The organism is Aurantimonas litoralis (genome assembly GCF_026153195.1).
Lineage (GTDB): Bacteria > Pseudomonadota > Alphaproteobacteria > Rhizobiales > Rhizobiaceae > Aurantimonas > Aurantimonas coralicida.
On record NZ_JAPFBM010000001.1, the window covers coordinates 55,794 to 164,889 of the forward strand.

118 protein-coding genes and 1 other RNA gene (2 of these 119 only partly in view) are annotated in these 109,096 nt (G+C 67.7%); 59 read left to right on the forward strand and 60 right to left on the reverse strand.

What is annotated here, in order from left to right; translation table 11 throughout:
* Nucleotides 1-151, reverse strand: an RNA gene (gene rnpB, locus N7I30_RS00265) — RNase P RNA component class A; it reaches 288 nt to the left of the window's first position.
* A 68-nt stretch (nt 152-219) separates the two neighbouring features.
* Complete coding sequence (locus N7I30_RS00270) at nt 220-939, reverse strand: winged helix-turn-helix transcriptional regulator (protein WP_024352009.1); 720 nt, start codon at nt 937-939, stop codon at nt 220-222.
* Between the two features lie 60 nt (nt 940-999).
* On the opposite strand from N7I30_RS00270, the gene N7I30_RS00275 reads away from it, so the two are divergent.
* The 3 genes from N7I30_RS00275 to N7I30_RS00285 all read left to right on the forward strand — a co-directional run bounded on the left by N7I30_RS00275 (nt 1,000) and on the right by N7I30_RS00285 (nt 2,427).
* Nucleotides 1,000-1,428, forward strand: a complete 429-nt coding sequence (locus tag N7I30_RS00275; protein WP_475363921.1) for a VOC family protein — start codon at nt 1,000-1,002, stop codon at nt 1,426-1,428.
* Nucleotides 1,429-1,583: 155 nt separating this feature from the next.
* A complete protein-coding gene (locus N7I30_RS00280) occupies nt 1,584-1,934 on the forward strand; it encodes a DUF1428 domain-containing protein (protein ID WP_024352011.1) in 351 nt (116 codons plus the stop codon).
* 4 nt (nt 1,935-1,938) lie between these two features.
* The gene (locus N7I30_RS00285; RefSeq protein ID WP_187390545.1) at nt 1,939-2,427 is read left to right on the forward strand and encodes a VOC family protein; all 489 of its coding nucleotides are present in this window, start codon (nt 1,939-1,941) and stop codon (nt 2,425-2,427) included.
* 100 nt (nt 2,428-2,527) lie between these two features.
* Here N7I30_RS00285 and N7I30_RS00290 read toward each other — a convergent pair whose 3' ends face one another.
* From N7I30_RS00290 to N7I30_RS00300, 3 genes are all read right to left on the reverse strand, one after another.
* Nucleotides 2,528-2,980, reverse strand: a complete 453-nt coding sequence (locus tag N7I30_RS00290) for a lytic transglycosylase domain-containing protein (RefSeq protein WP_421462197.1) — start codon at nt 2,978-2,980, stop codon at nt 2,528-2,530.
* A gap of 216 nt (nt 2,981-3,196) precedes the next feature.
* A complete protein-coding gene (locus N7I30_RS00295; protein WP_498636016.1) occupies nt 3,197-3,985 on the reverse strand; it encodes an N-acetylmuramoyl-L-alanine amidase in 789 nt (262 codons plus the stop codon).
* Nucleotides 3,982-4,695 (reverse strand): J domain-containing protein, encoded by a 714-nt coding sequence (locus N7I30_RS00300; protein ID WP_009210171.1) that lies wholly within the window; start codon nt 4,693-4,695, stop codon nt 3,982-3,984. Before N7I30_RS00300 ends, N7I30_RS00295 begins: the two co-directional genes overlap by 4 nt.
* Nucleotides 4,696-5,007: 312 nt before the next feature.
* Here N7I30_RS00300 and N7I30_RS00305 point away from each other — a divergent pair, with 312 nt between their 5' ends.
* The 3 genes from N7I30_RS00305 to N7I30_RS00315 all read left to right on the forward strand — a co-directional run bounded on the left by N7I30_RS00305 (nt 5,008) and on the right by N7I30_RS00315 (nt 8,434).
* Entirely contained in the window at nt 5,008-5,811 is an 804-nt protein-coding gene (locus N7I30_RS00305; protein WP_024352016.1) for a glycoside hydrolase family 25 protein, read from the forward strand.
* Nucleotides 5,812-5,886: 75 nt separating this feature from the next.
* Entirely contained in the window at nt 5,887-7,074 is a 1,188-nt protein-coding gene (locus N7I30_RS00310) for a lytic murein transglycosylase (protein ID WP_421462201.1), read from the forward strand.
* 256 nt (nt 7,075-7,330) lie between these two features.
* Nucleotides 7,331-8,434: an AbrB family transcriptional regulator gene (locus N7I30_RS00315; protein WP_498636019.1), complete on the forward strand. Its 1,104-nt coding sequence runs from the start codon at nt 7,331-7,333 to the stop codon at nt 8,432-8,434.
* A 20-nt stretch (nt 8,435-8,454) separates the two neighbouring features.
* On the opposite strand, the gene N7I30_RS00320 is transcribed toward N7I30_RS00315, so the two are convergent.
* Complete coding sequence (locus N7I30_RS00320; RefSeq protein WP_187390538.1) at nt 8,455-9,891, reverse strand: cation:proton antiporter domain-containing protein; 1,437 nt, start codon at nt 9,889-9,891, stop codon at nt 8,455-8,457.
* 214 nt (nt 9,892-10,105) lie between these two features.
* Between N7I30_RS00320 and N7I30_RS00325 the strand changes: the two genes are divergently transcribed.
* The 3 genes from N7I30_RS00325 (at nt 10,106) to N7I30_RS00335 (ending at nt 13,157) form a co-directional block, all read left to right on the forward strand.
* Complete coding sequence (locus N7I30_RS00325) at nt 10,106-10,534, forward strand: DUF4112 domain-containing protein (protein WP_024352020.1); 429 nt, start codon at nt 10,106-10,108, stop codon at nt 10,532-10,534.
* A 121-nt stretch (nt 10,535-10,655) separates the two neighbouring features.
* Complete coding sequence (gene chrA / locus N7I30_RS00330) at nt 10,656-11,876, forward strand: chromate efflux transporter (protein ID WP_491390514.1); 1,221 nt, start codon at nt 10,656-10,658, stop codon at nt 11,874-11,876.
* 108 nt (nt 11,877-11,984) lie between these two features.
* Entirely contained in the window at nt 11,985-13,157 is a 1,173-nt protein-coding gene (locus N7I30_RS00335) for a GGDEF domain-containing protein (RefSeq protein WP_081651992.1), read from the forward strand.
* A 13-nt stretch (nt 13,158-13,170) separates the two neighbouring features.
* On the opposite strand, the gene N7I30_RS00340 is transcribed toward N7I30_RS00335, so the two are convergent.
* From N7I30_RS00340 to N7I30_RS00350, 3 genes are all read right to left on the reverse strand, one after another.
* Entirely contained in the window at nt 13,171-13,626 is a 456-nt protein-coding gene (locus N7I30_RS00340; protein WP_187390537.1) for a methyltransferase family protein, read from the reverse strand.
* Nucleotides 13,627-13,788: 162 nt separating this feature from the next.
* Entirely contained in the window at nt 13,789-14,793 is a 1,005-nt protein-coding gene (locus N7I30_RS00345) for a diguanylate cyclase domain-containing protein (RefSeq protein ID WP_491390511.1), read from the reverse strand.
* Nucleotides 14,794-14,997: 204 nt separating this feature from the next.
* Nucleotides 14,998-16,218 (reverse strand): alanine racemase, encoded by a 1,221-nt coding sequence (locus N7I30_RS00350; RefSeq protein ID WP_024352025.1) that lies wholly within the window; start codon nt 16,216-16,218, stop codon nt 14,998-15,000.
* A gap of 272 nt (nt 16,219-16,490) precedes the next feature.
* Between N7I30_RS00350 and N7I30_RS00355 the strand changes: the two genes are divergently transcribed.
* Nucleotides 16,491-17,756, forward strand: coding sequence for an amidase (locus tag N7I30_RS00355; protein WP_491390510.1), 1,266 nt, complete (start codon nt 16,491-16,493; stop codon nt 17,754-17,756).
* A 437-nt stretch (nt 17,757-18,193) separates the two neighbouring features.
* A complete protein-coding gene (locus tag N7I30_RS00360; RefSeq protein ID WP_483212408.1) occupies nt 18,194-18,421 on the forward strand; it encodes a hypothetical protein in 228 nt (75 codons plus the stop codon).
* 103 nt (nt 18,422-18,524) lie between these two features.
* On the opposite strand, the gene metF is transcribed toward N7I30_RS00360, so the two are convergent.
* Together metF and N7I30_RS00370 are read right to left on the reverse strand one after the other, a co-directional pair.
* Nucleotides 18,525-19,436 carry a methylenetetrahydrofolate reductase [NAD(P)H] gene (gene metF / locus N7I30_RS00365; protein ID WP_009210182.1) on the reverse strand — a complete coding sequence of 304 codons (912 nt, stop codon included), beginning with the start codon at nt 19,434-19,436 and terminating at the stop codon, nt 18,525-18,527.
* A gap of 14 nt (nt 19,437-19,450) precedes the next feature.
* Complete coding sequence (locus N7I30_RS00370) at nt 19,451-20,464, reverse strand: ArsR/SmtB family transcription factor (protein WP_024352028.1); 1,014 nt, start codon at nt 20,462-20,464, stop codon at nt 19,451-19,453.
* Between the two features lie 123 nt (nt 20,465-20,587).
* Between N7I30_RS00370 and tsaA the strand changes: the two genes are divergently transcribed.
* Entirely contained in the window at nt 20,588-21,100 is a 513-nt protein-coding gene (gene tsaA, locus N7I30_RS00375) for a tRNA (N6-threonylcarbamoyladenosine(37)-N6)-methyltransferase TrmO (RefSeq protein ID WP_024352029.1), read from the forward strand.
* Between the two features lie 16 nt (nt 21,101-21,116).
* Nucleotides 21,117-21,476 (forward strand): DUF2293 domain-containing protein, encoded by a 360-nt coding sequence (locus N7I30_RS00380; RefSeq protein ID WP_483212407.1) that lies wholly within the window; start codon nt 21,117-21,119, stop codon nt 21,474-21,476.
* A gap of 3 nt (nt 21,477-21,479) precedes the next feature.
* Here N7I30_RS00380 and N7I30_RS00385 read toward each other — a convergent pair whose 3' ends face one another.
* Entirely contained in the window at nt 21,480-22,061 is a 582-nt protein-coding gene (locus tag N7I30_RS00385) for an MOSC domain-containing protein (RefSeq protein ID WP_491390509.1), read from the reverse strand.
* 42 nt (nt 22,062-22,103) lie between these two features.
* Nucleotides 22,104-22,736: a DedA family protein gene (locus N7I30_RS00390; RefSeq protein ID WP_024352032.1), complete on the reverse strand. Its 633-nt coding sequence runs from the start codon at nt 22,734-22,736 to the stop codon at nt 22,104-22,106.
* Between the two features lie 329 nt (nt 22,737-23,065).
* Between N7I30_RS00390 and N7I30_RS00395 the strand changes: the two genes are divergently transcribed.
* On the forward strand, nt 23,066-23,293 hold the full coding sequence (locus tag N7I30_RS00395; protein WP_491390508.1) for a hypothetical protein: 228 nt from the start codon (nt 23,066-23,068) through the stop codon (nt 23,291-23,293).
* Between the two features lie 78 nt (nt 23,294-23,371).
* On the opposite strand, the gene N7I30_RS00400 is transcribed toward N7I30_RS00395, so the two are convergent.
* Nucleotides 23,372-23,797: a MerR family transcriptional regulator gene (locus N7I30_RS00400; RefSeq protein WP_491390507.1), complete on the reverse strand. Its 426-nt coding sequence runs from the start codon at nt 23,795-23,797 to the stop codon at nt 23,372-23,374.
* 73 nt (nt 23,798-23,870) lie between these two features.
* On the opposite strand from N7I30_RS00400, the gene N7I30_RS00405 reads away from it, so the two are divergent.
* Nucleotides 23,871-24,596, forward strand: coding sequence for a cation efflux transmembrane domain-containing protein (locus N7I30_RS00405; RefSeq protein ID WP_024352035.1), 726 nt, complete (start codon nt 23,871-23,873; stop codon nt 24,594-24,596).
* 72 nt (nt 24,597-24,668) lie between these two features.
* On the opposite strand, the gene N7I30_RS00410 is transcribed toward N7I30_RS00405, so the two are convergent.
* From N7I30_RS00410 to ettA, 4 genes are all read right to left on the reverse strand, one after another.
* Nucleotides 24,669-25,007, reverse strand: coding sequence for a response regulator (locus tag N7I30_RS00410; RefSeq protein ID WP_228239830.1), 339 nt, complete (start codon nt 25,005-25,007; stop codon nt 24,669-24,671).
* 28 nt (nt 25,008-25,035) lie between these two features.
* On the reverse strand, nt 25,036-26,520 hold the full coding sequence (locus tag N7I30_RS00415) for a sensor histidine kinase (protein WP_491390505.1): 1,485 nt from the start codon (nt 26,518-26,520) through the stop codon (nt 25,036-25,038).
* Nucleotides 26,521-26,858: 338 nt separating this feature from the next.
* Entirely contained in the window at nt 26,859-27,191 is a 333-nt protein-coding gene (locus N7I30_RS00420) for a hypothetical protein (protein ID WP_228239829.1), read from the reverse strand.
* Nucleotides 27,192-27,335: 144 nt separating this feature from the next.
* Complete coding sequence (gene ettA / locus N7I30_RS00425; RefSeq protein WP_024352039.1) at nt 27,336-28,985, reverse strand: energy-dependent translational throttle protein EttA; 1,650 nt, start codon at nt 28,983-28,985, stop codon at nt 27,336-27,338.
* 172 nt (nt 28,986-29,157) lie between these two features.
* Here ettA and N7I30_RS00430 point away from each other — a divergent pair, with 172 nt between their 5' ends.
* Together N7I30_RS00430 and N7I30_RS00435 are read left to right on the forward strand one after the other, a co-directional pair.
* Nucleotides 29,158-29,844, forward strand: coding sequence for an SDR family NAD(P)-dependent oxidoreductase (locus N7I30_RS00430; RefSeq protein WP_228239827.1), 687 nt, complete (start codon nt 29,158-29,160; stop codon nt 29,842-29,844).
* Nucleotides 29,845-29,960: 116 nt separating this feature from the next.
* Nucleotides 29,961-30,602, forward strand: a complete 642-nt coding sequence (locus tag N7I30_RS00435) for a glutathione S-transferase family protein (protein WP_491390504.1) — start codon at nt 29,961-29,963, stop codon at nt 30,600-30,602.
* Nucleotides 30,603-30,700: 98 nt separating this feature from the next.
* On the opposite strand, the gene N7I30_RS00440 is transcribed toward N7I30_RS00435, so the two are convergent.
* From N7I30_RS00440 to N7I30_RS00460, 5 genes are all read right to left on the reverse strand, one after another.
* A complete protein-coding gene (locus tag N7I30_RS00440; RefSeq protein ID WP_024352042.1) occupies nt 30,701-30,982 on the reverse strand; it encodes an SH3 domain-containing protein in 282 nt (93 codons plus the stop codon).
* A 166-nt stretch (nt 30,983-31,148) separates the two neighbouring features.
* Complete coding sequence (locus tag N7I30_RS00445; RefSeq protein WP_024352043.1) at nt 31,149-34,352, reverse strand: hybrid sensor histidine kinase/response regulator; 3,204 nt, start codon at nt 34,350-34,352, stop codon at nt 31,149-31,151.
* 314 nt (nt 34,353-34,666) lie between these two features.
* Nucleotides 34,667-35,827, reverse strand: coding sequence for a GAF domain-containing sensor histidine kinase (locus tag N7I30_RS00450; RefSeq protein WP_210315272.1), 1,161 nt, complete (start codon nt 35,825-35,827; stop codon nt 34,667-34,669).
* A 124-nt stretch (nt 35,828-35,951) separates the two neighbouring features.
* On the reverse strand, nt 35,952-36,977 hold the full coding sequence (locus N7I30_RS00455) for a ribonuclease T2 family protein (protein ID WP_024352045.1): 1,026 nt from the start codon (nt 36,975-36,977) through the stop codon (nt 35,952-35,954).
* Nucleotides 36,978-37,077: 100 nt separating this feature from the next.
* A complete protein-coding gene (locus N7I30_RS00460) occupies nt 37,078-37,377 on the reverse strand; it encodes a hypothetical protein (RefSeq protein ID WP_187390522.1) in 300 nt (99 codons plus the stop codon).
* Between the two features lie 175 nt (nt 37,378-37,552).
* Here N7I30_RS00460 and N7I30_RS00465 point away from each other — a divergent pair, with 175 nt between their 5' ends.
* Nucleotides 37,553-38,512, forward strand: coding sequence for an alpha/beta fold hydrolase (locus tag N7I30_RS00465; RefSeq protein ID WP_228239825.1), 960 nt, complete (start codon nt 37,553-37,555; stop codon nt 38,510-38,512).
* Between the two features lie 130 nt (nt 38,513-38,642).
* On the forward strand, nt 38,643-39,086 hold the full coding sequence (locus N7I30_RS00470; protein WP_024352048.1) for an MgtC/SapB family protein: 444 nt from the start codon (nt 38,643-38,645) through the stop codon (nt 39,084-39,086).
* 18 nt (nt 39,087-39,104) lie between these two features.
* Here N7I30_RS00470 and N7I30_RS00475 read toward each other — a convergent pair whose 3' ends face one another.
* The 4 genes from N7I30_RS00475 to N7I30_RS00490 form a co-directional block, all read right to left on the reverse strand.
* Complete coding sequence (locus tag N7I30_RS00475) at nt 39,105-40,184, reverse strand: sensor histidine kinase (protein WP_024352049.1); 1,080 nt, start codon at nt 40,182-40,184, stop codon at nt 39,105-39,107.
* A 145-nt stretch (nt 40,185-40,329) separates the two neighbouring features.
* On the reverse strand, nt 40,330-41,271 hold the full coding sequence (locus tag N7I30_RS00480; RefSeq protein ID WP_228239823.1) for a COG3904 family protein: 942 nt from the start codon (nt 41,269-41,271) through the stop codon (nt 40,330-40,332).
* Between the two features lie 6 nt (nt 41,272-41,277).
* Nucleotides 41,278-42,600 carry a hypothetical protein gene (locus tag N7I30_RS00485; protein WP_024352051.1) on the reverse strand — a complete coding sequence of 441 codons (1,323 nt, stop codon included), beginning with the start codon at nt 42,598-42,600 and terminating at the stop codon, nt 41,278-41,280.
* Nucleotides 42,601-43,089: 489 nt separating this feature from the next.
* Nucleotides 43,090-44,295, reverse strand: coding sequence for a pyridoxal phosphate-dependent aminotransferase (locus N7I30_RS00490; RefSeq protein ID WP_024352052.1), 1,206 nt, complete (start codon nt 44,293-44,295; stop codon nt 43,090-43,092).
* Between the two features lie 307 nt (nt 44,296-44,602).
* Between N7I30_RS00490 and N7I30_RS00495 the strand changes: the two genes are divergently transcribed.
* The 4 genes from N7I30_RS00495 to N7I30_RS00510 all read left to right on the forward strand — a co-directional run bounded on the left by N7I30_RS00495 (nt 44,603) and on the right by N7I30_RS00510 (nt 47,887).
* Complete coding sequence (locus N7I30_RS00495) at nt 44,603-46,057, forward strand: TadE/TadG family type IV pilus assembly protein (RefSeq protein ID WP_228239822.1); 1,455 nt, start codon at nt 44,603-44,605, stop codon at nt 46,055-46,057.
* Nucleotides 46,054-46,584: a TadE/TadG family type IV pilus assembly protein gene (locus N7I30_RS00500; protein WP_024352054.1), complete on the forward strand. Its 531-nt coding sequence runs from the start codon at nt 46,054-46,056 to the stop codon at nt 46,582-46,584. Before N7I30_RS00495 ends, N7I30_RS00500 begins: the two co-directional genes overlap by 4 nt.
* Nucleotides 46,581-47,147: a TadE/TadG family type IV pilus assembly protein gene (locus N7I30_RS00505; protein ID WP_228239821.1), complete on the forward strand. Its 567-nt coding sequence runs from the start codon at nt 46,581-46,583 to the stop codon at nt 47,145-47,147. Before N7I30_RS00500 ends, N7I30_RS00505 begins: the two co-directional genes overlap by 4 nt.
* Before the next feature lie 122 nt (nt 47,148-47,269).
* On the forward strand, nt 47,270-47,887 hold the full coding sequence (locus tag N7I30_RS00510; protein WP_228239820.1) for a glutathione S-transferase family protein: 618 nt from the start codon (nt 47,270-47,272) through the stop codon (nt 47,885-47,887).
* Between the two features lie 64 nt (nt 47,888-47,951).
* Here the strand turns inward: N7I30_RS00510 and N7I30_RS00515 are convergent, their stop codons facing one another.
* Nucleotides 47,952-48,542 (reverse strand): superoxide dismutase family protein, encoded by a 591-nt coding sequence (locus N7I30_RS00515; RefSeq protein WP_228239819.1) that lies wholly within the window; start codon nt 48,540-48,542, stop codon nt 47,952-47,954.
* Between the two features lie 159 nt (nt 48,543-48,701).
* On the opposite strand from N7I30_RS00515, the gene N7I30_RS00520 reads away from it, so the two are divergent.
* Both N7I30_RS00520 and N7I30_RS00525 read left to right on the forward strand, forming a co-directional pair.
* Nucleotides 48,702-49,145, forward strand: coding sequence for a DUF1499 domain-containing protein (locus N7I30_RS00520; RefSeq protein WP_228239818.1), 444 nt, complete (start codon nt 48,702-48,704; stop codon nt 49,143-49,145).
* A 140-nt stretch (nt 49,146-49,285) separates the two neighbouring features.
* Nucleotides 49,286-50,182 (forward strand): DMT family transporter, encoded by an 897-nt coding sequence (locus N7I30_RS00525; protein WP_228239817.1) that lies wholly within the window; start codon nt 49,286-49,288, stop codon nt 50,180-50,182.
* A gap of 82 nt (nt 50,183-50,264) precedes the next feature.
* Here N7I30_RS00525 and N7I30_RS00530 read toward each other — a convergent pair whose 3' ends face one another.
* Nucleotides 50,265-50,408 carry a hypothetical protein gene (locus N7I30_RS00530; protein ID WP_154653370.1) on the reverse strand — a complete coding sequence of 48 codons (144 nt, stop codon included), beginning with the start codon at nt 50,406-50,408 and terminating at the stop codon, nt 50,265-50,267.
* Between the two features lie 242 nt (nt 50,409-50,650).
* Here N7I30_RS00530 and N7I30_RS00535 point away from each other — a divergent pair, with 242 nt between their 5' ends.
* Entirely contained in the window at nt 50,651-51,697 is a 1,047-nt protein-coding gene (locus tag N7I30_RS00535) for an ion channel (protein WP_228239816.1), read from the forward strand.
* A 3-nt stretch (nt 51,698-51,700) separates the two neighbouring features.
* Here the strand turns inward: N7I30_RS00535 and N7I30_RS00540 are convergent, their stop codons facing one another.
* Nucleotides 51,701-52,123: a group III truncated hemoglobin gene (locus N7I30_RS00540; protein ID WP_024352068.1), complete on the reverse strand. Its 423-nt coding sequence runs from the start codon at nt 52,121-52,123 to the stop codon at nt 51,701-51,703.
* Nucleotides 52,124-52,218: 95 nt separating this feature from the next.
* On the opposite strand from N7I30_RS00540, the gene N7I30_RS00545 reads away from it, so the two are divergent.
* The 3 genes from N7I30_RS00545 (at nt 52,219) to N7I30_RS00555 (ending at nt 53,477) form a co-directional block, all read left to right on the forward strand.
* Entirely contained in the window at nt 52,219-52,674 is a 456-nt protein-coding gene (locus N7I30_RS00545; protein WP_024352069.1) for an Rrf2 family transcriptional regulator, read from the forward strand.
* Nucleotides 52,674-52,946: a DUF6522 family protein gene (locus tag N7I30_RS00550; protein ID WP_024352070.1), complete on the forward strand. Its 273-nt coding sequence runs from the start codon at nt 52,674-52,676 to the stop codon at nt 52,944-52,946. The genes N7I30_RS00545 and N7I30_RS00550 overlap by 1 nt, the downstream gene beginning before the upstream one ends.
* 129 nt (nt 52,947-53,075) lie before the next feature.
* A complete protein-coding gene (locus N7I30_RS00555) occupies nt 53,076-53,477 on the forward strand; it encodes an acyl-CoA thioesterase (protein ID WP_009210213.1) in 402 nt (133 codons plus the stop codon).
* Between the two features lie 9 nt (nt 53,478-53,486).
* On the opposite strand, the gene N7I30_RS00560 is transcribed toward N7I30_RS00555, so the two are convergent.
* Nucleotides 53,487-53,822 (reverse strand): YnfA family protein, encoded by a 336-nt coding sequence (locus tag N7I30_RS00560; RefSeq protein WP_024352071.1) that lies wholly within the window; start codon nt 53,820-53,822, stop codon nt 53,487-53,489.
* Nucleotides 53,823-54,182: 360 nt separating this feature from the next.
* Between N7I30_RS00560 and N7I30_RS00565 the strand changes: the two genes are divergently transcribed.
* On the forward strand, nt 54,183-54,428 hold the full coding sequence (locus tag N7I30_RS00565) for a YrhK family protein (protein WP_024352072.1): 246 nt from the start codon (nt 54,183-54,185) through the stop codon (nt 54,426-54,428).
* Nucleotides 54,429-54,479: 51 nt separating this feature from the next.
* On the opposite strand, the gene N7I30_RS00570 is transcribed toward N7I30_RS00565, so the two are convergent.
* Together N7I30_RS00570 and N7I30_RS00575 are read right to left on the reverse strand one after the other, a co-directional pair.
* Nucleotides 54,480-54,791, reverse strand: a complete 312-nt coding sequence (locus tag N7I30_RS00570; protein WP_024352073.1) for a YdeI/OmpD-associated family protein — start codon at nt 54,789-54,791, stop codon at nt 54,480-54,482.
* A gap of 92 nt (nt 54,792-54,883) precedes the next feature.
* Complete coding sequence (locus N7I30_RS00575; RefSeq protein WP_498636039.1) at nt 54,884-56,092, reverse strand: extensin-like domain-containing protein; 1,209 nt, start codon at nt 56,090-56,092, stop codon at nt 54,884-54,886.
* Nucleotides 56,093-56,613: 521 nt separating this feature from the next.
* Here N7I30_RS00575 and N7I30_RS00580 point away from each other — a divergent pair.
* Nucleotides 56,614-56,874 (forward strand): hypothetical protein, encoded by a 261-nt coding sequence (locus N7I30_RS00580; RefSeq protein ID WP_024352075.1) that lies wholly within the window; start codon nt 56,614-56,616, stop codon nt 56,872-56,874.
* 109 nt (nt 56,875-56,983) lie between these two features.
* Here N7I30_RS00580 and N7I30_RS00585 read toward each other — a convergent pair whose 3' ends face one another.
* The 3 genes from N7I30_RS00585 to N7I30_RS00595 form a co-directional block, all read right to left on the reverse strand.
* The gene (locus N7I30_RS00585; RefSeq protein ID WP_024352076.1) at nt 56,984-58,114 is read right to left on the reverse strand and encodes a YihY/virulence factor BrkB family protein; all 1,131 of its coding nucleotides are present in this window, start codon (nt 58,112-58,114) and stop codon (nt 56,984-56,986) included.
* A gap of 532 nt (nt 58,115-58,646) precedes the next feature.
* Nucleotides 58,647-59,678: a flagellin N-terminal helical domain-containing protein gene (locus N7I30_RS00590; protein ID WP_228239814.1), complete on the reverse strand. Its 1,032-nt coding sequence runs from the start codon at nt 59,676-59,678 to the stop codon at nt 58,647-58,649.
* A 288-nt stretch (nt 59,679-59,966) separates the two neighbouring features.
* A complete protein-coding gene (locus tag N7I30_RS00595) occupies nt 59,967-60,668 on the reverse strand; it encodes an SDR family oxidoreductase (protein WP_024352078.1) in 702 nt (233 codons plus the stop codon).
* Between the two features lie 120 nt (nt 60,669-60,788).
* Between N7I30_RS00595 and N7I30_RS00600 the strand changes: the two genes are divergently transcribed.
* Both N7I30_RS00600 and uvrB read left to right on the forward strand, forming a co-directional pair.
* Nucleotides 60,789-61,676: a LysR substrate-binding domain-containing protein gene (locus tag N7I30_RS00600; protein ID WP_228239813.1), complete on the forward strand. Its 888-nt coding sequence runs from the start codon at nt 60,789-60,791 to the stop codon at nt 61,674-61,676.
* Between the two features lie 75 nt (nt 61,677-61,751).
* Entirely contained in the window at nt 61,752-65,048 is a 3,297-nt protein-coding gene (uvrB, locus tag N7I30_RS00605; RefSeq protein WP_228239812.1) for an excinuclease ABC subunit UvrB, read from the forward strand.
* Nucleotides 65,049-65,193: 145 nt separating this feature from the next.
* On the opposite strand, the gene N7I30_RS00610 is transcribed toward uvrB, so the two are convergent.
* The 7 genes from N7I30_RS00610 to N7I30_RS00640 all read right to left on the reverse strand — a co-directional run bounded on the left by N7I30_RS00610 (nt 65,194) and on the right by N7I30_RS00640 (nt 68,669).
* On the reverse strand, nt 65,194-65,652 hold the full coding sequence (locus N7I30_RS00610) for a GNAT family N-acetyltransferase (RefSeq protein ID WP_024352081.1): 459 nt from the start codon (nt 65,650-65,652) through the stop codon (nt 65,194-65,196).
* Nucleotides 65,653-65,859: 207 nt separating this feature from the next.
* Entirely contained in the window at nt 65,860-65,982 is a 123-nt protein-coding gene (locus N7I30_RS00615) for a hypothetical protein (RefSeq protein WP_266102081.1), read from the reverse strand.
* A 22-nt stretch (nt 65,983-66,004) separates the two neighbouring features.
* Nucleotides 66,005-66,457, reverse strand: coding sequence for a hypothetical protein (locus N7I30_RS00620; RefSeq protein ID WP_277027638.1), 453 nt, complete (start codon nt 66,455-66,457; stop codon nt 66,005-66,007).
* Between the two features lie 82 nt (nt 66,458-66,539).
* Nucleotides 66,540-66,839: a hypothetical protein gene (locus tag N7I30_RS00625; protein ID WP_024352083.1), complete on the reverse strand. Its 300-nt coding sequence runs from the start codon at nt 66,837-66,839 to the stop codon at nt 66,540-66,542.
* Between the two features lie 65 nt (nt 66,840-66,904).
* Complete coding sequence (locus N7I30_RS00630) at nt 66,905-67,042, reverse strand: hypothetical protein (RefSeq protein ID WP_155898565.1); 138 nt, start codon at nt 67,040-67,042, stop codon at nt 66,905-66,907.
* A 91-nt stretch (nt 67,043-67,133) separates the two neighbouring features.
* On the reverse strand, nt 67,134-67,955 hold the full coding sequence (locus N7I30_RS00635; protein WP_498636043.1) for a class I SAM-dependent DNA methyltransferase: 822 nt from the start codon (nt 67,953-67,955) through the stop codon (nt 67,134-67,136).
* A gap of 78 nt (nt 67,956-68,033) precedes the next feature.
* Complete coding sequence (locus N7I30_RS00640; RefSeq protein WP_187390508.1) at nt 68,034-68,669, reverse strand: pyroglutamyl-peptidase I; 636 nt, start codon at nt 68,667-68,669, stop codon at nt 68,034-68,036.
* Nucleotides 68,670-69,004: 335 nt separating this feature from the next.
* On the opposite strand from N7I30_RS00640, the gene N7I30_RS00645 reads away from it, so the two are divergent.
* Entirely contained in the window at nt 69,005-69,217 is a 213-nt protein-coding gene (locus tag N7I30_RS00645) for a cold-shock protein (RefSeq protein ID WP_040325802.1), read from the forward strand.
* A gap of 200 nt (nt 69,218-69,417) precedes the next feature.
* A complete protein-coding gene (locus tag N7I30_RS00650; protein ID WP_498636046.1) occupies nt 69,418-70,314 on the forward strand; it encodes a hypothetical protein in 897 nt (298 codons plus the stop codon).
* A gap of 22 nt (nt 70,315-70,336) precedes the next feature.
* Here N7I30_RS00650 and N7I30_RS00655 read toward each other — a convergent pair whose 3' ends face one another.
* Together N7I30_RS00655 and N7I30_RS00660 are read right to left on the reverse strand one after the other, a co-directional pair.
* Nucleotides 70,337-70,978: an MBL fold metallo-hydrolase gene (locus tag N7I30_RS00655; RefSeq protein WP_024350442.1), complete on the reverse strand. Its 642-nt coding sequence runs from the start codon at nt 70,976-70,978 to the stop codon at nt 70,337-70,339.
* 128 nt (nt 70,979-71,106) lie between these two features.
* Nucleotides 71,107-71,997: a branched-chain amino acid aminotransferase gene (locus N7I30_RS00660; RefSeq protein ID WP_024350441.1), complete on the reverse strand. Its 891-nt coding sequence runs from the start codon at nt 71,995-71,997 to the stop codon at nt 71,107-71,109.
* A 224-nt stretch (nt 71,998-72,221) separates the two neighbouring features.
* Here N7I30_RS00660 and N7I30_RS00665 point away from each other — a divergent pair, with 224 nt between their 5' ends.
* The 3 genes from N7I30_RS00665 to N7I30_RS00675 all read left to right on the forward strand — a co-directional run bounded on the left by N7I30_RS00665 (nt 72,222) and on the right by N7I30_RS00675 (nt 74,972).
* Nucleotides 72,222-72,770: a MarR family winged helix-turn-helix transcriptional regulator gene (locus tag N7I30_RS00665; RefSeq protein WP_228239808.1), complete on the forward strand. Its 549-nt coding sequence runs from the start codon at nt 72,222-72,224 to the stop codon at nt 72,768-72,770.
* Nucleotides 72,767-73,501, forward strand: a complete 735-nt coding sequence (locus tag N7I30_RS00670; protein WP_155898453.1) for a response regulator — start codon at nt 72,767-72,769, stop codon at nt 73,499-73,501. Before N7I30_RS00665 ends, N7I30_RS00670 begins: the two co-directional genes overlap by 4 nt.
* Nucleotides 73,502-73,676: 175 nt before the next feature.
* Nucleotides 73,677-74,972 (forward strand): ATP-binding protein, encoded by a 1,296-nt coding sequence (locus tag N7I30_RS00675; protein WP_498637084.1) that lies wholly within the window; start codon nt 73,677-73,679, stop codon nt 74,970-74,972.
* 9 nt (nt 74,973-74,981) lie between these two features.
* Here the strand turns inward: N7I30_RS00675 and N7I30_RS00680 are convergent, their stop codons facing one another.
* The 4 genes from N7I30_RS00680 to N7I30_RS00695 all read right to left on the reverse strand — a co-directional run bounded on the left by N7I30_RS00680 (nt 74,982) and on the right by N7I30_RS00695 (nt 77,232).
* Nucleotides 74,982-75,347 (reverse strand): tRNA-binding protein, encoded by a 366-nt coding sequence (locus tag N7I30_RS00680; protein ID WP_024350437.1) that lies wholly within the window; start codon nt 75,345-75,347, stop codon nt 74,982-74,984.
* A gap of 3 nt (nt 75,348-75,350) precedes the next feature.
* On the reverse strand, nt 75,351-76,166 hold the full coding sequence (proC, locus tag N7I30_RS00685) for a pyrroline-5-carboxylate reductase (protein ID WP_228239807.1): 816 nt from the start codon (nt 76,164-76,166) through the stop codon (nt 75,351-75,353).
* Nucleotide 76,167: 1 nt separating this feature from the next.
* Nucleotides 76,168-76,668, reverse strand: coding sequence for a type III secretion system chaperone family protein (locus tag N7I30_RS00690; RefSeq protein WP_228239806.1), 501 nt, complete (start codon nt 76,666-76,668; stop codon nt 76,168-76,170).
* Between the two features lie 279 nt (nt 76,669-76,947).
* Nucleotides 76,948-77,232, reverse strand: a complete 285-nt coding sequence (locus N7I30_RS00695; RefSeq protein WP_035694822.1) for an accessory factor UbiK family protein — start codon at nt 77,230-77,232, stop codon at nt 76,948-76,950.
* A gap of 286 nt (nt 77,233-77,518) precedes the next feature.
* On the opposite strand from N7I30_RS00695, the gene lgt reads away from it, so the two are divergent.
* The 13 genes from lgt (at nt 77,519) to N7I30_RS00760 (ending at nt 90,653) form a co-directional block, all read left to right on the forward strand.
* Nucleotides 77,519-78,397, forward strand: a complete 879-nt coding sequence (gene lgt / locus N7I30_RS00700) for a prolipoprotein diacylglyceryl transferase (RefSeq protein ID WP_024350434.1) — start codon at nt 77,519-77,521, stop codon at nt 78,395-78,397.
* Nucleotides 78,394-79,536 carry a class I SAM-dependent methyltransferase gene (locus N7I30_RS00705; protein ID WP_024350433.1) on the forward strand — a complete coding sequence of 381 codons (1,143 nt, stop codon included), beginning with the start codon at nt 78,394-78,396 and terminating at the stop codon, nt 79,534-79,536. Before lgt ends, N7I30_RS00705 begins: the two co-directional genes overlap by 4 nt.
* A gap of 33 nt (nt 79,537-79,569) precedes the next feature.
* A complete protein-coding gene (gene pgeF / locus N7I30_RS00710) occupies nt 79,570-80,370 on the forward strand; it encodes a peptidoglycan editing factor PgeF (RefSeq protein WP_228239805.1) in 801 nt (266 codons plus the stop codon).
* A gap of 6 nt (nt 80,371-80,376) precedes the next feature.
* The gene (locus N7I30_RS00715) at nt 80,377-81,525 is read left to right on the forward strand and encodes a M24 family metallopeptidase (protein WP_024350431.1); all 1,149 of its coding nucleotides are present in this window, start codon (nt 80,377-80,379) and stop codon (nt 81,523-81,525) included.
* Between the two features lie 178 nt (nt 81,526-81,703).
* On the forward strand, nt 81,704-82,486 hold the full coding sequence (locus tag N7I30_RS00720) for a hypothetical protein (protein ID WP_277025189.1): 783 nt from the start codon (nt 81,704-81,706) through the stop codon (nt 82,484-82,486).
* A gap of 165 nt (nt 82,487-82,651) precedes the next feature.
* Nucleotides 82,652-83,584: a ribose-phosphate pyrophosphokinase gene (locus N7I30_RS00725; RefSeq protein ID WP_024350429.1), complete on the forward strand. Its 933-nt coding sequence runs from the start codon at nt 82,652-82,654 to the stop codon at nt 83,582-83,584.
* Between the two features lie 115 nt (nt 83,585-83,699).
* Entirely contained in the window at nt 83,700-84,248 is a 549-nt protein-coding gene (locus N7I30_RS00730) for a hypothetical protein (protein WP_228239803.1), read from the forward strand.
* A gap of 173 nt (nt 84,249-84,421) precedes the next feature.
* Nucleotides 84,422-85,081, forward strand: a complete 660-nt coding sequence (locus N7I30_RS00735; RefSeq protein ID WP_228239802.1) for a 50S ribosomal protein L25/general stress protein Ctc — start codon at nt 84,422-84,424, stop codon at nt 85,079-85,081.
* A 47-nt stretch (nt 85,082-85,128) separates the two neighbouring features.
* Entirely contained in the window at nt 85,129-85,863 is a 735-nt protein-coding gene (pth, locus tag N7I30_RS00740) for an aminoacyl-tRNA hydrolase (protein ID WP_370194565.1), read from the forward strand.
* A gap of 115 nt (nt 85,864-85,978) precedes the next feature.
* Complete coding sequence (gene ychF / locus N7I30_RS00745) at nt 85,979-87,082, forward strand: redox-regulated ATPase YchF (RefSeq protein ID WP_024350426.1); 1,104 nt, start codon at nt 85,979-85,981, stop codon at nt 87,080-87,082.
* Between the two features lie 84 nt (nt 87,083-87,166).
* Complete coding sequence (locus tag N7I30_RS00750; RefSeq protein WP_228239800.1) at nt 87,167-87,619, forward strand: MaoC family dehydratase; 453 nt, start codon at nt 87,167-87,169, stop codon at nt 87,617-87,619.
* On the forward strand, nt 87,616-88,086 hold the full coding sequence (locus N7I30_RS00755; RefSeq protein WP_228239799.1) for a MaoC family dehydratase: 471 nt from the start codon (nt 87,616-87,618) through the stop codon (nt 88,084-88,086). The genes N7I30_RS00750 and N7I30_RS00755 overlap by 4 nt, the downstream gene beginning before the upstream one ends.
* A 227-nt stretch (nt 88,087-88,313) precedes the next feature.
* Entirely contained in the window at nt 88,314-90,653 is a 2,340-nt protein-coding gene (locus N7I30_RS00760; protein WP_498636054.1) for a putative bifunctional diguanylate cyclase/phosphodiesterase, read from the forward strand.
* Nucleotides 90,654-90,687: 34 nt separating this feature from the next.
* On the opposite strand, the gene N7I30_RS00765 is transcribed toward N7I30_RS00760, so the two are convergent.
* The 7 genes from N7I30_RS00765 to N7I30_RS00795 all read right to left on the reverse strand — a co-directional run bounded on the left by N7I30_RS00765 (nt 90,688) and on the right by N7I30_RS00795 (nt 98,623).
* A complete protein-coding gene (locus N7I30_RS00765) occupies nt 90,688-91,227 on the reverse strand; it encodes an adenine phosphoribosyltransferase (protein WP_228239875.1) in 540 nt (179 codons plus the stop codon).
* Between the two features lie 20 nt (nt 91,228-91,247).
* Nucleotides 91,248-91,574, reverse strand: a complete 327-nt coding sequence (hmuQ, locus tag N7I30_RS00770; RefSeq protein WP_228239874.1) for a heme-degrading protein HmuQ — start codon at nt 91,572-91,574, stop codon at nt 91,248-91,250.
* A 134-nt stretch (nt 91,575-91,708) separates the two neighbouring features.
* Nucleotides 91,709-92,611 carry a cytochrome c1 gene (locus tag N7I30_RS00775; RefSeq protein ID WP_410170481.1) on the reverse strand — a complete coding sequence of 301 codons (903 nt, stop codon included), beginning with the start codon at nt 92,609-92,611 and terminating at the stop codon, nt 91,709-91,711.
* Nucleotides 92,612-92,702: 91 nt separating this feature from the next.
* Entirely contained in the window at nt 92,703-94,001 is a 1,299-nt protein-coding gene (locus tag N7I30_RS00780) for a cytochrome b (protein WP_155898452.1), read from the reverse strand.
* Between the two features lie 18 nt (nt 94,002-94,019).
* Nucleotides 94,020-94,580, reverse strand: a complete 561-nt coding sequence (petA, locus tag N7I30_RS00785) for a ubiquinol-cytochrome c reductase iron-sulfur subunit (protein ID WP_024350418.1) — start codon at nt 94,578-94,580, stop codon at nt 94,020-94,022.
* Nucleotides 94,581-94,823: 243 nt separating this feature from the next.
* On the reverse strand, nt 94,824-96,755 hold the full coding sequence (locus N7I30_RS00790) for an ABC transporter ATP-binding protein (RefSeq protein WP_228239796.1): 1,932 nt from the start codon (nt 96,753-96,755) through the stop codon (nt 94,824-94,826).
* Nucleotides 96,752-98,623 (reverse strand): ABC transporter ATP-binding protein, encoded by a 1,872-nt coding sequence (locus N7I30_RS00795; RefSeq protein WP_498636057.1) that lies wholly within the window; start codon nt 98,621-98,623, stop codon nt 96,752-96,754. Before N7I30_RS00795 ends, N7I30_RS00790 begins: the two co-directional genes overlap by 4 nt.
* Before the next feature lie 243 nt (nt 98,624-98,866).
* Between N7I30_RS00795 and N7I30_RS00800 the strand changes: the two genes are divergently transcribed.
* The 3 genes from N7I30_RS00800 (at nt 98,867) to N7I30_RS00810 (ending at nt 100,956) form a co-directional block, all read left to right on the forward strand.
* Nucleotides 98,867-99,367 carry a tRNA (cytidine(34)-2'-O)-methyltransferase gene (locus tag N7I30_RS00800; RefSeq protein WP_491391824.1) on the forward strand — a complete coding sequence of 167 codons (501 nt, stop codon included), beginning with the start codon at nt 98,867-98,869 and terminating at the stop codon, nt 99,365-99,367.
* A 130-nt stretch (nt 99,368-99,497) separates the two neighbouring features.
* Nucleotides 99,498-99,677 (forward strand): hypothetical protein, encoded by a 180-nt coding sequence (locus tag N7I30_RS00805; RefSeq protein ID WP_024350414.1) that lies wholly within the window; start codon nt 99,498-99,500, stop codon nt 99,675-99,677.
* Between the two features lie 313 nt (nt 99,678-99,990).
* Complete coding sequence (locus tag N7I30_RS00810; RefSeq protein ID WP_228239793.1) at nt 99,991-100,956, forward strand: calcium/sodium antiporter; 966 nt, start codon at nt 99,991-99,993, stop codon at nt 100,954-100,956.
* 45 nt (nt 100,957-101,001) lie between these two features.
* Here the strand turns inward: N7I30_RS00810 and N7I30_RS00815 are convergent, their stop codons facing one another.
* On the reverse strand, nt 101,002-101,286 hold the full coding sequence (locus N7I30_RS00815; RefSeq protein WP_188075546.1) for a hypothetical protein: 285 nt from the start codon (nt 101,284-101,286) through the stop codon (nt 101,002-101,004).
* A gap of 241 nt (nt 101,287-101,527) precedes the next feature.
* On the opposite strand from N7I30_RS00815, the gene hemF reads away from it, so the two are divergent.
* Together hemF and N7I30_RS00825 are read left to right on the forward strand one after the other, a co-directional pair.
* The gene (gene hemF / locus N7I30_RS00820) at nt 101,528-102,436 is read left to right on the forward strand and encodes an oxygen-dependent coproporphyrinogen oxidase (RefSeq protein WP_024350411.1); all 909 of its coding nucleotides are present in this window, start codon (nt 101,528-101,530) and stop codon (nt 102,434-102,436) included.
* A gap of 88 nt (nt 102,437-102,524) precedes the next feature.
* Nucleotides 102,525-102,725 carry a DUF1059 domain-containing protein gene (locus tag N7I30_RS00825; RefSeq protein ID WP_024350410.1) on the forward strand — a complete coding sequence of 67 codons (201 nt, stop codon included), beginning with the start codon at nt 102,525-102,527 and terminating at the stop codon, nt 102,723-102,725.
* Nucleotides 102,726-102,779: 54 nt separating this feature from the next.
* On the opposite strand, the gene N7I30_RS00830 is transcribed toward N7I30_RS00825, so the two are convergent.
* Genes N7I30_RS00830 through N7I30_RS00840 form a run of 3 tightly spaced genes read right to left on the reverse strand, consistent with a single transcriptional unit; the run spans nt 102,780 to nt 105,294 of the window.
* Nucleotides 102,780-104,021 carry a CCA tRNA nucleotidyltransferase gene (locus N7I30_RS00830; protein ID WP_228239792.1) on the reverse strand — a complete coding sequence of 414 codons (1,242 nt, stop codon included), beginning with the start codon at nt 104,019-104,021 and terminating at the stop codon, nt 102,780-102,782.
* Nucleotides 104,018-104,701 carry a CoA pyrophosphatase gene (locus N7I30_RS00835; protein ID WP_423776371.1) on the reverse strand — a complete coding sequence of 228 codons (684 nt, stop codon included), beginning with the start codon at nt 104,699-104,701 and terminating at the stop codon, nt 104,018-104,020. The genes N7I30_RS00830 and N7I30_RS00835 overlap by 4 nt, the downstream gene beginning before the upstream one ends.
* Before the next feature lie 2 nt (nt 104,702-104,703).
* Complete coding sequence (locus N7I30_RS00840; RefSeq protein ID WP_228239872.1) at nt 104,704-105,294, reverse strand: DUF1285 domain-containing protein; 591 nt, start codon at nt 105,292-105,294, stop codon at nt 104,704-104,706.
* Between the two features lie 205 nt (nt 105,295-105,499).
* Between N7I30_RS00840 and N7I30_RS00845 the strand changes: the two genes are divergently transcribed.
* The 3 genes in view from N7I30_RS00845 to N7I30_RS00855 are tightly spaced (at most 14 nt apart) and all read left to right on the forward strand, a layout consistent with a single transcriptional unit that may run on beyond the window.
* The gene (locus tag N7I30_RS00845; protein ID WP_228239791.1) at nt 105,500-106,510 is read left to right on the forward strand and encodes an AAA family ATPase; all 1,011 of its coding nucleotides are present in this window, start codon (nt 105,500-105,502) and stop codon (nt 106,508-106,510) included.
* A 14-nt stretch (nt 106,511-106,524) separates the two neighbouring features.
* On the forward strand, nt 106,525-107,451 hold the full coding sequence (locus N7I30_RS00850; RefSeq protein WP_228239790.1) for a DUF58 domain-containing protein: 927 nt from the start codon (nt 106,525-106,527) through the stop codon (nt 107,449-107,451).
* Nucleotides 107,448-109,096, forward strand: the 5' portion of a protein-coding gene (locus N7I30_RS00855; protein ID WP_228239789.1) for a DUF4159 domain-containing protein. 1,228 nt of this gene lie beyond the right edge of the window; only the first 1,649 of its 2,877 coding nucleotides appear in the window; its start codon is at nt 107,448-107,450; the stop codon falls past the right edge of the window. Before N7I30_RS00850 ends, N7I30_RS00855 begins: the two co-directional genes overlap by 4 nt.

Below are 109,096 nucleotides of genomic sequence, written 5' to 3' on the forward strand. Positions count from 1 at the left end.
CGCACTGCAGGCGGGGCGGTCTGTTTTCTGTGGCACTTTCCCTGGGATCACTCCCGCCGGACGTTATCCGGCACCGTTTCTCCGTGGAGCCCGGACTTTCCTCCCCCGCCGTCTTTCGACATGTGACGGGAGCGGCCGTCCAGCCGGCTGGCGCCCGCTACGTGTTCCGCACGGCCGGCGAAGTCAACGCCTAATCGTCATCGGCCGCGCGAAGCCTGCTCATTCCGGTGCCGTAGCGGCCAGCTTCGCCTCGGCCTTGGACGGCAGCGCGAACAGCGCCACAAAGCGCTCGGCAATGGCCCGGTCGCCGGTGAGGGTTAGCGCGCCGTCGGCCTCCAGCGCCGCCAGCGGCACCTTGCCGTAGACCGCGCCTGCGATGACCGGCGGCTCGGCGGCCAGGACCACGTCCGCCGTATCCGGCGTTTCGGCGGCGATCTCGATCCGGCCGTCCGCGACATGGGCGAGGAAGCTCTGGTCGCCGACGACGAAGCCGAGCCGCGCGGCAAAGCCGTCGGCCTTTTCGGGATCGAACATGGTGCGCAGCGACAGCATAAGCGAAGACGCGCTGAACGGCATCGCCGGATCGTGCGCCGGCGAGCGCACCGCCCAGCGCCCCAGCGCCTGGAAGATCGGCTCGCACTCATAGCCCCATTCGGTGAGCTCGTAGACCTGCGAGGCCGCCGGCGGCGGCAGCTTTCGCCGCAACAGCACGCCCGCCGCCTCCAGCCCTTCCAGTCGCTGGGTGAGGACATTGGCGCTGAGCCCCGGCAGGGCGGACCGCAGATCGGAGAAGCGGCGCGGCCCCCACATCAGCTCGCGCACAACGAGCAGCGCCCAGCGCTCGCCGAGCAGGTCCATGGCGTGGGCCGCGGCACAGGCATCTTCATAACGACGGCGCTGGCGGGTGTCAGGATTCTTGGTTATTTTTTCTAACTTCATTGTTGTCTTTTATAACGTGATGGGTCATCAATCGCAAATACGAGATCGCGAGAGGTGTTCATGTCCCGCCTGATATTCGTCAATCTGCCCGTGGCCGACCTGCCCCGCGCCATTGCCTTCTACGAGGCCGTCGGCGCCGTGCGAAATCCGCAATACTCCAACGAGACGGCCGCCTGCATGGTGTTTTCGGAGACCATCCACGTGATGATCCTGACCCATGCCCGCTTCGCCGACTTCACCCGCAAGCCGATCGCCGACGCGCACGCCACCACCGAGGTGCTGCTCTGCACGACGGTGGACAGTCGCGAGACGGTGGATGCGGTGGTTGGATGGGCGGGCGCGGCCGGCGGCGTCGCCGACCCGACGCCCAGCCAGGATCACGGCTTCATGTACATGCGCAGTTTCGAGGATCCCGACGGTCACATCTGGGAAATCTCCTGGATGGATCCGGCCGCGGTTCCGGCCGACAGCGAGATGGCGACGGCCTGACACGCCGCCGGGCGGATCGCCGGCTCGGCCCGGCGCGCTGCCCCTCGCCCGCCGCGGCATCGGCGCGAACCGGACACCGTCGCGGCCATCCGGCCCCCGGCACGGCGACCCTCGCCCTGCCGCAGCGCAGACAGCCCGCAACGAAGGAGGAACGCATGGAATATGTCGATGGATTCGTGGTGCCGGTCCCCGCCGCCAACAAGGACGCCTATCGCGAGATGGCGGTGAAGTTCGCGCCGCTGTTCAAGGAGTTCGGCGCCCTGCGCATGGTCGAATGCTGGGGCGACGACGTGCCCGACGGCAAGGTCACCGACTTTCGCCGCGCGGTGCAGGCCGAGGAGGGCGAGGTCGTCGTCTTCTCCTGGATCACCTGGCCGGACAAGGCGACCCGCGACGCCGGCATGAAACGGGTGATGGAGGATCCGCGCATGCAGCCGGGCGGCGACATGCCCTTCGACGGCAAGCGGATGATCTTCGGCGGCTTCCAGGTCATTCTGGACAGCTGAGCCCATGTCGAAGATTTCCCCCTGCCTCTGGTTCGACACCGAGGCCGAGGCGGCGGCGCGCTTCTACGTCGAGACGTTCCGCGCCTGCGGCCAGACCGCCTCGCTCGGCGACACGCTGCTCTATGGCGAAGCCTTCCCCGACCGGGAGGGCAGCGTCCTGACCATCGGCTTCACGCTGGCCGGACAGGACTTCATCGCGCTGAACGGCGGATCGAGCTTCAAGATCACGCCGGCGGTGTCGCTGTTCGTGTCCTGCGCCGACCAGGCCGAGATCGACGCCTTCTGGGAGCGCTTCCTCGACGGCGGCACGGTGCAGCAATGCGGCTGGATCACCGACCGGTTCGGCCTGTCCTGGCAGATCGTCCCGGCCGCCCTCAAGCGAATGACCCACGACCCGGACAAGGCGCGGGCCGCCCGCGTCATGCAGGCGATGATGGGTATGGTGAAGCTGGACCTGGCGTCCCTCGAAGCCGCATATCGAGGCGAGGCCTGACGGGAGCGCGGGCGGGCATTGTCACCCCTCTGCCCGCCGCGATCCCGATGGAAGCGGCCGCAACCCCCTCGCGGCCGCTTCCATCGCATGGGAGGGCCGATCAGGCCTGGGCGAGCTCGCGCTTGACCTTCGAGCAATAGCGCTGCGAAATCGGGTTCATCCGCTTGGCGTAGTGACCGGCATTGTACTTCAGGATCGTGCCGCAGGTGGTGCCACCGCCGCGCTGCACGGCGCCGGCCAGGTAGCGCATGCCCCATTTGATGTTGGTGGCCGGGTCGTAGAGCGCCTTGGTGCTGCCGCGATAGCCCATGCCGCGCGCCGTCGCCGGCTTGATCTGCATCAGCCCGACTTCGCCCGCCGCGCCGGTGACCGACGAGCGGTAGCTGCTCTCGATGTTGATGACCGCATGCGCCAGGTTCAGCGGCACGCCATGGGCGGCGGCTTCCTTGGCGATGATCGTCGCGAACGGCCGGTCGGCGAAGCGCTCGAGCGCTGCGACCTGCGTGGCGGACGTGATCTCGGATGTCGTGTCGTTGGCGAAAGCAGTCGTCATATGGCCGAATGCAAGCGTCGCGGCGAGAGCCACGGCAGTCAGTCTGTACATAAAAACCCCAAGTGATCGATGCCGGCCATCCCCTTGCAGGGCCGGCGCTATTTCCCTCGAAAGCGGCGCACCGCAGTTGCGAAGGACCGCTGTGTGCGGCGCAAAATCATCGGGATTGTGACGAAGCGATCACGCAACATTTCAGGGTGTAACAAACACCGTGAGTCACGCGCCTGTGGTTGCGCTTTCATCGGGGTCGAAGGGCGACCGCGGCAGGCTGGTCAGGAGCCGGTGCAGGGTTTCGATCGTCGAGGCGTCGGCGATGCCGTCGACCCGCTCCTGGCGGAAATGCCGCTGGAAGGCGACGGTCGCCTGACGCGTTGCGTCGTCGAAGGTTCCGTCGCACGGCAAGCCGTAGCCATAGGCCGCCAGCAGCGACTGATAGGCGGCGACCGGCTCGCCCCGATCGCCGAGGCCGAAATAGCGTCCACCCCGCAAAGGCGCCGGATCCACCGCGTGGCCGATGCCGGCGGAAAAAAGTTGAAGCCAGGGGAACTTTTCGCCGGGATCGGACTTTCGCGCGGGAGCAACGTCGGAGTGCGCCAGCACGAATTCGGGCCGGATCGCCCACCGCGCGACACAATCGGCACACAATCGCGTCACCGCATCGATCTGCACGGGCGGGAAATCGGGATAGCCGTTGCCGTGCCCGACATTGACGATCTCGATGCCGATGGAGCGCGAATTGATGTCGTCACGGCCGCGCCAGCTCCCCGCTCCCGCATGCCAGGCGCGCTTTTCCTCCGGCACCATCTGCACGATCCGCCCGTCCTCATGGACGAGATAGTGGCAGGACACCTCGCTCTCGGGGGCGCAGAGCCAGCGCATGGCCGCCTCCCCGGTGCCCATGCCGGTATAGTGCAGGATCAGCATGTCCGGCCGCAGCCCGTCGCGGCGTTCGGTATGGTTCGGCGACGGACAGATCTCGTCGACGCCGGCATGGTCTGGAATCACGCCGCGGTCTTTCCTGCAATCTGGCTGTAGGCGTTGTTGATCGCCTTCATCCGCTCGGTGGCGATGAACATGAACTCGTCGGGCACGCCGCGGGCGGCCAGCCGGTCGGGATGGTTCTCGCGCACCAGCGTCAGATAGCGGGCCCGGGTCTCGGACGGTGCGGCGTCCGGGTCGAGCCCGAGCACCGCATAGGGATTGCTGGGTCCCAGAATGTGCCGGTTCTTCACGTCGGTGAACTCGGTCTCGCTCAGACCGAAGATGCGGGCGACCTCGGCCAGGAACTCCAGCTCGCGCTCATGCACCAGCCCGTCAGCCTTGGCGATGTGGAACAGCCCGTCGAGAACGTCGGTCAGAAGCTCGCAGGTCTCGCCTTCCTCCCGGCACAGGCCCTTCAGCCGCATCGCATAGGTGTCGAAGCCGGCAATGTCCTGCTTGGCGATGTCGTAGAGACGGAAGACGTTGCGCAGTTCCTCCGGCGGGATCTCGAGGATCTCCTGGAACGCCGTCACCTCGCGCGGCGAGACGATGCCGTCGGCCTTGGCCATCTTGGCGGACAGGGCGATCACGGCGACGCCGAAGGCGACGCGCTTGCGCGTGTCGCGATCGCCGCCGAAGATCGCACGGATGCTTTCGAAGATGGCGTCCAGCGTCGCGCGGCTGCCGGCGGGTATGCCCTGCAGCAGCGTGTTGAGGCTCGTCAGAATGTTCATCGCGCCGCCCCGCCGGCCATGTTGTCGAATCGAGATTATCTGCGATCGTTCGCTGCGACGCAAACCGACGGGCGCCGAACGCCTGCGAACAGCCCGTCACCGCCGCAAAATCGCGCCGGCCCGTGCCAAACGACGCCATCGCCCGTTGGTTTCGCGCCTGCGCCGGAATTTCGCATCTCTTCGCCAGCCCCGTTCCAGCCAGGCGTGATCAATGGGAGAGCGGCGCAGACCGTCCGCCGTCGCCGATGCGGGACCCTTGCGTGCGATCCGGGCCGTGCGGCGACCTTCCTTCTTTTAAATTCGAGTGACCCGATGCGCGACCGCCACGAGACCAATTCCTCCCCCGCCGCGCGCCGCCGCACCGGACGCCACCTGGCCATGGCCGGCATGGCGCTGGTTCTGGCGCTCGCCGGCTGCCGCTCCACGGCGCTCAGCGTCGCCGAGCTCGGCCTGTCCGACATGACGGTCGAGGCCTCGCACGAATACCCGATCCACGGCATCGACGTGGCCAAGTACCAGGGCGACATCGACTGGACCGCGGCCCGCCAGGGCGGCGTCGCCTTTGCCTTCCTGAAGGCGACCGAGGGCGGCGACCGGCTCGACGACCGTTTCCACGAGAACTGGCGCGAGGCGCGCGCAGCCGGCGTGCCGCGTGGCGCCTATCACTTCTGGTACCATTGCCGGCCGGGCATCGAGCAGGCCCGCTGGTTCATCGACAATGTCCCGCGCGAAAAGGGCGCCCTGCCCCCGGTCATCGACGTCGAGTGGACGCCCTTCTCGCCGACCTGCACCAAGCGGCCGCCGCGCGAGGACCTGATCCGCGAGGTCATGGCGATGTCCGACGCGCTGGAGCGCCATTACGGCCAGCGCCCGATCCTCTACGTGCCGATCGACGTGCATCGCGAACGCCTGGTGGCCGCCTTCCCGCGCCATGAATTCTGGGTGCGCGCCGTCGCCGACCATCCCGACAATGTCTATGAAGACCGCAAATTCCGCTTCTGGCAGTACACCGCCACCGGTTCGGTGCCGGGCATTCGCGGCGAGGTCGACCGCAACGCCTTCGCCGGCTCGCGGGCCGATTGGGCGAAATGGCTGCAGGCGCGCATGCGGCGTTGACCTTCTTCAAAGCGCCATGATGATCGCCTAGGCGCGGGTCAAATTCACTTTGCCCCATTCTGGAGGAATTCGCCGATGCCCGTTGCCAGCCGTCTCGCCCTGACCCTGTCGCTTCTCCTGTCCGGCAGCGGCCTCGCGGCGGCCCAGCAATGCGGCGGCGATTTCGGCGCATTCCTCCAGGGCGTGCGCGCCGAGGCTGAGGCCAAGGGCCTGTCGGCCGGCGCCATCGAGGCGGCCGTAGCCGACATGCGGCAGGACCCGAAGGTGCTCGCCGCCGATCGCGCCCAGGGCGTCTTCGCCCAGGACTGGCAGCAATTCGCCACCCGCATGGTCAATGGCTACCGGCTGCAGCAGGGCAAGGAAAACCTGCAGAAATACGCCAGCGTCCTGTCGCGCATCGAAGCCGAGACGGGCGTACCCGGCCCGGTCATCGCCGCCTTCTGGGGGCTGGAAACCGATTACGGTGCCGTCCTCGGCAATTTCGACACGCTGGCGGCGCTGGCCACCCTCGCCCATGATTGCCGCCGTCCCGAACTCTTCCGCCCGCACCTCCTGGCGGCGATCGAGATCGTCGATCGCGGCTATCTGTCCCCGTCCGAGATGAAGGGCGCCTGGGCCGGCGAGATCGGCCAGACCCAGCTTCTGCCCGAGGAATATCTGGAATTCGGCACCGACGGCGACGGCAATGGCCGGATCGACCTGCGCCAGGACGCCGCCGATGTCCTGTTCACCACCGGCAAATACATTCAGTCGCTCGGCTGGCGCGGCGGCGAGCCGTGGCTCGAAGCCGTGCAGGTGCCGTCGGAATTCCCGTGGGATCGCGCCGCTTTGGTCAACAAGGAGCCGCGCGCCAATTTCGCCGAACTCGGCGTGACGAAGGCCGACGGATCGGCGCTGCCGTCCGACCAGCTGCCGGCCTCGCTGATCCTGCCGATGGGACGCGGCGGCCCGGCCTTCCTTGCCTATCCGAATTTCGACATGTACCTGAAGTGGAACAAGTCGCTCGTCTATTCCCTGACCGCGGCCTATTTCTCGACGCGCCTTGCCGGTGCCCCGCCGGTCGACATGGGCAATCCGCAGCCGGGCCTCGACCTCGAGGGAACCAAGCGGCTGCAGCAGCGCCTGACCGATCTCGGCTACGACACCGGCGGCATCGACGGCATCATCGGCGAGAACACCCGCGCCGCCGTCCGCAAGGAGCAGATGCGCCTCGGCCTGCCCGCCGATGGCTGGCCGACACCAGACCTCCTCCGCGCGCTCTGATAGCGACGACGCCCCGGCGAACGCTCCGCCGGGGCCCCGCCGGATCGCCGATGGGCGGGCTCGCCCTCGCCATCCGGCGCCTAAGACGCTAAGCACGGCTTATCTCCATCGATGCCCGCGCCGGGACCGACGACCGGCGGCGCGGGCGGCAGGATGCGCCCGTGACCCGACCCGATCTCCCCGCTCTTCCAGCCACCGCTCCCGCAGGGGCCGGTGCGGATCGGCAGCGCGCCCGGCAAGCCCGGCGGCCCCGCGCGTGAGGGACGACGCCGTTCCGCCTGTCGAGACGGCCGGCGCGGCGAGCCGGATGCCGGTGCCGCTGCAATGGCTGGCGCTGCTGGCGCTCTCGATCCTGATCGGCAGCCTGCTGGAACTCGTCGGCATGCCGGCCGCCATGCTGCTGGGGCCGATGATCGCCGCCATCGTCATCGCGGTGCTCGGCACCACCATCGCCGTGCCCAGGGCGCCCTATCACAGCGCCCAGGCGGCGATCGGCTGCCTCGTCGCCTCGTCCATCACGCTGGAGATCCTCGCCACCTTCCTGCGCGACTGGCCGCTCTATGTCGGCGTCGTCCTCGCCGTGGTGACCGCCAGCGGCGTGCTCGGCGGCCTGATGAGCCGCTGGCACGTCCTGCCCGGCACGACGGCGGTCTGGGGCTCCTGGCCCGGCGCCGCCACCGCGATGATGGTCATGGCCGAAGCCTTCGGCGCGGACGCCCGGCTCGTTGGCTTCATGCAGTATCTGCGGGTGATCCTGGTCGCCTTCGCTGCCGCGCTGATGGCGGGGTTCTGGACCAATGGCGACGCCGCGGCCTCTGTCGGCGCGGCGATCGTCTGGTTTCCGGCGCTCGACTGGTCGCATTTCGGCCCGACGCTGGGCTTTGTCGGCCTCGGCATTCTGGTCGGCCGCTTTCTAAAGATACCCGCCGGTCCGTTTCTGCTGCCCATGGCCATCGCCGTCGCGCTCACACTCACCGGCGTCGTTGAATTCCAGCTGCCAGAATGGTTCCTGGTCATCGGCTACGGCATCCTCGGCTGGAAGATCGGCCTCGGCTTCACCCGCGCCGTCCTCGCCCATGCCTGGCAGGCGCTGCCCAAGATCGTCGGCTCGATCCTCCTCCTGATGGCGTTCTGCGGCGGCATCGCCGCGCTTCTGCACGTCTGGCTCGGCATCGATCCGGTGACCGCCTATCTGGCGACCAGCCCCGGCGGCATGGATTCCATCGCCATCATCGCGGCCTCGACCAATGTCGATCTGCCCTTCGTCATGGCGCTGCAAACGGTGCGCTTCGTCATCGTTCTGATCGCCGGCCCGCCGATCGCCCGCCTCGTCGCCCGCCGCATCGGCGCGCGCGACTGAACTCCCGTCGGGGCTTTGCGCTAGTCGCGCGGCGCCGGCTCGCCGGTCTCGTCTCCAGTTGCCGTCTTGCCATTGCGCCGCGCGACCCGTCGCCGGGTCATCGCCCGGCGCAGGGCGCGGCCGCGCACCTTCAGCCAGACGCCCAAATCCTCGACGGTCTCGATCCGGTCGCCATAGAGCTCGGTCAGGGCGGCGCGGAATTCGGCGTAGCCGAAGCGCGCTTCGCCCTCCAGATGTCGGATTACCACCATCCAGGCCGGCGAGACCAGCAGCGACACGGCGGTCACCGCCAGCGCCAGCCGGTAGACGTCGCCGCCGATCGCACCCGACGCAAAGGCCGCCGCCGCCAGCACGAAGGAGAACTCGCCGATCTGCGCCATGGAGAGGCCCGCCTCGACCGCGGTCTTGTGCGGCAGGCCCGCCAGCCGGATCAGCAATATGTTGAGGACGGTCTTGGCCAGGATCACGAAGAGCGAGGCGACCAGCACCAGCACCCAGTTCTCGACGATGTAGTTCAGGTCGATCAGAAGGCCGATGGACAGGAAGAACACCACCAGCAGCAGCGCCTGGATCGGCTCCACCACGTGGATGACCGGCGAGCGCAGGGTCGAGGCGCCGACCACCAGCCCGGCGATGAAGGCACCATAGGCCGGCGACAGGCCGACAAGGCCCGAGAACGAGGCGGCGGCAAAGCAGAAGGCCAGCGAGCCGAGCGCCAGGATCTCGACATTGTTCTCCACCGCCGGCGCGAAGGACGGCTTCAGCTTCGGCCGCCGGCCGAGGAACCACAGCAGCCCGCCGAGAACCGCGACGGCGACGGCGATCTTCAGTCCGACATCGACCCAGCTCACCGCTTCCTCGCCGCCCAGCGAGGTCGCGACGATCAGCATCGGCACCACCGCCAGGTCCTGGGCGATCAGCACCGCGACGGCGATCCGCCCCGGTTCCTGGCGAAGCTCGCCGATATCCTCCAGCATCTTCATCGCCACCACGGTCGAGGACAGCGCGATGATGAAGCCGAGGATGATCGCCTCGGCCAGCGTCGCCTCGGAGATCGCCATCAGGCCGAAGGAGATCGCCATGGCGGCGATGAGCTGGCCGCCGGCGATCTGCACCGCCGGCTTCAGCGAGGCGACGAAGGCCTTCAGCGACAATTCCATGCCGATGAAGAACAGGAGCATCAGCACGCCCATCTCGGCGAGCATGGTGACGTTCTCGTTAGAGGTGGAGATGACCCCCAGCGCTGAGGGGCCGAGCAGCACGCCGGCGAGGATGAAGCCGACCAGCGGCGGCTGCCGCAGCCGCATCAGCCCGAGGCCGGCGGTCACCGCGACGACGATCACGAAGGCGATGGCGGTCAGCCCGGTGTCGGCGCCGTGGCCGCCCTGTGCGCCCTGGGCCACCTCCGCGACCGCGTGCTCGACCGTCGCCGTGGCCTCGGTGACCGCTTCCTCCATGTCGTCTCCCCTTGATCCGCCTGCCTGATTCGCGGTTGCGGCACGAAAGGCGAGAACCTTGGCCCGCTTGTGTCCGGCGCGGGTGCGCGTCGGGGCTTTCTCGGTTCTGGCCGGGCGGCGACGGTCGCGATCACCCTGTCACCCTGCCCACGCATCTGTTTCGCCGCTCGGGCGTTCCCATATGGAAACCAGCCATCGAACCGGAGACCCGTCCATGAATGCCGCCGACCCTTCCCTTCATGCCGACCACCAGCGGCGCCTGACGCGCATCAGCCGGGTCGCGCGGCTGATGGACACGGCGATCCGCATTCCCGGCACCGGCATCCGCTTCGGCGGCGATTCCGTGCTGGGCCTGATTCCGGGCGTCGGCGACGCCGCCGGCAGCCTCGTCGGTATCTACATCCTCAACGAAGCCCGGCGGCTCGGCGTGCCCAAGCACAAGCTGGTCAAGATGGCCGGCAATCTCGGCATCGACTTCGCCGTCGGCGCCGTGCCGCTGCTCGGCGACGTGTTCGACGTCTTCTACAAGGCGCACCGGCGCAATCTCGACATCGTCCTCGACCATTTCGGCGAGGCCGGCACCGCCTATGGCGACGCCCTGCGCGATCCGCCGATGAAGGACATCACGCCGAAGCGCGCCTGACCGCTTTCGCGTCTTCGCGCCGACATTCATCCGTGCCACCCTTGGCCGCGACCACGAAGGCGGGGGACGACGGGTGAAGGATGCAGATGCGGCAGTGCGCGGGGACCGGGCAGCGGATGCAATCGCGGGATCGGAACGACCCGTGCAGGCACCGCAGGGCTCGCCCGGCGAGGTGTTCCGCGCCTTCCTGAAACTCGGCGTTTCGGCCTTTGGCGGGCCGATCGCGCATCTGGGCTATTTCCGCGACGAGTTCGTCACCCGGCGACGCTGGGTTGACGAGGCCGGCTATGCCGATCTGGTGGCGCTGTGCCAGTTCCTGCCCGGCCCGGCCTCCAGCCAGGTCGGCTTCGCGCTGGGCCTGATGCGGGCCGGCCCGCTGGGCGGGCTGGCGGCCTGGACCGCCTTCACCCTGCCCTCGGCCATCCTGCTGATCCTCTTTGCGGCCGGCGCGTCGGCCTTCGACAGCGGCATCGGCGCGGCGATTGTCCATGGCCTGAAGATCGTCGCGGTCGCCGTGGTGGCGCAGGCGGTGTTCGGCATGGCGCGCAGCCTCTGCCCCGATCGCACGCGCGCGACCATCGCGGTCGTCGCCGTCGTGGCGGTGGTCGCGCTGGCCGGTTCGCTCGGCCAGATCGCAGCCATTGTCATGGGCGGGCTCGCCGGCCTCTGGTTCTGCCGCGCGGACGCGGCGGTGCTGCCGCCGATCCCCATGGTCCCCGTCTCGCGCACTGCAGGGCTCGTCGCCCTCGCTGTCTTCGCCGTCCTCCTGATCCTGCTGCCGGTCTTCGCCGCCATGGACCCGGCGACGAACGGTGCCGGTCCCGTCGCGTTGTTCGACGCCTTCTACCGGGCCGGGGCGCTGGTCTTCGGCGGCGGCCATGTCGTCCTGCCGCTCCTGCAGGCCTTCGTCGTCGAGCCGGGATGGGCGAGCGACGACGCCTTCCTCGCCGGCTACGGCGCCGCCCAGGCCGTGCCCGGCCCGCTCTTCACCTTCGCCGCCTATCTCGGCGCCATCGCCTCGCCGCAGGGCTACGGCCTGCCGGGCGCGGTGATCGGACTGGTGGCGATCTCGCTGCCCGGCCTGCTGCTCGTCGTGGCGGCGCTGCCCTTCTGGGACGAATTTCGCCGCCGCGTCACGGCGCAGGCCGCCATGCGCGGCGCCAATGCCGCCGTCGTCGGCATTCTCGGTGCGGCGCTCTACGATCCGGTCTTCGTCAGCGCCGTGCGCGGACCCGCCGATTTCGCCCTGGCGCTGGCCGGCTTCGTGGCACTGGTCGTCTGGAAGGCGCCGCCTTGGATGGTCGTCCTCGCCTGCGCCCTCGCCAGCATCGCCATCGCCTAGTCACAGCAACGTCAACGAAGCCGTGATCGGATCATAGCAATCCCTTAAGCGACCCATGGCATCCTCATCGCCATCGAGAGCAGGCGTGGGCGCGATGCCGGTGGGGGGATGGGGATGAATTCGCGGGTCGACATGGATATCGGCGTCGATGTTCAGACGCTGTTCCTGACCAATGCCATGATCCTCATCGTCATGGGCCTCGCCTTCTACGCGGCCTGGCGCAAGCAGCCGGACGAAACCTACTGGCCGGCCTGGATCGGCGCGAACTTCGTCATCGCCGCCTCGCTGTTCTCCTACATGGCCTTTCCCGGCGAAGAGCCGAGCTTCGGCCTCGCGCTGCCCAACAGCCTGCTGGTCATCGGCTTCGGGCTGCGCTGGACGGCGGCCCGCCTGTTCGCCCGGCGTCGGGTCTACTGGTCCCTGCTCGTCCTGCCGCCACTGGTCGTTGCGACCATGTTCGCTCTTCCCGGCTGGTTCGACTATCCCGTGGCCTATTACACCGTAAATGCCATTCTGATGCTGTTCGCCGCCGCGACGGCTTGGGAGTTTTACACCGATCGCGAGACTGGCCTCCCTTCACGCTACGGCCTGCTCATCGCCTATGGCGTCATGGCGCTATCCTTCGCCGGTCGCATCGCGCAGGGCATCAACGCCCATACCGCAGAGACTGCACATCTGGTCTTCGACAGCGTGCTGCAGATCCATCTGCTGATCGCGGTGATCCACACCACCGCCAGCGGCGCCTTCGTCCTGTCGATCGCTTATGAGCGGATGGCGAGGGACCTGCGCCACGCGGCAATGCACGATGCCCTGACCGGACTGCCCAATCGCCGCGCCTTCGAGCAGCGGCTGGAGAAGGCGCTGCGGGACCGCAGCCATTTCGCGCTGGTCGTCTTTGATCTTGATCATTTCAAGAGCATCAACGACCGCTACGGCCATGCCGCCGGCGACGCGGGGCTGAAGCGCTGCGCCCACATCTGCCCCTCGGTGCTCCGCCAGCAGGACTTCGTCGCGCGGATCGGCGGCGAGGAATTCGCGGCCATCCTGCCTGGTGTCACCCCGACCGAGGCCTTCATGCTGACGGACCGGGTGCGGGCCACCGTCGCGGCCGCGCGGATTGCGGCGGATGACGGCAGCTTCGGGCTGACGCTCAGTGCCGGCATCGCCCATTCCGCCGAAGGCGAAGCCAGTTTCGACCGGCTGATGCGTGCGGCCGACGCCAACCTCTACCGGGCCAAGAACGGCGGCCGCAATCGCATCGCCGAGACCGCCGCTGCCTGACGCCGCACCGGTGTCACCACCGCCTGGTGCGAGCGATATAGGCCTCCGCCTCGGCGCCGAAGGCCGACCGCAGGGCCGCCTCCTCGCCGCGAATGAAGCGGGCGGTGATCACGAAGGGAAAGACGAGGGCGATCGCCACGGCGGACAGGGCGCCGATCCAGAACGCGAGCCCGACGAGCACCAGCGCCATGCCCGTATAGATCGGGTTGCGGTTGATCCTGAACGGGCCCTCGACGATCAGCGCCTTCGGCACGTCCCGCGGCTCGATCGAGGTGCGCTTGCGCCGGAACCACAGGGCCGACCATGCCGCGAGGAGGACGCCCGCCACGATCAGCGCGATGCCGATCAGCGTCGCGGGCGCCGACACGAAGACGGCGATCGGCAGCACCGATGCCGCCACGACCTCGGCGATGAGAAAGCCGGAGGCCCAGACCGGCGGAAGGTCCGGGAAATCGCGCTTCATCGACATGGTCGTCTCCGTTGGTTTCGTCGCCGGCTCCGCATATGGGGCGCCGCGCGGCCCGGCACGAGGCCCTGCGGCCGGGCTTCGGCCGGGCAGCACATGGCGGGCTGGCTCAGGCATGCGGTGGGATGTGATGGGGATGAGGCGCTCACGAGAGCGCCGGGCCGGTCAGGCCGCCCGCGAGCGCAGCGGGTTCTGCATGGTCTGGCTGAACATCCGGTAGGTCTTCCGGCCGGACGCCTTGGCGGCGTAAAGGGCCGAATCGGCGCGGCAGAACAGCGTGTCCGGCTCCATCCCGGCTTCGGCCATGGCAATGCCGACCGAGGCGCCGAGATCGGACGCCGTGGCGTCGGCGACAGGACCGTTGAGGAGGTCGACGATGGTCGCGGCGAGGGTTTCGGCGGCGGCCGCATCGAGATGGCTGCCGAGCAGCACGGCGAACTCGTCGCCGCCGACGCGGGCGACCAGTTCGGCATCGTCGCAGACCTGCCGCAGCCGGGCCGCCGTCGCCTTCAGGCACTCGTCCCCGAACGCGTGGCCATAGGTGTCGTTGATCGCCTTGAAGCCGTCGAGATCGATCAGCAGCAGCGCGCCGACGGCACGGTCGCCGGCCGTCGTGCCCGCCAGATCGACCAGCCGGCTCTGGAACTGGCTGCGATTGGCGAGCCCCGTCATCACGTCATATTCGGCCAGATAGCGCATCTTGTCGGCCAGCAGCTTCTCTTCGGTGATGTCCTGCTTGAAGCCGAAGATGCGGACCGGCTCGCCGTTCTCGCACTCCACCGAGGCGGTGATGCGGATCCAGCGGTGGCGACCGGTGGCGGTGGTGATCTCGACGTCGAGGCCGAAACCGCCGCGCGTGGCGATCGCCTCGCTGCGGATCTCCTCGAGGATCCGCAGGGACTTTTCCGGATAGCATTTGAGGATCGTGTCGCGGTCGAGCGGCGCGCCGCGCGGCAAGTCGTAGAGATCGTAGACGACGTCGGTCCAGCGCAGCGTGTTCTGCGGCAAGGCGCATTCCCACACGCCCATCCGCGCCGCCTCGGACGCCCGGTCGAAGATCTTGGTCATGTGCGCGAGCTGGCTGTTCTTCTGGCGCAACAGGCGCGAGGTGGCCTCGAGCGCCGAAGACAGGCGCGCGATGCGCGCGCTGCTGTTCCCGCGATAGATCATCGGGGCGCCTCCCCGCCCGGCATCGGGCGCCGCACCGTAGCACACGCCCCGCACGCCGCCGGATCTGTCGCGGCGGTTTCGACGCTGGGCAGGCTCGGCACGTCAGTCGGCATGGCGGGTCACGGTTCCTCGGTCGCGATCACACCACATTTCTAGAGCGCGACACTTAAGAATTCCCTCGCGCCGCCCCTCTTGATTGATCAGTCAGTCAGCCATGGTCTCCAGGCTGGCGTAGCTCTCGGCCGCGTCGCCATGGTCGAAGGGCGTTTCCACCTCGACGAAGGTGTCGGGGTAAAAGCCGTTGAAGCGGGTGCGCAGGGAGAGGGAATAGGCCCCGATATGGCCGATCTCGATCCAGTCGCCGGTGTCGACGGTTTCCGGCAGCCAGAACGGCCGCGACAGGATGTCGACGCTGTCGCAGGTGGCGCCGCAGACCTTGAAGGCCTGGATGTTCGCCGGGTCGCCATTGCGGCTCTGGCGGGCCGGATCGGGGATGAAGCGCGCCGGCAGGGTGATCTTGCCGGTCCAGGAATCCGACAGCGACGCCCAGATGCCGTCATTGATGTAGAGCCGCTTGCCCTTGCGCAGCAGCACCCGCACGATGAGCGAGAAGGCCCGCGCGACGACCACCCGGCCCGGCTCGGCGACCATCGGCATGTCCGAAAAGCCCCATTCCTCCATGTCGGAGGTCAGGCGTGACATGATCTGACCGAAACCCGGCATCTCCTTCTTCTTGCGGCGTGGATCATGGCCGTATTCGGCCGGGAAGCCGCCGCCGACATCGATGCCGGCCAGCGGCACGTCGGCCCGGTTGCGCACCCAGTCGGCCGAGGCGAGCGCCCGCTCGTAGGTGTCCGGGTCCTCGATCTGCGAGCCGACATGGAAGCAGATGCCGACCTTGAAACCGATCCGGTGGCAGCGCTGCAAGAGCTCCACCGCATGGGCCGGCGCCGCGCCGAACTTCTTCGACAGCTCGTAGGCGGCGCTACCCTTGGTCTGGATGCGGATGAACAGGGTGATCTTGCCGGGATCGAGATCCAGCGCCCGCACGACGCGCAGGATTTTCACCACCTCGTCCTCGTGGTCGAGGGACATCACCCGGATCCCGTAGGTCTCCAGCGCCAGGCGGATGTCGGACTGGGCCTTCACCGGATGCATGTAGAGCATCTCGGCATCCGGCTGGGCGGCGCGTACCGCCTCGAACTCGCCGGGCGAGGCGACGTCGAAGATGCGCACGCCGGCCCGGCTCAGGGTCTCCAGCACCATCGGCTCGCCATTGGTCTTCACCGCATAGGCGGTGTCGCCGGGAAACGCCGCCATGAAGCGCTCCGCATCGGCGGTCAGGACGGCGGGACGGAAGCAATAGACCGGCACGTCGGGCCGAAGCGTCAGGGCGGCATCCTTGGCGGACTTGAAGGTCTGCAACAGGCGGTTCTCCACGGGTGACGCTCGCGTCACGGGACGGGTCGGACGAACTGCGGATGAGGGAATCACCCGCACTGCCCGTCATCGCGGCGCAACTAGAGCATGGATCGGCGTTGTCAGCGCCCCTGCCCGTGGCCGGCCTGCGGATCGGCCCGCAAGACCCGGCCATTCCGGCGGCGGACAGCCGGCTCGCCCGCCCCCTCACAGGGGCCGCTTGTCCGACAGCCGGACAGCGCTCTAAACAGGGACACCCGCCAACAGGAACCATCGCCATGCCCGCCGCCCCGCTTCGCCTGACCGACATCGTCCGTGACATCGAGGCCGGGCGCACGACGCCGCAGGCGGTGCTGGCCGCGACCAACGAGCGGATCGACGCGGGCGACGGCGCGCTCGGGGTGTTCACCCACCGCGCGCCGGAAGCCTCGCGCGCCGAGGCGGCGGCTGCGACCGGTCCGCTGGCCGGCGTGCCCTTCGGCGCCAAGGATGTCTTCGACAGTTTCGACATGCCGACCGAGCACGGCTCGGCGATCTATCGCGGCCACCAGCCGGCCGCCGATGCCCCGGTCATCGCGCTGGCGCGGGCCCAGGGCGCGGCCATCGTCGGCAAGACCGCGACCACCGAATTCGCCTCGCTCGATCCGACCCCGACCCGCAATCCGCACAATCAGGACCACACGCCGGGCGGCTCCTCCTCCGGCTCGGCGGCGGGGGTTGCCGCCGGCTACCTCGCCGGCGCCTGCGGCACCCAGACCGGCGGCTCGGTCATCCGCCCGGCCTCCTTCTGCGGCGTCGCCGGCTACAAGCCGAGCTTCCGCCTGTTCCCGACGGTCGGCGTGAAGACCTATTCCTGGTCGCTCGACACGGTCGGCTTCTTCGCCGCCACGGTGCCCGACGTCGCGCTGCTCGCCGCGCTGATCAGCGGCCGGCCGCTGGCCGACACGCCGCCCGCCGACGCCTCGGGGCTCACCATCGGCCTCTACCGCTCGGCCGTCGACGACCTGCTCGAGCCCGACATGGCCGCCGCCTGGGACACGGCCGCCCGCGTCATCGAGGCGGCCGGGGCGAAGCTGATCGAGATCGCCGAGCCGGCCTCGCTCTCGGCGGCCCGCGAGATCCACGCGCCGCTGCAGAATTTCGAGGCGGCGCAGGCGCTGTTCCACGAGCGCACCCGGCACCGCGCCCTGATGGGCCCGAAGGTGCTGGAACAGCTCGACCACGGCGCGAGCGTGACGCCGGAAGAATACGACAATGCGCGGCGCACGGCCCGGATCGGCCGCAAGGCCGCCACCACCCTGTTCGAGAATGCCGACGCCCTGCTGGTGCCCTCCGCGATCGGCGCGGCACCACACAGCCTCCGCTCGACCGGCGACGCGATGTTCAACAAGCTGTGGACCATCACCGGCAATCCCTGCGTCAACGTGCCGGGCCTGCACGCCGCCAACGGCTTGCCGGTGGGCCTAACCATCGTCACGCGTTTCGGGCGCGACGCGCGGGCGCTCGCCATCGCCGCCATGCTGGGCGAGCGGCTGGCGATCTGAGGATTCACCACGAACCCACCGACCGTCCGCAAATACGGGAACCGAAGTGCTGCAGTGCCGTTCACACCCCGCATATCAACGAGGGGAACCCCACATGCGGATCGAGACTCTGGTCACCATCTTCGGCACCGTCGTGTTCTTCGGAATGCTCGGCGGCATCACCACCGTCGGCGCGATCGTCCTCTTTCCCTGATCGTCGCGACGCCGCTGTCCCCCGGCGGCGTCTCCGATCGGGACTATTCCCAAATCTGGCAGCTTCGCCACATTCGCCCCGTTTGGGGGCCCGCGCGCCGCTTCGCTGTGCCGTGAGGCCGCGACCGGCGTCAATCGCCTGATCACGCTGGCCTTCCTTTGGCTCAGACCCTCCCCGGAAGGCCCGACCCGGCTACACGCAGCGGCTCGCGCCTTCGCCACTGTCCCAAAAAAACACAGGCCGGATGGCGCAGTGCATCGCCGCGCCCACAGGGGCTGCGGGGATTTGGCGCGCCGCGCTGCCGCAGTGCAGCGACGAATTCGCATTTACCCACTGTGTCACGCCGTTACTCTTCGTGTTGTCCGTCAACGAGGAGGCAATGCAAATGGAACTGACGCGTCCGCTGAATTTGCTGATGATCTGTGCCGCGTTTGCATTCGTCGGAGCCATGGTGATCGGCGTCGTGCCCTGATCCCATCCGTCCGACGGGCGCCTGACGGTGCCCCATCGACAAAAAAGCCGGGGCCCTGCCCCGGCTTTTCTCGTTTCCGTCGATGTCTTTCGGCCGCGGCTGCTCAGGCCGCGGCGGCCTCGCTCTTGGGAGCGGCGGCCGTTCCGGCCCGCATGCCGAGGATGTGGCAGATCGAATAGACCAGGTCGGCCCGGTTCATCGTGTAGAAATGGAAGTCCGACAGGCCGCGCTTCTGCAGGTCCAGCACCTGCTCGGCACAGACCGCTGCCGCCACGTGGCTGCGGGTCTGCGGATCTTCCTCCAGCCCGTCGAAACGCTCGGCCAGCCAGGACGGGATCTTGGCGCCGGTGGCGTTGGAGAAGCGCGCGACCTTGACGAAGTCGTGGATCGGCACGATGCCCGGGACGATCGGAATGTAGATGCCGGCCCGGCGCACCCGCTCGACGTAGCGCTCGAAGACGTCGTTATCGAAGAAGAACTGGGTGATCGCACGGGTCGCGCCATTGTCGACCTTGCGCTTCAACAGGTCGATGTCGGTAGCGAAGTCCGGGCTTTCCGGATGCTTCTCCGGATAAGCCGCGACGGAGATCTCGAAATCGGCGAAGGCCTTCAGCCCGGCGACCAGCTCGACGGCGTTGCGATAGCCGTCCTCGCGCGGGACATATTTGCCGCCGACGCCGTTCTGCCCGTCGCCGCGCAGCGCCACGAAATGGCGCACGCCGGTCTCCCAGTACTGGCGCACCACCTCGTCGACCTCTTCCCGGGAGGCATCGACGCAGGTCAGATGCGCGGCCGGGGTCAGCGTGGTCTCCTTGAGGATCCGCTCGATCGTCTGGTGGGTGCGCTCGCGGGTCGAGCCGCCGGCACCGTAGGTCACCGAGACGAAGCTGGGGCCGAGCGGCGCGAGGCGCTCGATCGAACGCCAGAGATTCTCTTCCATCTTCTCGGTCTTCGGCGGGAAGAACTCGAAGGATACGCGAAGTCCGGAACCGGCAAGCGGCGGGGTCTGGCTCATGACGGGGCTCTCTATCAGCTGACGAGGGTTGTGCGGTTCGGGCCGTCGCCTGCCACGAGCAGGCGGGGGTCCCGGGCGATGCAGATGGTCACGGTGAGTTCGCCGGTCTCGCATCCGCTGGAGACGAGATGGTCGAGGGACACCAGTTCGAGGCCGGCATCGTCCAGATAGCCGGCCAGCGTGTCGTCGGAAAAGCCGAGGCGCAGATGCGCATGCTCGGCGCGCAGGAATTCCAGCTCGTGCGGCGCAAAGTCGATGATCGCCAGGCGGCCGCCCGGCGCGACGGCCCGGGCCGCCTCGGCCACGGCGGCCTGCGGGTCTTCCAGGTAATGCAGCACCTGGTGGATGGTGACGAGGTCGTAGGCCTGACGCTCGACCGGCAGGTGATAGGCCTCGCCCTGGCGCACGACGGCATTGCCGATCCCGGCACTGTCGAGCTTGGCCCGGGCGATCGCCAGCATCTCGCGCGAGGCGTCGATGCCGACCGCGCGCTCGCAGCGCGGCGCCAGCACCTCCAGCATGCGGCCGGTGCCGGTGCCGACATCGAGCAGCGTGCCGATGCGCTTGTTGCCGAGCGCGGCGAGAAGCGCCTGCTCGACTTCGGCGTCCGAGGCATGCAGCGCCCGGATCGTGTCCCAGCTTCCGGCATTGCGGGCGAAATAGTCCGCGGCGCGGCGGGCGCGCTCGACCCGGACGGCATCGAGCCGCTCGCTGTCGCGCTCCACCACCGGATCGGCCTCGTCGGCCCAGTTCAGAACGGCATGGACGAGACCGGAGACACTCGCCTCCTCCGACAGGCGGAAATAGGCCCAGGCGCCTTCCTGGTAGCGGGTCAGGACGCCGGATTCGACCAGGAGCTTCAGGTGCCGCGAGATGCGTGGCTGTGACTGGCCGAGAATCGCGGTAAGGTCGCTGACCGTCAGATCGCTTCGCGCCAGAAGCAGGACGAGCCGCAGGCGGGTCGGCTCGGCGACCGCCTTGAGGGCATCGACCAGCCGGCCGAAGGAGAGCTTCTGAATGTCCAGCATGTTCCGTCTCGATTTCGATATAAAGATATCTTTATGTGAAAATACGGACCGATGCAAGCGATACCATGCGCCGCTGACGAATGGTCGGAGCGCCCGCCCCGCCCCGATGGCCGTCGCAGCGCCATGACGCCGCCTCCCGTTTCCTCGGCCGCCCCGGACGCCACCGTCGCGCGGCCCGGCGAGCGCCGCTTCGAGGGGCCCACGCCGGCCTATGACGATGCCGGACTGGTCTTCATCGGCCGCATCTGCTCGCCCTGGACCGAGCGATCGCAATGCCCGAAGAATGTCGGCCGCGCCCGCGAGGCGGGCCAACCCGCCGAAATCCGGCTCGAACCGCGCTGGCGCGAGGGCCTTGCGGGTCTGGGCGCCGGGCAATGGGTGCTGCTCCTGACCTGGCTCGACCAGGCGGATCGCGATCTCGCCTTGCAGATGCCGCGCCATGCCGACGCGCCGCGCGGCACCTTCTCGCTGCGCTCGCCGGTCCGGCCCAATCCGGTCGGCCTGCATCTCGTGCAGATCGTCGCCCTCGACCGCGAGACCGGGATCATCGGCATCGATGCCATCGACGTCCTCGACGGCACGCCGCTCCTCGACATCAAGCCCTATCTCGCGTCGGTCGACGCGCCGCCCGCCTGACGGGACCGACCCTGCCTTGGCCACCGAACGCCAGAAGCGCATTGCCCGCGCCCTCACCGCCCTGATCCCCCGCGCGCCCTTCATTGACGCCGAGGCGATCCGCGAGGCGGCGCGCGCCCGGCACATGCGCTCCCTGCCGCCCGAACGCGCCGTCTGGCTCGCCGCGGTCGCCCATATCCGCCACGCCCATACCGACTATGACGAACTCATGGACGACGGCTACGACAAGGACGCGGCACGCTTCTTCGTCCTCGACGACACCAATGCGGTGCTTGACGGCTGGGGCGCCACCCGCCATCTCGACCCCGACGCCATCGATGAAGAGCCTTATGCCGGCGCCGTGGCCGACGAAGCCGACGAGACGGACGACGAATGAAGTTCAGGCGTAGATCCACTGCTCGGGAATGCGCGCCTCGACGGCCTCGCCGACCGTGATGCGGCCGGGCTTTTCCACCCAGGCGACGAGGCCGCGGCGGTGCATGGTCGCCTTCACGAAACCCAGCTCTATGTCGCCGCGATCCGGGTAATGCGCCGCGATCGCCGCACCGGAGGACCGGCAGGGGCCGTTGTCGCCGTCGATCCGCAGGGTCACGCCGCCGGCGAACATCAAAAGCGTGCGCGGCGGCAGCCAGGTGAGACGCGCAATGCCGCCGACGAGCAGATTGCCGCCGATCCATTCCGGCCGGATCTTGGGAATGTCCAGCGCTGCGGCGGCCTCGGCCAGTTCGTCGGCAGCCAGCAGCGAGAGCTGGCGCTCGTTGCGCATCCGCGTGCCGCGCGGATACCAGGGCTCGCGTCCCCCTGAGCGCCGCGTCATCCCGCCATGGCGGTCGCCGTCGATGCCGTCGAAGCCGAGGTCGAGATGATCGACCGGCACGGTGGCGAACCCATCACCCTGTGTGCGGAAGAGACCGTCGATCGTGGCGGCGAGCTTGCGCGCCCGCGTGCGTTGCATCTGCATCCGTCGGTGTCGTCCGGCATCGTGTTGGCGGAGACGGCCCGCCTAGCGCGGCGAATCGTCGGTGGTCTCCGCCCGCGTGTGGCTGCGGTCGAAGGTGGCGACACGATAGATGTAGAAGCCGACAATGGCGATGAGCACGGCGTTGGAAACCGGCCCGACATAGGATTCCACCGCCTCGTAATTCTGGCCGAGCGCATAGCCCGCATAGGCAAGAAGCGTCGTCCAGGCGGCGCTGCCGATGGCGGAGAAGACCAGGAAGGTGAGGAAGGACATCTTCGCGATGCCGGCCGGCACCGAGATCAGCGTGCGCACCGCCGGAACCAGGCGACCGAACAGCACGGCGGCGATGCCGTATTTGCGGAACCAGCGGTCGGCGGCATCGACATCCTCCGGGGCCATGGTCAGCCAGCGGCCGTGGCGCTCGGTGAAGCGCTTCAGCCGGCGCTCGCCGACGAAGCGGCCGGCATAGTACCAGGGGATGACGCCGAGGAGCGACCCGACCGTGCCGGCGAGGATCACCGTGACCAGCGACATCTGCCCGCTCGCCGACTGGTAGCCAGCCAGTGGCATGATCAGTTCGGAGGGGATCGGCGGAAAGACGTTTTCCAGGAACATCAGGAGCGCGATGCCGAAGGGGCCGAGCGTTTCCATCATGCTGCGGACAAAGGCGTCCATGTCGTCTCCGTTCAGTCTCGCCGCGCAGGGCGCCGTTCACCGTGCAGAAAGCCCCGCATGGCGTTTCGGGTTCCGCCCCGCATGCGGCAGGCGGCCGTCTGCCGGGCGTAAGCCGCCGCGCTTGCCGGTACGCTAGGGGAGTGATCTCATGGCCGGATGACGACCGGTCTCGACACATTCGACGACTTCAGCTGGGCGAACCTCCTCGCCGGCCGGGACGTGCTTGTCCTCGCCCCGACGCGGCGCGGGGCCTTCGCACCGCCAATGCGCTCGACGCCGCCGGAGCCCGCGCAAGCCGCGTCGCCAGCGTGGAGGCGGCGCGCGACCGCATGCTGCGCCGCGCCTTCGTCCTCGCGGTGGTCGCCCTGCCCGGCGAGGCCAGCATCGACGAGGCCCTGCACGCGCAGTTCGCGGCCGCGGGCCTGCATCTGATGCTGCTGGCCGAGCCCGCACGGCACGCCGCGCTGCGGGCCCGCCATCCCGGCGCCCGCGTCGCCGGCCTCGACCTCGGCGAACGCCAGTTCGTCATGCTGCTGACCGGCACCGCCGACGAATAGGCCGCGCGCCTTCCCGCCAGAGGCCCCAAACAATCGCGGCGCCCTGCTTGCCCGGCCCAGTTCCGCCAGCCGCCCGCGTCAGGGGGCCGGATGGCTGTCCGCCAGGCACTGGTCGTGATCGGCCAGCACCTCGATCACCCGGCATTGCTCGACCGTCTCGTTCCGGCAGCGGGTCATGCGCGCGACCTCGGCCCGCAGCGCGGTCAGCCGCGCGATCTTTCGGTCGATGTCGGCGAGGTGCTCGGTGGCGATCTCGTCCGCCTTGGCGCAGGGCCGCGTCGGATGACCGGCCAGGTCGAGAAGCTCGCGGATCGCCTCGATGTCGAAGCCGAGTTCGCGCGCATGGCGCACGAAGCCGAGGCGGCGCAGATGCGCCTCGCCATAAAGCCGCCGGTTGCCGGCACTGCGCGGCGGCGCCGGCAGCAGGCCGATCTCCTCGTAATAGCGGATCGTCGGGATCTTCACCTCGGTGCGGCGCGACAAGTCGCCGATTGCGAGATTCATCGGATTTCACCCTTGCTTCTCTAGTCACTGGAGATTGTAGGGTCGCGCCGAACGCATGAAAAGGAGCCCCGCGATGGCCGACCATTGCTGCGCCAGCACCGCCACACCCGCCGCCCCGACCGAGCCCGCCGCGGCCGAACCGGCACCGACCGCCGCCTGCGGCTGCTCGGGCGGCGTGCCCGTCTTCGACGGCGTCGATCCGCGCTACAAGCGCATCCTGTGGACGGTCATCGCCATCAATGGCGCGATGTTCCTCGTCGAGATGGGCGCCGGCCGCATCGCCGGGTCGCAGGCGCTCATGGCCGATGCGCTGGACTTCCTCGGCGACACGCTGACCTACGGCCTCAGCCTGGCGGTCATCGGCGCGAGCCTGAAGATCCGCGCCTCGGCGGCCCTGTTCAAGGGCGTCTCGCTCAGCCTGATGGCGCTGTGGGTGTTCGGCTCGACGGCCTATCAGGTGCTGGTGCTCGGCGTTCCCAGCGCCCAGATCATGGGGCTGATCGGGCTGCTGGCGCTCGCCGCCAACCTGGCCTCGGTCGGCCTCCTGATGCGCTACAAGGACGGCGACGCCAATGTGCGCTCGGTCTGGCTGTGCTCGCGCAACGACGCGATCGGCAATGTAGTGGTGATGGTCGCCGCCCTCGGCGTCTGGGGTTCGGGCTCGGCCTGGCCCGACCTCGCGGTTGCCGCGGTCATGGCCGGCCTGTTCCTCACCTCGTCTGTCACGATCCTGCGCCAAGCCTTTGCGGAATATGGCGAAACGCCCACTGAGCTCGCAGGCTCGGGGAGCAGCTCCTGACAGGACACGGCACGGGAGCGCATGGCTCCCGCCTTCGCCCTTGGCGCCCGCCTGGACGCGAACCGGTTGTTTTCAGTCGGTGACGGCCAGGATGGAATGCTCGATCTGGCTGGCGCTGTAGGGCTTCTGCAGCACCGGGCAAACCCGCCATTCGGTCTCCAGCCCCTCGCGGCCGTAGCCGGTGGCGAAGACGATCGGAATGCCGGCCTCCCGCAGCCGCGTGGCGACCGGATAGATCTTCTCGCCGCCGATATTGACGTCGAGAATGGCCACGTCGATCGCCATGCCGGAATCCAGCATGTCATGGGCGCGCTTCAGCCGCATGGCCAGTCCGACAACCTTGCAGCCGAGGTCGAACAGCATGTCTTCCAGTTGCATGGCGACGAGGCTCTCGTCCTCGACCACGAACACCTTCAGTCCGGCGACGTCACGAGCAGTGTTATGCGGCTGTGCTTGCAAATTCCTCCACCTCGGACAGGGCCAGTTCGATACGGCAGATGAGGCCGCCGGAGGCAAGGTCAAGGGACAGCGTACCGGATAGTTCGCCTTCGACCACACGGTGCAGCATGCGCATGCCGAACCCCTCGACGAGCGGGTTCGCGGAAACCGGCGCTCCGGCCGTCTCCGTCCAGGCGATGGACAGATGGCGGCCGGCGCCTTCGCCGGCGACCTGCCAGCTCACCACCAGCTCGCCCTCGTCGCTGGACAGCGCGCCGTAGGCGGCCGCATTGGCGGCCAGCTCGTGGAACACCATGCTCAGCGCGATCGCCGAGCGGGCGGTCAGATGCACCTCCGGCCCGGACATGGTGACCTGGCTGCGCGGGAATGGCGACAGCTCCTGGCGCAGCAGCACGCGGAGCCCCGCGGCCTCCCAGCGCCGCTCGGCCAGTACATTGTGGGCGTGGCTCAGCGCCAGGATGCGCGCGTCGAAGGCGGCCCGCGCCTCCTGGGCCTGCGGCAGCTTGCGGAAGCTCTGGCGCGCCATGGACTGGACGGTGGAGAGCGTGTTCTTCACCCGGTGATTGAGCTCGTCGATCAAGAGCCGCTGGCGATCGGCGGCGCGGATCGCGTCGGTCCGGTCGGCACCCTGCACGAAGACGCCGGTCACGCGGCCTTCGGCATCGCGGATCGGATTGTAGGTGAAATCGATGAAGGTCTCGCTCAGCCCCTCGTCGCCCTCGCCGTGGATGAGCAGGCGCACGCCCTCGCCGGTGAAGGACTTGCCGTCGGCATAGACCGCGTCGAGCATCTCGAAGAAGCCCTGCCCCGCCACTTCGGGCAGCGCCTCCCGGATCGGCAGGCCGATCACGTCGCGATGGGCGACGAAGCGGGCATAGCTGTCATTGGCGAAGACGGCGACATGGTCGGGTCCCTGCAGCACCGCGATCATGCCCGGCGCCTGCCGGAACAGCCGGCGGAACTCCTCGCTCTCGGAGCGGGTCTCCTGATAGGCCTCCTCGACCTCGCGGGCATTGCGCAGCAGCGCCAGTTCGCCCGGCACGGCGGCGCTCGGCACGGTGCTCGCCTGTTTCAGCCGCACGATCTCGGTCACGTCGACGGTGTTCTGCACGATGAAGGCGACCGCGCCGTCATCGTCCAGGATCGGCGTGTGCGTGGCGGTCCAGTAGCGTTCCTCGACGCCGCCGCCTTCCGATTGCGGCCGCGGAATCTCGTAGGGAATGAAGGCGATCGTGTCGGGTTCGCCGGTCTCCAGGACCTCGGCGAAGGACGCCCGCAGCCGCCGGCCGCTCTCGCCCTCATTGGGAAACAGGTCGAACAGCTGCCGGCCGACGAGTTCCTCGCGCTGCTTCAGCACGGCCTGCTCATAGGCGCGGTTGACCGAGACGTATCGCAGCTCCCGGTCCAGCACCATGTAGGGGCTGGGAAGCACGTCGAAGATATGGGCGAAGACGAGATCGTTCATGCCAGCGCGGAGGACCTGCAATCCATGCCCGTCATCCCGTCGGGTCCGCGCCCCGGTCCGGCCGGATCGTGAGGAGATGTCGGACGGTATCGGGCGGACACCTTGGTGGGGTTCGGCTTGTCTGTCGGCACATCCGCGCCCTTGTTGACGGCAGGCGACCCGGGAGGCCGGCGCCGTGCGAATTCGTCTCGTCTTCAATGGAGGCCGGACGGACACCGGCGCCGCAATGCACCGTTATTCCACCCCTCGTCCCCCGTCATCCTAAAATGCCATCCCTGCCATTTGGTTGCTGATGCCATGATGAATCTTCACAGGGAAGCGACAGCGCGAACAAAACCTTACCAGGCGCAGATGCGCGTATCGGTCGCGGCGCTCGACCAGCAGGCCGGGTCGCCGCGCTCGCGCACATAGGTGCCCGGCAGGGGAACGTTGCGATGGCCCAGATTGACGAAGCCCGAGGCGTAGCCCGGGCTATCGATGACGAGGATATAGGTTACGTCCGGCCCGGTGATGGTGAAGCTGCCGGCCGAATCGGTCATCTGGAAGTCGCAGTCGAAATAGCCGTCGTCGGAACTGTAGCAGTCGGCGGGCTTAGCCTGCGCACCCGCATGGCAGAGGATCAGAAGCCCCGCTCCGGCGAGGGTCGCGATCGTGGATAGACGTCTGTTCATCACGGCTGCCCTCCCTCGCGCCCATTGCGCGAGGACAAAATAGCAGGACACAACCGCGACCGATAGCCGGCTAACACCCTGTTAACCGTCCGGTCCCGTACGCCGGTCCGGCTCCCTTCCGGAAACCGGACCGGCGCGAACCCGTCAGCGCGTCAGGCGCTTGTAGGTCGGACGCTTCGGATTGACCGACTCGGGGCCGAGGCGGCGGATCTTGTCCTGCTCGTAATCCTCGAAATTGCCCTCGAACCATTCGACATGGCTGTCGCCCTCGAAGGCGAGGATGTGCGTCGCCAGCCGGTCGAGGAACATGCGGTCATGGCTGATGACCACGGCGCAGCCGGCGTATTCCTCCAGCGCATCTTCCAGCGCCGTCAGCGTCTCGGTGTCGAGATCGTTGGTCGGCTCGTCGAGCAGGATGACGTTGGAACCGGACTTCAGCATCTTGGCGAGGTGCACGCGGTTGCGCTGGCCGCCCGACAGGGTGCCGACCTTCTGCTGCTGGTTCGGGCCCTTGAAGTTGAAGTTGCCGACATAGGCGCGGCTGTTCATCTCGTATTTGCCGAGCTTCATGATGTCGACGCCGCCGGAGATTTCCTCCCAGACGGTGTTGTTCGGCGTCAGGTCGTCGCGGCTCTGATCGACATAGCCGAGATCGACGGTCTCGCCGATCTTGATCTCGCCGCTGTCGGGCTTCTCCTGGCCGGTGAGCATCTTGAACAGCGTCGACTTGCCGGCGCCGTTCGGGCCGATGATGCCGACGATGCCGCCGGCCGGCAGCTTGAAGGAGAGGTTCTCGATCAGCACCCGGTCGCCGTAGCTCTTGGTCAGGTTCTCGACCTCGATCACCCGGTTGCCGAGGCGCTCGCCGGTCGGGATGACGATCTTGCCGTCGGCCGGCTTGCGGTTCTCGGCGGCCTCGACCAGCTCGTTATAGGCGCGGATACGCGCCTTCGACTTGGTCTGGCGGGCCTTGGCGCCCTGCTGGATCCACTCGCGCTCGCGGGTGATGGCACGCATGCGGGCGTCGTCCTCGCGGCCCTCCTGCTGCATGCGCTTCTGCTTCTTCTCCAGATAGACCGAGTAGTTGCCCTCGTAGGGCACGCCATGGCCGCGATCGAGCTCGAGAATCCAGCCGGTGACGTTGTCGAGGAAGTAGCGATCATGGGTGATCATCAGCACCGAGCCCTCGTACTCGCGCAGGTGCTTTTCCAGCCACAGGATCGTCTCGGCATCGAGATGGTTGGTCGGCTCGTCGAGCAGCAGGATGTCGGGCTTCGATAGGAGCAGCTGGCACAGCGCGACGCGGCGCTTCTCACCGCCCGACAGCGGCGCGATCTCGGCGTCCGGCGGCGGGCAGCGCAGCGCGTCCATCGCCATCTCCACCTGGTTCTCCAGATCCCACAAATTCTGGGCGTCGATGACGTCCTGGAGCTTGGCGCCCTCCTCCGCGGTCTCCTCGGAGTAGTTCATCATCAGTTCGTTGTAGCGGTCGAGGATCGCCTGCTTGTCGGCGACGCCGAGCATGACGTTCTCGAACACCGTCTTCGACTCGTCGAGATGCGGCTCCTGCGGCAGGTAGCCGACGGTCGCGCCCTCGGCGGCCCAGGCCTCGCCGGTGAAGTCCTTGTCCTCGCCGGCCATGATCTTGAGCAGCGTCGACTTGCCGGCGCCGTTCGGGCCGAGAATGCCGATCTTGGCGTCGGGGTAGAAGGAGAGATGGATGTTCTCGAGGACCTTCTTGTTGCCGTAGGCCTTCGAAAGTCCGGACATGTGATAGATGAACTGGCGTGCCATTGCGCGCTGCCGCTCCGTATAGAGATGGAAAGAGAAGTTGCGCCGTACGTAAGCCATCGGAGCAGGCGGAGCAACGGCCGCGACGCGAAGAGGCGCGGCAGACGCTCCCTCGCAACAGCGCACCGCTCGCCTATCCTTGTCGCCAGCCGCAACGCTGCCGAGGAGCCAGCCCATGTCCATCGCCCTGATCGTGGGGGTCGGCGACGGCCTTTCCGCCTCGCTCGCCCGCCAGCTCGCCGCCCGCGGGCATCATCTGGTGCTGGCCGCCCGGAACACCGACAAGCTCGCCGATCTCGAAGCCGAGACGGGTGCGACGACCGCCACCTGCGACGCCGCCGATCCGGCCGCCGTGTCCCGGCTGTTCGAACAGGTGGACGGCATCGACGGCGACCTCGCGGTGGCGATCTACAATCCGTCGGCGCGGGTGCGCGGCCCGCTGGTCGATCTCGATCCCGCCGAGGTCCGCCGGGCGCTGGACGTCACCGCCTATGGCGCCTTCCTCGTCGCCCAGGCCGCTGCCCGGCGCATGCTCGCACAGGGCCACGGCACCATCCTGTTCACCGGCGCCTCGGCCGGCGTGAAGGGCTTTGCCCGGTCGGCCCCCTTCGCCATGGGCAAGTTCGCCCTGCGCGGTCTCGCCCAGTCCATGGCCCGCGAGCTGCATCCGCAGAACGTCCATGTCGGCCACGTCGTCATCGACGGCGCGATCCGTAATCCGGGTCGCAGCGAGCCGGCCGACCAGCCCGATTCCATGCTCGATCCCGACGCGATCGCCGGGACCTATCTGGCGCTCATCGACCAGCATCGCTCGGCCTGGAGCTGGGAGATCGAGCTGCGCCCCTTCGTCGAGCGCTTCTGACCGCGGCAGGCGCGCGCCGAGGCACCGGGCGCGCCGTCCCCGGCATCGCGGTTGCCAAGCGCGACGCCCTGCCGCATCACTGGCGCCACGAGGGATCGCAAGCGAGGGGAAGACACATGCTGACCGTATGGGGACGCCGGAATTCGTCGAATGTCCAGGTGGTGATGTGGGGCATCGCCGAACTCGGGCTCCAAGCCACGCGCCACGATGCCGGCCACAAATACGGCGGCACCGACACGCCGGAATACCGGGCGATGAACCCCAATGGTCTCGTGCCGGTGCTGAAGGATGGCGACGACGAGCCGCTGTTCGAATCCGCCGTGATCCTGCGCTATCTCGCCAGCCGCTACGGTGCCGCGCCGTTCTGGCCGGACGACGTCTCGGCCCGCGCCCAGATCGACAAATGGGCCGAATGGGCCAAGCTCAGCATCTGGCTGAATTTCAGCGGCCCGGTGTTCTGGCAGATCGTCCGGGTTCCGGAGGCCGACCGCAACGCCGCCGCCATCGCCGCGGCGGTACAGGCGCTCAAGCCGCGCTTCGACATCGCCGAGGCGCGCATCGCCGAACACGGCTACATCGCCGGCAAGGACTTCACCCTCGCCGACCTGCAGTTCGGACACCTGCTCTACCGCTATTACGACCTGCCCATCGACCGGCCGTCGCACCCCGCCATCGAACGCTACTACGCCGGCCTCACCGAGCGCCCGGCCTATCGCGAGCACGTCATGGTGTCCTACGACGACCTGCGCGTGGTGTAATGCCCTGCCCCTGCAGCGCCCCTCTCGGCGGGCGCTGCTGGGCCGGCTTGTCGCGATCAATCCGACGGGCGCTTGTTGCTGAGCCCGGGAACCGGCGCCTACTGGCAGATATAGCCGGCATAGACCCAGCCGGTCGGCTCGCCATCGGCCTCGACGACGTACCAGGACCCGTCGTCATTTGAATCGATGATGTCGACATAGGTCCGCTGCCCCAGCCGGGTCAGTTCCGGATAGCGCGAGCCCGGGCCTTCCCGGACCGACAGGTAATAGTCGCCATTGGGATCGAGGCCGCACACTTCGGCGGCATTGGCAGGCGCGGTGCCCGCCCCGACGGCCAGCATGGCCAGCACCACTCCCGAGATCGTCGCGGATCGCAGCATCGCCCTGAACTCCTGTGCGTGACGCCGGATCAGTGCCGGCGTCCCGCCATGAGTGGCGCGTCCGGCAGGGCGTGACCATGCCCCGGCGTCCGGATTGCACGTCCGGGCGTCCGCACCCGATCACCCGGCGTCGCGCGGCGGGAAACATCGGCTCCGCCGCGCGGGCTCAGTCGTCGGCGATGATCGTCTGGATGCGCCGGGTCAGGTCGCCCATGTCGAAGGGCTTGGTCACCACCTGCATGCCGTGTTCCAGATGGCCGTGGTTGAGGACGGCGTTCTCGGCATAGCCGGTGATGAACAGCACCTTCAGGCCGGCGCGTACCTGCCGCGCCGCTTCGGCCACCTGCCGCCCGTTCATGCCGTTCGGCAGGCCGACATCGGTGATCAGCAGGTCGATGCGGGCCTCGGATTCGATCACCTTCATGCCCGAGGGACCGTCGCCGGCCTCCAGCGCGGTGTAGCCGAGTTCCTCCAGAACGTCGACGACCAGCATGCGCACCAGCGGCTCGTCGTCGATGACCAGCACCGTCCTGCCGGTCTCGGTCGGCGCGACCGCCGGCACCGGCAGCGCCGCGTCCTCGCTGTCGTCCTTGGTGCCGAGATAGCGCGGCAGGTAGATGCACACCATCGTGCCCTGGCCGAGCTCGGAATAGATCCGCACCTGGCCGCCCGACTGGCGGGCAAAACCGTAGATCATCGACAGGCCGAGGCCGGTGCCCATGCCGATCGGCTTGGTGGTGAAGAACGGGTCGAAGGCCTTTTCCACCACGTCCGGCGTCATGCCCGAGCCATTGTCGCTGACGCAGAGCGAGATGTACTGGCCGGGGGCGAGATCGCGCTCCCGCGCCGCGCGGCCGTCGAGCCAGCGGTTCGCCGTCTCGATGGTGATCTTGCCGCCGTCGGGCATGGCGTCGCGCGCATTGATGCACAGGTTCAGCAGCGCGTTTTCCAGCTGGTTGGGATCGACGAGAACACTCCACACGCCGCCGCCGACGACGCTCTCGACGCCGATCGCCGGGCCGACCGTGCGCCGGATCAGCTCCTCCATGCCGCTGATCAGCGTACCGGTGTTGGTCGGCTTGGGATCGAGCGTCTGGCGCCGCGAGAAGGCGAGCAGCCGGTGCGTCAGGGCTGCGGCGCGCTTGGCCGCCCCCTGGGCGGCGACGAGATAGCGGTCGGCTTCGCTCAGCCGCCCCTGCGCCAGGCGCGTTCCCATCAGGTCCAGCGAACCGGAAATGCCGGCCAGGAGATTGTTGAAATCATGGGCCAGCCCGCCGGTGAGCTGGCCGACGGCTTCCATCTTCTGCGACTGGCGCAGGGCTTCCTGCGCCCGCTCCAGTTCGGCGGCGGCGTCCTTCTCGGCGTTCACGTCGCGGGCGACCGCGTGGATGAACTGCTCGTCGGGCACCGCCGTCCAGGACAGCCAGACATAGCTGCCGTCGCGGGTCCGGTAGCGGTTCTCGAAGCGCAGGGTCGAAAGACCGTCGGAAAGCCGGCCGGCCTCGGCCTTCGTGGCTTCGGTATCGTCGGGATGGATCAGGTCGAGGAAGGAGGTGCCGACGAGGTCCGCCTCGTCCCAGCCGAGCAGCGTCGTCCAGGCCGGGTTGGTGGCAAGGATGGTGCCGTCGAACCGCGCCACCAGCATCAGGTCGGTCGACAGACGCCACATGCGGTCGCGGTCCGCCGTGCGCTCGGCCACCAGACGTTCCAGATCCTCGCTTTGCCGCGCCTTGGCATCGCGCGCCTCGACGATGTCCTGCATGTCGACGCAGGTGCCGATCCAGCGCAAGGCCGCCCCCGCCTGCGCGGCACGGGCCGGCACGCAGCGGCCGAGGAACCAGCGATAGACGCCGTCCTCGCGGCGCAGGCGATACTCGATCTCGAACGGCTCCTCGGCGGCGCGCCGCTCGGCCCAGACGGCCAGCGCCCGGGCGCTGTCGTCCGGATGCAGCGCCTCGCTCCAGCCGAAGCCCGCCAGCGCCTCGGCCGACATGCCGGTAAAGGCCTGCAGGAACGGGTTGGTGTAGTCGTAGCGCCCGTCGGCGTCCGTGGTGAACAGCACCAGCGGCAGCGCTTCGGCGAAGGTCCGGAACCGCGCCTCGCTCTCGCGGAGCGCCGCCTGGTTGCGGCGCTGCTCGGTCAGATCCAGCATCGCCCCGAGCATCCGCACCGCCTGGCCGGTCTCGTCGCGGATCACATGACCGCGGTCGAGCACATCCGCATAGCTGCCATCGGCGCGCAGGAAGCGGTATTCGTCGACCCAGCTGGTCTCCGTCCCGTCGATCGCCGCATGGATGCTGGCGTCGACCCGCGCACGGTCCTCCGGGTGAATATGGCCGATCCACCATTCGCCGGTCGGCTCGACATCGTCCGGCTTGTGACCATAGGCGGTCTCCAGCGCCTCGTTCCAGAGCACGTGATTGGTGGCGAAGTGCCAGTCCCAGATCGCGTCGTTGGTGGCGCGGATCGCCAAGCGGTAGCGCTCGGCGGTTTCCCGCGCCACGGCCTCGGTCTGCTTCTGCTCGGTTACGTCGCGGAAGAACACGGCGAGCCCGTCCTCGACCGGATAGGCCCGCGCCTCGACCCAGATCGCCCGGCCGTCGGGCCAGACATAGCGATGCTCCAGCGCGACCGGGACCCGCTCGCTCATCGCCTTCTTGTAGAGCCGGCCGAGTTCGCCGTCCTCGGTCCCCGGATAGAGCTCCCAGTGCGAGCGCCCGATCAGTTCCTCGCGCGGGCGGCTTTCCAGACGCTCGGCCTCGACATTGAAGTCGATCACCCGGAACTCGCGGTCGAGCAGCGCGAAGCCCTCGCCCATTCCGTCGAGAACGCCCTTGGCGCGGGCCTCGCTCTCGCGCAGGCGGCGTTCAGCCAGCACCTGGCCGGTGATCTCGTTGCAGGGACAGAAAAAGCCGGCAATGGTGCCGGTCTCGTCGCGCACGGGGGTGTAGGAGAAGCTGAAATGCGTCTCCTCGAGATAGCCCCGGCGCTGCATGTGCAGCGTGATGTCGTCCATGTGGACCGGCTCGCCCGCATAGGCCTGGTCGACGATCGGCACGAGATCGGCGCGGATCTCCTGCCACACGTCAAGGAAATCGCGGCCGAGCGCTGCGGAGTGCTTCGATGCGAGGATCTCGGAATAGGCATCGTTGTAGAGCAGCGTGCGGTCCGGCCCCCAGGCGATGAACATGGCCTGGTTGGACGACAGCATGACGCCGACCAGCGTCTTCAGCGCCGGCGGCCAGTGGCGCGGCGGCCCGAGCGGCGTTTCGGCCCAAGGGAATGTGCGCAGGCATTCGCCCGTCGCGCCGCCGCCGGCCAGAAATGCCGGAATGGCCGAAGAGGCGTCGCCAACCTGCTGATCTGTCATGCTCTTAACATCGCCTCTGCTCACCCCGGCCACCAGTTAGTGCCCGTGGCCGAATCCGCCATCCCCGCCCCCCCTCACCGTCCTTGCCGAAGGGCGGGAGCGACGGCTGGGAGAGCCGAGAGGCGCGAATTGTCCGGATCGTGTGTTCCGCAGGCCGTCTCGAGCGGCCGCTTCGATCCCGCGTATCGGTCACAGAATGTCGGACGACGCAAGAGGCAGGCCGGGCGGGTTCCACACCCGGCTATCGATCAAATGCCGAGCGTGCTTTCGTCCCCGCGGACCGGCATCGCTGGCAGATTGCCCGAGGGGCGTTCTCAGATCGGCATGCGGAAGGTGAAGCGGGTCTCGTCCGGCGTCGAGGCGGCGTCCAGCGTGCCGTCATGGGCCTCGGCAATCTGCGAGGCGATGTAGAGGCCGAGGCCCAGTCCCTGCTGGCTCGGACGCGTGTCGGCGCGAAAGAACGGCTGGAACAGATTGCCCATCGCCGCGTCGGGGATCGGCGCGCCGTGATTGCGCACCGACAGCTCGAATCCGCCGTCGTCGGTGCGTGCCTCGACCATGATCGGCCGGTCCTCGGCGCCGTGGGTCAAGGCGTTGCCGAGAAGGTTCGACAGGAGCTGGCCGACCCGCGAGCGGTCGCAGGGCACCGGGCGGTCGATCGTTAGATCCACCTCGACCCGGGCATCCGGCCGGATGGAGCGCAATTCGTCGACTACCTGGCGCAGCGTCTCCTCGATCGGCACATCGGCGTCGCGAGACAGGCTGAGGCCGCCGCCGAGCCGCGCCCGGGCGAGATCCAGCACGTTGTCGATGATGCCGCCCATGCGCACGACGCTGCCGCGCATCAGCCCGACGATGTTCCGGGCGCGCTCGTCCAGCGGCCGCTTCGCCAGCATGCTGACGCCGGCGTCGATGGAGGCGAGCGGGTTGCGCAGATCGTGGCCGAGAACCGCGATGAACTGCTCGCGCAGATGGGCCAGTTCCCGCGCATTGGCCAGTTCCGCCTCGCTCGTCGCCAGCTTCTCCTGGCCGTCGAGATGCGAGGCGATCAGGTCGGCAAACAGCGTGAACATGCCGGCGGTCGTCTCATCCTTGAGGGTCGCCGGCAGCGGATCGATGGCGCAGAGCGTGCCGAAGAACGCCCCGTCGGCGCGGATGATCGGCACCGAGATATAGCTGCGGAAGCCGTACATCTTCGGCGTCGGATGATTGCAGTAGATGCCGTCCTGCTCGACGTCGTCGATGATGACAGCCTGACGGCTTTCCTCGATCTCGTGGCAGATCGTGGTCTCCACCTGCAATTCGTCGCCGGGGGTGAGGCCGAAGCCGATCCGGTCGAGGGCGCTGCAGGTGACCCAGCGCTCGCCCGTGACCCGGGCCACGGCGACGAAGCGCATGCCCGTCACGCGCGCCAGGACCTCGAGAATCGTCGGGACCGCCGGAATCCTGCCGATCGCGTCGACGTCTTTCTGCAAATCAGTCTGCACGCTTCAAGCAACTTTCCTGCTGCGCCGGTATCCCGCTCCGCTCGCGATCATGGCGTCTCAGTAATAGTGACGCAAGCACACGGTCCGTTCCGGCGACGCGGTCGCGCGCCTCTCATTGCAGGCCGACGGGGTCGACGATCCCGGCGGCACAGCCGCCCCGCATGCGTGGCGCCGCCCGGATCAGCGCGCCGACATCCGCCTCCGGCGTGATCTCGCCCTTCAGGCCGACGATCAGTTCCCGCACGATCCGGCGGCCGCCGTCATTGACGCAGCCGACCCGCACCCGCTGGCCGGCGCCGCGGCCGAACGCCGCGTCGAAGGCGTCCCGGATCTCGGCCGCCCTCACCTCCCGCCCGATCGCCCCGGCAAACAGCCGGCGCACCGGCGAGGCGTTGATCGCGCCAAGCACGATGAGCGAGTCGGCGAAATATTCCTCGGCATCGGCCCGGTAGCAGGTGCCGTGGCGAAGCCATTCGTGGCGGTCGAGGGCGGAGCGGGCGCCGGGCATCGCCTCGGCCAGCGCCGCCGCGGTGTCGGGCTCCAGCGGCAACGGGGCGAGGTCGGACCAGCGCCCGGCCTTGTCGAGCCGCTGCTGCGCCGGTGCGACGCCGCAATATTCGGTGCCGCGCGGCTGCGGCCACAGGCCGTGCAGGGAGAAATTGTCGGCATCGAAGCGGCCCGGGCGTTGCGACCGGCATTCGGGCCGCCCCGGCCGGGTCTCGCAGAAGGCCGGCTGCCAGCTGATCGCCAGCACCAGATCGCGATGGGCATTGCGCCCGGCATCCGAATCCCGCCGGCGGGCCGGCGCGGCTCCTTCGCCCGCCGACTCGACGCGGCGCACACGCTCGCCGCAGGTCTTGGCAATCCAGCGCTGCGCCGGATCGGCGCCCGGAATTTCCACCTGATAATGGCTGCCGTCGCGGCGGTTCTCGCCGATCAGCTTGTAGGCCCGGTCGACGACCAGCCGCTCTCTCTGCCGGTCGGGACCACCGCGGATGGACAAGGTCGCGTCGCAGGCCTCGCGGGCGATGACGAAGCCCTCCAGCGGCTCCTGCGCGCGCGCGCCGCTCGTCCCGGGCCATGCCAGGATCAGCGCGAGCCCCATTGCGATCATGCCGTTCCGTGCGAAGCCGTTCATGCGGCGTCCTTCTCCCCTCCAGCCCGAGCCTGATTGTGCACGCCGGACGGCGATCGGCCAACCACCGCAGGGTCCGCGACACATGCCTGGCGGCTTGCGGTCAGGACGCCGCGTTGTCGGCGGCGGCCTCGATCCGGCCGCAGCCGACCGCGACCCAGCGCCGGTCCGGCTCGGCGCCCTGAATGCGGACGAGATAATGGGTCGCCGGCGCGCCGCTGCGCGCGATCAGCGCATAGGCCTTGCCGGGCTCGGTGGCGACGGTCCCGGGATTGGACGGATCGGTCAGCGAGGCCAGCGCCGGACAGCGCGCCTCGGCGATGAAGCGGCCGGTCACGGGCGTCTGCGCGACAACCGGCAAGGCCGCGAGAAGAAGGAGGGTGGCGAGAACCGTGCGTGTCATGGTCCCGGCGATAGAGCGGAACCGCGGCGGACGAAAGGCGAAACCCGCATCGTCGCCCGGCATCGCCCGCGCGCAACGGACCGGCCGCCCATTCCCGCCTCCATTGCGCCCCCGATCGCCGTGCGCGACCCGGCGAATCCGGCTATCGTCCGGCATTGCGACGCGGAGAGACGACATGTTCGACGGCAGCTACACACTCGACACCAAGACCGGCGCCGCGCTCCATGTCCATCATGCGCGGGCAACGGTCCCCGCCCGCGCCATCGTGCTCGTCCATCACGGCCTGTCCGAACATGCCGGCCGCTACGGCGCATTCGCTGCGGCGCTCGCCGCGACGGGCTGTCACGTCCTTGCCCATGATCATCGCGGCCATGGCTCGACCACGGCGGCGGATGCGCCGCTGCGCCGCTTCGCCCGCCGCAACGGCGCCGAGAAGGTGCTGACCGACTGCCGCGCCGTGCATCTGGACGCAATCGCCCGCCATCCGGGCCTGCCGGTGATCGTCTTCGGCCATTCCATGGGCGGCCTCATCGCCCTCAATTACGCCGAGCGCCATGGCCGCGACCTGGCCGGCGTCGCCGTCTGGAACGCCAATTTCACCGCCGGACTGGAGGAGCGCGTCGGCCGGCTGGCGCTCAAGGTGGAGAAGGCGCTGAAGGGTTCCGACGTGCCCAGCGGCATCCTGCAGCGCGCCACCTTCGAGGCCTGGGGCAAGGCGATCTCGCCCCGCCGCACCATGCAGGACTGGCTGTCCCACGATCCGGCGGCGGTCGACGCCTTCATCGCCGATCCGCTCTGCGGCTTTGCGCCGACCCTGTCGATGATGGAGGACGTCATGGCGCTGATCTTCCAGGGCGGGTCGGAGGCCGGGCTGGCGATGCTGCCGGCCGAGCTCCCCGTCCACTGCCTCGGCGGCACCGCCGACCCGGCGACGGACAAGGGCGAAGCGGTCACGGTGCTGGCCGGACGGTTGCGCCTCGCCGGCGTCAGGGACGTCACCCTTCAGATCGTCGAGGGGGCCCGCCACGAGACGCTGAACGAGGTGCCGCTCTATCGCGACCCGGCCCTGGCCGGGCTTTTCGCCTGGTTCGACCGGATCGTGCCGGCCGGCGACACCGCGCCCCGGCCCGCCTGAACGCACGCCGTCTGCGCGCTGCCCCTTGCCGGCGCGCATGCCCGTCGCATTCTCCTCTGCATGTAGGAATTCGTCATCGCGACCTCATGTCCGGCGCGCGCCGGGGGGTCGCGACAGCGGGGAGAATGCCATGACCGATCTCTTCAGCGAGCCGGCCCTTCGGGAGGTCCTCCAGCAGACCGCGCGACTTTTCGCGGCGGCGTTTCTCGGTGGCATCGTCGGCTACGAGCGCGAGAGCGGCGAACATGCCGCGGGCCTGCGCACCCACATGCTGGTGGCGATCGGCGCCTGCCTCTTCACCCTACTGATGGTCGTGCTGATCGACCGCTTCGACAGCGACTCGACCCGGGCCGACCCGATCCGCATCGTCGAGGCGGTGACCAGCGGCATCGCCTTCCTGGCGGCCGGCGTCATCATCCAGGCGCGCGGCCGGGTGAAGGGGCTGACCACCGGTGCCTCGCTCTGGCTGGCCGGTGCGGTGGGTCTCGCCTGCGGCCTCGGCGAATATCTCCTCGCGGTGATCGCCGTCGTCATGACGCTGATCATCCTGCGGGTCGTCAAGCATCTGGAATAGGCGTTCGCGACCCCGCCCTCAGGCGACGTTGCGCAGCGCTCCCGCGGCCACCGCCTCCTTGGGCAGCGCCACCACCACCCGGCAGCCGTCCCGATAGGCCGGATCGATGCTGATCCGCCCCTGATGCAGGCCGACGACGCGGCGGCAGAGCGCGAGGCCGATGCCGGTGCCGCCCTCGGCGCGCTCGCCCTGCTCGAACTCCTCGAAGACGCTCTCCATCTCGCCGGGCGCGATGCCGATGCCGTTGTCCTCCACCGAGATGATGTGCTCGGCCCCGGTCTCCTCGTGCCGCACGATCACCATGGGCAGCCGGTCGCCATGATGGGCGAGCGCGTTCTCGATGAGGTTCTGCAGCAATTGCCGGAACAGATGCGGCTCGACGTCGAGATTGGGCAGACGCGCGCTGTGCAGCGTCGCGCCGGCGGCCTCCAGCTGCGACGAGAGATTGAAACGGATCTCGTTCATCAGGAGGTTCAGGTCGGTCTCGCGGGTCGCCAGCTCCGCCCGGTTCTCTGCCTTGGCCGATTCCAGCAGCGAGGTGACCTGCCGGGCCAGGCCGTGGCCGCTCTTCATCATAAGGTCGACATAACTCTCGGCGCGCGGACTGAGCGTGGTCTCCCGGTCGTGGCGGATCATGTCCAGCGCGCTGACGATGCTGCTGATCGGCGAGCGCAGGTCATGCGCCGCGAAGGCCGAGAACTGGGCCAGCCGGTCGTTGGCCTCGGCCAGATGCCGCTCGCGCTCGGCCAGTTCGGTGATGTCGGTGGAGATCGCCAGAAGCCGCGGCGCGCCGGTGACGCAGGTAAAGGCGATCTTGCGGGTCAGAAGCACGCGCTTGCGCCCGGTATAGTCGCTCACGTCCTCGACGATCTCGCTGCGCCCGAGCGCCATGGCGCGGCGGTCCTCGGCGAGGAACAGCGCCGCCTCGTCGGGCTGGAAATCCTCGATGGTGGTGGTGCCGATGATGCCGGCCCGCTTTTGCGGGGGGAAGACTTCGAGAAAGGCGCGGTTCGCGTAGAGAATGACGCTGTTCTCGTCCTTCACGAAGACGAGGTTGGGATCGTGGTCCATGACCAGCGCAAAGAACTCCGAATCCATGCGTGCCCCGTCGCCGCTTCGTTTCGCGAATCACTGAACGCAAGAATTAACGGTTTCTTCACCGAATGCGAAGCGCAAACAGCAGCTTCCGCTGCATGTCACGGTCGCCGATTCGTCAGGTTAGCTGAGCGAAGACGCCGCCGCGTCAGCCGGAGCTGTCCGGTGCGGCCGGGTCCGCCGCCCCGTCACCCGCCACCGACAAGGTCGAAACCGGCAAGGCCGGCGGCGCCGGCGGGCCGATGAAGCTGGCGTCGTCGGGGAACGGACGCACCATGCGAAAGGCGATCAGCTCGTCCCGCGTCAGCACGTAGAGACTGTCCGCCGGGGTCTGCATCGCCTTGATCCACACCGCCGGATCGACGCCCATCGCCACCAGCAGCTCCTGGCACCGGGCAATGGTCTCCTGCACCCCGGCGATCGACCGGTCGATGTCGCGCGACACGTCCGAAAGCGGCAGCGCATAGACCTGGTGGACGCCCACCCAGGCACCCTGCCCCGCCTTGCGCGTCAGGCCGCCGGCCAGCACCAGCGGACAGGCCGAGGCGCAATAGCCGTCGGCCGGCACCATGGTGGACAGCCGCCGCTCGCGCAGCTCGCGCGCCATGAACATCGCATCGTCCACAGCGCCGCCCGGCGAATGCAGGTAGAGCGTGCGGGCTCCGGCCGCCTCGGGGCTCGCCAGGAAATCGCGGAAATCGCCCGCCGTGCCGATCTCGATCTGCCCGATCGCGCTGATCGCGCCGTCCGGCCCGGCCACGAAGCGCATGCGCTCGGCCATCGCCTCGCCGTCCACCGGACCGTCCCAGCCCGGCAGGCTCGGCACGCCCCGGTCGGGCGCCACAGGGATCGTCCTGGGCAGATAGGGGCGAACCTGGTCACCCGGCTCGGGACGCGCCAGCGGCATCGGTTCGGTGCGGCTGATCCGCTCGCGGTCGGCCGATGCCTCGGCCAGTTGCCGGTAGTCGAGGAAGGCGATCGAGCCGGCGATGACGAGCAGCGCCACGAAGACGCCGCGCAGGACCGCGCCCTCAGGGATCGCCCGGATCAGCCGTTCGACGCGTCCCGGTGATGCCTCCTCGCCGATCATCGCGGTTCAGCGCACCACGGTCTTGGGAAACGGCGTCGGCCCGCCGGCGGTGTTGGCCTGGACGATGTCGTCGTCCGGCACCTCCCGCGGATCGTGGGCCGCCATCTCGGCACGCGCCGCCGCCGGCAGCGCCTCGTCGGTTTCGGCCGTGCGCAGCTTCTTCTGGATGCGGATCGCCCGCATCAGTTCCGCCGCGCTCATGTCGCCGGTCTCCATCTCCTCGCCGTCCTCGCGGCGGATCACGTCCTGGACGATGCACAGGATGAAGATCAGCACCGCCGGCAACAGGTCGATGGAGATCGCGCCGGCCCAGGACGGCAGGAAGTCGCGGGCGTAGCGGATGACAGCTTCGGGCGAGGACAGCGGCGTGAAGCGCACCGGCACCACCACCGGCCGCGCCAGGATCTCGTCGGCGGCCGCCGCCAGGGCCTGGCTCTGGGCCTGCACCGCGGTCTCGACCCGGCCCACGACCTCGCTCTGGCGGGTGCGCAGATCGTCGTCGGCGCCGTCGGCGATCGGCGCGATGAAGGTGCGGCCGAGATCCTCCGCCGCGCGGCGCACGGTCGGCGCCACCGAGGTCTGCTGCAAGGCGGTGATCAGCCCGGACAGGGCGACCGCCTGCTCGGCATAGGCATTCGCGCGGTCGGCGATCGGCCCCTGCGAGGACACCAGCTGGCGCATCGCCGACAGCCGCTCGCCGCCCTCCCCGAACAGCGTCTTGACGTCTTCGCGCGAGGCGGTGATCTCGCCCTGCAGGCCGGTGAGCTGGTTCGACATCTGGCGCAGCAGCTGCACCACCGTGCCCGAGCCCGACGTGCCGGTGAGGATGCCCGAGCGGGCCTCCTGTTCGGAGAGCCGGGCAAAGCGCTGCGAGGCGAGCTGGATGTCGGGCAGAAGGCTCTGGGCCGCCAGCGCGTTCTCATGCGCCTCGTTCAGCTTCCCCTGATACTCCTCGGTCGTGACCGCCAGATGCTGCTCCAGCGCCGCCGCGCCGGCCAGCGCCGCGGCGTTCAGCCAGGACGACATGGCGATGATCATCGCCGCGCCGAGGCCCATCGCGACATAGAGCATCCGCCGGCTGCCCGGCTGGCGCACATGCGGCATGAACCGCATCAGATAGGACCAGAAGGCGTAGATCGCGACGGAGACCGCCGAGGAATAGACGATGGCGCCGAGGAACACCGTCGTCGCGGTGCCGTCGAGCAGCTCGCGCACGCCGAGATAGGTGTAGACGCCGCTGGCCAGCGCCAGCACCGCCAGCGTGATGCGGGTTGTCGTGTCGAGGCGGGTCAACTGCCCGCGCAGCGTATAGGATTGCGATGCGCTCATCGGCCCCTGGCCCTTCAGACATTCGTCGATGCGGGTCGAGCCGCTCAGCGTTGTTAACCCGACATTAGGGCTATCGCATGTTGGCGGGTAGCCGGGTGCCGCCGAAAGCTGCGCATGCGGTTAACCGCCGCGCCGAGCTCCATCGGTTTTGCCGATCGACCGATCGGGTTTTGCTATGACGACCAAGCAGAGCGCCCGCGACAAGTCATGCATCAAACGCATGGCTCACATACCGAATTGGACGTGGTGCCGAATCCGCCGATGACTATGTTCCACCGCAGTCAGCCGCCGACGGCACCTCCTCCCGCCGTTTGGCACTGGCTGTTTCCTCCCAAGGGTTTTTCGGAATCCTTCCTAATTCAGCCGGGTTCTCGCGAACCCGGCTTTTTTCTGTCCGGGCTTTGCCCGCACCTGCGCTTCCGACCACCGCCCACGAAAAAAGGCGGCTCCGGGGAGCCGCCTTTCATCACGCAATCATGTCTCGGAATGTCAGGCCTTGAGGCTGGCGCAGAATCGCTGGATCCGCTTGCAGGCTTCCTCAAGCGCCTCTTCCGACGTCGCATAGGAGATGCGGAAGTTCGGGCCGAGGCCGAAGGCCGAGCCATGCACCACCGCCACGCCCTCGGCCTGCAGCAGTTCGGAGACGAAGGTCTCGTCGCTGTCGATCACCGTGCCGGCTTCGGTCTTGCGGCCGATCAGGCCCTGGCAGGACGGATAGACGTAGAAGGCGCCTTCCGGCGTCGGGCAGTCGATGCCGCTGGCCTGGTTCAGCATCGACACGACGAGGTCGCGCCGGCCCTGGAAGATCGCGCGGTTGGTGTCGATGAAGTCCTGCGGACCGTTCAGTGCCTCGACCGCCGCCCATTGCGAGATCGAGCAGGCGCCGGAGGTCTGCTGGCCCTGGATCATGTCCATGGCCTTGATCAGCTGCACCGGGCCGCCGGCATAGCCGATGCGCCAGCCGGTCATGGCATAGGCCTTCGACACGCCGTTCATGGTCAGCGTGCGCTCGTAGAGCGCCGGCTCGACCTGGGCGGGCGTGGTGAAGGTGAAGTCGCCATAGACCAGGTGCTCGTACATGTCGTCGGTCAGCACCCAGACATGCTCGTGGCGCATCAGGACGTCGGTCAGCGCCTTCAGCTCGTCGCGCGTATAGGCGGCGCCCGACGGGTTGGACGGCGAGTTGAACAGGAACCACTTGGTCTGCGGCGTGATCGCCGCTTCCAGCGCTTCCGGCGTCAGCTTGAAATTGGTCTCGATGCCGGCCGGCACGAAGACCGGCGTGCCGCCGCAGATCGCCACCATCTCCGGATAGCTGACCCAGTAGGGCGCCGGGATGATCACCTCGTCGCCCGGGTTCATCGTCGCCATGAAGGCGTTGAACAGGATCTGCTTGCCGCCGGTGCCGACGATCACCTGCTCGGGCTTGTAGTCGAGGCCGTTCTCGCGCTTGAACTTGGCGGCGATCGCCTGGCGCAGCTCGGGAATGCCCGAGACCGGCGTGTATTTGGTCTCGCCCCGGTTGATCGCCTCGATGGCCGCCTGCTTGATGTTGTCCGGCGTGTCGAAATCCGGCTCGCCGGCGCCCAGGCCGATGACGTCGCGCCCCTGCGCTTTCAGCTCGCGCGCCTTCTGGGTGACGGCGATGGTCGCTGACGGCTTTACGCGGTCGAGGGCGGCGGCAAGAAATGCCATGGGTGCTGAACTCCGATCGTAGCTGCGGGAAGGCCCCTGCGGGCGCGCGGACCCTAATGCCAGCCGCGTCGGGCTGCAAGCCGGGCCCCGCGCGAGCCCGTCGCTATTCACCGGCCACGACCGTCGCCGCGACGATGGCGGCGAGACCGCCCGCCGCCCGGCCCTTGCCTGCCGTGCCGCGCCGATCCGGGACGCCATGGCTGCGGAATATTTTCCGATGCCTCGCTATAAGCGCTTATTTTTAAGGCGTTTTAAATCTCATCGGCTCAATAATAAGACAGCCCTATAGTCCATGCATTGGCGCTCGATGAAACCCTCCGCCTTTCGGTCCAGATTCCTGCGCGCCAAAGCCGGCAGCATCCCCGTCATGACGGCCCTGATGCTGGTGCCGATGATCGTCATCTCCGGCGGCGCCATCGACCTCATCGCCCATGAACGGCTGCGTTCGGTGCTGCAGGACGGTCTCGATCGCGGCGTGCTGGCGGCGGCCTCCCTCACCCAGACGCGCCCGCCGCGCGAGACCATCGAGAGCTTCCTCAAGGCGGCCGTGACGAAGGGCAGCTACGCCCTCGACGTGAAGGCCGACGAGCTCAGCAACGCCAAGCGGGTCGAGGCCAGTGCCACCGCCGTCACCGACACGGCCTTCCTGCGGCTGATCGGCATCGACCAGCTCACCGTGGTGGCCCATGCGGAGGCCGAGGAGAAGCGCAAGAACATCGAGATCTCGCTGCTGCTCGACATGTCCGGCTCCATGCGCTTCGACAAGTCCGGCAGCTATCCCGGCCCCAGCGGCGCCATGCGCATCAACTACCTGCGCCCGGCCGCCAAATCCTTCATGGACATGGTGCTGGCCGACGGCGCGGAGGACTACACCACCGTCAGCATCGTGCCCTATGCCGGCCAGGTCAGCATCGGCCCGGTGCTGTTCGACGCCCTGACCCGCAACCGTCGCCAGCACGACCGTTCGTCCTGCTTCCAGTTCGGGCGCAGCGACTTCACCCTCGGCGTGCCGGATTTCGCCAATCTTCCCCAGACCCAGCACTTTACCCAGGCGAACCATCACGACGCGCTGAAGAAGGCCGGCGAGGCGCAGATCACCGAACCCTGGTGGTGCCCGGACGATCCCCACGATCCGCGGCCGGGCACGACGCACGATTTCGTCGCGGGCGAAGGCAAGGACACCGACCGGACCAGCGTCTCGTTCCTCTCCAACGACCGCGAATATCTCAAGCGGCAGATCGACAACTACAAGCTCTATGACGGCACCGGCACGCCGATCGCGCTGAAATGGGGGCTGCTGCTGCTCGATCCGGCGATCCAGCCGATGCTGCGCGAGGCGGCGCGCTACCGGGCCCTGTCCGACGAACTCGACATCGACGCACGCTTCAGCAACCGGCCGGCCAGCTTCACCGATCCCGACACGATGAAGTTCCTCGTGCTGATGACCGACGGCGCGATCAGCAGCCAGCGCATTCCCAAGGATGCGAGCAAGCCGGTCCAGTACTACAACAATGGCAGTCTCAACACCGACCTCTATACCGTCGGCGACGCCGAACGCTTCGCCGCGGCCCTGTGCACCGCGGCCAAGCAGAAGAACGTCATCGTTTTCACCATCGGCTTCGACGTGAACGACACAGCGGCCAAGCAGATGTCGAACTGCGCCAGCGGCGCGGAGCGCTTCTACCGGGTCAACGCCCTCGACATCCAGGACGCGTTCAAGTCGATCGCCACGGCGATCCAGAAGATCAAGCTGATCGGATGACACGCCCCCTGCCGATCCTGAAGGCTCCGCTGCGCCTTGCCCGCGACCGGCGCGGCGCGACCGCCGTCGAGTTCGCGCTGGTGGTGCCGCTGTTCCTCGCCATGGTCTTCTCGATCTTCGAGGCCGGCTGGCTGATGACCCAGACGATCATGCAGGACGGCGCGCTGAACCGGATCGTGCGGCAGCTGCGCATCGCCGACAATGCGGCGATCTCGGCCGACGACCTCAAGCAACGGATCTGCGCCCAGGCGATGGTCTTTACCGATTGCGCGGCGAACACGACGGTCGAGCTGATTGCCCTCAGCAATGCCTCCGACACGATCCCGGAGACCGTCGCGCGCTGCGTCCATCGCGGCACCGTGCCGGCCTATCGGCCGGGCGAACGCTCGGAGCTGATGTTCGTCCGGGTCTGCACCTCGGTGCGGCCAATGACGCCAATGCTCGGCCTCGCCGTGGCACTGCCCGACGGCGACACCGGCGCCTACGGCATCAATTCCTACGCCGCCTTCGTCAACGAGCCGCAATGATGGCCGATTCTGCCCCCACGGATGGCGCACCGCCGCCCGCTCGCCATCGCCGCCTCCTCGGCGACCGGTCCGGCGTCGCGGCGGTCGAGTTCGCGCTGATCGCGCCGCTACTCGTCCTCGTCCTGCTCGGCACGGTCACGCTCTTCGACTTCTACCGGGAAAGCCTGGCGCTCGAACGCGCCACCGCCTCGATGAGCGACTACATGTCCCGCCAGACCGAACTGCCGAGATCGGTGCTCGACAACCGCATCATCGCCACGCTGAAGGCGCTGGTGCCGCAACCCGACGGCGCGCTGGAAGTCCGGATCTCCAGCCTGTCCCGCTCGTCGCGCGGCTTCGACACCGACTGGAGCTACCCGCCGGACGCCTCGCCCGCCTTCGCGGACCGCCCAATCCCCGTCGACCTCCTGCCGTCGGTTGCCATCGGCGACTCGATCCTCGTCACCGAGACGATGATCCCCCAGAACGCCATGTTCGACGTGGTCCGGCTGAAGGGCATGAACCACAGTTCGGTAGCAGCCGTCCGCCCCCGCTTCACCAAGCGCATTGCCGGGCCGAACTGAGCCCTCTCGATACGAGCGGACGATACGCCCGGCCCGTGCTCGACGGTCCGCACCACGCCTTCATTGCCGGCGGTGGCCAATGCTATGCTGCGCCTTCAGGCATGCGGCACAGAAGGCACGCGATGTTGACGATCCACGGGATGGCCGATTCCGGCAATTGCTACAAACCCCGGCTGCTGATGGCGCTGCTCGGCCGCCCGTTTCGCCATGTCGAGGTGAGCACGCTCGACGGCGGCACCAAGCAGCCCGCGTTCCTCGCCGCCAATCCCAACGGCAAGGTGCCGCTGCTTGAACTGGAAGACGGCCGCACCCTGCCGGAATCCAACGCCATCCTCTGCTATCTCGGCGACGGCACACGCTTCGTGCCGGACGACCGCTTCGCGCGCGCCGAGATGCTTGGCTGGATGTTCTTCGAGCAATACAGCCACGAGCCGCACATCGCTGTGCGGCGCTCGCTGCTGGTCTATCCGCAGATGCGCGAGGCCGCGACGCCGCAGCGTCTGGCCGACACACTGGCCGGCGGTCACAAGGCCCTGGCGGTGATGGAGCAGCGCCTGTCCGGGGCGCAATGGCTGGTGGGCGACGCGCCGAGCCTCGCCGACATCGCGCTCTATGCCTATACCCACCGGGCCGGCGAAGGCGGATTCGAGCTGACGGATTATCCCGTCATCCGAGCCTGGCTCACGCGGATCGAAGCGCTTCCCGACTACCGGCCGATCGGCTGGCTGCCCGGCGCCTGAGCGCCGGACTCAATCTTCACCGGCTGCCGGCCCATGCCGGCAACCCGTTCTGTCAGCGGACGGCTTACTGGCCCGAATAGACGACGCCGCAGGCAATGCGGTCGCCGGCGTCGCCCGAGGGCTGCGAGGAATAATCGTCGGTGCCGCCATGCACGACGATCGCCGAGCCGTCGGCATCGTTCAGCGGCGCCTCGCCGCCGGTCAGCGTCAGCGCCGGCGCGAAGCTCTCGAAGCTGGCCGAGCCGTCGGTGGTGGTGAAGTTCGGCAGGTCGCCGGCATGATGGCCGCCCTCGACCTTGTAGCCATGCTCCTTGTCGGTCGGGTTGTAATGGCCGCCGGCCGAGGAGAAATCGCCTTCGCAGACGCCGGTCTCGTGGACGTGGAAGGCATGGTCGCCATCGGCGAGATTGGCGAGATCGGCCGACAGCAGGAGGCCGTGCGGCGTCGGGGTAACCGTGACCGTGCCGGCCGAGCCGCCATCGGCGCCCTTCATCTCGACGGTGATCGGCTCCATATCGTTCTGCATGCCGGCATTCATGCCGTCGGACGGCGCGTTGGCCGGCTTGTCGGTCGGGGTCGGCGTCGAATCCTGCGCCATCGCCGGAACGGCGAACAGGGCGGAGGTGGCAAGAGCGAGTGTCGCGATGCGAAGCATGGGACGGTTCCTTCCGGTTGCGCAGGCCCGCGCCAGATTTGGTCCGCAGGCCTTAGTGTCGTCCCCCCGCAACGACCGCCCGGCGGCGATCGTTCCGCTCTGATCAGCCAGGCGTGAGCGCGCCGGCTGCCCGCAGGCATTGGTACGGAAAGGCAAGGCATGGCCCATCTTCTCGAGGCGCTCTGGACACGGCTGGGCGGGCCCGCCGACCAGGGACCGGTCGATCTGGCGAAGCTGACGCGGCGCTCCGTGCCAAACGACAGCGTCGCGGCGTCGCCCGGCGCCACCTCGGCACGGGTCGATGTCGCCCTGCCGGTCTTCGCGATCCCGCCGCAGGCCCTCCTCGCCCGTCTCGACGCGGCCCTCGCCGAGGATGGCGACGTCGTGCGGGTCGATCACGGCCAGACGCCGAACTACCGCCGCTATGTCGCGCGCAGCGCCGTCCTGCGTTTTCCCGACACGATCGACGTGGATGCCTTCGGCGCACCGGAGGGCACGCTAATGCGGATCTATGCGCGCGCGCTGCTCGGCCGTTCCGATCTCGGCGCCAACACCAGGCGCCTGAGCCGCTGGGCGGAGCTCCTGGCAAACGCCGCCCGCTGATCCCGCCCGCGCCGATCGCCGGTGCGGCGCACGGTGCCTGCCTTGCCTCGCCCCACCGGCTCCGATAGTCAGCAAGGCGATCGGTTCGCGGCGCTCCATCGGCCTTCGCCAACCTCTCTCCCATCCTGCCTCCGGTCGCCATGACACGCCTTCGCGCCAATTGCCTGCTGCTTCTCGCCGGTGCCGTCTGGGGCATGGGCTTCGTCGCCCAGTCGACGGCGATGGCCGCGGTCGGTCCCTGGACCTTCACCGCGGCGAAGTTCGGCATCGCGGCGCTGACCCTCGTGCCCTTCGCCATCGCCGAAGGCCGCCGCGCGGCGGTGCCGGTGCCGCCGGGCACAAGGATCGGCTTCGTCGGCATCGGCGCGCTGCTGTTTCTCGCCGCCATCACCCAGCAGATCGGCATGGTCACCACGACCGTGACCAATGCCGGCTTCCTCACCGGTCTCTATGTGGTGCTGACGCCGATCCTCGGCCTCGCCCTGCTGCGCAGCCGGCCGCACTGGGTGGTCTGGCCGGCGGCACTCACCGCCCTGACCGGCATCGCCCTTCTGGGCGGCGGCAGCCTGGCGGCGCTGAATGTCGGGGATGTGTGGATGCTGGTCTGCGCCGTGTTCTGGGCGCTGCAGATCGTCTTCGTCGGGCTGTTCGCCGGTCCGAGCGGCCGACCCTACACGCTGTCCTTCGTGCAGTTCGCCGTCACCGCGATCCTCGCCGGCCTCGGCACTTTGGCCTTCGAGGCGCCGACCCTTGCCGGCCTGTGGCAGGCCTGGCCGGAAATCGTCTATGGCGGCGTCCTGTCGACCGGGCTCGCCTTCACCCTGCAGATCATCGGCCAGCGTCACACGACGGCGGCGCAGGCGGCGATCTTCCTGTCGTCGGAATCGCTGTTCGCGGCGCTGTTCGGCGCGATCATCCTCGGCGAGCGCATCGCGGCCATCGGCCTCGTCGGCTGCGCCCTGATCTTTACCGCCATGCTGGCGGTCGAACTGGTGCCGATGCGGCGCTGGGGTAAAGCGCGGCACGCCGAAGCCTGACGGCACACGGCTCGGCATCGCGCGGCGTTGTCTCAGCCGCGATTGTCCGCCCGGCGCCACACGGCGCCGGTGTCGATCCTGCCTACTCGATCATGCCGCGATGGTTGCGGCGATACTCGTCGCGCATGCGGCGGGCATCCTCGATGACCGCGGCAGCCTCGACGAAGAAGCCGGCAACGCGCTGGTGGAAGCGGCGGGGACGGCTGGGAGAAGTCTGAGGGGCCATGATGGGTCTCCGGTCTGTTTCATGTTGCAATGCAACAGATAGGCCGCGCCGGGGGCACGTGGCACCGGGCCGCGTGCAAGGCAGCCATGCAGGATTGCCGCGATCGGCGCAGCGCACCGCCTTCCCGCCGCTGCCGCCTCAACCCGCTTCACGTTTTCGGGATCGGATCGCAGCGTGCCGCGTTGGCGCTGGACGCGTCCTCTTCACCGCTTCCCTCACGGCCCCGATCCGGAACACTCGCCATGATCCTTCTCTCGCTTCTCGGCGCGGCCCTCGTCGCCTGGACCATCATCGAAATCGGCCTGACCACCCTGACGGCCCGCGGCGCCGGCCCGCTCACCGCCTGGTCCATGCAGGGGGCGTGGCGGCTGGCGCTCCGGATTTCCGATGGCGACGAGCGCGGTCATCGGCTCCTGTCGGCCGCCGGCCCGCTCATTCTCGCCGGCTCGGCGCTGGTCTGGTTTGTCGGCCTGTGGCTCGGCTGGTGGCTGATCTTCCTCGGCGGCGGCGACGGCATCGTCAACGCCCAGACCAAGGCGCCGGCCGATGCGGTGGAAATGCTCTATGTCGCCGGCTACACGCTGACGACCCTCGGCCTCGGCGATTTCCAGCCGTCGGGCGCGCTGTGGCAGCTGCTCACCGCGCTCTGCGCCGCCAACGGCCTTCTCGCCCTGACCCTGTCGGTCACCTATCTCGTGCCGGTGATCTCGGCGGCGGTCGCCAAGCGCCAGCTGGCGATCACCATTCACGGCCTCGGCAGCACGCCGGACGGAATTCTGAGCCAGTGCCGGGACGGCGACGGCTATGGGCGGCTCGCCAGCATCCTCGATACGCTGTCCCCGAACATCATCACCCTCGGCCAGCAGCATCTGGCCTATCCGGCGCTGCATTACTTCCACTCGGGCGAAGCGGCGGCGGCGCTGCCGCTGCGCCTCGCCGCGCTCAGCGAGGCCATCGACAGCATCGCCGCCACCGTGCCCGCCGACCGCCAGCCCGACCGGCTGTCGATGATCCGCTGCCAGTCGGCGATCACCTCGTTCCTTTGGTCGCTGCGCTCCGGCCACATCAAGCTGTCGCGTGAGGAGCCGCCGCGGCTGCATGGCGACGATGCCGCCCGCCCCGCGCCGGCCGCCGGCATGGACGGGGTGCCCGCCGGCCATTCCGGATCGGTCGATCGCCGCCTGCTCCTGTCGCTGGTCCAGAGCGATGGCTGGTACTGGCAGGCGATCAATCGCTGCGACAGCGACGACGACGCCCTGGAGCGGCAGACCCGTCAAAACACCGACTGACGGTCACTGGCTGCGCGGATGGGCCGGCCGCAGATCGGCGAGCTCCGGCCGGAAGAACAGCCCGGCCTTCAGGCTGTCAGCGATCCGCTCCGCCTTCTCGTGGAACACCGCGGCCGTCGCCGCCGGAAAGCGCCGGCTGGTCGTCTCGCGCCACAGGCCGAGCCAGCGGTCGAACATGGCGAGATCGATCTCGCCGCGATGGCGGTGGTGGACGGCGAAGGGATTGCCCTTGTAGCGGCCCGAGGTGAGCATCACCGACGACCAGAAGGCCGTCAGCCGCTCCAGATGCGCCGGCCAGTCCGTCACCGCCCCCTCGAACACCGGCCCCAGCACCGGGTCGGCGCGCACCCGGTCATAGAAATCAGCGACCAGCAGGCGCAGCGAATCCTCGTCGACGATCGGCGAAACAATGCGGTCCTCGGACATGGGGCGACCTCGCGGCAGGCCGGCGGACGACGCCGCTGGCTAAACATGTATTTCTGATATATGTTTTATCGGCACAGCGAAAGGGAGCCCGGCGCATGCGCCTTACCCGCTACACCGACTATGCGCTGCGCGTCGTGATCTACCTCGCCGCGCGGCCCGACGGCCTCTCCTCGGTGGCCGACATTTCCGAGGCCTACGGCATTTCGCGCAACCATTTGACCAAGGTGGTCCACGAACTGGGCAAGGCCGGCTATGTCACGACCCTGCGCGGGCGCGCCGGTGGCATCCGCCTTGCCCGTCCCGCGTCGCAGATCTCCGTCGGCGAGCTGGTGCGGGCGACCGAGGACGGGTTCGACCTCGCCGATTGCGGCCGCTGCATCATCCAGCCGGCCTGCGGTATGAGCGGCGTCCTCGCCGAAGCGGTCACCGCCTTCCTCGCCGTCCTCGACCGCTACAGCTTCGCCGACCTGCCGAAACGCGAGATCGACATCCTGTCGCTGTTCCCGCTGGCCGAGGCGGGCAATGCGCCGCGCGTGGCGGCGCGCGCCTGATGGCCGACCACGCTCCCCAGGACGACTCTGGCGACGTCGAGGTCGACAGCACGGCGGTGGCCGCCGCCTTCGGCCTGCCGGTGGCCTTCTTCCGGACCGAGCTGCGCCGCGGCAATGTCCGCGGCACGGTCGAGCGCGGCGTCGGCGCCGATGCCGGGCGCCACCGGCTAGTCTTCCGCTATCGCGGCCAGCGCCGGGTGCTGATCCGCCAGCCCGACGGGCATCTGGTCCCGGAAGAGCCGGAGAGCGGCGCCCCGCCCTGCCAGAGCTGATCGCGGCCGAACGCCGCCGCAGGCTCGGCCAGGATGCCGCTTCGCCCGCACCCCCGCGCGATCCGTCCGTCACCGCTGCCAAGTCCCGCCGCGTCTGCTATGCCATTCGGGCCAATGAGGAGACGCGCGATGGACGAGACCGACGAACAGCCCCGGGGCGAACTGACCATCCGGCTGCCGGCCATGCCGGCCGACGCCAATGCCAATGGCGACATCTTCGGCGGTTGGGTGATGTCGCAGATGGATCTGGCCGCCGGCATCCGCGCCGCCGAGCGGGCCCGCGGCCGCGTCGCCACCATCGCGGTCAACACGCTGATCTTCAAGAAGCCGGTGAAGATCGGCGACACGCTCTGCGTCTATTCGACCATCGACAAGGTCGGCCGCACCTCGATCACCCTGTCCATCGAGGCCTGGGCCAAGGGCCGCGCCCGCCACGAGCGCACCAAGGTCACCGAGGGCACCTTCGTCATGGTGGCGATCGACGACGAGGGCCGCCCGACCGCCGTGCCGGCCGAGACCATCGCCGACTGAGCCCCGCTGTCAGGCACCGCGCGGCGCCCACAGGATGATCGCCGCGCCGACGAGGCAGAGCCCGGCGCCGGCCATGTCCCAGCGGTCCGGTCGGCTGCCCTCCACCAGCCACAGCCAGCCGAGCGAGGCGGCGATATAAACGCCGCCATAGGCCGCATAGGCCCGTCCCGCCGCCTCCACCGGCACCAGCGTCAGGAGGAAGGCGAACAGCGCCAGGCTGGCCAGACCCGGCACCAGCCAGAGCGCCGAGGCACCGGACCGTAGCCATGACCACATGGCGAAGCAGCCGGCGATCTCGGCCAGCGCGGCCGCGACATAGGTGACGGCGGTGAATGCGGGCGTCATCGGATCTCCCCTAGCGCGGAACGCGGCCCAGCTCGGCTCGGCGCTGCGCGACCCAGACGCATTGCATCAGCGGCAAGCCGCCCGCAACCGCGAGACCGCGACGGCTGCAGGGATGTCACCGCCGCGTCGGCCGGCAAGCCGCCTGCCCTGCACGGCGCAGCATCACCCGGACAAGCCGGCGACCCCTTCCTGGTGGTCGATCCCGCAGCAAGGACACCGCCGCCCGGTTGCCTTGTCGTGGCAGGGACCGTTATGCCGTACCGGCAGGGATCGGCGCGCCGGCCGCCTCAGACAGGCAAGCCAGCGGGTGTCGCCCTGCCGTCGTCACCGCACAGACGCCACGCATTCCGAAGGTCCAACATGCTGCAAATTCTCGTGCGCGACTTCGGCTACATCCATCTCGGTATCGGCCTCGTCGGCAATCTCCTCTTCGTCATCGGCTCGGTGCTGTTCTTCAAGGCCTTCGAGGAGTGGTACACGCTGGCCGTCTGGATGTTCGTCGCCGGCTCCACCGGCATGTTCCTCGGCTCCCTCGGCGAACTCGCCAAGACGATCTACGAGGCGAAGGAAAAGCGCCGCGACAAGCGCGCAGCGGACGCGGGCTAGCCCGAGGCGCCGTCCGCCAAGCCGGCCTGCCGCAGCCCTTCGCCGCCCGGATCACCCCTTGCGTGTCTTCCCGTCGATCAGCACCGCCTGCTGCCACGGGCTCGGCGCCTTGTCCGTGCGGTGGATGCAGCCGGCCCAGCAGCAGGGCCGCTTCCGGCCCTCGCGCAATTCGTCGATGGTGCGTTCGATGCGCCGCTGCCGCGTCTTTGCCTGCTTGGCGTCCTCGACCCAGCAGATGAACTCGTTGCGCCCGAGCGGCGTCAGCTTCTGCCACAGACCCAGCACCTCCGGCTCCGCCGTCAGCGCCGCCTGCATGTCCTCGCCGGCCCGGTGGACCGTCCCCTGCGGAAAATCATCGGCCATGATGCCTCCCGGCATGTCTCGTCCGGTTGCAGGTTCATAAAGTCAGGCGACCCTACGATCCGGGCCGGCGCCGCCGCAACCCGTCCCGGCGCCTATTTGCAGACGACGCGGCGGCGGTTCTTGGCGTCGAGATGCAGATGGTCGCGGTGGTCGTAATTGTAGCCCGGCCCCAGCACCGTGCCGAAATAGCGGCAGGCCGAAAGCCGCACGGCCTTCTGGAAACCCTTCTCGCGGAAGGAGAAGAAGCCTTTCTTCTCCACGGCCACCACCGAGCCGTCGGAAAAGGCGAAGCCGCGCACGTCGAGGGCGTTGCCCTTGGCGTGCTCGGAGACGGTGCGCGAACCGGCAATGCGCGAGCAGCGATAGGAGGAGGCGTTGAGCACCGCCGTCGGCCGCTTCCACAATTTCCAACGCGCGGCGGACTTCACCTCGTCCTCGACCCACTGCGAGATCCGCGCGGCGGCGGCGCAGTTCATCGTCGCGGCCGGCTTCATGGCGACGCCCCTGGCGATCGCGGTGATCTTCACCGGATGGGCGATGCCACAGGACTTGCCCCTGCTGACCGGATCGATGTCGACGAAGCTCACGCCCATCTTGCGCAGGGCCGTCCGGCACATGGCTTCTGAGCGCGGCATGGCGCGGTAGCCGCTCGGCGTCTGGTTCTCCAGCGCGCCGCGACCCGGCACCGGGCTCTGGGGGGCCGGCTTGCGCGCCTCCCCCAGCGAGGCGACGACGCTGCGCTGCCGCACGATCTTCGGGGTCGCCGGCGCGTCGCGCCGCTGCGGCGGCGGTGCGGCGGTCACCGCCTTTAGGCCGGTCCAGGGATCGGCGGCCGGCGCGGCTGAGCTTGTCTCGCCGCCGACGCTGCGGGGCGCGTCCAGCGGCGGCAGGGCGCCATTGCCGGCCGGCTGCAGCGGCGCGGCGGCGGGCACGCTGGCGCGGCGGCCGAGAAGATCCTGATAGAGCGAGCTCGTCGTCGAGGCCGACGACGCGGCGGCGGCTGGGGCTGCCGGGGCTGCCGGCGCGGCGCGGACGATCGGCTGGGTCGCGGCAAGCGGTTCGGGGGCCGCCGGCGGCGCGGCGGCGACGCCATCCGGCCGTGCGACGCTCGGCCGGTAGCCCTCGCCGGCCGACGGAACGTGGCCACCCCAGACCATGCCGCCCGATTGCGGAATGTCGCCGGGCGGGACCGGGGGCGCGAAGCCTGTCTGGGCGGCGGCATGCTGCGAGGAAAGGCTCGCCGTCACGATACAGGCGACGGCGAGCGCAGCGAAGCGCCATTCGCGAATACGCGATACCATGCGATGGCCTTTCGTCTTCCGCGAAACTCGAGCGGACAGCCGAAAGCTAGCCGGGTTTGGTAAGCGAAGAATGAACAGGCGGCGCTTTGTGCCGGGATGGAACAGCGCGGCCCGCCCGCAAGCGGCCGACGCGGCGGGTCAGGCGCGGCCGTCGTCGCGCAGCGCGGTGGCCAGCCAGCCGGCCTCGGCCTGGCGCAGCCGCCGGGCGGCGCGGGCCATGGGCGGTTCGGCGGAGAGCGGCCCGGGCACGCCCCCGGCCGCCCCGCAGCGCTCGCCGGAGGACGGCGCGACCGACCGGCCCGGTGCGGTCCGCGAAGGGCGGAGCGACCAGCGGTCTGGGGCCGAAGCGGGGCGATGACGAATGGTGATCATGGCCGCCAGCATGGTGGCCGGTGGCTGAACCTCGGCTGAACGGCGCGGCGCCGGCCGGCCATTTACAGGTCAATGCGAACCGGCGCCCTATATGAGGGGGACGCAGCGCCCGACGGGCGCGCGCGGCGTCCAACCAACGGAGCTGACGTATGTCTTCCCTGAATTTCGATCTGCCCGCCGATTTCTTCTGGGCCAAGTCGGCGCGCCGCGTCAGCCCGCGCGGCGGCGTCTCGCACAAGCGCTTCGACACGCTGGCCGAGGCGATCTGCAGCGCGATGGAAGACCAGGACACGCCCCGCTACAGCGTCTCGATCGACACCGACGAGACCTCCCTGACCATGGACGAGGTCGACGCGCTATATCGCAGCGACGATTTCGCCGCCTATCGCAAGCGCTACAGCGCCGCCTGACGCCCGCATCGCTGGCCGCGGGCGCCAGGCCGGCGTCCGGGCGGGCCGGGACGGAGCCGATCCCCCACGTTTGACCGTCATCCGGCCGCGCCGCCGCGGCCGGCATGCCTCAGGCGCGCTCGCGGTTGCGCATGATCCAGGTCAGGAACAGGGCGGTCGGCAGCGCCACGGCCACGATCTTCGCCGTGCCGCGCCGCCGGTGCAGGAAGTCTTCCAGCTCCTCGCGCCGGGTCGGCAGGTCCGGCTCCTCCAGCGACACCGACGCCCGGCCAACCGTGTCGGCCATGGTGGCGCCGCGCGAGCCCAGCGGCTGCGCCGGCGCGCGGGTCGTGTCGCGGGCGGTCTGGTGCTCCATCTCGGCATTCACCTCGCCGCCGACGATCAGGATCGTGGTGGAGATCCAGATCCAGGTCATGAAGCCGATCAGCGCGCCCAGCGAGCCGTAGGTGGCGTTGTAGGAGCCGAAATTGGCGACGTACCAGGAGAACAGCAGCGAGACGACGACGATCACCACCACCGTCAGCACGGTGCCCGGGGTGATCCAGCGCCATTTGGCGCGGGTGCGGCTCGGGCCCCAATGGTACAGCGCCGCAATGCCGAAGGACACCAGCAGGAAGATCGCGGCATAGCTGGCGATGCTGACCAGCCATTTCGTGTCAGTGCCGATGCCCAGGAGGTCAAGCGCCAGCGGCAGGCCGACGACGAGGCCGATGAACAGGATCGCCGCGACGATCGCCCCCAGCGTGAAGACGAAGGAGGTCAGGGTCAGCGTGACGAAGCTGCGCTTTTCCGCCTCGTCATAGGCGACGTTCATCGCCTCGAACAGCGCCTTCATGCCGGCATTGGCGCTCCACAAAGCGATGGCCAGCGAGATGACGAAGGTGAAGCCCAGCGTGGTGTTGCCCTGCGAGGCCAGCCGCGTCAGCTGTTCGTTGATGATCTCCATGCCGCCGCCGGGGATCAGCGCCTGCAGCATCGCGGCGTGCTCCTGCACCGTGGCGGGATCGGCGAACAGGCCATAGACCGAGACGAGCGCCGACAGGGCCGGGACGAAGGCCAGCAGCAGGTAATAGGTCACGCCGGCCGCCACGAGCATCACCCGGTCGTCGCTGATCTCGGCAAAGACCCGCCAGGCCACGTCCTTCCAGCCCGCGGCGGGAATCTGCGACGGCCGCACGGCCCCGCGCCCCCTGCCCGCCTGGTCGGCCCGCCCCGCCGCGTTCCGGGTATCACTCGTCATCAATTGCGCTCCTTGGTTCGTCCATTCGCAGGACAAACGGCCCGAACGCCATTCCGTTGCCACATTGCGGCGAGGTGGGTGGTGACGTCGTCAGGCCAGCGCGGCACCGTAGGGAAATCCGGTATTCGGCTGCGGGAGCCGGCGATCAAACGGAGTAAGACGCGCGAAGGATTTGCAGAATGACATCTGTGGACGCCCCCGAAGAAGCAAGAGGTAAAGTGGGTATTGGCGTAGTCGGGCGCTGCCATCTGTCCGGCCTCATGATGCAGCGCCATGCTGCGGGCCCGTATGGGAGTTCGCGGATCGGATCCATGTCAGCTGTGGTCGGAAGCGGAAGGGCAGCTGCTCGGCGCCCCCCCAGAGCTGCCGGTCGGCTTTCGGCTTGAAGCGGACAGCGCATACCGCAGTGGTGAACGACGATATCGCCCGAAGCCGCCCAAGTTGACGGCTGTTGGTCCTGCCCGCCCCGCACACAAAAACGGGCCCGGCCTTGCGGCCGGACCCGTCAATCTCAGCGTCCGGTTGCCGCCTTTTAACGGAAGAGCGACAGCAGCGACTGCGAGGAATTGTTGGCGATGGACAGGGCTTGGACGCCCAGCTGCTGCTGGGTCTGCAGCGCCTTCAGGCGGGTCGACTCTTCGGTCATGTCCGCATCCACCAGCGTACCGACGCCCTTCTCGATGGAATCGCGCAGGTTCGAGACGAACTCCGACTGGATATCCATGCGGCTCTTGGCGGCGCCGAGGTTGGAAGCGGCGGTGGTCATCTTGCCGAGCGCAGTCTCGACATTGGTGATCATCTTGCTGAGCACGTCATCGACCGAGAGGTAGTTGGGCTGGCCAGCGACAGCCTCGCCCGTGGCGGCGTTCACCTTCGCCTGGTTCAGCGCCGTGGTCGAGATATCCAGGCCGGAGACGTTGAGGATCAACTGATCTCCCAACGTCGCTTCATTGCCGTCATTGTCCAGGATCGTCGTGCCCAGGGTGCGGACGTCGAGGATGCCGTTCTTGTAGAGGGTCGCCGGGACAGCACTCGAATTGTCACCGAAGAGCTTGAGCCCTGACGTGTCGATGTCGATGGTGCCGACGCTGACGGCCCCGGCCGACGAGCGGTTGAAGGAGGCGACGACGCTCTTCGAGGTGCCTTCGACGTCGTTGAAGCTCAGCCAGTTCTCGCCGGAGAAGGAGGCCGAGGTGGCGATCGAGGCCAGCTGCTTCTGCAGCTCGCCGATCTCCGACTGGATCTTGTTGCGGTCGACGCCGGGCTCCTTGGCCGCGACCAGCTTGACCTTGATCTCGTCGACCACATCGATGGCGGCGTTCATGCCGGTATAGGCGGTGTCGACCTTGGCCTGGCCGAGGCCGAGGGCGTCCTCGACGGCGCCCAGCGCCTTGTTGTCGGACCGCATCGTGGTCGCGATCGACCAGTAGGCGGCATTGTCGGAGGCTGCGCCCACCCGGTGACCGGTCGAGATCCGGTTCTGGGTCTGGTCGAGGTTGCTGTTGATCATCGACAGGCTCTGCAGCGCCGTCATGGCCGATGTATTGGTATTGATCGAGGTCATCTGTTCGAAGTCCCATACGCATAACAGGTTTGAAGGGACATTCCGGCTCCCCGGAAAGACAGGACGACATCATGTCTGCGAGATGACTTTCTCTCCCGCCCTGTCTTGAACTATAAGTGCGCCTTAGATTATATCCGACGTGCTAATTTTCATGGTTACCAAGACCTTATATAACTTAGCCGTGCACCGATCGCGCATTGCAACCCGCCGCCCGCGAGGCCGCCTCGCGCGCGGCGCGACGGCGGTTACGGCCCCCGGTTCTTCCGATCGAATTCCGCGAACAGCCCCTCAGACGGACCGCGTGATGCCGCCGTCGACGCGCAAATTCTGGCCGGTGATGTAGCCGCCGCCCTCCGAGACGAGGAACGCCACCGTCGCGGCAATCTCGGCGCTGGTGCCGTAGCGGCCCATCGGCACGCGCTGGCGGCGCGCGTCGGTCTCCGGCAGGCTGTCGATGAAGCCCGGCAGGACGTTGTTCATGCGCACATTGTCGGCGGCGTAGCGGTCGGCGAAGAGCTTGGCGAAGCCGGCCAGCCCGGCCCGGAAGACGCCGGAGGTCGGGAACACCGGGTCCGGCTCGAAGGCCGCGAAGGTCGAGATGTTGACGATGGCGCCGGCCTTCTGGGCGACCATGATCGGCGTCACCAGCCGGATCGGCCGGACCGCGCCGAGGAAATACACCTCCATGCCCTCGTGCCAGTCGTCGTCGGTGAGATCCAGCACCGGCCCGCGCGGGCCGTGGCCGGCGCTGTTTACCAGCGCGTCGATGCGGCCCCAGCGATCCATCGTCCCGTCGACCAGCCGCTGCAAATCGTCCGGCGAGCGGTTCGACCCGGTCACGCCGAAGCCGCCCAGTTCCTCGGCCAGCGCCGCGCCCTTGCCGGAGGACGACAGGATCGCGACGCGAAAACCATCCGCCGCCAGGCGTCGCGCCGTCGCCGCACCCATGCCGCTGCCACCGGCCGTGACGATCGCTACCTTCTGGGTCATCTGGATGCCTTTCCGTTCGGCCCGCGCCGGGCGGCGGGGCTTCGATCGGGCAATTCTGGCACCGCCCTCCGATCGGGACTATGCAGAAGTTCGGCTGTCACACTGCAGGAAATCTACTGGATGCACGGACGCTCTCCCCGCCTGCCGCCGCTGAACGGCCTGCGCGCCTTCGCGGTCGCCGCCCGCCATGGCAATTTCCGGCTGGCGGCCGAGGAGCTCCGCGTCTCGCAGGGCGCCGTCGCCCAGCAGGTGCGCGGGCTCGAAGCCGAACTCGGCCTGTCGCTGTTCGACCGCCTGCCGCGCGGCCTGGCGCTGACCGACCAGGGCCGGGCCTATGCCGCCCAGCTCGGACGGGCCTTCGAGTTGATGGCCGACGCGACGGCCGCCCTCAAATCGGCGCCGCGCCATCTGACCATCAGCGTCACGCCGACCTTCGCGGCGAAATGGCTGATCCCGCGCCTGCCGGATTTCGCGGTCGCCCATCCCGACATCGAGTTGCGGATTTCCGCCTCGGACCGCCTCGCGAACTTCCAGTCCGACGGCGTCGATCTCGCCGTGCGGCAGGGGCGCCCGCCCTTCGGGCCGGGCCTGCGCGCCGATCCGCTGTTCGTTCAGGAGATCGTCGCGGTCTGTGCCCTGGCCTTGGCGACGGCGCTGGCCGCGTCTTCCGGCACCGCACCGCTCGACGGAATGGTGCTGCTCGACGACGCCCATGATCTGTGGCCGCAATTCGCCGACACGATCCTGCGAACCCGCCTGCCCGACACTGCCCGGCACGTACGCTTCAACCAGACCGCCCTGGCCATCGACGCCGCCATCGCCGGACAGGGCGTCGCCCTCGCCAGCCGCTTCCTGGTCGCGCAGGATCTGGCCGCCGGGCGCCTTGTCCTCGCCGTGCCGCAATCGCTGCGCGGCGACAGCGATTTCCACGTCGTCACGCCGCGCGCCCGCCAGCCGGCGGCGGTCGAAGAGGTCCGCGCCTGGCTGCTGCGGCAGCGCGCCGCGTAGACGCCGGCACGCCGCCGCAATTTGCCCCGTTCGCCCGGCTTCCAACCCCGGGGGCCGGTCCCTATATGTTCCGCCATGGCTTCCAGATCCCGCACCACCCGCTCGCGTCCCGCCTCCGACACCGCCGAGGACGAGGCGCCCTTCGATCCGAGCGCGCCGGCGCGGCGCGGCGGCTTCGCGGAAGCCCCGCAGGCCGATTTCGCGGCGGCGCAGGAATTTGCCGGGCCGGTCTCCGGCTGGGCCGACGAGATCGCCCAGGGGCTGGAGACCACGGCCGAGCATGTCGCCGACGGCGAAGCACCCGCCGAGCCCGAGCCCGCGAAGGCCAAGGCGAAGCCCGCCGCCAAGTCCGGCAAGACGGCGGCCAACGCCGGCGCGCGGCCCGGCAAGACGTCGCGCGGCACCTCGATGGGCGGCACCAGCGATCCCAAGCAGCGCGCCGCCGCCGGGCTCAATCCGGTCGCCGGCATGGATCTCAGCCTCGAGGACGCCAAGGGCCTGCCCGAGGGCGGCGTCACCGCCACGGTCGACGCCCTCACCAAGCTGATCTCCGAGGGCAATCCGCTGCTGAAGAACGGCGAGATCTGGGTGCCCCACCGCCCGGCCCGGCCCGACAAGTCCGAGGGCGGCGTGCCGTTCCGCATCGCCTCGGACTACACGCCCCAGGGCGACCAGCCGACCGCCATCGCCGACCTCGTCTCCGGCATCACAGACCAGGACCAGACCCAGGTGCTGCTCGGCGTCACCGGCTCGGGCAAGACCTTCAGCGTCGCCAATGTCATCGAGAAGACCCAGCGCCCGGCGCTGATCCTTGCCCCCAACAAGACCCTGGCGGCGCAGCTCTACGGCGAGTTCAAGGCGTTCTTCCCGGACAATGCCGTCGAGTATTTCGTCTCCTATTACGATTATTACCAGCCGGAAGCCTACGTGCCGCGCTCCGACACCTTCATCGAGAAGGAATCCTCGATCAACGAGCAGATCGACCGGATGCGCCACGCCGCCACCCGCGCCCTCCTGGAGCGCGACGACGTCATCATCGTCGCCTCGGTCTCCTGCATCTACGGTATCGGCTCGGTCGAGACCTACACGGCGATGACGTTCCAGATGTCGATCGGCGACCGGCTCGACCAGCGCCAGCTCCTCGCCGACCTGGTCGCCCAGCAGTACAAGCGCCGCGACATGGATTTCCAGCGCGGCTCCTTCCGGGTGCGCGGCGACACGATCGAGATCTTCCCGGCCCATCTGGAAGACCGGGCCTGGCGCATCTCGCTGTTCGGCGACGAGATCGAGTCGATCCAGGAGTTCGACCCGCTGACCGGCCAGAAGACCGACGACCTCAAGTCGGTGAAGATCTACGCCAACTCCCACTATGTCACGCCGCGGCCGACGCTGAACCAGGCCGTGCGCCTCATCAAGGAGGAGCTGCGCCACCGCCTCGTCGAGCTGGAAAAGGCCGGCCGCCTGCTGGAAGCCCAGCGGCTCGAGCAGCGTACCCGCTTCGACATCGAGATGATCGAGGCCACCGGCTCGTGCCCCGGCATCGAGAACTATTCGCGCTACCTCACCGGCCGCCAGCCCGGCCACCCGCCGCCGACCCTGTTCGAATACCTGCCCGACAACGCCCTGGTCTTCATCGACGAGAGCCACGTCACCGTGCCGCAGATCGGCGCCATGTATCGCGGCGACTTCCGCCGCAAGGCGACGCTGGCCGAATACGGCTTCCGCCTGCCCTCCTGCATGGACAACCGGCCGCTGCGCTTCGAGGAGTGGAACGCCATGCGGCCGCAGACCGTCGCGGTCTCGGCCACCCCCGGCTCGTGGGAAATGGAGGAGGCCGGCGGCGTCTTCGCCGAACAGGTCATCCGCCCCACCGGCCTGATCGACCCGCCGGTGGAGATCCGCCCGGCCCGCAGCCAGGTCGACGACCTCGTCGGCGAGATCCGCGACACCGTCGACAAGGGCTACCGCGTCCTCGCCACGGTGCTGACCAAGCGCATGGCCGAGGACCTCACCGAATATCTCCACGAGCAGGGCATCCGCGTCCGCTACATGCATTCGGACATCGACACGCTGGAGCGCATCGAGATCATCCGCGATCTCCGCCTCGGCGCCTTCGACGTGCTGGTCGGCATCAACCTTTTGCGCGAGGGCCTCGACATTCCCGAATGCGGTCTCGTCGCCATTCTCGACGCCGACAAGGAGGGGTTCCTGCGCTCCGAGACCTCGCTGATCCAGACCATCGGCCGCGCCGCGCGCAATGTCGACGGCAAGGTCGTGCTCTATGCCGACCGCACCACCGGCTCGATGGAGCGGGCCATCGCCGAGACCAACCGGCGCCGCGAGAAGCAGGAGGCCTACAATGCCGATCACGGCATCACCCCGGCCTCGGTGAAGGCGCAGATCGCCGACATTCTCGACAGCTATTACGAAAAGGACCATGTGCGGGTCGATGTCGGCCCGGGCGCCAAGGAAGGCGCCATGGTCGGCAACAATCTCAAGAGCCATCTCGAGCATCTGGAAAAGCAGATGCGCGACGCCGCCGCCGATCTCGACTTCGAGACCGCCGCCCGGCTGCGCGACGAGATCAAGCGGCTGCAGGCCAAGGAGCTGGAATTCGGCGGCCTGCCCGGCGGCGATTCCGGCTCCGGCGGCAAGAAGGCCAAGGGCGGCGGCAATGTCATCGACGCCGCCGACCCCATGGCGATGGCCGCCGAACTGGAGGAGGAGGCGATCTCCCCGGTCACCGGCCGCTCCAAATACGGCCGCAAGACCAAGCGCGACCGCCAGCCTGCCGGCGGCGAACGGTTCGGCCCGCGCGGCGAACCGCTGAAACCCCGCGGCGAAGGCTCCGACCGCCGCCCGGCGCCGCTGGCCCGCCCGCCCAGGCCCGGCGACGCCGCCGCCTCCCCCGCCGGCCATGACGCCAGCGCGCCGACCGACGGCCCGTCGGGCCAGCCGGGCGGCGACACGACTGCCGGCTCGTATTTCCAGAAGCCGTCCCTCGACGACATGGGCCCGGGCACCGACACGGCGCGTCCCGACCGGCCGGGCCTGTTCCGCAAGAACTCGCTGGACGAAATGACCGTCGGTCGCACCGAAAAGCCGGTCGGCAAGCCCGCCCCGAAAAAGCCGGCGACCCGCAAGCCTACGGACACAGCCTCACCCGCGGCGGACACCGGCTCCGGCACGGGTCCGGGCATGGGCAGGGGCACGGGCCCCAACGCCCCTCATGGTGAGCCTGTCGAACCACGCACCACCTCAGGTGACGCCGCCCCCATCCGCCGCGAACGCATCGGCCGCGGCTCCTACGAGGACCCCGCCGACCAGAAGCGCAAGCGCCGGCCCGGCAAGACCGGCCGCCCGGGGCGGTAGGACGGCGACGGGCCCACGGCCCCCTGATCCCTCATCCTGAGCCTGTCGAAGGATCGGGGATCACACCTCCAGCCGAACACAGCGCCAAGCGCCCTTCGACAGGCTCAGGATGAGGGGCTACTGCAAAGGAATGGGAGCGCCCCCCCTAGCCCCAGTCGCGGCGCATGGTGGCCATGCCGTTGCGGCGGCCGAGTTCCTCGTAGCCGGCGGCCTCGTAGACCCGCAAGGCCGGCTCGTTGTCGAGCTCGACCTTCAGCGTCACCGAGATGGCGCCGAGATCGCGGGCGGCCTGTTCGGCCAGCGCCGCCAGCTGCGCCCCGGCGCCGCCGCGGGCCGCCTCCTCGACGAAGACATAGACGAGGTGGCGCACCTCCGGCCCGATGCCGACCCGCAGGGCGAAGAAGCCGACCTCGCGGCCGGTCGCGTCGACCAGGTAGAAGGAGGCGTCGTCGGCCTCGTTCAGCCATTTCTCCCGCCATTCCAGCGGGTCGAACGGATGCTTGGCGTTGGGATTGACCAGGGCGAGGTCGTCGGCCTCGACCAGCAGCCGGGCGAGCGGTGCCAGGTCGAAGGGCGCATTGGCGCGAAGGGCAAGGTCGGACACGGGCGGCTCCATGGCGGTGTCGTCAGGGAAGTTGGGCGCGCCCCTCGCACGGACCAGCCGCCGTTTCAACCGCCTGAACGCCCGAAACCGGCCGCTCGAAGCGTCCCGGAAGCAGTCCCCCTCCGGCGTCATCCCCGGGGCCTGACCCGGGGACCCATGCCAAACCCTCACCACCGCCGCCAACGCTGACGACGGCACCACCGGCCGTCAGCGCGGAACGGCGCCGTCCATCATCGCGGCATTGTTCTCCCAGCGGGCGCTGCGCACCTCGTCGGACGGCGTCGCGCAGGCGCCCAGCATCAACAGGGCAAGAAGGGGAAGGAATTTCATCGGGTCGGCTCCTGAAGGAAAACTATCGGCAGAGTTCGGCGAGATGCCAGCCGCCGGCCGGACTCGCCACGTCGGCGATCTTCCAGCCGGCCGGTGTCTCGGTCACGGTCCAGACAATCGCCTGCGCCTGTTCGAAATTGCTGAACCGCGCCGTCACCTCCACCGCGTCATCGCCGGTCGGAGTACTTGCGAGCGTCAGCGTCTCGGTCACTTCGGTGTCGACGAAATCCTGCCCGTCGATGACGAAGGAGAAGTCGAGGCATCCGATGTCGCCACCGGCCGCCTCGGCTTCGTGCCGCTCCAGGGTCTCCCGCGCGGCGCCGGTGAAACGGTCCGACTCGCGCTCGGCGTCGAAGGGCGGCGTATAGAAGGCGCGCCCCGCCGCCTCGGCGCCGGGATCGGCGGCGGCGGGCAAGGCCGGGGCGAGGATTGTGAGCGCCGAGAGGAGGCGGAGGAAGCAGGCGGATGCGGTCATCGGGGCGGTCCGAAGGAGGAATGTCGCGCAATCTCGCCCGGCGCCCTGCCCCTGTCCAGCAGCATCGGCGGCGGCGCCCCGGTCAGTGCGGGTTCTGTCCCGGCACGATGCCGCCGGCCGGCGTGTCAGCCATCACCGAGGGCGTCACGCCGTTCACCAGCGGCTGAGCCGATGCCTTGCCGTAAACGCTGCCCACGCCGTAGAGCCACGGCAAGCCGGGGCTGTAGGGCCGCAGCACGACGCGCCCGTCCGGCAGCACGACACGGCGCGACTGCTGCTTCTCGCGCTCCGACAGGCGCACGCCCACCGGCTCCTGGGCGGCGGCCGGCAGCACCGGTGTCATGAGCGCGGTGGCAAGGAGAGCGGCAAGCATGCGGCGCATAGTGGGAGTCCTTCCTGTTTCGATACCGGCCACAACGCGCAAGCGGCCATCCGCGTTGCAGGCCATCAGTCGGAGATCTGCCCCGGCACGATCCCGCCCGACGGCGTCCCGCGATCGGCGGAGCTGTTGGCCGAGCGCGTGCCCTGACAGCCGGCCGCGACCAGAAGCACGCAGGCGGTGGTGATGGTAAGAATTCTTCGCATGACGGTCTCCGGCAGGTTGGATCTGCTCGCAGAACGGTCCGGCCCCGCCGGAGTTGCCGCGATGTGACGCACGCCTGCGTGAACGGCGCCCTCAGCGCTTGCGGGCGAGCACCAGATGTCCGGGCGCCGGTTCGCCCTCCTGCCGACGCACGACGATCGACGTCGCCTCCAGCGTCTCGAAGCCATGTGCCGCCATCCGGTCGCGCACGTAGCTCTCCTTGTGGTGAAAGCGCTGGTGCGGCCCGACCATGAAGTCCCGTGCGCCAAAAGTCGCGTCCGGCATGGTCTCGGTCGAGAAGCCGAAGATGCCGCCGCCGCTCATTCGCGCCGAGGTCGCGGCAAACAGCGGATCGAGCCCGCCAAGATAGGGCAGCACGTCGGTCGCCACGACGAGATCGAAGGGCTCGGGCTCGTCGAATTCCTCCAGGAAGCCGACCGCCTCGCCGATATAGAGATGATCATAGACACCCTTGTCGAAGCAGGTCTCGATCATGCCTTCCGACAGATCGACGCCGATCAGCGTCGCAATCCGGTCCCGCAGCGCCTCGCCGGCCAGGCCCGTTCCGCAGCCGAGATCCAGCGCCCGCTCATAGGGTCCCGGCGCGACCGCCGCCAGCCGCTCGGCGATGAGGCCCGGCACGCCATAGCCGAGCTGGCGCACCAGGATGTCCTCGAAATCGTCGGCATGCTGGTCGAACAGCGTCGCCACATAGGCGTCGCCCGCCGAGGCCGGCGTCTCGCCCTCGCCCATCGCCGCCATCCGCACGGCGGCGCCGGCATGGTCGTCCGGATCGAGCGCCAGGCAGCGGCGATACGCGTCGGCCGCAGCAGTGCGGTCGCCGGCCTTCTCCAGCGTCAGCGCCTCTTCATAGGCTTCGGCCAGGGCCGCCTCGTCGATGGGGGTGTCGCTCATTGCCGCTCCTATGGGTGTCGCGGTGCCTCTTAGGGCAAAGTTGAGGCCGGCGACAGCCGACCCGCATGGCTCTGTGGATCAGACGGCGGCCGTGCCGCTGCCCAGTTCGTTCACGAGGGCCAGCGCCGCGGCGGCAATCCGCGCCGCCGGCATGCTGCAGAAGATCTCCGGCATCCCGTCGATCTCGTCGGCCTGCGCCGCCGCCTCGTCGCTCAGCGGCACATGGAAGAAGCCGAAATTGCGCACCCCGAGCGCATCGGCGTTGAAGGCCAAGCGGTAGAGCGTGTCGTTGCAGAGATAGCCGCCCGCATCCGACGACCATTCGAAGGACACGCTGGCGCCGCGCAGTGCCGATGTCACGGTCTCCCATGGCATCCGGCAGGCGAGCGCCTCCGGTCCGTCGAGCACCGCCGGCCCGGCGGGAAACGCGCCTGTCGCATCGGCCTGTCCGAGCTTGCGGCGGTTGCGGGCGACCCGTTCGATGCGCAGCCGCTCGGCCCGCTTGTGCAGACCGAACAGGACGACGCTGGTCGGTGCCAGGGTCTCGATCAGGGTTCGCAGGCGCGGCCAGCTCGTTTCCCACTCCACCGGCAGGACGGCGGCGCGAAACGCTTCACCGTGGCGCGGGTCGGATTCGAGGGTTCGCACCATCGCTTCCGTCGGATTGTGGGGCGCACCGGGGAAGGAGGAAAATCCGCAAACGAGTATTTTCATTTGAGATGAATGCCTTGGGAAGAGCCCGCCGATCGCGGCGTCGATCCGTCTTTACAGCGGGTTTTGGATGGTGGAAGCTGTATTGCCTGTCCCGAAATGGCACGCGACACGCGCCCTGAATACGTCGCTCGTCGGGCCGGAAACGGGATAGCAATGAAGGAGGCTTCGGGCAATCTCGCGAACAAGGGTCATGGACGAACTGCGTATCGGAGGCGCATCCTCCGGGTGGTCTGCGGTACAATTTCAGGCCACGATGTATCGGTTCCTTTCCTAGTCAAGACTTGCCTGCCACCGCCAAACGGCGACTCGTAATGCCAGGATAAGGGATACCGACGATGGCACAGACCGGTACGGTCAAGTTCTTCAATACCGAAAAGGGCTTCGGCTTCATTAAGCCCGACGATGGCGGCGCGGACATCTTCGTCCATATCTCCGCCGTTCAGGCCTCCGGCCTGCCGGGGCTCGAGGAGAACCAGAAGGTCTCCTACGACACCGAGCCGGACAAGCGCGGCAAGGGTCCGAAGGCCGTTAATCTCGCCGCAGACTGAACTCGTCTCACGGTAGTCGCGGTAGGCTTCCCCCTGCCGCCTCATCGTGAGACCTAGACTGGGAAAGCCCGTTACGCGTTTGCGCCGGGCTTTCCTTTCCAGGCACCAATCCTGTACCAGTTCGATACGGAAACGTCTGGCACGCCACGTGCAAGGCCACACCCGAACGCCAGCAAAAGGCGAAAACGGGAGTGCAATCCATGTCTCAACGCCACCGAGAGGCCCGCGCCAGATCCAGCCATATCGCTGTGATCGCCAGCCTCACCGCCATGTTCCTCGCAACAGCACCCGCCAGCGCCCAGACCTATCTCGATGGCGGCGGCGGCAGCAGTTCGCGACCGCAGTCCAGCGACCCGACAGGTGGCTTCCTCGACGGCGGCGGTCCCCTGCAGCCCCGGCGCGGAGTCCGGAACGGCCAGCGCCGCGACGGATTTCTCGACGATGGCGGGGGGATCGGCAGACGACCCGACATCTTCTTCAGGTCAGGCGGTGATCGTGAATTCCTGAGGGACGGCGGATCGATCCGCACGCCGGCCGATATCGTCTATTCCTACGAGCGGGAAGAGTTTCTCGAAGACGGGGGTTCGGTCGTCGTCGAACCGGACATCCTGATCGACGACCGGCGCCTGCGTCGCGGTCGCGGCTGGCGGGAGGTCGCGGCTCCGAGGACCGTCCAGCGCTCGTCCGGCTCGTTCACCGTCATCACCAGTGACCTTGGCGACCGCGGTTACGGCTCGGCCACCCAAGTGTCTGGAAAGAGCGCGAACCGGATGCGAACGAAAGCGAAGATCATCGACGTCGAGAGTGCGCGGCTCGACCGCCGGCCGATGCCGGCCTCCGGCGTGGAGGTCATCTACAAGATCGGCGGGCCGCAGATCATCCGGATCGCCCCCGGATATGGTCAACGCGTCGCGGCGCTCGCAACCGACAGCGCCGACGTGCCTCGGCCAACTGCGCGTGCCGAACCGAAACGGATCGATCGCGCCGCCCCCTGGACCCGCGAATGGCTGGACCGCTGCACGAGCGAGCATGAGAGCTTCGACCCCGACTACGGGACCTATGTCGACGCACAGGGTCAGTCGCAGTTCTGCGACTGACGGAGACGAGGAGCCAGGCGCCTCAGGTCAGGAACGGATTGCCGCGGCGCTCGTCGCCAAGGCGTCCGCCGGGCCCGTGGCCGCAGATGAAGCCGACATCGTCGCCGAGCGGAAGGACCTTGTCCTTGATCGAGGCGATCAGCGTCGCATGGTCGCCGCCGGGCAGATCGGTGCGGCCGATCGAGCCGGAGAACAGAACGTCGCCGGCGTGCAGGAATGCGGCGGTCCGGTTGTAGAAGACGACATGGCCCGGTGCATGTCCCGGCGTGTGCAGTACCTCGAAGCGATGGCCGGCAAAGGTAAGCGTCTCGCCCTCCTCCAGCCAGCGGTCCGGCGTGCAATTGCGGACCGCGCCCGGAATTCCGAACATCCGCGCCTGTTCTGACAGTCCCGCCAACAGGAAAGCATCGGCCTTGTGCGGGCCGACGATGTCGACGCCGAGGCGCTCCTTCAGCTCCATCGCCCCGCCGGCATGGTCGATATGGCCGTGGGTCAGCCAGATCGCCTCGATGGCAATCCCGGCCTTCTCGATGGCCTCCACGATCCGGTCGACGTCACCGCCGGGATCGACCACGACGCCGACCTTGTCCTCGGCATCGAAGAGGATGCAGCAATTCTGCTGGAATGGCGTGACGGGAACGATCTGGGCGTTGAGTGTGGTCACGGGGGCCTCGGGCGTCGGTTGCTGTGCCCGGCTGTTAACGCGGGGCAGACGGCGGAGGCAAGCATGCGACCGGCCGCAGCGAGTGCCGCGGCCGGAAAGCAGATGGTGTAAAGCAGAGGGTGTTCCGCCTATTCGGCGGCGGCGCGCTGGGGCTGCACCACGGCGGTATAGTCCTCGACCAGCCGGCGCGTCGTCTCGCCCGGCGTGAAGCGCCATTCGGCGATCTCGGACACCGGCGTGACCTCGGCGGCCGTGCCACAGAGGAAGCACTCGTCGAAATCGGCCAGTTCCTCGGGCATGATCGCCCGCTCGCGCACTTCGATGCCGCGGCGCTTGGCCAGTTCAATCACCGTGCGGCGGGTGATGCCGTCGAGGAAGCAGTCCGGCGTCGGCGTGTGGATGATGCCGTCCTTGACGAAGAAGACGTTGGCACCGGTCGCCTCGGCCACCTGGCCGCGCCAGTCCAGCATCAGCGCGTCGGCATAGCCCTTGGCCTCGGCCGCGTGCTTGGAGATGGTGCAGATCATGTAGAGGCCGGTCGCCTTGGCCTTCGACGGCGCGGTGCGCGGATCGGGACGGCGATATTCGGCGAGGTCCAGGCGGATGCCTTTCATCCGCTGCTCCGGATCGAAATAGCTCGGCCACTGCCAGATGGCGATCGCGACGTTGATCCGGTTCTTCTGCGCCGACACGCCCATCATCTCGGACCCGCGGAAGGCGATCGGACGGACATAGGCATCGGTGAAGCCCTGGCGCACCAGGAGTTCGTTCGTCGCCGCGTCGATCTCGTCGGCGCTGTAGGGAATCTCGAACCCGATCATGCGGCCCGATGCGATCAGCCGCTCGGTGTGCTCGCGCAGCTTGAAGACCGTGCCACCATAGGCGCGCTCGCCTTCGAACACGGCGCTGGCGTAGTGCAGACCATGGGTGAGAACGTGGACCTTGGCGTCTTTCCACGGCAGGAACTCGCCGTTGTACCAGATTTCGCCGTCAAGCTGGTCGAATGGAACACTGCTCATGGTTGTCGACGCCTGTCCCGGCGTCCTCCCTATCCGTGGTGTAACGGCGATCGGCTTCTGACCGATTCGTGGCTTGTCTGCCGACTGCGTCCGGTCTTCCCTGACGCGGACAGCCCGAAGCCGACAATGGGCCGGGAGGGGAATGGTCGCAAGCGACGGTTTCCACTCTCGCAGGCAAGGTGTAACAATGGAACCAAATTACGTCAACACTGCTGACCTAAATTATGGATGCCGCCCTGACCTCCGATGATCGCGTGCCGGACGCCGAGGACGCGATCGTGCGAGAGCCGCTGCCCACTCGGGGCGAGCTCGATTTTCGCATGATCGAGCTGCTGTTCTTCGCCTATCGGGAATTCACTACGGACGCGGACTCGATCCTGATGCGCTATGGTTTCGGCCGGGCCCATCACCGGGTGCTGCATTTCGTCAACCGCGATCCGGGGATGACCATCGCCGAACTCCTCGACCTGCTCCAGATAACCAAGCAGTCGCTGTCGCGAGTGTTGCGCCAGTTGATCGATGGCGGCTTCGTGCGGCAGATGCCCGGCGTCGAGGATCGGCGCCAACGCTGCCTGTTCCCGACCGAACGCGGGCGCGAGCTGACGCTGGAACTGTCGCGGGCGCAGGCGCGGCGCATCGAGGTGGCGCTGGGCAATACCTCGCCGGGCGATGCCGGACCGATCGGCGCTTTCCTGATGGAGATGGCCGACGATCGACCGACGACGCGCGAGTGGTTCAGGAAAAAGGGCATCGACCGAAAGGAGCCGCTATGAGCGAGATGACGGAGACGAAGGCGGTGCCGCGGCAGGCCCCCTCGCCGCTCGGCGACGATGCGCCCCATATCCTCGTCATCGACGACGATCGCCGGATCCGCTCGCTGCTGCTGCGGTTCCTCAGCGAACAGCAGTTCCGGGTCTCCGTGGCCGCGGATGCCGCCGAGGCGCGGCGGATCCTGGAAGGGCTCGACTTCGACCTCCTGGTCGTCGACGTGATGATGCCCGGCGAAAGTGGGATCGAGCTGGTCCGATCGCTGCGCACCAACCGGCAGGCGCCGGTGCTGATGCTGACGGCGCGCTCGGAGACCGAGCATCGCATCGAGGGCCTGGAAGCCGGCGCCGACGACTATCTGGCCAAGCCCTTCGACCCGCGCGAATTGCTGCTGCGGGTCAACAACATCCTGCGGCGCGGCAGCCAGGCGCCGATCCAGAAGCTCGAGCATATCCGCTTCGGTCCCTTCACCTTCTCGCTTTCCCGCTGCGAACTGAAGCGCGGGGGCGAAATCATCCGCCTGACCGACCGAGAGAAGGCGATGATGTCGCAATTCGCCGGCAATCCGGGCGAGACGATCCCCCGGCAGGATCTCCTCGGCGACGAAACCGAGGTCGGCGAGCGTACCGTGGACGTCCAGATCAACCGTCTGCGACGCAAGATCGAGGGCGATCCGGCCAACCCGCTCTGGCTGCAGACCGTGCGCGGCATCGGCTATCGCCTGAACACGGACTGAGCAGGCCATGTCGGTTCTCGGACGGCTCATGCAGCAACGGCCCCGGTGGAACCCGTTCCGCCGCGATGCGACGACTGCGCAGGAGACCGGCCGGAGCTGGCGCATCGGTCGGCTCCCGTCGCTCGACATCTGGCGGGGCCCACTGCGGCCGATCCCGCGGATCATCCAGCGCTATATGCCGAAGGGCCTCTATGCCCGGTCGCTGATCATCATCATGGCGCCGGTCGTCCTCCTGCAGTGCGTCGTCACCGTGGTGTTTATGGAGCGTCACTGGCAGCTCGTCACCCAGCGCCTGTCGGAAGCGGTGGTGCAGGATATCGCCGCGATTACGGCACTGGTGCAGACGCGGCCGCCCGGCTCGGACTACAGCGATATCATCCGCATCGCGCGCAACAATCTCGACCTCAACGTCTCGGTGCTGCCCGCCGAGCCGCTGCCCCCGCCTGCCCCGAAGCCGTTCTTCAATATCCTCGACGGCATTCTCAGCGAGGAACTGACCCGGCAGATCGGCCGCCCCTTCTGGATCGACACCGTCGGCAATTCCAAGATCGTCGAGATCCGCATCCGGCTGGACGACCGGGTCATGCGGATCTTCGCCACGCGCAACTCCGCCTATGCGTCCAACACGCACATCTTCCTCGTCTGGATGGTCGGTACGTCGCTAGTGCTGATGATCATCGCCGTGCTGTTCCTGCGAAACCAGATCCGGCCGATTCAGACCCTGGCGGCCGCGGCAGAAGGCTTCGGCCGCGGCCAGCCGATGCCGCCGGACTTCCGGCCCCGCGGTGCGTCGGAAGTCCGGCGCGCATCGCTCGCCTTCATCCAGATGCGCGACCGGATCGAACGGCAGATGGAACAGCGGACCGCCATGCTGACTGGCGTCAGCCACGATCTGCGGACGATTCTCACCCGCTTCCGGCTGCAGCTGGCGCTGCTCGGCGAAGGCGAGGACCGGGACGAACTCAACGCGGACGTCGACGAGATGCAGCGCATGCTGGAAGGCTATCTGGCCTTCGCCCGGAACGAGGCGGCCGAGGAGATCGGCGAACTCGATCTGGCCCCGATGCTGACCAAATTCCGCAACGAAGCCAAGCTCAAGGGCAAGCATCTGGAACTGGTGATCGACGGTGACCCGCGCATCGCGGTGCGACCGGATTCCTTCACGCGCATGGTGACCAACATTGTCACCAACGCCATGCGTCACGGCGATCACGTCAAGGTCGCGGCGACCCACGAGGATCGCTGGCTGACCATCACGGTGGAGGACGACGGGCCGGGCATTGCCGCCGAACAGCGCGAGGAGGTGTTCAAGCCCTTCGTACGGCTCGACACCGCGCGCAACATCGACAGCGGCGGCACCGGACTGGGGCTTGCCATTGCCCGTGACATCGCCCGCAGTTTCGGCGGCGACATCCTCTTGTCAGATTCCAAGCTCGGCGGGCTGCGGGCACTGATCCGCGTCCCGGCCTGACCGATCGCCTCAGTAGAGGCGGCCGCCCTCGGGGACCTGTTGGCTCGGGCCGATCAGCACGACCTCGCCATCGGCGTCCGGCACGCCGAGGGTGAGCACCTCTGACATCATCGGGCCAATCTGGCGCGGCGGGAAGTTGACGACCGCCAGCACCTGCCGGCCGACCAGTTCTGCGGGCTCGTAGTGCCGGGTGATCTGGGCCGAGGATTTCTTGCGCCCGAGCGGCGCCCCGAAATCGATCGTCAGCTTGATCGCCGGCTTGCGGGCCTCGGGGAACGGCGCCGCCTCGACGATGGTGCCGACACGAATGTCGACCTTCATGAAGTCGTCGAAGCCGATCTGCGCGGATGGCGTGTCGTCTTTCTGGGCGCTCACACGCTACTCCTTCGACAGAGCTTCGGCGCGGTCGCGCGCCGCTCGCACAGCCCGCTCCATCAGCGGGGCCAGCCCGTCCTCGGCCATCAGAACGTCGAGAGCCGCCTGTGTGGTGCCATTCGGCGACGTCACGTTCTGGCGGAGCGTCGCCGGCGTCTGGTCCGAGCGGATCATCAGTTCGCCGGCGCCGGCGACCGTATGGCGGGCCAGCCGCATGGCGAGATCGGCCGGCAGTCCGGCCGCCTCGCCCGCCTGCGCCAGGCATTCGGCCAGATGAAAGACGTAGGCCGGACCGCTGCCGGAGACCCCGGTCACGGCGTCGATCAGCGTTTCCGCCTCGACCCACTCTACCGGCCCGTTGGCCGACAACAGATCGTCGGCTGTCTCGCGACCTGCCGCATCGACCCGCTCATTGGCGAAAGCACCGGTCACGCCGCGGCCGATGAGCGCCGGCGTATTCGGCATGGCCCGCACCACCGGATGCGCGCCGAGCAGCGCCTCGATGGCGGCGATGGTCGTACCGGCGGCGATCGAAACCACGAGACTGTCCGATGTCAGCGCATCGCGCAGGTCCGGCAGCGCCGCGCCCATCATCTGCGGCTTCACAGCCAGCAGGGCGACGTCGAAGGTCTCCTGCGGCACGGACGTGGCGTGACGCACGCCGTAGCGTTCGATCAGCGGCCGCAGCGTATCGCCGACCTTCGGATCGACCACCAGCACCCGGGCCGGATCGAGACCCTTGTCCAGCCAGCCCCCGAGGAGAGCCGCCCCCATGTTGCCGCCGCCAAGGAGCAGGATGCGCTGGGCCGCCATTGCCATATCAGGCCTCGCCCTGGGTCTCGAAGAGCGCGCAATCCAGCGCCTCCTGCGCCGTCTTGTCGGCCCAGATGACGAACTGGAACGCCTGATAGAACCGCTCGCAGCTTTCCAGAGCACTGGTCAGCATGCGCTCGGCCTGCTGGCTGGTCGGCTCCGCACCTCCGGACAAAAGCAGTGCATGGCGGAACATCACCGCATTCTCGTTCTGCCAAAGGTCGAAATGGCCGACCAGGAGCTTCTCGTTGATCGAAGCGAGGAGTTGCAGGACCTCGGCGCGGCGGTGCGCCGGAATGCGAAGATCGAACGCGCATCCCAGATGCAGCGCCTCGATATCCTCGACCCAGGAGAAGGAAACCGAATAGTCGGTCCAGACGCCTGCGACAGCGACCGCAAGCTCGTCGTCGCAGGAACGTTCGAATGCCCATTCCCGCGCAGACGCAACCCATTCGATCATGTCGACCGGGTTGGATTGGCGCAGTGTGGCAAGTTCAGTCAATTGCATGGTGAGTCCCCGTATTCGCATCGGCGGGATCACCATTTGCCGCAACGGCTCCCACCGGGAGTGAGACACCGCTCCGTGTCGAATCACCCTTATGAATCAGCATATAGACGGGGAGTCGCCGGCTTAAGGGGATTAAGGAATTATTCACCACTCGGTGGATTCATGCGGGATCGCCGGCCGCCGGCGGCGAGTCTTAAGCGACTCTCGGCAAAGGCTTTTCGGGCGCATTGAGCAACGCCCGAAACCTGTTGATAGGCTGTGGAGAACTCGGCTGGACGCTCAGTTGGCGTCGCCGGTTCCGGCCATGCGGGCTTCCAGATCGGCAAGCCGCTTCTTCAGAGCCTCGTTTTCCGTGCGCGCCTTCACCGCCATGTCGCGGACCGCTTCGAACTCTTCGCGCTGCACGAGGTCCATCTGGTTCAGAAGCCGCTCGCCCTGCGCGCGGAAGACGGTCTCCATCTCGCGGCGCACGCCCTGCGCGGCACCTGCAGCATCGGTCATGACGCGGGCGAACTCGTCGAGCATCCGGTTGGGGCCTTGGCGGCCGGGGCCTGTCCTGGACATGAATGGGTCTCCGTTTTGCGCCATTGCGCGTTCTCTTCGGGGTTGAGGTAGAGAGCGCCGGGGACGATGGCAATGGCGACCGGGCGGGCTTGCGGCAGTGGAAGGCTGCCCGAACGGTCAGCCTTTCGGATGGCAGCGCACGCGAAGGTGAAGGCTCGAGGGCCACACAGGTGGGACAGCGTCGATCTCCGGGGCCGGCCACGCTTGACCCTGTGAAGGTCGCGGGCCAAGGTCGCGCCGCTCCTGCAAGGGCGCCAAGCGCCCGCTTTCTCCCAATGGCGGACCGATGCTCACCCTCCCCTATCTCGGTGTCCTGACCTATCCGCAGATCGATCCGATCTTCCTGGATCTCGGACTGATCCAGTTGCGCTGGTACGGCCTGTCCTATGTCGCGGGCATTCTCTGCGGATGGCTCTACGGTCGCCATCTGGCGGGCAACACGCGGCTCTGGCCGAATGGCGTCTCGCCGGTCACCAAGCTGCAGATCGACGATTTCATCCTCTACATCACGATCGGCATCGTGGTGGGAGGCCGCCTCGGCTCGGTATTCTTCTACGAATTCGAACGCTACGTCGCCGATCCCCTGGCGGTGTTCCGGGTCTGGGAAGGCGGCATGGCGTTCCATGGCGGCCTGATCGGCGTGGTGGTGGCGATCGCGGTGTTCTGTCGCGTCTACAAGGTGCCGCTGTTCAGCCTGATCGACATCGTCGCCGCCTCGGTGCCCTTCGGCCTGTTCTTCGGGCGCATCGCCAACTTCATCAACGGCGAATTGTGGGGCGCGCCCACCATGGTACCCTGGGCGATGGTCTTTCCCGATGCCGGCCCGATGCCGCGACACCCCAGCCAGCTCTACGAAGCGCTGCTGGAAGGTATTCTGCTGTTCATCGTGCTGCGGATCGCGACGCACCACTTCAAGATGCTCGGTCGTCCGCGCTTCGTCGGCGGCCTGTTCCTCTTCGGCTATGGCTGCTCGCGCATCTTCGTCGAGTTCTTCCGCATGCCGGATGTGCAACTCGGCTACCTCTATGGCGGCTGGTTCACCATGGGCATGCTGTTGTCGGTTCCGATGCTGATCATCGGCATCTGGGCCATGGCGACGGCCAGGCCCCGCGCCTACGAGCCCCAGCCGGTGGAGGACGATCAAGCGGGCGCCGCCCGGCCGTGAACGCGCTTGCCCGCAAGATTGCCGAACATGTCAGGGTCGAAGGTCCACTCGGCGTCGACCGCTACTGGAACTTCGCACTCTACGATCGCGAGCACGGCTATTATGCGCGTCGCGATCCGTTCGGCCGGGCCGGCGATTTCGTCACCGCGCCCGAGGTGAGCCAGATGTTCGGCGAACTTCTCGGTGCCTGGGTCGCCTCGGCCTGGACCGGTCTCGGTCGTCCAGACGCCTTTCTGCTGGTCGAATGCGGGCCCGGCCGCGGCACGATGATGGCCGACATGCTGCGCGCGCTGCGTTCCGTCGCCCCGGACTGCATGCGGGCGGCCGCTGTGCGGCTGGTGGAAACCAGCGACCGGCTCGCCGACGAGCAGATGCAGACGCTGGGACGCTTCGACCTGCCGATCCGCCGGGTGCGGCGCATCGAGGATCTGGAGCGACGACCGATGGTCGTCGTCGCCAACGAGCTGTTCGATGCGGTTGCGGTCCGCCAATATGTCTTCGACGGCAGCGACTGGCGCGAACGCTGCGTATCGACGACCGACAGCGGACGTTTCGAGTTCGTGCTGTGCGAAGCGCGCCCGCAGGTTTCCGATGCCGTCCGGGCGATGGGGTTGGTGGAGCCCAAGGCCGGCGCGGTGCTGGAAGTCTCGCCAGCACGCGAACGGATTGCCGCGGCCCTGGCCGAGCGGCTGGCCACGGACGGCGGCGCGGGCCTCTTCATCGATTACGGTCATTCCCGCAGCGGTTACGGGGACACATTGCAGGCGATGCACGGCCATGCCTTCGCCGACCCGCTGGACCGCCCCGGCGAGAACGACATCACCAGCCATGTCGACTTCGACAGGATTGCCGCCCCGTTCCGCGCGAGCGGGCTTTACGTATCGCCGACGGTCACGCAAAGCGACTTCCTTCTAGCCCTCGGCCTTCTGGAACGGGCTGGCGCGCTCGGCGCTGCGCGTGACGAGAAGACGCGAACGGAAATCACCGGCGCCGTGCAGCGTCTGGCGGGAACGGGCCCCGGCGATATGGGCCAGATCTTCAAGGTTCTGTGCGCTGCCTCGCGCCCAATGAGACTGCCACCCTTCGGCCTGATCGAGGCCGGATTGCCGGACACAACCGACGGAACCGCCGCGGATTGACTTCGCCCTGCCCCTCGACCACGATCCCGCGCCATGTCCGACATTCGAAGCCGATCCGCGTCGCCGCTGCCTGATTCCGCCGTCGTCCGGTCGGACCGTCTGGCAGGACCAGACATCGCCCATGCCTTTTTCACCCGCAGCGGCGGGGTCTCGGAAGGGCTCTATGCCGGGCTCAATGTCGGGATCGGCTCGAACGACCGTCCCGAGGACGTTCTGGAAAACCGAGCCCGCGCGCTCGCCACTCTGGGCAGCGCAGATCTCGCGACACCCTGGCAGGTGCATTCGGCGGACGCCGTGGTGTTGGATGCCCCCTTCTCCGGCGACCGCCCGCGCGCCGATGGGATCGCGACGCGCCGCAAGGGCCTCGCCATCGGCGTCGTCACCGCCGACTGCGGGCCCGTCCTTTTCGCGGATACCGAGAACGGCGTGATCGGCGCGGCGCATGCCGGCTGGCGTGGCGCGCTGAACGGCGTCCTGGAAGCGACGGTCGCCGCCATGGAAGGGCTCGGTGCAAAGCGCAATTCCATCCGTGCCGTGCTCGGGCCGACGATCACGCAGCCCAATTACGAAGTCGGCCTCGAGATGGTGGCGGAGTTCCTCGACGCGGAGCCTGCACGCGAGCGGTTCTTCCAGCCCGGGCGCAGCGCCGACAAGCGTCAGTTCGACCTGCCGGGCTTCATCGTTGCGCAACTGCAAGCCAGCGGCGTCGAGGGCAGCTTCGTCGACCGTTGCACCTATGGCGAGCCGGACCGCTTCTTTTCCTTCCGGCGCACCACGCATCGCGGCGAGCCCGATTACGGCCGCCAGCTTTCTGCCATCGCCCTCGCGGAGTAACCTCGGATGCTGCATTTCTCACGCGACGAGTTCGACGCCCGCCGCGACCGGCTCATGCTGGAAATGGGTGAGCAGAAGCTCGACGCCCTGATGCTGTTCGCCCAGGAATCGATGTACTGGCTGACCGGCTACGACACCTTCGGCTTCTGTCACTTCCAGTGCCTGGTGGTGAAGGCCGATGGCGAGATGCAGCTTCTGACCCGCTCGGCCGACCTGCGGCAGGCGCGTCACACCTCGACGCTGGAATCGATCAGCATCTGGCGCGACCGGGGCAGCGCCGATCCGGTCATCGAACTGCGCGACATGCTCGACGACATGGGCCTTCTCGGTGCCCGCATCGGCGTCGAGTGGGCGACCCATGGCCTGACCGCAGCCAACGGCCAGATGGTACAGGAGCGGCTCGGCTCCTTCGCCACGCTGAAGGAGGCCTCCAACCTCGTGCCGTTGCTGCGCGCGGTCAAAACCCCTGCCGAGATCGAGACCGTGCGCGAGGCTGCACGGCTCGGTGACGAGGCGTTCGATGCCGCCCTGCCGTTGATCAGGGCGGGCGCCAACGAGGCCGACATCCTGGCGGCGCTTCAGGGAGAGGTGCTGCGCCAAGGCGGCGACTATCCAGCCAACCCGTTCATCGTCGGCTCCGGCCGCGATGCCCTGCTGTGCCGATACAAGTCGGGCCGCCGCATCCTCGACGACCAGGATCAGCTCACGCTGGAATGGGCCGGCGTCAAATCGCAGTACCACGCCGCCTTGATGAAGACGGTGATCGTCGGCCGCCCGAGCGAGCGCCATGTCGAACTGCACACGGCCGCGCGCGAGGCGCTGGATGCCGTCGAGGCGGCGATGGTTCCGGGCAGCAGCTTCGGCGACGTCTTCGATGCCCATGCGGCGGTGATGGAAGCCCATGAACTCGTCCGCCACCGCCTCAGCGCTTGCGGCTATTCGCTTGGGGCGCGCTACGCGCCGTCGTGGATGGACACGCCGATGTTCTATTCCGGCAATCCGCAGCCGATCGTGCCGGATATGACCCTCTTCGCGCACATGATCATCATGGATTCCGACACCGATACCGCGATGACGCTCGGCCGGACCTACCTGACGACGACGAGCGCGCCCGAGCCATTGTCGCGGCTTTCTCTCGACCTGATTTCGGTCTGATTCAGGCGGCCGCCGTCGCCAGATTTAGGGCCTGCGCCTTGTGGCGCAGGGCTTTCGAAGAAAATCGACCGCCTTTTAACGTTATCTTGCGACTCACGGTCCACGATCCCGGTCGAACGCTGGCCGTCAGTCGCAAGGAACGAGCTCCGTGGAATCCAATCCCCGCCGCCGCGTGCCGATGATCGCCCTGACGCTCGGGATCGTCGGTCTCGGCACCAGCCTTTCCGGATGTACCGAGGCATCGATGGATTTCGGGCCCGACGGTCCTGTGCCGAGCGTCGGTATCGGATCCCTCGGCAGCGGGTCGATGAGCGCCTCCGTCCCGTCCCGGCAATTCGCCGCCGCGCCCCCACCGGCTGCCTCGAGCACCATGGGTTATCCGCAGCCGGCCATGTCGCAGCAGCAGCAGCCAATGAACCAGCAGGCCTATCCGCCGGTTCAGCAGCAGCCGGTGTCCTCCGCTCCGATCGCGCCCATTCAGCAGCAGGCAGCGCCGGCCCCGCAATCCGCCCAGCCTGTCGCGGCTGCCCCGACGACGTTGGCGGCAGCGCCCGCGCCGGCAGGTCCCGCCCCCGCATCCGTCAGCGCCAACCAGAGCGTTGGCGAAGTGCAGTTCCTGCCGCTTGTTGGCGCGCCCGAGGAAAAGGCGGTGCTTCTGGCGCGCGCCCTGTCGGAAAGCGCCGCCGCCAAGGGCGTCACGATCCGCCCCGCCGCCGAAGCACCGTCGAGCGTGCGCCTGAAGGGCTATTTCTCGGCATTCAACGACGGGTCCTCCACGACCCTCGTCTATGTCTGGGATGTGCTTGATGCGAGCGACCGCCGTGTCCGGCGCATACAGGGACAGGAAAGCGTACCGGGCGCCGCCGCGGACCCTTGGGCCGCCATCGACCTGTCGACGCTCGCGGCCGTCGCCGACCGCACGCTGCAGGAAGCCGCGCAGGTCGCAACCGGCACTGGCTGAGCCTCCTCGATGCCCCGAACTTATCCCGCATTGCGAAAGGCGGCGGGTTGAAGTTTCGCGCGATGTTGCTATGAGCCCCTGCATCGAACCGGAGGCGACGGGATGGCCCACCGTAGCGGCATAGCCAAGCCGTCCCGACCGGTACCCGCTATCGGAAAGAACGCGATGAAACTCTTCAGCGGCAACTCCAACCGCGTCCTCGCTCAATCCATCGGACGCTATCTGGAATTGCCACTCGGGGAGGCCATGGTCCGGCGCTTCGCCGACCAGGAAGTCTTCGTGGAGATCAAGGAAAACGTCCGTGGCGAGGACGTCTTCATCGTCCAGTCGACGTCCTATCCGGCCAACGATCACCTGATGGAACTGCTCATCATGATCGACGCCATGCGCCGCGCTTCGGCCCGCCGCATCACCGCAGTGCTTCCCTATTTCGGCTATGCCCGGCAGGACCGCAAGGCCGGCGGGCGCACCCCGATCTCCGCCAAGCTGGTCGCCAATCTGATCACCGAGGCCGGCGCCGACCGCGTCATGACCCTCGACCTGCATGCCGGTCAGATCCAGGGCTTCTTCGATATCCCGACCGACAACCTCTTCGCCGTGCCGCTGATCGCGCGCGACGTGAAGGAGCATCAGGATCTGTCGAACCTGATGGTCATCTCGCCCGACGTCGGCGGCGTGGTCCGCGCCCGCGCGCTCGCCAAGCGTCTCGATGCGCCGCTGGCCATCGTCGACAAGCGCCGCGACCGGCCGGGCGAGTCGGAAGTCATGAACATCATCGGTGACGTCACCGGCCGCAACTGCATCCTGATCGACGACATCATCGATTCCGGCGGCACGCTGTGCAACGCTGCCGACGCGCTGGTGCAGGCCGGCGCCAACAGCGCTTCGGCCTACATCACCCACGGCGTGCTCTCGGGCGGCGCGGTCTCGCGCATCACCGCGTCCAGCCTCAAGGAGCTGGTGATCACCGACTCGATCCAGCCGACCAAGGCGATCAACGAGGCGGCGAACATCCGCGTCGTCACCACCGCCAATCTTCTCGGTGAAGCGATCGCGCGCACGGCGTCCGAGGAATCGGTCTCGAGCCTGTTCGACTGAGCCGATCCGGGGCGGCCCGGTCGGCGCCGCTTTACGGCGCCGATAAAGCGCTTCTGGCCGGCTTTCCGTTGCGCTAGACTGTGCGTCTGGCCACACGGGCCATCGGACAGAAACCATGTTCGCGCGACTGGGCAAGTTGGGCACGCAGGGAGTTGTTACGGCCGCCGTCGGTCTCGTCGCCATCCTGCTTGCGATCGGCTGGGTCACCCGCGAAACCGATGCCGACCGTCCCTATCTCACGATCGCCGGCTCGAGCTTCATCTTCAATTACCGCGAAGCCGACGCCTTCTACGGTTTTACCGCGGTCGTGCAACGACCGGTGAAGAGCTATTCGCGCATCGAGGCGGTGTTCGAGGACCCAGGCGGCGGCCCACCGATCCCGGTCAGCGCGAAGCTGACCGCGCGCACGACGCGCTACGGCCTGCGCACGCCGCCACTGCACGGGATCGTCAAGGGTCGGCCCTACCGCGTCGACGTACGCCTGGTGCAGAACGGCGACGGGGCCGTGCTGTTCGAGGACAGCTTCACGGTCACCTCGCAGATGTCGGACGCGGTGATGCCGCCTGCACCGCTCACCGTGGGGCCGGGCTATACGCGCAATCCCGATCTGCCGGATGGGTGGAAAGCATCCCAAGCCGACAAGACTGACGCGGCCCGCCGTTAGGCCCGCCATTCACGGCGCTGTCTTGTCCATCCGCCCGCCTTGGGGTATAGGCACGGCGTCCGCGCAGACACCCTTGGAGGCAGCGCGGAGTTGAGCGGTCCCTCGCAGGTCCGCTCTTCGTCGTTTCAGGCACACCGTCTGACCGACCACCTCACAGCACGAAGGACAAAGCCATGAGCGAGACCTTTACGGTCAAGGCCGAGGCGCGCGAGAAGGTCGGCAAGGGGGCCGCCAGACATCTTCGCCGCAACGGTATGATCCCCGCAGTTATCTACGGCGACAAGCAGGACCCGCTGCCGATCGCCATCCCCTACAAGGAAACCTTCCTGGCGCTTCACGCCGGCGGTTTCATGACCCACGTCGCGACCATCGAGGTCAACGGCCAGAAGATTTCAGTCCTCCCGAAGGACTATCAGCTGGAGCCCGTCCGCGACTTCCTGATGCATGTCGACTTCCTGCGCGTCTCCGAAAAGACCCGCGTGACGGTCAACATCCCTGTGCATTTCGAGAACGAGGAAGCATCTCCGGGTCTCAAGCGCGGCGGTGTCATCAACGTCGTCCGCCACGAGGTCGAGGTCCATGCCCCGGCCAGCGCGATTCCGGAGCACTTCACGCTCGACCTGACCGGTCTGGAAATCGGCGACTCGATCCATGCCTCGGCACTTACCCTGCCGAAGAACGTCGAAGTGACGATCACCGACCGCGACTTCACCATCGCGACGATTGCCGCCCCGGCCGCCCTGCGGTCCGAGGATGACGAGGCCACCGAGGTCGAGGCCGATGCGGTCGAGGCCACAGAGGTCAGCGAAGACGGGTCCGGCGAGGACAAGTAAGTCCGAGCCTCGGCTAACCGCCGAACGAAACAGAAAGGAGCCGGGCGATGTTGCTGATCGCAGGATTGGGCAATCCCGGCTCCCGTTATGCCGGAAATCGCCACAATATCGGGTTCATGGCGCTCGACGAGATCGCCCGCGACCCTGCCTTTTCTCCCTGGTCGAAGAAGTTCTCGGCGGAAATTTCCGAGGGCCAGATCGGCGGCGAGAAGGTCGTCCTGATCAAACCCCAGACCTTCATGAACGAGTCCGGCCGCTCGGTCGGCGACGCCGCGCGCTTCTTCAAGCTGGAGCCGTCGCAGATCGTCGTCATCCACGACGAGCTCGATCTGCCGCCCGGCAAGCTGCGGGTGAAGACGGGCGGCGGTAATGGCGGCCACAATGGCCTGCGCTCCATCGACGCTCATCTCGGCACCAAGGACTACCGCCGCGTGCGCATGGGCATCGGCCATCCGGGCAACAAGGACGCCGTCTCCCCTTATGTCCTCGGCGATTTCGCCAAGGTCGACCGCGAATGGCTGGAGCCGTTCATCGAAGCCGTCGCACGCCATGTCGACAGCCTCGCCAAGGGCGAGGATGCGGTCTTCATGAACAAGGTCAGCCTGTCCACGAGCTCGAACGAGCCGTCGGGTGCCAAGGGTGCGGCCAGCGCGAGCAAGCCCGCGGGCCCGCCCAAGGGCCGCAGCCACATTCGTCAGGCGCGCGGAGCGCCGCCGCAAGTGAAGGTACCCGACAAGGGCCCGATGGCCGACATGCTGAAGCGGCTCTTCGGCAAGGACTGACCCTCGCCGCCTTCCCGGGCGGCGCCAGAGTTGACCCCTCGCCGCGAAGGCGGCAAACAGCCCCCAAGATCGGCGCGATACGCGTCAGACACGACCATCTTCGAAGGACCACCCCATGGGTTTCAGATGCGGGATCGTCGGCCTGCCGAATGTCGGCAAGTCGACGCTGTTCAACGCTCTCACCAAGACTGCCGCCGCGGCCGCAGCCAATTATCCGTTCTGCACGATCGAGCCGAACACCGGCGACGTGCCGGTTCCCGATCCGCGGCTGAAGGACATCGCCGGCATCGCCAAGTCGGCGAACATCCTGCCGACGCGGATTACCTTCGTCGACATCGCCGGACTGGTGCGCGGCGCCTCCAAGGGCGAAGGCCTCGGCAACCAGTTCCTCGCCAACATCCGCGAAGTGGACGCGATCGTTCACGTGCTGCGCTGCTTCGAGGATGACGACGTCGTTCATGTCGAGGGTCGTGTCGATCCCGTCGCCGACGCCGAGACGGTCGAGACCGAGCTGATGCTCTCCGACCTAGAGAGCCTGGAGCGTCGCATCGTCGCGACCCGCAAGAAGGCGACCGGCAAGGACAAGGAAGCGATCCAGGCCCTCCCCGTGATGGAAGCGGCGCTGGCGAAGCTGCAGAACGGCGAGCCGGTCCGCGTGCTCCTGGCCGGGATGGATGCCGAGGAGCGCAGCGAACTGAAGACGCTGAACCTCCTGACCTCCAAGCCGGTCCTCTATGTCTGCAACGTCGCCGAGGACGATGCGGCGAGCGGCAACGCCCATTCGGAAGCCGTCGCGGCGATGGCCCAGAAGCAGGGCGCCAAGAGCGTCGTCATCTCGGCCGCCATCGAGGCCGAGATCGCGCAGCTGCCCGCCGAGGAAGTCGGCGACTATCTGGAGGCGATGGGCCTGACCGAGCCCGGCCTCGACCGGCTGATCCAGGCAGGCTACTCGCTGCTCGACCTGATCACCTACTTCACGGCAGGCCCGAAGGAGACCCGCGCCTGGACGGTCCGGCGCGGCGCCAAGGCTCCGCAGGCTGCTGGCGTGATCCATACCGATTTCGAGAAGGGCTTCATCCGGGCCCAGACCATCGCCTTCGACGACTTCGTCTCGCTCGGCGGTGAGGTCGCGGCCAAGGAAGCGGGCAAGGCCCGCGACGAAGGCAAGGAATACGTCGTCCAGGACGGCGACATCCTGATGTTCAAGTTCAACAACTGAGCTTGCGGGGGCCGGCGCAGCGCTGCGTCGGCCCCGCGAAATTCGGCGGAAGGAGGGAGAGCCTTTTCGCCACTGGGAGGCCCGATGCGCACATACGAGGACTTCACGGAAGGGCTCGAGATCGATCTCGGCCCCTACCCCGTGACCCGGAACGAGGTGATCGAGTTCGCCCGCGAATTCGACCCGCAGCCCTTCCATCTCGATGAAGAGGCGGCGAAGGACACGCTTCTCGGCGGTCTGTCGGCCTCGGGCTGGCATAGCTGCGCGATGATGATGCGCATGATGGCCGACGCCTATATTCTCGATTCCTCGTCGCAGGGCTCGCCCGGCGTCGAGTACGTCCGGTGGAAGCGGCCGGTCCGGCCGGGCGACGTTCTTCACGGTACCGCCCGCGTCGTGTCGCGTCGCCTGTCCTCCAAGCGTCCGACCCTCGGCATCCTCAAGATCACCACGGATCTGCGCAACCAGACCGGCGAAACGGTTCTGGAAAGCGCCTACACCCTGCTCGTTCTGACGCGGGAGGGCCTTGCCGCATGACCTTCTGGGACAGTCTGATCGTCGGCGAAGCCCGTGAGATGGGCTCGCACACCTTCCTCGCGGAAGACATCAAGCGCTTTGCGGCCAAATACGACCCGCAGGCCTTCCATCTCGACGAGGACGCTGCGAAGGCTTCCGTTCTCGGCGGCCTGTGCGCGTCCGGCTGGCACACCGCCGGCGTCTGCATGCGCCTGAATGTCGAAAGCCAGGTTGCGCTCGGCCGAGCATGGGTCGCCGCCGGCAACCAGCCGCCGCGCATGGGCCCCTCCCCCGGCGTGAAGAACCTTGCCTGGCCGAAGCCGGTCTATGCCGGCGATACGGTGACCTTCACCCAGACGCTGACCGGCAAGCGGGCGTCTGCCAGCCGCAAGGGCTGGGGCGTCCTCGAATTCACGACGCAAGGCGTCAATCAGCACGGCCACACCGTGTTCTCGTTCGACGGCGCTGCCTTCTGCGGAACCGACTGAGCGCCGTCGCCCGTCACGATCCGACGCAGAGCCTCGTTCATCACGCCCAACCGGGGCTACGGGCAGCAGCCTCCGCCGCTTCGTTCCGGATGCCGGAGCGGGGCCGCTGCCCCCATTCTTCGACCTAAACCAATCAAAAATCTGCGATTATGCGCGCCGCTTTACGTCATGTTAGATGGCAACGGACATTGATGGGTGGATCAGTTCGTCAGCGGCACCCATCCATCATGTTCGACGCATCATCCGCCAAGCCTGCCCGGGAAGAGCCTCAAGGCCACGCTGCCGATCGTCTGCGCGGCGTCCAGCTGACGAGCATTCTCAAGACCACCCCGGTCATGATGTTCGGCAACGTGATGAACGCGATCATCATTCTCGGCATGTCATCCGGCGAGGCGTTTTCGCCCTGGGCGCTGATCTGGCTCCTGGGGCTGTCCTACATCGTTCTGGTCTCGATCCGCGCCTGGTCGCGCTTCCAGCGGCGTGCACCGCTGGTCTCGGCATCGAGCCGCGCCACCGCGCATGCTGTGCGGAACGCGTTCATCCTCGGCGCCTGGTGGGGTCTGGCGATCCTGACCTTCTACCCCTCCTCCGATGGTGATGCGAAAAGCGTCATCGCCGTGATCGCCATGGGAATGATCTGCGGCGGCGGCTTTGCGCTGTCCGCGCTGAAGCGAGCCCTGCAGGCCTTCATCATCCCCCTGTTCGTCGGGTCGGCGGCCGCACTCGGCATCTCGCAGGGGACGAACGACTATTTCCTCCTGGCTCTGCTCCTGGGTTTCACCTTCATCGTCTATCGCGCGAGTTGCGCACGCGGCGAACTGTTGCAGGAGAATTTCGAAGGCCATCAGAAGCTCGCAGAACAATCCTCGATCATCGAACTCCTCCTGCGCGAATTCGAAGAAGGCACGAGCGACTGGATCTGGCAGACGGATCACGGCGGACAACTGGTGCGCGGCGGCGACCGGTTCTCGCAGATCTTCGGTCGGGGGACAGACCGTCTGATACCGAACGGCGACCTGACGTTTGCAGGGCAAGGCCTCGATCTGTCGCCCATCGCGCAGCCGATGCTCGAACGCACCCCGTTCCGCGAGGCGATCATCGAGGTGCCCGGTCCCCAGGGGTCGGCCTGGATCGCCATGACGGGCAAGCCGATCTTCGGCCATGATGGCACGTTCACCGGCTATCGCGGGGTGGCGTCGGATATCACCGCGACCACGCATGCCGAGCGCCGGATCGCCTATCTTGCGCATCACGACAGCCTGACCGGCCTGGCCAACCGCAGCCGGTTTGCCGAAGAGATCGATCGCATCTGCGCATCTCCGCCGCCACACGGCCCAACCTCCAGCCTGCTGTATCTCGACCTCGACAATTTCAAGCTGATCAACGATCGCAACGGTCACCTCACCGGCGACCAGCTCCTGCGGCAGGTCGCGGCCCGTCTGCTGCGCATCGTGGAGCCGGGCGACATGGTGGCGCGGATCGGCGGTGACGAGTTCGCCATCGTCGCCCACTCGGCGCCCGATACGGCCTCGGCCGACAGTCTGGCGGGAGCCATTCTGGCGTGCTTCGCGACGCCCTTCAGCCTGGGCGCCGAACTGGCCAATGTGGGCTGCTCGGTCGGCATCGCCTTTCCGGGGCTCGATGGCGCAAATCCCGACGATCTCCTGCGCAATGCCGACCTGGCGCTCTACGAGGCCAAGGCAGCCGGCAAGAACACCTTCTGCTTCTTCGAGAGCGAGATGGCACAGCGCCTGCGGGACCGACACCGCCTCGAATACGATCTGCGATGCGCCGTCGAACGCAACGAACTGGTTCTCAACTATCAGCCGATCGTCGACAGCCGCAGCCGCCAGACGCTCGGCTTCGAGGCCCTTGTCCGGTGGGAGCATCCCCTGCACGGGCGCGTCCAGCCCGACCATTTCATTCCGCTGGCCGAACAGACCGGCGCGATCTGCGGGATCGGGGCCTGGGTCCTGCGCGAAGCATGCCGCAACGCGGTCTCATGGGGCGATCGTCTGACCGTGGCGGTCAACGTCTCGGTCGACCAGTTCCGGCACGGCACGATCACGACAGATGTGGAAGACGCGCTCGCCAGTTCCGGCCTTGCGGCGCACCGGCTCGAACTGGAGATCACCGAGAGCCTGTTCATCGACGATCCCGAGACGGTCGTGGCCGTGCTGCATCAGCTGCGGGCGCTCGGCGTACGGATCGCGCTCGATGATTTCGGAACCGGCTATTCCAGCCTCTCCTATCTGCGCAAATTCCCATTCGACAAGCTGAAGATCGACCGGTCTTTCGTCAACGCGATCAAGGACGACCGGATCGCCCACGGAATCCTGGAGACGATCCTGGCGCTCGGCCGCGTGCTCGATCTCAGCGTGACGGCAGAAGGCGTCGAAGATGCCGAACAGATCGACATCCTCACCCGGATGACCTGCAACCAGTTCCAGGGCTATTATTTCAGCCGTCCGATGGAGGCCGCCGATCTCGGCGCCTACCTCCTGCGCGATTTCTGCGCCACGGCCGAGGCCAGCCAGGCGTCCTGCGCGGCCCTGGCGACCGCCTGACCGGCAACGCAGCCTGCCATCGCCGTCCGCGCCGTCAGTCGCCTTCGAATGCGATCAGCGTGCGCACTTCCACGCCGAGCGCGTCGAGCCGCTTACGCCCGCCCAGATCGGGCAGATCGATGACGAAGCAGGCGGCGACGATCTCCGCGCCCAGTTCCCGCAACAGCTTGACCGCACCTTCTGCCGTGCCGCCCGTGGCGATCAGATCGTCGGTGAGCAGCACGCGCTGACCCGGACGGACGGCATCCCGGTGCATCTCCATCTCGTCGACACCGTATTCGAGGCTGTAGGCCACACGGATCGTGTCGTGCGGCAGCTTGCCCTTCTTCCGGATCGGCACGAAGCCGGCGGAGAGCTGGTGGGCGAGCGCACCGCCAAGGATGAAGCCCCGCGCTTCGATGCCGGCCACGAGATCGACCTTTTCGTCCCGATGACCATCGACCAGCGCATCGACGGCGCCGCGGAATGCATCCGCGTCGGCCAGAAGCGTCGTGATGTCGCGGAACTGGATGCCGGGCTTGGGATAGTCCGGGATGGTCCGGATCGCCGCGGTGAAATCAAAGCCCTTGGCCATCGAAGCTGCCTTGCTCGTGCTCACGCGCCGTCCTCGCGTCCAATGGTCTGGATCACGTCGAATCCTTCAAACTGCGGATGCCCGTCATAGAGTGGGCGCGTACCGCCGGCCTTGCCGTGGGCCGCGCGGAACGCCTCGGATCGCGTCCAGGCTTCGAACGCAGCATGATCGCGCCAGACGGTGTGCGAGGCATAGAGCGTGTGCCCTTCGCTTGCCGGGCCCTTCAGCATATGGAACTCGACGAAGCCCGGCACGTCCTGCAGCCGGGATTCCCGGTTGAGCCAGAGCGCTTCGAACTCCTGTTCGGCGCCCGGCAGCACCCTGAAGCGGTTCATCGCGATATACATGCAACGCGTCTCCTCGGCTGAAATGGATCTTGCGAACGGGCCGGCAGGCCATATGCTGCCCTTGCACCGGCGCAGGAAAAAGGGGGCCGTAGCCCCCTCGATTCCGTCATCGTTCACGTCGTCGTCAACGACGATCAGTGCGGCGTACCCGCCCATACCCGGCGCTTCACCAGGAACAGCATCGCGGCGAAGATGATCAGGAAGACCATCACGATGAGGCCGGTTGCCTTGCGCTCGACCATGTGCGGCTCGGCGGCCCACATCATGAAGGCGGTCACGTCGCGCGAATACTGATCGACGGTCTGGGGCGCCCCATCCGGATACTCGATCAGGTCGTCCGACAGCGGCGGCGGCATCGCCAGAGCGGGGCCCGAGATGAAGTACGGGTTGTAGTAGGTCCCCGGCTGGATCGTGATATCGGCGGGTGCCTCTTCGCCATATCCGGTCAGGAGGGCATGGATGTAATCCGGACCGCCTTCGGCATACTGGGTGAAGATGTCGAAGACGAAGGTCGGGAACCCCCGCTCGACGGCACGCGCCTTGGCGAGCAGCGAGAAGTCTGGCGGATGGGCACCGCCATTGGCCGCAGCGGCGGCTGCCGGGTTCGGGAACGGCGCCGGGAAGTAATCCGACGGGATACCCGGCCGCTCGAACATCTCGCCGGAATCATCCGGGCCGTCCTGGACGGTGTATTCGGCGGCGAAGGCCTTCACCTGGGCTTCGCTGTAGCCCAGATCGGTCAGCGTGCGCATCGCCACGAGGTTCATCCCGTGACAGGAGGCGCAGACTTCCTTGTACACCTTCAGACCGCGCTGCAGCTGGCCGAGGTCGTAATGACCGAACGGGCCGGCAAAGCTCCAGTTCATCTCTTCCGGCTTGCGAAGCGGGTAATGCGGCGTTTCGCCGTGCCCCTCTTCGGCTGCGGCCTCGAGTTCCGCCTCGGTCTCGGCCGCACCTTCGGCCGCCGCACCCTCGGCTGCCGTGCCTTCGGCCTCGGCCTGGGCCTCGACCGCTTCCGGCTGTGCGTCCTGAGCCATCGCCACCGACATCGGAGCGGTGAAGACGCCGGCCGCGAGCAGGGCTGACAATAGTCTAATCATGGAATGTTCTCTCCGAAGCCGTCCGAGCTCAGCCTTTGGTCTCTGGTGAAGCAGTCGCGCCGGCTGGCCGACCGCTGCCGCCATGCTTGGCCAGCACGGCCTCCGTGATCGAGTTCGGCAGCTTCTTCGGCTTCTCCACGAGACCGAGGATCGGCAGGATGATCAGGAAGTGCGCGAAGTAGTAGATCGTGCCGATGAGGGCGAGCGTCGGGTAGATGCCCTCCGCCGGCTTCGCACCGAGCCAACCCAGGAACACGCAGTCGAAGGCGAAGACCCAGAACAGCACCCGGTAGATCGGACGATAGGCCGCCGAGCGCACCCGCGAGGTATCGAGCCACGGCAGGAAGAACAGGACGATGATCGATCCGAACATCACCAGCACGCCGCCGAGCTTGGAATCGATCGGGCCGATGTTGAAGGTGATGGCACGCAGCATCGCGTAGAACGGCAGGAAGTACCATTCCGGAACGATGTGAGCCGGCGTCTGAAGCGGGTTCGCCTCAATGTAGTTGTCGGGATGGCCGAGGAAGTTCGGCAGGTAGAAGACGAAATAGGCGAAGATCGCGAGGAACACGACCATCGCGAAGCCGTCCTTGACCGTGGCATGCGGCGTGAACGGAACCGTGTCCTTCGACGACTTGACCTCGACGCCGGTGGGGTTGGTCTGGCCGGTCACATGCAGCGCCCAGACGTGCAGGATGACGACGCCGGCGATCATGAAGGGCAGCAGGTAATGCAGCGAGAAGAAGCGGTTCAGCGTGGCGTTGTCCACCGAGAAGCCGCCGAGCAGCAGCTGCTGGATCGGCTCGCCGATCAGCGGGAAGGCGGTGAAGAAGCCGGTGATCACCGTGGCGCCCCAGAAGGACATCTGGCCCCAGGGCAGGACGTAGCCCATGAAGGCGGTCGCCATCATCAGGAGGAAGATGATCACGCCGAGGATCCAGAGCACCTCGCGCGGCTGCTTGTACGAGCCGTAATAGAGGCCGCGGAAGATGTGCAGATACACCGCGATGAAGAAGAACGACGCGCCGGTGGCGTGCATGTAGCGCAGCAGCCAGCCCCAGTTGACGTCACGCATGATCTTCTCGACCGACTCGAAGGCGATGCCCGAGGAGGCCGCATAGTGCATGGCCAGCACGACGCCGGTGAGGATCTGCGAGACCAGGAAGATCGCGAGGATGCCACCGAAGGTGTAGGCGTAGTTCAGGTTGCGCGGCGTCGGATATGCCACGAAGGAATCGTAGACGAGGCGCGGCAGCGGCAGACGGGCGTCCAGCCACTGCATGACACCGCTCGACGGCACGTAGGAAGAATGACTGCTCATTATGGGTAACCTTCTCCCGGATCAGCCGATGCGGACAGTGGTGTCGGACGTGAACGTATAGGGCGGGATGTCCATGTTCGTCGGCGCCGGCCCCTGCCGGATGCGGCCGGCGGTGTCATAGGACGATCCGTGGCACGGGCAGAACCAGCCGTCGAACGGGCCGGAATTGCCGAGCGGGATGCAGCCCAGATGCGTGCACACACCGACCATCACCAGCCAGGCTTCCTTGCCCTCGGTCGCACGGTTCTCGTCGGTCGCCGGCGCGTCACCCGAAAGGTTCGCGTTCCGGGCGATCGGATCCTTCAGCTCTTCGAGCGGAACCGCGCGGGCTTCCTCGATCTCGGCTTCCGTGCGCTGACGGATGAAGATCGGCTTGCCGCGCCACTTGGCGGTGATCGACTGGCCCACCTCGACCTGGCTGACATCGACGTCGATCTCGGCGAGAGCGAGCGTCGCGGCATCGGGGTTCATCTGGTCGATGAACGGCCAGGCCAACGCCGCCGCGCCGACTGCGCCGACCGCACCAGTGGCGATGTAGAGGAAATCCCGACGGCTGGGTTCGGTGGTTTCGTTGAGGCTCACGGCGGCTGCCACTCCTTGACTGATCGTGCGCGGATCGCCCCGCTTGTTGCGGATTCGACCCCGTGCGGCAAGAGGAGACATGACGCAATATCGCCACGCTCCTGACAGGATTACGATTTCGGGCGTTTCTATGCGCGAACCTTGGCGCTTGTCCAGACTGGAAGGGCTCCAAGGTCCAAGTGTCGCTGTGCGATCACAAGCCTCAGGGCAGCCGGGTGGGTGTCGGCGGACCAGTCATGGCCCTCATGCGGGTGCGCGATCGGGCACCTGGGGAACCGGTTCGGTTCCCGTGGCATCGCCCGCATAGAGGAAGCCGCCGGACTGGCGTGCCCACAGGCTGGCATACAGTCCCCCGCCGGCGATCATCTCGGCATGGGTCCCCTCCTCCACGATCCGCCCTTCGTCGAGCACGATCAGCCGGTCCATCGCGGCCAGCGTCGACAGGCGGTGGGCGATGGCGATCACGGTCTTGCCCTGCATCATGGCGGACAGATTGTCCTGGATGGCGGCCTCGACCTCCGAATCGAGCGCCGAGGTCGCCTCGTCGAGAACGAGGATCGGGGCATCCTTGAGAAGAACGCGGGCAATGGCGATCCGCTGGCGCTGGCCACCCGAGAGCTTGATGCCCCGCTCACCCACATGCGCATCGTAGCCGCTGCGGCCCTTCGGGTCGCGCAGGCCGGGAATGAACTCCTCGGCGCTGGCGCGCTCGGACGCCGACAGGATGTCGCCATCGTCGGCGCCGGGCCGGCCATAGGCGATGTTGTCGCGGATCGAGCGATGCAGCAGAGACGTGTCCTGCGTCACCACGCCGACGGCACCGCGCAGCGAGGCCTGGGTCACCGCGGCGATGTCCTGCCCGTCGACCAGAATGCGGCCGCCCTCGAGATCGTAGAGCCGCAGCAGCAGGTTGACGAGCGTCGTCTTGCCGGCACCGGAGCGGCCGACGAGCCCGACCTTCTCGCCGGCCCGGATCGTGAGCGACAGATTCTCGATGATCCCACCGCCCTTGCCATAGTGGAACGTCACGTTCTCGTAGCGGATCTCGCCGCGCGTCGCGGTCAGGGGCTGTGCATCCGCGCGGTCGACCAGCGCAGGCTGCGCGGTCACGGTGGCGACCGCATCCTGGATGGTGCCGTAATTGCGCACCAGACCGTTGATGTTGAACATCATCCAGCCCGACATCTGGTTGAGGCGCAGAACCAGGCCCAACGCGATTGCAACTCCGCCAGTGGTGACGCTGCCCGCCTGCCAGCCGAGGATCGCAACCGCTCCGACCCCGGTCATCATCAGGCCGTTGAGGACGGCGACCGCGGTACGCACGCCCGTCAGCGCACGGGTCATGCGTCGTACCGCGTCGACGAGGTAGCCGAAGCCGTCCTTCACGAAGGCATCCTCGCGCCGAGACGAGTCGAACAGCTTCACCGAGAGGATATTGGTGAAACTGTCGACCACGCGGCCGGAAACGACGGAGCGTGCCTCGGCCGCCGCCCGGCCGTTCTCGCGGATCTTCGGCAAAAGATTGCGGACGATCCAGACATAGCCGAGCGTCCACAGGCCCAGCACCATCGCCATCCGCCAGTCGATGGCGCCGAGGATGCTGACAGTCAGTATGATGAAGGTGACGAAGGACCAGAAGGTCTGGAGGATCGTCGTGATGAAGTCGCCCGTCGCCTGCCCGACCTGCTGGACCTTCTGCGACAGCCGTCCGGCGAAGTCGTTCTGGAAGAAGGTGTAGGTCTGCTCCATCAGCCGGCGATAGCTCTGCCAGCGGATGCGATTGTAGAAGCTCGGCGAGATCACCTGCTCTTCCAGCACCGAAGAGGCGAACAGCACCAGCGCGCGGCCGATCAGCGTCAGGAAGGCGAGGATCGCGACCAGCCAGAAATTCTCCGCCAGGAACGTCGCCGGGGTGGACCGCTCCATCGCGTCGATCAACCAGCCGACGCCGGTATAGAGCGCTGCTTCGATGCCCCCGGTCAGCCCGCCCGTGATCAGCAGGGCCCCGAGCGGCCACTTCGCCTGACGGGCGAAGTGCCAGATGAAGCGGTTGGTCTCCGACGGCAGCGGGGCCAGATGACCGGTGCGATTAAGCCGGGCATCCTCGCGGTCCTCCCCCTGATCCTCGAAGGGATCGAGCAGCGTCTCGAAGCGCCGGAGAAAGCGGTCCATCATTCGGCGGCCCTTATGGTCGAGGCAGCATCCGCGTCGGGGTCACCGAGCAGGAAGCCGCCTGTCTGGCGGGTCCACAATTGCGCATAGAGGCCGCCCCGGTCGAGCAGTTCGGAATGGGTACCCTCGTCGACGATGCGCCCCTGGTCGAGGACGATCAGCCGGTCGAGGGCCGCGATGGTCGAGAGACGATGGGCGACCGCGATGACGGTCTTGCCTTCCATCAGACGGTAGAGATTGCCGGCAATCGCCGCCTCGACCTCGGAGTCAAGGGCCGAGGTGGCTTCATCGAGCAGCAGGATCGGCGCGTCTTTCAGCATGACGCGGGCAATGGCGATGCGCTGGCGCTGGCCGCCCGAGAGCTTGACGCCCCGCTCGCCGACCTCCGCGTCGAGCCCGCCGCGTCCCTCAATGTCCCGCAGCTCGGCGATGAAGTCCGCCGCCTCGGCGCGTTCGATGGCGCGCAGAAGATCGGCCTCGCTGGCGTCGGGCCGCCCGTAGAGGATGTTGTCGCGGATCGAACGGTGCAGCAGCGAGGTGTCCTGCGTGACCATGCCGATCTGGCTGCGCAGCGATTCCTGCTTCACCGTCGCGATATCCTGCCCGTCGATCAGAACGCGGCCGGATTCCACGTCGTGGAAGCGCAGGAGAAGATTGAGGATGGTGGACTTGCCCGCCCCCGAACGCCCGACAAGGCCGACCTTCTCGCCCGGCCGCACCGTCAGTTCGAAATCCTGCAAGACGCCGTCGCCGCGGCCATAGTGGAAGGCGACGTTCTCGAAGGCGATCTCGCCGCGGTCGACGACCAGCGCGGGCGCGGCCTTGCGATCGGTGATGGCGTGCGGGATCGTGAAGGTGGACATGCCGTCGCGGATCGTGCCGATGTTCTCGAACAGCGCTGAAACCTCCCACATGATCCATTGCGACATGCCGTTGATCCGCAGAACGAGGCCGATCGCCGCAGCGATGGCGCCGACGCTGACCAGTTCGCCGAGCCACAGCCAGATCGACAGGGCGCCGACGGCGAAGAGCAGCAGCGAGTTCAGTGCGTAGAGCGAGACATAGAAGAGGTTCACCAGCCGCATCTGACCGTAGACCGTGCCGAGAAAGCCGCGCATGGAGCGCTGCGCGTAGTCGGCTTCGCGCCGGGTGTGGGCGAACAGCTTGACGGTCGCGACATTGGCATAGGCGTCGACCACGCGGCCGGTCATCTCGGCGCGGGCATCGGCCTGGCTCTGCGAGACCCGGTCGAGGCGCGGGATGAAGTACCACAGGATCAGCGCGTAGATCGCGACCCAGGCGGCGAAGGGCAGGACCAGCTTCCAGTCGGCCGCCGCCACGAGAACGACGATGCCGGTGAAATAGACGACCACATAGAGGAAGACGTCGATCGACTTCATCACCGTCTCGCGCACGGCGAGCGCGGTCTGCATTAGCTTGGTGGAGATCCGTCCGGCGAATTCGTCCTGATAGAAGCCCATCGAATGGCCGAGCATCCAGCGATGCACCATCCAGCGGAAACGCATGGGAAAATTGGCGGCGAGGCCCTGAAAGGTGACGAGCCCTTCGAGAAAAACGAGACCCGGAAGCAGCACCAGGACGACGGCCGCCATCAACGCCAGCGTCAGCCCGTTTTCGGCCATGAAGGTCTCGCGCGAGACGCCGGAGAACCAGTCGACGATCTGGCCAAGGAAACCGAACAGCGAGACCTCGACGATCGAGATCAGCGAGGTCAGGATCGCGGTCGCGACGAGCAGCGGCCAGACGGGCTTGGCGTAGAACCAGACGAAACGGAACAGGCCGCCCTGCGGCGGAGTGGTCAGATCCCGCGGCGGGAACGGCTCCACCATCCTCTCGAACAACGAGAACATCAAAAAGGCTTTCCAATCGGTGTGTCGGGGCGGTTCCGGCCGCTCCGGAAACACCCGAACGGCGGCGGAGCAGCGCTCCCGGATCCCGGCGACCATGCCGCGGGACATATGACTGCAGACTGTGTCGTCGTTGCGAAGGATGGCGCGCTCGCCCCCTGTCAGGAGCGTCGCCGACATATTCGGGATATAGGAAGCCTGGCTGCGGAATCACGGGGCCGGACAGCGCAGGCGAGTGACAGCATCGTGAAACCAGACAGCACCGACACGCCATCCTTGAGCAAGCCGCAGATCTCGCTGGCGCTGTACCAGCCCGATATCGCCGGAAACACCGGCACGATCCTGCGGCTGGGCGCCTGTGTGGGCCTGCCGGTCGAGATCATCGAACCGGCCGGCTTCGACCTGGCGGACCGGGCGCTGAAGCGTGCGGGGATGGACTACCTCGCCATGTCGCGGCTGGTCCGGCACGTCGATTTCGCCGCGTTCGATGCGGCGCGTCGCGCGGCCGGACGGCGGATCGTGCTGTTCACCACCCGCAGTTCCGAAATCTATACGGACTTCGCCTTCGCGCCCGGCGACGTCGTGATGTTTGGTCGCGAGAGTGCCGGCGTCCCCGACGCCATCCATGCAATCGCGGACGCGAGCGTGACGATCCCGATGGAGGGCGGCGGACGGTCGCTCAATCTGGCCGTCGCCGCCGGAATGGCCGCCGGTGAAGTTCTCCGACAGTTACGCTGGCAACAATAACTCAAGTCGGAATCGTCATCGTTAGCGTCCGATTAAGCAAATCCAAGCAATATGAGGAACCGACCTGCGAAAGGCACGTTGCCTGTCCAACGTTGGAAATTTGCTCTCTTCTACCTGAAAGGCCAATGAAATGAGTGAACTGGCCAGAACGCTTTCGAACAGACGGCGCCAGTCGGAGATCGCGCGTTTTCTTCAGAACACGCCGAGCTTCTCGGCGCCGACAGGCTTGCCACAGTCGATCCGCGAACAACTCGAGCGTCTGCAGGTTGCCGAAGCCAAGATGCCGCAGCCGGGCAGCAATCCGCGCTGATCGCGAAGCCGCGCCGTTCCAGGCGCGGCACTGTCGCTGATTCCTGATCGGCGAAGACAAACCGGCCTGCGTCGACGATGTTCCGCGGCCTTTCATCGCTCAACTCGCGCGATTTCTTCCCTCGCCCTTTTTCCGGTGCCCCCCTTTGTCCGCAGCGTCGTGTCGCCGGCTTGCAGGATGCGGTTTCTGCCGGATCTCTCGCCCGCAACGCTTGGCGGAATGACGATGGCTTCCCACATCGCCGATGTCGGACAGGCAGTACGCCTGAACCATAACCGGGCTTGCTGCCCTCGAATTTCGGGTTGAGACCGCATTGCCGATCGTCTGGGATATTGCCTACCTCGTTGCTGGTGCCATCCTCCTGTTCGGTGGTGGCGAGTTCCTGGTTCGCGGCAGCGTCGCCATCGCCACCCGCTACGGAATCTCGAAACTCGTCGTCGGCCTGGTCATCGTGGGCTTCGGCACGTCAGCACCAGAACTGCTGGTTTCCGTGCAGGCAGCGCTCTCCGGTTCGCCAGACATCTCGGTCGGCAACGTCGTCGGCTCCAACATCGCCAATGTCCTGCTGATCGTCGGCGCCGCCGGTCTCATCGCGCCGGTCGTCAACAGCGATCCGGCAATCCGGCGCGACCTGATCATGATGGTCGCGGCCTCGCTCATCGCCGTGGCGCTGTTCCTGACCGGCAATATCGGCCGGCTCGCCGGCGCTGGCCTCCTCGCCGTGCTCGCCGTCTACCTCTTCACCACCTATGCGCTGGAGCAAAAGCGGCGGCGGCTTGCAAAGGGGTCGGACCGCGACGACGCGGACAGGGATGACGACGAAGAGGGTCTGGCGCTCCTGCCGGCGCTGCTCCGGGTGGTCGCCGGCATCGTGATGCTGGTTGTCGGGGCCCGGCTCATGGTCACGGGCGCGGTCGGCATCGCGCGCGACTTCGGCGTATCGGAAGCGGTGATCGGCGTGACCGTCGTCGCGATCGGAACGTCCCTGCCCGAACTGGCGACGGCGCTGATCGCCGGATGGAAGCGGCAGTCGCAGGTGGTTCTCGCCAACGTCGTCGGCTCGAACATCTTCAACATCCTGAGCATTCTCGGCGCGACCGCGGTGATCGCACCGATCGCCGTGTCCGGCCGCTTCGCCATCTGGGACGGGCCGATCATGGCCGCGATCGCGGTCGCCATGCTGGTCTATCTGTTCGCATTCCGCACCATCGGACGGCCGATGGCGGCGGTCATGCTCGTCGCCTATGCCGGCTACATCGCGGTTCAGGCGGGGCTCTGAAACGCCGCAGCCGGAGACGCGCGGCGATCGACGGTGCTTTCGCGGTCAGTCGGCGCTGGGCAAGCGGCGCATGGTGAATTCGATGTCGCCCTCCGGCAGGGCGCGCCAGCTTTCCACCGACGTCCAATAGGCCGCCTTGGGGTAGCGATCGAGCCATTCGCGCGCCTTGCTGCGCGCGGCGTCGCGCGGCAGGATGAAGGTCTCGCGCACGAAGCTGTCGCCTGCCGATCCCGCCATTCTGCTGGCGTCGCGGCCGACGCCGCGTGAGCCGCGCGTCCGTTTGAGCTGGCGGGAAAGACCGCCAAGCGGCGGCGGTGTCAACCGGGACATGCTGGTCGTCTCTCGAACTTCCGATCGTCAGGACCCACAAGATAGCGGGCAGCGAACGCTTTTGCGAATCGCGCGATACCGGCACAACGGAGATCCTCCACCTCGCCACGAGGTTGGCATTTTGCGGTTCGGCTCCAGATGTCGTGCCTGTAAGACCGGCGGCGCAATGGTCCGAGAGACCGGCGCAAGTGCCAGACAGTCAGTGCGGGATGTCCCGCCAGCATCGAAAAGAGTGCGTCGCATGGAACGGCCGAATTTGCCCGAGGGGCTTCCCGAAGACATCGAAACCAAGAAGGCGACCGCCCAGGCCTGGTTCGAGGCCCTGCGCGACCGCATCTGCAAAGTCTTCGAGGAGATCGAGGACGGTTTCGGCGAGGAGACCGGACTGGAGCCCGGCCGGTTCGAACAGACCGAATGGTCGCGCGAGAACGAAGGCGGTGGCGGCCTGATGTCGATGATGCATGGCCGCGTTTTCGAGAAGGTCGGCGTTCATACCTCGACGGTGCATGGCGAGTTCTCGCCCGAATTCCGCAAGCAGATCCCCGGCGCCGAGGAGGATCCGACCTTCTGGGCCTCCGGCATTTCGCTGATTGCCCATATGCGCAATCCCAACGTGCCCGCCGTCCACATGAACACCCGCATGGTGGTGACGACCCGGCAGTGGTTCGGTGGCGGCGCCGACCTCACCCCGACGCTCGACCGGCGCAGGACCGACGACGACCGCGACACGCTCGCCTTCCACAAGGCCCTGCAGTTCGTATGCGACCGCCATTCGGGCGTCGCCGACTACGCCAAGTTCAAGGAATGGTGCGACACCTATTTCTATCTACCGCACCGCAACGAGGCGCGCGGCGTCGGCGGCATCTTCTATGACTGGCTGCACTCGTCCGACGAGGCCGGCGGCTGGGACGCCGATTTCGCCTTCACCCGCGATGTCGGCAAGGCGTTTCTCGTCGTCTATCCGCACATCGTCCGGCAGAACGTCGTCCAGCCGTTCACCGAGGCCGATCGTGAAGAGCAACTCATTCGCCGCGGCCGATACGTGGAGTACAATCTGCTCTACGACCGGGGCACGCTGTTCGGCCTGAAGACCGGCGGCAACGTCAATTCGATCCTGTCGTCCATGCCGCCCGTGGTGAAATGGCCCTGACCGGCGGCACAACTTTCCGTCGACCTTGAACCATTTAAAAGATCGGGCGTTCTTCCTGCTCTAGTCGTGACGGATCAGGGAGGATCCCATGTATGAGCTGGATTGTTCAGGCGTAATTCCCGGTTGCCGGCGGGTCATCCGCGCCGAGTCCGAGGCGGAGGTCATCCGCAGGGCCATCGTTCAGGCCCGGCAGTTCGGGCTCGAGCACATCTCGCCGGCGATGCTGGATGCGATGCGGACCCGCACCCGCGAAGAGGCGAATATCCGTCGATCGACGATCGCGGCATAGAAAAAGCGGGCGCAAGGCCTGCTTTTTTGTGTCGGTGTAATGCCGCGGACCGAGTCAGACCCGTTCGAGCAGGCTCTCGCGCCCGAGCACGAAGCCGCTGCTCGCCCACAGCTTGCGCAGCCGGTCGAGGGTCTTGCCCATCTCCGGGCCCGGCGCGATGCCGGCTGATTTCAGATCCTCTCCGCTGACCGGGAAAGCAGGTGGCGCGAAGGTGGCGACGATTTCCAGCTGGCTGGTTAGCCTGGCGATGGCGTCGAGCGTCTCGCGCGAGGATTCCGCCTTGCCGCGCGCCGATGCGACGGCCAGCCGCAGCCGGTCGGCGATGGCGGCCCGACCACCGAAATACAGCCGTGTGCGAAAGGCGGAGTCGCTCTCTTCCGGCTTTGCCGGTTCGGCGATGGCGAAGCCGACGATGCGATCGCGGTCGGCGTTGGACAGCTTCAACCGTTCCGCCATCTGGGTCAGGCGCGCCGGGTCCGGCGGCACGATGGCCGCGAGCCGCAGCATCGGATCGGGTGCCCAGCCGAACGCTCCCTCGCTCTCCACAAGCGAATGGATCGCATCGATCCCCCAGCGCTCGCTCTCCGGCAGGATGCGGGTCAGGACGCCGGTCTGGCGCATCCACAGCAGCGCACGCGACGGGTCCGGTGCCGCGAGGAGCTTCTTCAGCTCGGTCCAGACCCGTTCGACCGACAGTCCGTCGAGCCCCTCCTTCAGGCGCGTCGCAGCCCGGATGCCGGCGGCATCCGGCCGGCCCTTCCCGTACCAGGCGAAGAAGCGAAAGAAGCGCAGGATGCGCAGATAATCCTCGCGGATGCGGGTCTCCGAATCGCCGATGAAGCGCAAAGTCTGGCTGCCGAGATCCTCGATGCCGCCGACGAGGTCGACGATGCTGCCGTCGGCACGGGCATAGAGCGCGTTGATCGTGAAGTCCCGGCGCTCGGCATCGGCCTTCCAGTCGCGGCCGAAATGCACGACCGCGTGGCGGCCATCGGTCTCGATGTCGCGGCGAAGGGTCGTGACCTCGTAGGCGTGCTCGGGGGTCACGACGGTCACGGTCCCATGTTCGATCCCGGTCGGCACCGCGCGGAAGCCGGCCGCCTCCACGCGCCGAACCGTCTCGTCCGGCACTGTCGTCGTGGCGATGTCGATGTCGCTTACCGGATGGCCGAGCACGGAGTTGCGGACGGCGCCGCCGACGATCCGCGCTTCCTCGCCATCGGCCGACAGGGTTGCCAGCAGCGTCTGCAGGCCTGGCGTCGTCAGCCAGTCTGCCTCGATCGTCGTGGCGGTCATGCGTAAAGTCCTTCGTACAATGTGCGGATGATGCCCGCGGTGACGCCCCAGATGAAGCGCTCGCCGAAGGGCATCACATAGTAACGTCGCTCGATGCCCTGCCAGATGCGGCTTTCCTCGCGGTGGTTCGCTTCGCTCATCAGGAAGCCGAGCGGCACCTCGAAAACGTCCTGCACCTCGTCGGGATTGGCGACGAGGCTGAAACCCGGCCGCACGATCGCGACGACGGGGGTGATGCGGAAGCCTGTCGTGGTCAGGTAGCGCGGCAACCGGCCGACCGGTTCCACATGCTGCGGATCGAGCGCGATCTCCTCGACGCTTTCGCGGATCGCGGCGGCTTCCGGCGACGCATCCTCCGGATCGACGGAGCCTCCTGGAAAGGCGATCTGGCCCGAATGCTTGCGCAGATGCGCGGTGCGCGTGGTCAGGATCACCGTCGCCCCCTCGCCCCGGTCGACGATCGGCACCAGCACGGCGGCGTCCCGCGCCCGGTCGCGCTCCATCAGCTGGACGAGATCGGGGTTCAGCAGATGGTCGCCATATTCGCGCGTCGGCGCGGCATCGCCGGCCCAGCCGCGCGCGGCGATCCGCGCCCGCAGATCGGTCGCGGTGAAGTCGGTATAGCGCCCGGCAGGCGCGTCGTAGGCGACGCCCCGTCTTGGCGGGTCGGCGGCGAACACGGTCAGGCCCCGCCCTGCGAAGCGGCTATGTCGAAGGTCGCGCCACCGGAGCGCACGAACTGGCGTTCGCCGTCGGTCTCCACATGGTCGGCGAGGTCGAAGGCCAGCGCCCTTGTCAGTCGCGCCTCCAGCCGGCCGCGCACCGTGACATAGGGGCGAAACTCGCCATTCGGACCGATGCTCAGGCGCAGGGGATTCTCCGGCCCTGCGGCACAGACGTCGCCGACATCGGTGCGGAACGTCAGAAGCGGTTCACCGTCATGGATCTCGCGATACATCTCCACGGCCTGGAAATGCGCGTCCTCGACGGTGATGCCGAGCTTTTCCACAGGGGTGACGAGATAGGTCCGCCCGTCGGCATCCTTGCGCAGGACGGTGGAGAACAGCCGCACCAGAGCCGGGCGGCCGATCGGCGAGCCATTGTAGCTCCAGTGGCCATCGGCGTGGATCACCATGTCGATGTCGCCGCAGAACTCCGGCTCCCAGCGTTCCACCGGCGGGGCGCCCTTGCCTGCACGCTCGGCACGGGCGACAAGAGCCGCGAGGCTGGCGCCGGCATCGCTCGGCACGGTTCCTGTTGCGTCGTCCTGCATGTCGCTGGGCTGGTGCGGCAATGGGTCCTCCGATCGGGATTCGTCTTATTTTGGCCGGCCTTCGCAGTCACGAAATAGTTGCTCCTCGCCAGCTTGCCAGGAGTCCCGGTGGCCGATTTGATGAGTGGAAGCGGCCGTGCGACGGCCATCGCACATCGACGCTGATCTGGCCATTTCCCTTCGATACCTGACGGAGACCGTCCCGATGACGATGATGAAGCCCGAGGAGGAGACCCTCAGCGAGGACGCCATCGTGAGGCTGGCGGAGACGGCACTGACCGACATCGCACGGGTTCGCGAATCCGTCGGGCGGGTCATCTTCGGCCAGGAAAGCGTCGTCGAGCAGAGCCTCATCGCGATCCTTTCCGGCGGGCATGCCCTGCTCGTCGGCGTCCCGGGCCTTGCCAAGACCAAGCTGGTCGACACGCTCGGGCTGTCGCTGGGCCTCGATGCCCGCCGCATCCAGTTCACCCCCGACCTGATGCCCTCCGACATCGTCGGCACCGAGGTGATGGACCAGGACGAGACCGGCCGCCGGTCGTTCCGCTATGTGAAGGGCCCGGTCTTCGCCCAGCTTCTGATGGCCGACGAGATCAACCGCGCCTCGCCGCGCACCCAGTCCGCGCTGCTGCAGTCGATGCAGGAATACCACGTGACCGTCGCCGGCGAGCGGCACGATCTGCCCAAGCCCTTCCATGTGCTGGCGACCCAGAACCCGCTGGAGCAGGAGGGCACCTATCCGCTGCCCGAAGCCCAGCTCGACCGCTTCCTGATGCAGGTCGACGTGTTCTATCCCGATCTGGAATCGGAACGCCGCATCCTTCTTGAGACCACGGGCGGCGCCGATCAGGTCGCCGAGCCGGTGATGACGTCAGACCGCCTGCGCGAGATCCAGACGCTGGTGCGGCGCATGCCGGTCGCCGAGAACGTGGTCGACGCGATCCTGCGACTCGTGCGGTCGGCCCGGCCCGGCAACGGCCACAAGGAGGCCGACGCCCATATCGCATGGGGTCCCGGCCCGCGCGCCAGCCAGGCACTGATGACCTGCGTGCGCGCCCGCGCCCTCTATGACGGGCGCTTCGCACCCTCGGTGGACGACGTGATGGCGCTGGCCGAGCCGATCCTGCAGCATCGCATGGCGTTGAACTTCTCGGCCCGCGCCGAGGGCATGAATGTCCGCGACGTCATCGGCGCGCTCAAGCGCGACGCGGCGTAGGGTCAGGGTCCAGCATGCCGATCGGCTCCACCGTCGACCTCACCGCCGCACCGGACGCGCTGGCACGTTCGCGCCAGCGCGCCGCCTTGATGCCCGACCTTCTGGTCGAGGCGCGGCGCGTGGTGTCGACGGTCATTGCCGGCTGGCACGGTCGGCGACGGCGCGGCGTCGGCGAGAATTTCTGGCAGTTCCGGCCCTTCGTCGAGGGCGAGCCGGTCTCGCGCATCGACTGGCGCCGCTCGGCCCGCGACGACCATGTCTATCTGCGCGACCGCGAATGGGAAGCCGCCCAGACCGTGTGGCTGTGGGCCGACCCGTCGCCGTCCATGCGCTTCATGTCGAGTGCCGCCCAGGTCTCCAAGGAATCGCGCGCGCTGGTCATCGTCCTGGCCCTCGCCGAGATCCTGTCGCGCTCGGGCGAGCGCATCGGCTATCCGGGCGTCGTCGATCCGATCTCGGCGCGCAATGCCGCAGAGCGGATCGCCGGCGCGCTGCTCTCCCGGCGGCCCGACGATCCCTTCCCGCCGGACGACCGCCTCAAGCGCTTCACCGAACTGGTCATCGTCAGCGATCTCCTCGATCCGGTCGACGAGGTGGTGGCGCGCATCGACCAGCTCGGACGGCGCGGCATTCGCGGCCACATCGTGATGATCTCCGATCCAGCAGAGGAGATGTTCCCCTATGCCGGCCGGACCGAATTCCGCGATCCCGAGACCGGCGCGACGCTGACGGCCGGGCGTGCCGAGACCCTGCGCGAGGAATACGCCACCGTCTACCGGGCGCGCCGCGAGCACATCGCCGAGCATTGCCGCCGCCTCGGCTGGAGCTTCATCCCCCACCGCACCGACCATCTGGCCTCCGAAGCGCTGGTCGCCGTCCACGGACGGCTGAGCGGCGCACCGCAGGCCGTCGCCCCGCGCGCAGCGGGAGCCTCGGCATGATCGGCGGGCTCGCCCTTTCCTTCGGCGCGCCGCTGGTGCTGTTCGGGCTTCTGGCCCTGCCGGCGATCTGGTGGCTTCTCAAGCTGACGCCGCCGCGGCCGCAGATGGAGACGTTTCCGCCGCTGCGCATCCTGGAACGGGTGCTGAAGCGCGAGGAGACGCCGTCGAAGAGCCCTTGGTGGCTCACGCTGCTGCGCCTGCTGCTCGCCGCGCTGATCATCTTCGCCCTCGCCGCCCCGACCCTCAATCCGCGCGAAGGCCAGTTGACCGGCACCGGACCGCTGGCGCTGCTGGTCGACAATGGCTGGGCCAGCGGCGGCGATTTCGACGTGCGGCGGACGGCCGCCGAAGGGCTGATCCGTGAAGCCGGCGAAGCCGGGCGCCCGGTCTCCCTCGCCTTCACGGCCGAGGGCCAGCCCGACGACGCGACGCCGGTCGAAGCCAACGCCGCGCTGGAGCGCCTCGCCGCCGCAGCGCCGCGCCCCATCCCCACCGACCGGGCAGCCGCAGCCGAGCGCATCGCGACCGCGCTTGCGGGCAACCGCGTCGGCTCGCTGGCCTTCGTCGCCGACGGTCTCGATGCCGAGGGAACCGACGCTGCCAGCCGCAGCCTTGCCGCCCTCGCCCCGTCGCAGGCCATCGTCTATGCGCCGGACGTCGGCGGCCTCGTCGGCCTCACGGGAGCTGACAATTCGACGGAAGCGCTGGTTGTGCAGGCCGTCCGTCCTGACGCGGCGGCCGGACCGCGCAGCTTTGCCATTCGCGCGATCGACGCGCAGGAGCGAGAGATCGGTCGCACGTCACTCGATTTCGCCGCCGGCTCCGCCAGTGCCGAAGCCCGCTTCGCGATCCCCGTGGAACTGCGCAACGACATCGCCCGGCTTGAGGTCGAGGGCGCCGAGACCGCTGGCGCCGTCCGGCTGGTCGACGACAGTTTCCGGCGCAGGCGTGTCGCGCTGGTGTCGGGCGAATCCTCCGACCTTGCCCAGCCGCTGCTGTCGCCGCTCTACTACATCACCCGGGCGCTGGAGCCATTCGCCGATCTCGTGCGGCCGCAGAGCGCCAATCTCTCCGAGTCCATCCCTGCGCTGATCGCCCGGCGGCCCTCGGTCATCGTGCTCGCCGATATCGGCATCCTGCCCGACAATGCCCGCGAGGCGCTGCAGGGCTTCGTCGAAGATGGCGGCTATCTCCTGCGCTTTGCCGGCCCGCGCCTCGCCGCCGCGCCGGGCGACGACACGCTGGTGCCGGTGCGCCTGCGTACGGGCGAACGCCAGCTCGGTGGTGCCATGTCCTGGTCCGAGCCCCAGAAGATCGCGCCGATGCCCGACGACGAACCCTTTGCCGGGATCGCCGTGCCGGAAGACGTCACCGTGACCCGCCAGATCCTCGCCGAGCCGGCCGCGGACCTGTCCGAACGGACATGGGCGAGCCTTGCCGACGGCACGCCGCTCGTCACCGCCGAGACGGTCGGCGCCGGCACCATCGTCCTCTTCCACGTTACCGCCGAGGCGACCTGGTCGAACCTGCCGATCTCCGGTGCCTTCGTCGAGATGCTGCGGCGGATCGTGACGCTGTCGCGGGCCGGTGCCGGCCCCAGCGAGGGCCGCACCGCCGCCGACAGCCTGCCACCCTATCGCGTGCT

Excerpts from the sequence above, each read along its gene's own strand:
- N7I30_RS00270 (WP_024352009.1), bottom strand. The coding sequence starts at position 939 with ATGAAGTTAGAAAAAATAACCAAGAATCCTGACACCCGCCAGCGCCGT.
- N7I30_RS00275 (WP_475363921.1), top strand. The coding sequence starts at position 1,000 with ATGTCCCGCCTGATATTCGTCAATCTGCCCGTGGCCGACCTGCCCCGC.
- N7I30_RS00280 (WP_024352011.1), top strand. The coding sequence starts at position 1,584 with ATGGAATATGTCGATGGATTCGTGGTGCCGGTCCCCGCCGCCAACAAG.
- N7I30_RS00285 (WP_187390545.1), top strand. The coding sequence starts at position 1,939 with ATGTCGAAGATTTCCCCCTGCCTCTGGTTCGACACCGAGGCCGAGGCG.
- N7I30_RS00290 (WP_421462197.1), bottom strand. The coding sequence starts at position 2,980 with ATGACGACTGCTTTCGCCAACGACACGACATCCGAGATCACGTCCGCC.
- N7I30_RS00300 (WP_009210171.1), bottom strand. The coding sequence starts at position 4,695 with ATGAACATTCTGACGAGCCTCAACACGCTGCTGCAGGGCATACCCGCC.
- N7I30_RS00305 (WP_024352016.1), top strand. The coding sequence starts at position 5,008 with ATGCGCGACCGCCACGAGACCAATTCCTCCCCCGCCGCGCGCCGCCGC.
- N7I30_RS00310 (WP_421462201.1), top strand. The coding sequence starts at position 5,887 with ATGCCCGTTGCCAGCCGTCTCGCCCTGACCCTGTCGCTTCTCCTGTCC.
- N7I30_RS00320 (WP_187390538.1), bottom strand. The coding sequence starts at position 9,891 with ATGGAGGAAGCGGTCACCGAGGCCACGGCGACGGTCGAGCACGCGGTC.
- N7I30_RS00325 (WP_024352020.1), top strand. The coding sequence starts at position 10,106 with ATGAATGCCGCCGACCCTTCCCTTCATGCCGACCACCAGCGGCGCCTG.
- N7I30_RS00335 (WP_081651992.1), top strand. The coding sequence starts at position 11,985 with ATGGGGATGAATTCGCGGGTCGACATGGATATCGGCGTCGATGTTCAG.
- N7I30_RS00340 (WP_187390537.1), bottom strand. The coding sequence starts at position 13,626 with ATGTCGATGAAGCGCGATTTCCCGGACCTTCCGCCGGTCTGGGCCTCC.
- N7I30_RS00345 (WP_491390511.1), bottom strand. The coding sequence starts at position 14,793 with ATGATCTATCGCGGGAACAGCAGCGCGCGCATCGCGCGCCTGTCTTCG.
- N7I30_RS00355 (WP_491390510.1), top strand. The coding sequence starts at position 16,491 with ATGCCCGCCGCCCCGCTTCGCCTGACCGACATCGTCCGTGACATCGAG.
- N7I30_RS00360 (WP_483212408.1), top strand. The coding sequence starts at position 18,194 with ATGGCGCAGTGCATCGCCGCGCCCACAGGGGCTGCGGGGATTTGGCGC.
- metF (WP_009210182.1), bottom strand. The coding sequence starts at position 19,436 with ATGAGCCAGACCCCGCCGCTTGCCGGTTCCGGACTTCGCGTATCCTTC.
- N7I30_RS00370 (WP_024352028.1), bottom strand. The coding sequence starts at position 20,464 with ATGCTGGACATTCAGAAGCTCTCCTTCGGCCGGCTGGTCGATGCCCTC.
- tsaA (WP_024352029.1), top strand. The coding sequence starts at position 20,588 with ATGACGCCGCCTCCCGTTTCCTCGGCCGCCCCGGACGCCACCGTCGCG.
- N7I30_RS00385 (WP_491390509.1), bottom strand. The coding sequence starts at position 22,061 with ATGCAGATGCAACGCACGCGGGCGCGCAAGCTCGCCGCCACGATCGAC.
- N7I30_RS00390 (WP_024352032.1), bottom strand. The coding sequence starts at position 22,736 with ATGGACGCCTTTGTCCGCAGCATGATGGAAACGCTCGGCCCCTTCGGC.
- N7I30_RS00395 (WP_491390508.1), top strand. The coding sequence starts at position 23,066 with ATGCTGCGCCGCGCCTTCGTCCTCGCGGTGGTCGCCCTGCCCGGCGAG.
- N7I30_RS00400 (WP_491390507.1), bottom strand. The coding sequence starts at position 23,797 with ATGAATCTCGCAATCGGCGACTTGTCGCGCCGCACCGAGGTGAAGATC.
- N7I30_RS00405 (WP_024352035.1), top strand. The coding sequence starts at position 23,871 with ATGGCCGACCATTGCTGCGCCAGCACCGCCACACCCGCCGCCCCGACC.
- N7I30_RS00415 (WP_491390505.1), bottom strand. The coding sequence starts at position 26,520 with ATGAACGATCTCGTCTTCGCCCATATCTTCGACGTGCTTCCCAGCCCC.
- N7I30_RS00420 (WP_228239829.1), bottom strand. The coding sequence starts at position 27,191 with ATGAACAGACGTCTATCCACGATCGCGACCCTCGCCGGAGCGGGGCTT.
- ettA (WP_024352039.1), bottom strand. The coding sequence starts at position 28,985 with ATGGCACGCCAGTTCATCTATCACATGTCCGGACTTTCGAAGGCCTAC.
- N7I30_RS00430 (WP_228239827.1), top strand. The coding sequence starts at position 29,158 with ATGTCCATCGCCCTGATCGTGGGGGTCGGCGACGGCCTTTCCGCCTCG.
- N7I30_RS00435 (WP_491390504.1), top strand. The coding sequence starts at position 29,961 with ATGCTGACCGTATGGGGACGCCGGAATTCGTCGAATGTCCAGGTGGTG.
- N7I30_RS00440 (WP_024352042.1), bottom strand. The coding sequence starts at position 30,982 with ATGCTGCGATCCGCGACGATCTCGGGAGTGGTGCTGGCCATGCTGGCC.
- N7I30_RS00445 (WP_024352043.1), bottom strand. The coding sequence starts at position 34,352 with ATGACAGATCAGCAGGTTGGCGACGCCTCTTCGGCCATTCCGGCATTT.
- N7I30_RS00455 (WP_024352045.1), bottom strand. The coding sequence starts at position 36,977 with ATGAACGGCTTCGCACGGAACGGCATGATCGCAATGGGGCTCGCGCTG.
- N7I30_RS00460 (WP_187390522.1), bottom strand. The coding sequence starts at position 37,377 with ATGACACGCACGGTTCTCGCCACCCTCCTTCTTCTCGCGGCCTTGCCG.
- N7I30_RS00465 (WP_228239825.1), top strand. The coding sequence starts at position 37,553 with ATGTTCGACGGCAGCTACACACTCGACACCAAGACCGGCGCCGCGCTC.
- N7I30_RS00470 (WP_024352048.1), top strand. The coding sequence starts at position 38,643 with ATGACCGATCTCTTCAGCGAGCCGGCCCTTCGGGAGGTCCTCCAGCAG.
- N7I30_RS00475 (WP_024352049.1), bottom strand. The coding sequence starts at position 40,184 with ATGGATTCGGAGTTCTTTGCGCTGGTCATGGACCACGATCCCAACCTC.
- N7I30_RS00480 (WP_228239823.1), bottom strand. The coding sequence starts at position 41,271 with ATGATCGGCGAGGAGGCATCACCGGGACGCGTCGAACGGCTGATCCGG.
- N7I30_RS00485 (WP_024352051.1), bottom strand. The coding sequence starts at position 42,600 with ATGAGCGCATCGCAATCCTATACGCTGCGCGGGCAGTTGACCCGCCTC.
- N7I30_RS00490 (WP_024352052.1), bottom strand. The coding sequence starts at position 44,295 with ATGGCATTTCTTGCCGCCGCCCTCGACCGCGTAAAGCCGTCAGCGACC.
- N7I30_RS00495 (WP_228239822.1), top strand. The coding sequence starts at position 44,603 with ATGAAACCCTCCGCCTTTCGGTCCAGATTCCTGCGCGCCAAAGCCGGC.
- N7I30_RS00500 (WP_024352054.1), top strand. The coding sequence starts at position 46,054 with ATGACACGCCCCCTGCCGATCCTGAAGGCTCCGCTGCGCCTTGCCCGC.
- N7I30_RS00505 (WP_228239821.1), top strand. The coding sequence starts at position 46,581 with ATGATGGCCGATTCTGCCCCCACGGATGGCGCACCGCCGCCCGCTCGC.
- N7I30_RS00510 (WP_228239820.1), top strand. The coding sequence starts at position 47,270 with ATGTTGACGATCCACGGGATGGCCGATTCCGGCAATTGCTACAAACCC.
- N7I30_RS00515 (WP_228239819.1), bottom strand. The coding sequence starts at position 48,542 with ATGCTTCGCATCGCGACACTCGCTCTTGCCACCTCCGCCCTGTTCGCC.
- N7I30_RS00520 (WP_228239818.1), top strand. The coding sequence starts at position 48,702 with ATGGCCCATCTTCTCGAGGCGCTCTGGACACGGCTGGGCGGGCCCGCC.
- N7I30_RS00525 (WP_228239817.1), top strand. The coding sequence starts at position 49,286 with ATGACACGCCTTCGCGCCAATTGCCTGCTGCTTCTCGCCGGTGCCGTC.
- N7I30_RS00530 (WP_154653370.1), bottom strand. The coding sequence starts at position 50,408 with ATGGCCCCTCAGACTTCTCCCAGCCGTCCCCGCCGCTTCCACCAGCGC.
- N7I30_RS00535 (WP_228239816.1), top strand. The coding sequence starts at position 50,651 with ATGATCCTTCTCTCGCTTCTCGGCGCGGCCCTCGTCGCCTGGACCATC.
- N7I30_RS00540 (WP_024352068.1), bottom strand. The coding sequence starts at position 52,123 with ATGTCCGAGGACCGCATTGTTTCGCCGATCGTCGACGAGGATTCGCTG.
- N7I30_RS00545 (WP_024352069.1), top strand. The coding sequence starts at position 52,219 with ATGCGCCTTACCCGCTACACCGACTATGCGCTGCGCGTCGTGATCTAC.
- N7I30_RS00550 (WP_024352070.1), top strand. The coding sequence starts at position 52,674 with ATGGCCGACCACGCTCCCCAGGACGACTCTGGCGACGTCGAGGTCGAC.
- N7I30_RS00555 (WP_009210213.1), top strand. The coding sequence starts at position 53,076 with ATGGACGAGACCGACGAACAGCCCCGGGGCGAACTGACCATCCGGCTG.
- N7I30_RS00560 (WP_024352071.1), bottom strand. The coding sequence starts at position 53,822 with ATGACGCCCGCATTCACCGCCGTCACCTATGTCGCGGCCGCGCTGGCC.
- N7I30_RS00565 (WP_024352072.1), top strand. The coding sequence starts at position 54,183 with ATGCTGCAAATTCTCGTGCGCGACTTCGGCTACATCCATCTCGGTATC.
- N7I30_RS00570 (WP_024352073.1), bottom strand. The coding sequence starts at position 54,791 with ATGGCCGATGATTTTCCGCAGGGGACGGTCCACCGGGCCGGCGAGGAC.
- N7I30_RS00575 (WP_498636039.1), bottom strand. The coding sequence starts at position 56,092 with ATGGTATCGCGTATTCGCGAATGGCGCTTCGCTGCGCTCGCCGTCGCC.
- N7I30_RS00580 (WP_024352075.1), top strand. The coding sequence starts at position 56,614 with ATGTCTTCCCTGAATTTCGATCTGCCCGCCGATTTCTTCTGGGCCAAG.
- N7I30_RS00585 (WP_024352076.1), bottom strand. The coding sequence starts at position 58,114 with ATGACGAGTGATACCCGGAACGCGGCGGGGCGGGCCGACCAGGCGGGC.
- N7I30_RS00590 (WP_228239814.1), bottom strand. The coding sequence starts at position 59,678 with ATGACCTCGATCAATACCAATACATCGGCCATGACGGCGCTGCAGAGC.
- N7I30_RS00595 (WP_024352078.1), bottom strand. The coding sequence starts at position 60,668 with ATGACCCAGAAGGTAGCGATCGTCACGGCCGGTGGCAGCGGCATGGGT.
- N7I30_RS00600 (WP_228239813.1), top strand. The coding sequence starts at position 60,789 with ATGCACGGACGCTCTCCCCGCCTGCCGCCGCTGAACGGCCTGCGCGCC.
- uvrB (WP_228239812.1), top strand. The coding sequence starts at position 61,752 with ATGGCTTCCAGATCCCGCACCACCCGCTCGCGTCCCGCCTCCGACACC.
- N7I30_RS00615 (WP_266102081.1), bottom strand. The coding sequence starts at position 65,982 with ATGAAATTCCTTCCCCTTCTTGCCCTGTTGATGCTGGGCGCCTGCGCG.
- N7I30_RS00620 (WP_277027638.1), bottom strand. The coding sequence starts at position 66,457 with ATGACCGCATCCGCCTGCTTCCTCCGCCTCCTCTCGGCGCTCACAATC.
- N7I30_RS00625 (WP_024352083.1), bottom strand. The coding sequence starts at position 66,839 with ATGCGCCGCATGCTTGCCGCTCTCCTTGCCACCGCGCTCATGACACCG.
- N7I30_RS00630 (WP_155898565.1), bottom strand. The coding sequence starts at position 67,042 with ATGCGAAGAATTCTTACCATCACCACCGCCTGCGTGCTTCTGGTCGCG.
- N7I30_RS00635 (WP_498636043.1), bottom strand. The coding sequence starts at position 67,955 with ATGAGCGACACCCCCATCGACGAGGCGGCCCTGGCCGAAGCCTATGAA.
- N7I30_RS00640 (WP_187390508.1), bottom strand. The coding sequence starts at position 68,669 with ATGAAAATACTCGTTTGCGGATTTTCCTCCTTCCCCGGTGCGCCCCAC.
- N7I30_RS00645 (WP_040325802.1), top strand. The coding sequence starts at position 69,005 with ATGGCACAGACCGGTACGGTCAAGTTCTTCAATACCGAAAAGGGCTTC.
- N7I30_RS00650 (WP_498636046.1), top strand. The coding sequence starts at position 69,418 with ATGTCTCAACGCCACCGAGAGGCCCGCGCCAGATCCAGCCATATCGCT.
- N7I30_RS00660 (WP_024350441.1), bottom strand. The coding sequence starts at position 71,997 with ATGAGCAGTGTTCCATTCGACCAGCTTGACGGCGAAATCTGGTACAAC.
- N7I30_RS00665 (WP_228239808.1), top strand. The coding sequence starts at position 72,222 with ATGGATGCCGCCCTGACCTCCGATGATCGCGTGCCGGACGCCGAGGAC.
- N7I30_RS00670 (WP_155898453.1), top strand. The coding sequence starts at position 72,767 with ATGAGCGAGATGACGGAGACGAAGGCGGTGCCGCGGCAGGCCCCCTCG.
- N7I30_RS00675 (WP_498637084.1), top strand. The coding sequence starts at position 73,677 with ATGCCGAAGGGCCTCTATGCCCGGTCGCTGATCATCATCATGGCGCCG.
- proC (WP_228239807.1), bottom strand. The coding sequence starts at position 76,166 with ATGGCAATGGCGGCCCAGCGCATCCTGCTCCTTGGCGGCGGCAACATG.
- N7I30_RS00690 (WP_228239806.1), bottom strand. The coding sequence starts at position 76,668 with ATGCAATTGACTGAACTTGCCACACTGCGCCAATCCAACCCGGTCGAC.
- N7I30_RS00695 (WP_035694822.1), bottom strand. The coding sequence starts at position 77,232 with ATGTCCAGGACAGGCCCCGGCCGCCAAGGCCCCAACCGGATGCTCGAC.
- lgt (WP_024350434.1), top strand. The coding sequence starts at position 77,519 with ATGCTCACCCTCCCCTATCTCGGTGTCCTGACCTATCCGCAGATCGAT.
- pgeF (WP_228239805.1), top strand. The coding sequence starts at position 79,570 with ATGTCCGACATTCGAAGCCGATCCGCGTCGCCGCTGCCTGATTCCGCC.
- N7I30_RS00715 (WP_024350431.1), top strand. The coding sequence starts at position 80,377 with ATGCTGCATTTCTCACGCGACGAGTTCGACGCCCGCCGCGACCGGCTC.
- N7I30_RS00720 (WP_277025189.1), top strand. The coding sequence starts at position 81,704 with ATGATCGCCCTGACGCTCGGGATCGTCGGTCTCGGCACCAGCCTTTCC.
- N7I30_RS00725 (WP_024350429.1), top strand. The coding sequence starts at position 82,652 with ATGAAACTCTTCAGCGGCAACTCCAACCGCGTCCTCGCTCAATCCATC.
- N7I30_RS00730 (WP_228239803.1), top strand. The coding sequence starts at position 83,700 with ATGTTCGCGCGACTGGGCAAGTTGGGCACGCAGGGAGTTGTTACGGCC.
- N7I30_RS00735 (WP_228239802.1), top strand. The coding sequence starts at position 84,422 with ATGAGCGAGACCTTTACGGTCAAGGCCGAGGCGCGCGAGAAGGTCGGC.
- pth (WP_370194565.1), top strand. The coding sequence starts at position 85,129 with ATGTTGCTGATCGCAGGATTGGGCAATCCCGGCTCCCGTTATGCCGGA.
- ychF (WP_024350426.1), top strand. The coding sequence starts at position 85,979 with ATGGGTTTCAGATGCGGGATCGTCGGCCTGCCGAATGTCGGCAAGTCG.
- N7I30_RS00750 (WP_228239800.1), top strand. The coding sequence starts at position 87,167 with ATGCGCACATACGAGGACTTCACGGAAGGGCTCGAGATCGATCTCGGC.
- N7I30_RS00755 (WP_228239799.1), top strand. The coding sequence starts at position 87,616 with ATGACCTTCTGGGACAGTCTGATCGTCGGCGAAGCCCGTGAGATGGGC.
- N7I30_RS00760 (WP_498636054.1), top strand. The coding sequence starts at position 88,314 with ATGTTCGACGCATCATCCGCCAAGCCTGCCCGGGAAGAGCCTCAAGGC.
- N7I30_RS00765 (WP_228239875.1), bottom strand. The coding sequence starts at position 91,227 with ATGGCCAAGGGCTTTGATTTCACCGCGGCGATCCGGACCATCCCGGAC.
- hmuQ (WP_228239874.1), bottom strand. The coding sequence starts at position 91,574 with ATGTATATCGCGATGAACCGCTTCAGGGTGCTGCCGGGCGCCGAACAG.
- N7I30_RS00775 (WP_410170481.1), bottom strand. The coding sequence starts at position 92,611 with ATGGCTCAGGACGCACAGCCGGAAGCGGTCGAGGCCCAGGCCGAGGCC.
- N7I30_RS00790 (WP_228239796.1), bottom strand. The coding sequence starts at position 96,755 with ATGATGGACCGCTTTCTCCGGCGCTTCGAGACGCTGCTCGATCCCTTC.
- N7I30_RS00795 (WP_498636057.1), bottom strand. The coding sequence starts at position 98,623 with ATGTTCTCGTTGTTCGAGAGGATGGTGGAGCCGTTCCCGCCGCGGGAT.
- N7I30_RS00805 (WP_024350414.1), top strand. The coding sequence starts at position 99,498 with ATGAGTGAACTGGCCAGAACGCTTTCGAACAGACGGCGCCAGTCGGAG.
- N7I30_RS00815 (WP_188075546.1), bottom strand. The coding sequence starts at position 101,286 with ATGTCCCGGTTGACACCGCCGCCGCTTGGCGGTCTTTCCCGCCAGCTC.
- hemF (WP_024350411.1), top strand. The coding sequence starts at position 101,528 with ATGGAACGGCCGAATTTGCCCGAGGGGCTTCCCGAAGACATCGAAACC.
- N7I30_RS00825 (WP_024350410.1), top strand. The coding sequence starts at position 102,525 with ATGTATGAGCTGGATTGTTCAGGCGTAATTCCCGGTTGCCGGCGGGTC.
- N7I30_RS00830 (WP_228239792.1), bottom strand. The coding sequence starts at position 104,021 with ATGACCGCCACGACGATCGAGGCAGACTGGCTGACGACGCCAGGCCTG.
- N7I30_RS00840 (WP_228239872.1), bottom strand. The coding sequence starts at position 105,294 with ATGCAGGACGACGCAACAGGAACCGTGCCGAGCGATGCCGGCGCCAGC.
- N7I30_RS00845 (WP_228239791.1), top strand. The coding sequence starts at position 105,500 with ATGACGATGATGAAGCCCGAGGAGGAGACCCTCAGCGAGGACGCCATC.
- N7I30_RS00850 (WP_228239790.1), top strand. The coding sequence starts at position 106,525 with ATGCCGATCGGCTCCACCGTCGACCTCACCGCCGCACCGGACGCGCTG.